The 115,343-nt window shown below is 65.4% G+C and carries 89 protein-coding genes (1 of these 89 only partly in view); 39 read left to right on the top strand and 50 right to left on the bottom strand.

Features of this window, described 5'->3' with window-relative positions:
* Window positions 1–89 precede the first annotated feature (89 nt).
* The 3 genes from LO787_RS06590 to galE all read left to right on the top strand — a co-directional run bounded on the left by LO787_RS06590 (window position 90) and on the right by galE (window position 5,414).
* A complete protein-coding gene (locus tag LO787_RS06590) occupies window positions 90–1,040 on the top strand; it encodes an intradiol ring-cleavage dioxygenase (protein ID WP_232495054.1) in 951 nt (316 codons plus the stop codon).
* Window positions 1,041–1,099: 59 nt separating this feature from the next.
* A complete protein-coding gene (locus LO787_RS06585; RefSeq protein ID WP_232495053.1) occupies window positions 1,100–4,261 on the top strand; it encodes an autotransporter outer membrane beta-barrel domain-containing protein in 3,162 nt (1,053 codons plus the stop codon).
* Between the two features lie 127 nt (window positions 4,262–4,388).
* Window positions 4,389–5,414 (top strand): UDP-glucose 4-epimerase GalE, encoded by a 1,026-nt coding sequence (gene galE, locus LO787_RS06580; protein ID WP_232495052.1) that lies wholly within the window; start codon window positions 4,389–4,391, stop codon window positions 5,412–5,414.
* An 83-nt stretch (window positions 5,415–5,497) separates the two neighbouring features.
* On the opposite strand, the gene gmd is transcribed toward galE, so the two are convergent.
* The 3 genes from gmd to LO787_RS06565 all read right to left on the bottom strand — a co-directional run bounded on the left by gmd (window position 5,498) and on the right by LO787_RS06565 (window position 8,924).
* Window positions 5,498–6,640 (bottom strand): GDP-mannose 4,6-dehydratase, encoded by a 1,143-nt coding sequence (gene gmd / locus LO787_RS06575; protein ID WP_232495051.1) that lies wholly within the window; start codon window positions 6,638–6,640, stop codon window positions 5,498–5,500.
* 332 nt (window positions 6,641–6,972) lie between these two features.
* The gene (locus LO787_RS06570) at window positions 6,973–7,626 is read right to left on the bottom strand and encodes a polysaccharide biosynthesis/export family protein (RefSeq protein ID WP_232495050.1); all 654 of its coding nucleotides are present in this window, start codon (window positions 7,624–7,626) and stop codon (window positions 6,973–6,975) included.
* A gap of 338 nt (window positions 7,627–7,964) precedes the next feature.
* A complete protein-coding gene (locus LO787_RS06565) occupies window positions 7,965–8,924 on the bottom strand; it encodes a M48 family metalloprotease (protein WP_232495049.1) in 960 nt (319 codons plus the stop codon).
* A 184-nt stretch (window positions 8,925–9,108) separates the two neighbouring features.
* Here LO787_RS06565 and LO787_RS06560 point away from each other — a divergent pair, with 184 nt between their 5' ends.
* From LO787_RS06560 to LO787_RS06545, 4 genes are all read left to right on the top strand, one after another.
* The gene (locus LO787_RS06560; RefSeq protein WP_232495048.1) at window positions 9,109–9,375 is read left to right on the top strand and encodes a hypothetical protein; all 267 of its coding nucleotides are present in this window, start codon (window positions 9,109–9,111) and stop codon (window positions 9,373–9,375) included.
* Between the two features lie 250 nt (window positions 9,376–9,625).
* Window positions 9,626–10,924: an O-antigen ligase family protein gene (locus LO787_RS06555; RefSeq protein ID WP_232495047.1), complete on the top strand. Its 1,299-nt coding sequence runs from the start codon at window positions 9,626–9,628 to the stop codon at window positions 10,922–10,924.
* A 138-nt stretch (window positions 10,925–11,062) separates the two neighbouring features.
* The gene (locus LO787_RS06550; protein WP_232495046.1) at window positions 11,063–13,246 is read left to right on the top strand and encodes a GumC family protein; all 2,184 of its coding nucleotides are present in this window, start codon (window positions 11,063–11,065) and stop codon (window positions 13,244–13,246) included.
* A gap of 55 nt (window positions 13,247–13,301) precedes the next feature.
* Window positions 13,302–14,396, top strand: a complete 1,095-nt coding sequence (locus LO787_RS06545; protein ID WP_232495045.1) for a hypothetical protein — start codon at window positions 13,302–13,304, stop codon at window positions 14,394–14,396.
* Between the two features lie 26 nt (window positions 14,397–14,422).
* Here LO787_RS06545 and LO787_RS06540 read toward each other — a convergent pair whose 3' ends face one another.
* The 5 genes from LO787_RS06540 to LO787_RS06520 form a co-directional block, all read right to left on the bottom strand.
* A complete protein-coding gene (locus LO787_RS06540; protein ID WP_232495044.1) occupies window positions 14,423–15,007 on the bottom strand; it encodes a DapH/DapD/GlmU-related protein in 585 nt (194 codons plus the stop codon).
* Window positions 15,004–16,182 (bottom strand): glycosyltransferase, encoded by a 1,179-nt coding sequence (locus tag LO787_RS06535; RefSeq protein ID WP_232495043.1) that lies wholly within the window; start codon window positions 16,180–16,182, stop codon window positions 15,004–15,006. Before LO787_RS06535 ends, LO787_RS06540 begins: the two co-directional genes overlap by 4 nt.
* Before the next feature lie 38 nt (window positions 16,183–16,220).
* Window positions 16,221–17,648, bottom strand: coding sequence for an O-antigen polymerase (locus LO787_RS06530; RefSeq protein WP_232495042.1), 1,428 nt, complete (start codon window positions 17,646–17,648; stop codon window positions 16,221–16,223).
* A gap of 60 nt (window positions 17,649–17,708) precedes the next feature.
* Window positions 17,709–18,827: an acyltransferase family protein gene (locus LO787_RS06525; RefSeq protein WP_232495041.1), complete on the bottom strand. Its 1,119-nt coding sequence runs from the start codon at window positions 18,825–18,827 to the stop codon at window positions 17,709–17,711.
* 69 nt (window positions 18,828–18,896) lie between these two features.
* A complete protein-coding gene (locus tag LO787_RS06520) occupies window positions 18,897–20,069 on the bottom strand; it encodes a glycosyltransferase family 4 protein (RefSeq protein ID WP_232495040.1) in 1,173 nt (390 codons plus the stop codon).
* Window positions 20,070–20,193: 124 nt separating this feature from the next.
* On the opposite strand from LO787_RS06520, the gene LO787_RS06515 reads away from it, so the two are divergent.
* Window positions 20,194–21,438 (top strand): glycosyltransferase family 4 protein, encoded by a 1,245-nt coding sequence (locus tag LO787_RS06515; RefSeq protein ID WP_232495039.1) that lies wholly within the window; start codon window positions 20,194–20,196, stop codon window positions 21,436–21,438.
* A 10-nt stretch (window positions 21,439–21,448) separates the two neighbouring features.
* Here the strand turns inward: LO787_RS06515 and LO787_RS06510 are convergent, their stop codons facing one another.
* The 15 genes from LO787_RS06510 to otsB form a co-directional block, all read right to left on the bottom strand.
* On the bottom strand, window positions 21,449–23,617 hold the full coding sequence (locus tag LO787_RS06510; RefSeq protein WP_232495038.1) for a hypothetical protein: 2,169 nt from the start codon (window positions 23,615–23,617) through the stop codon (window positions 21,449–21,451).
* A complete protein-coding gene (locus tag LO787_RS06505) occupies window positions 23,614–24,045 on the bottom strand; it encodes a hypothetical protein (protein ID WP_232495037.1) in 432 nt (143 codons plus the stop codon). The genes LO787_RS06510 and LO787_RS06505 overlap by 4 nt, the downstream gene beginning before the upstream one ends.
* Before the next feature lie 120 nt (window positions 24,046–24,165).
* Window positions 24,166–24,909: a 3-deoxy-manno-octulosonate cytidylyltransferase gene (locus LO787_RS06500; protein WP_232495036.1), complete on the bottom strand. Its 744-nt coding sequence runs from the start codon at window positions 24,907–24,909 to the stop codon at window positions 24,166–24,168.
* Window positions 24,910–24,941: 32 nt separating this feature from the next.
* A complete protein-coding gene (locus LO787_RS06495; RefSeq protein WP_232495035.1) occupies window positions 24,942–26,456 on the bottom strand; it encodes an N-acetylneuraminate synthase family protein in 1,515 nt (504 codons plus the stop codon).
* Window positions 26,383–27,087 (bottom strand): inositol monophosphatase family protein, encoded by a 705-nt coding sequence (locus LO787_RS06490; RefSeq protein ID WP_232495034.1) that lies wholly within the window; start codon window positions 27,085–27,087, stop codon window positions 26,383–26,385. Before LO787_RS06490 ends, LO787_RS06495 begins: the two co-directional genes overlap by 74 nt.
* A 106-nt stretch (window positions 27,088–27,193) precedes the next feature.
* Entirely contained in the window at window positions 27,194–27,361 is a 168-nt protein-coding gene (locus tag LO787_RS06485) for a hypothetical protein (protein ID WP_232495033.1), read from the bottom strand.
* 75 nt (window positions 27,362–27,436) lie between these two features.
* Window positions 27,437–28,807: a lipopolysaccharide biosynthesis protein gene (locus LO787_RS06480; RefSeq protein WP_232495032.1), complete on the bottom strand. Its 1,371-nt coding sequence runs from the start codon at window positions 28,805–28,807 to the stop codon at window positions 27,437–27,439.
* Window positions 28,804–30,036, bottom strand: a complete 1,233-nt coding sequence (locus LO787_RS06475) for a WcaI family glycosyltransferase (RefSeq protein WP_232495031.1) — start codon at window positions 30,034–30,036, stop codon at window positions 28,804–28,806. Before LO787_RS06475 ends, LO787_RS06480 begins: the two co-directional genes overlap by 4 nt.
* 34 nt (window positions 30,037–30,070) lie before the next feature.
* The gene (gene fcl, locus LO787_RS06470) at window positions 30,071–31,045 is read right to left on the bottom strand and encodes a GDP-L-fucose synthase (protein WP_232495030.1); all 975 of its coding nucleotides are present in this window, start codon (window positions 31,043–31,045) and stop codon (window positions 30,071–30,073) included.
* A gap of 102 nt (window positions 31,046–31,147) precedes the next feature.
* Complete coding sequence (locus LO787_RS06465; protein WP_232495029.1) at window positions 31,148–32,374, bottom strand: sialidase family protein; 1,227 nt, start codon at window positions 32,372–32,374, stop codon at window positions 31,148–31,150.
* Between the two features lie 234 nt (window positions 32,375–32,608).
* Window positions 32,609–33,493 carry a hypothetical protein gene (locus LO787_RS06460; RefSeq protein ID WP_232495028.1) on the bottom strand — a complete coding sequence of 295 codons (885 nt, stop codon included), beginning with the start codon at window positions 33,491–33,493 and terminating at the stop codon, window positions 32,609–32,611.
* Window positions 33,494–33,724: 231 nt separating this feature from the next.
* Complete coding sequence (locus LO787_RS06455; protein WP_232495027.1) at window positions 33,725–33,976, bottom strand: hypothetical protein; 252 nt, start codon at window positions 33,974–33,976, stop codon at window positions 33,725–33,727.
* A gap of 171 nt (window positions 33,977–34,147) precedes the next feature.
* A complete protein-coding gene (gene otsA, locus LO787_RS06450; protein WP_232495026.1) occupies window positions 34,148–35,566 on the bottom strand; it encodes an alpha,alpha-trehalose-phosphate synthase (UDP-forming) in 1,419 nt (472 codons plus the stop codon).
* Window positions 35,567–35,655: 89 nt separating this feature from the next.
* Window positions 35,656–37,470, bottom strand: a complete 1,815-nt coding sequence (locus LO787_RS06445) for a glycoside hydrolase family 15 protein (RefSeq protein ID WP_232495025.1) — start codon at window positions 37,468–37,470, stop codon at window positions 35,656–35,658.
* On the bottom strand, window positions 37,467–38,303 hold the full coding sequence (gene otsB, locus LO787_RS06440; RefSeq protein ID WP_232495024.1) for a trehalose-phosphatase: 837 nt from the start codon (window positions 38,301–38,303) through the stop codon (window positions 37,467–37,469). The genes LO787_RS06445 and otsB overlap by 4 nt, the downstream gene beginning before the upstream one ends.
* A 240-nt stretch (window positions 38,304–38,543) precedes the next feature.
* Between otsB and LO787_RS06435 the strand changes: the two genes are divergently transcribed.
* From LO787_RS06435 to LO787_RS06400, 8 genes are all read left to right on the top strand, one after another.
* The gene (locus tag LO787_RS06435; RefSeq protein ID WP_232495023.1) at window positions 38,544–39,587 is read left to right on the top strand and encodes a mannose-1-phosphate guanylyltransferase; all 1,044 of its coding nucleotides are present in this window, start codon (window positions 38,544–38,546) and stop codon (window positions 39,585–39,587) included.
* Between the two features lie 106 nt (window positions 39,588–39,693).
* Window positions 39,694–40,446, top strand: coding sequence for an HAD-IIB family hydrolase (locus LO787_RS06430; protein WP_232495022.1), 753 nt, complete (start codon window positions 39,694–39,696; stop codon window positions 40,444–40,446).
* A gap of 73 nt (window positions 40,447–40,519) precedes the next feature.
* Window positions 40,520–41,077 (top strand): TMEM165/GDT1 family protein, encoded by a 558-nt coding sequence (locus LO787_RS06425; protein WP_232495021.1) that lies wholly within the window; start codon window positions 40,520–40,522, stop codon window positions 41,075–41,077.
* A 97-nt stretch (window positions 41,078–41,174) separates the two neighbouring features.
* Window positions 41,175–41,633, top strand: coding sequence for a Dps family protein (locus LO787_RS06420; RefSeq protein ID WP_232495020.1), 459 nt, complete (start codon window positions 41,175–41,177; stop codon window positions 41,631–41,633).
* Between the two features lie 137 nt (window positions 41,634–41,770).
* Window positions 41,771–42,388, top strand: coding sequence for a 6-phosphogluconolactonase (locus LO787_RS06415; RefSeq protein WP_232495019.1), 618 nt, complete (start codon window positions 41,771–41,773; stop codon window positions 42,386–42,388).
* Between the two features lie 50 nt (window positions 42,389–42,438).
* On the top strand, window positions 42,439–42,855 hold the full coding sequence (locus tag LO787_RS06410; protein ID WP_232495018.1) for an NUDIX domain-containing protein: 417 nt from the start codon (window positions 42,439–42,441) through the stop codon (window positions 42,853–42,855).
* A 591-nt stretch (window positions 42,856–43,446) separates the two neighbouring features.
* Complete coding sequence (locus LO787_RS06405; protein WP_232495017.1) at window positions 43,447–43,899, top strand: hypothetical protein; 453 nt, start codon at window positions 43,447–43,449, stop codon at window positions 43,897–43,899.
* A 128-nt stretch (window positions 43,900–44,027) separates the two neighbouring features.
* Complete coding sequence (locus tag LO787_RS06400; RefSeq protein ID WP_232495016.1) at window positions 44,028–45,041, top strand: hypothetical protein; 1,014 nt, start codon at window positions 44,028–44,030, stop codon at window positions 45,039–45,041.
* Window positions 45,042–45,149: 108 nt separating this feature from the next.
* Here LO787_RS06400 and acnA read toward each other — a convergent pair whose 3' ends face one another.
* A complete protein-coding gene (gene acnA / locus LO787_RS06395; protein WP_232495015.1) occupies window positions 45,150–47,825 on the bottom strand; it encodes an aconitate hydratase AcnA in 2,676 nt (891 codons plus the stop codon).
* Window positions 47,826–47,964: 139 nt separating this feature from the next.
* On the bottom strand, window positions 47,965–48,879 hold the full coding sequence (locus LO787_RS06390) for a DMT family transporter (RefSeq protein ID WP_232495014.1): 915 nt from the start codon (window positions 48,877–48,879) through the stop codon (window positions 47,965–47,967).
* A gap of 176 nt (window positions 48,880–49,055) precedes the next feature.
* Between LO787_RS06390 and LO787_RS06385 the strand changes: the two genes are divergently transcribed.
* From LO787_RS06385 to LO787_RS06375, 3 genes are all read left to right on the top strand, one after another.
* Window positions 49,056–50,591, top strand: coding sequence for a L,D-transpeptidase family protein (locus LO787_RS06385; protein WP_232495013.1), 1,536 nt, complete (start codon window positions 49,056–49,058; stop codon window positions 50,589–50,591).
* A 102-nt stretch (window positions 50,592–50,693) separates the two neighbouring features.
* Entirely contained in the window at window positions 50,694–50,981 is a 288-nt protein-coding gene (locus LO787_RS06380; RefSeq protein WP_232495012.1) for a hypothetical protein, read from the top strand.
* Window positions 50,982–51,048: 67 nt separating this feature from the next.
* Entirely contained in the window at window positions 51,049–52,359 is a 1,311-nt protein-coding gene (locus LO787_RS06375; RefSeq protein ID WP_232495011.1) for a dicarboxylate/amino acid:cation symporter, read from the top strand.
* A 95-nt stretch (window positions 52,360–52,454) separates the two neighbouring features.
* On the opposite strand, the gene recQ is transcribed toward LO787_RS06375, so the two are convergent.
* A complete protein-coding gene (gene recQ, locus LO787_RS06370) occupies window positions 52,455–54,335 on the bottom strand; it encodes a DNA helicase RecQ (protein ID WP_232495010.1) in 1,881 nt (626 codons plus the stop codon).
* Between the two features lie 161 nt (window positions 54,336–54,496).
* Here recQ and LO787_RS06365 point away from each other — a divergent pair, with 161 nt between their 5' ends.
* The gene (locus tag LO787_RS06365) at window positions 54,497–54,964 is read left to right on the top strand and encodes a NucA/NucB deoxyribonuclease domain-containing protein (RefSeq protein WP_232495009.1); all 468 of its coding nucleotides are present in this window, start codon (window positions 54,497–54,499) and stop codon (window positions 54,962–54,964) included.
* A 23-nt stretch (window positions 54,965–54,987) separates the two neighbouring features.
* On the opposite strand, the gene LO787_RS06360 is transcribed toward LO787_RS06365, so the two are convergent.
* From LO787_RS06360 to LO787_RS06335, 6 genes are all read right to left on the bottom strand, one after another.
* Window positions 54,988–55,554, bottom strand: a complete 567-nt coding sequence (locus LO787_RS06360; RefSeq protein ID WP_232495008.1) for an NUDIX hydrolase — start codon at window positions 55,552–55,554, stop codon at window positions 54,988–54,990.
* Between the two features lie 219 nt (window positions 55,555–55,773).
* The gene (gene metH, locus LO787_RS06355) at window positions 55,774–58,515 is read right to left on the bottom strand and encodes a methionine synthase (protein ID WP_232495007.1); all 2,742 of its coding nucleotides are present in this window, start codon (window positions 58,513–58,515) and stop codon (window positions 55,774–55,776) included.
* A gap of 19 nt (window positions 58,516–58,534) precedes the next feature.
* Complete coding sequence (locus tag LO787_RS06350) at window positions 58,535–59,053, bottom strand: GNAT family N-acetyltransferase (protein ID WP_232495006.1); 519 nt, start codon at window positions 59,051–59,053, stop codon at window positions 58,535–58,537.
* Between the two features lie 8 nt (window positions 59,054–59,061).
* Window positions 59,062–60,108 carry a homocysteine S-methyltransferase family protein gene (locus LO787_RS06345; RefSeq protein WP_232495005.1) on the bottom strand — a complete coding sequence of 349 codons (1,047 nt, stop codon included), beginning with the start codon at window positions 60,106–60,108 and terminating at the stop codon, window positions 59,062–59,064.
* Window positions 60,105–61,028 carry a methylenetetrahydrofolate reductase [NAD(P)H] gene (gene metF / locus LO787_RS06340; RefSeq protein WP_232495004.1) on the bottom strand — a complete coding sequence of 308 codons (924 nt, stop codon included), beginning with the start codon at window positions 61,026–61,028 and terminating at the stop codon, window positions 60,105–60,107. The genes LO787_RS06345 and metF overlap by 4 nt, the downstream gene beginning before the upstream one ends.
* Entirely contained in the window at window positions 61,028–62,023 is a 996-nt protein-coding gene (locus LO787_RS06335) for an ArsR/SmtB family transcription factor (RefSeq protein WP_232495003.1), read from the bottom strand. The genes metF and LO787_RS06335 overlap by 1 nt, the downstream gene beginning before the upstream one ends.
* A gap of 168 nt (window positions 62,024–62,191) precedes the next feature.
* Between LO787_RS06335 and LO787_RS06330 the strand changes: the two genes are divergently transcribed.
* Window positions 62,192–62,365, top strand: a complete 174-nt coding sequence (locus tag LO787_RS06330) for a hypothetical protein (protein WP_232495002.1) — start codon at window positions 62,192–62,194, stop codon at window positions 62,363–62,365.
* 252 nt (window positions 62,366–62,617) lie between these two features.
* A complete protein-coding gene (locus tag LO787_RS06325) occupies window positions 62,618–64,273 on the top strand; it encodes an NAD+ synthase (RefSeq protein ID WP_232495001.1) in 1,656 nt (551 codons plus the stop codon).
* A 10-nt stretch (window positions 64,274–64,283) separates the two neighbouring features.
* Here the strand turns inward: LO787_RS06325 and LO787_RS06320 are convergent, their stop codons facing one another.
* Entirely contained in the window at window positions 64,284–66,437 is a 2,154-nt protein-coding gene (locus LO787_RS06320) for a TonB-dependent siderophore receptor (RefSeq protein ID WP_232495000.1), read from the bottom strand.
* A 125-nt stretch (window positions 66,438–66,562) separates the two neighbouring features.
* Here LO787_RS06320 and LO787_RS06315 point away from each other — a divergent pair, with 125 nt between their 5' ends.
* From LO787_RS06315 to LO787_RS06305, 3 genes are all read left to right on the top strand, one after another.
* A complete protein-coding gene (locus LO787_RS06315) occupies window positions 66,563–67,744 on the top strand; it encodes a benzoate/H(+) symporter BenE family transporter (RefSeq protein WP_232494999.1) in 1,182 nt (393 codons plus the stop codon).
* A gap of 33 nt (window positions 67,745–67,777) precedes the next feature.
* On the top strand, window positions 67,778–69,109 hold the full coding sequence (gltX, locus tag LO787_RS06310; protein WP_232494998.1) for a glutamate--tRNA ligase: 1,332 nt from the start codon (window positions 67,778–67,780) through the stop codon (window positions 69,107–69,109).
* Window positions 69,110–69,358: 249 nt separating this feature from the next.
* The gene (locus LO787_RS06305) at window positions 69,359–70,387 is read left to right on the top strand and encodes an aspartate-semialdehyde dehydrogenase (protein ID WP_232494997.1); all 1,029 of its coding nucleotides are present in this window, start codon (window positions 69,359–69,361) and stop codon (window positions 70,385–70,387) included.
* A gap of 139 nt (window positions 70,388–70,526) precedes the next feature.
* Here the strand turns inward: LO787_RS06305 and LO787_RS06300 are convergent, their stop codons facing one another.
* The 3 genes from LO787_RS06300 to LO787_RS06290 all read right to left on the bottom strand — a co-directional run bounded on the left by LO787_RS06300 (window position 70,527) and on the right by LO787_RS06290 (window position 75,695).
* The gene (locus tag LO787_RS06300; RefSeq protein WP_232494996.1) at window positions 70,527–71,306 is read right to left on the bottom strand and encodes a 3-hydroxybutyrate dehydrogenase; all 780 of its coding nucleotides are present in this window, start codon (window positions 71,304–71,306) and stop codon (window positions 70,527–70,529) included.
* A gap of 67 nt (window positions 71,307–71,373) precedes the next feature.
* Complete coding sequence (locus tag LO787_RS06295; protein WP_232494995.1) at window positions 71,374–72,546, bottom strand: DUF3734 domain-containing protein; 1,173 nt, start codon at window positions 72,544–72,546, stop codon at window positions 71,374–71,376.
* Between the two features lie 395 nt (window positions 72,547–72,941).
* Window positions 72,942–75,695, bottom strand: coding sequence for a [protein-PII] uridylyltransferase (locus LO787_RS06290; protein WP_232494994.1), 2,754 nt, complete (start codon window positions 75,693–75,695; stop codon window positions 72,942–72,944).
* Between the two features lie 282 nt (window positions 75,696–75,977).
* Here LO787_RS06290 and lgt point away from each other — a divergent pair, with 282 nt between their 5' ends.
* From lgt to LO787_RS06265, 5 genes are all read left to right on the top strand, one after another.
* On the top strand, window positions 75,978–76,871 hold the full coding sequence (gene lgt / locus LO787_RS06285; RefSeq protein ID WP_232494993.1) for a prolipoprotein diacylglyceryl transferase: 894 nt from the start codon (window positions 75,978–75,980) through the stop codon (window positions 76,869–76,871).
* Window positions 76,871–77,929: a class I SAM-dependent methyltransferase gene (locus LO787_RS06280; protein ID WP_232494992.1), complete on the top strand. Its 1,059-nt coding sequence runs from the start codon at window positions 76,871–76,873 to the stop codon at window positions 77,927–77,929. The genes lgt and LO787_RS06280 overlap by 1 nt, the downstream gene beginning before the upstream one ends.
* Entirely contained in the window at window positions 77,929–78,429 is a 501-nt protein-coding gene (locus LO787_RS06275) for a DUF2306 domain-containing protein (protein WP_232494991.1), read from the top strand. The genes LO787_RS06280 and LO787_RS06275 overlap by 1 nt, the downstream gene beginning before the upstream one ends.
* A gap of 241 nt (window positions 78,430–78,670) precedes the next feature.
* Window positions 78,671–80,101, top strand: a complete 1,431-nt coding sequence (locus LO787_RS06270; RefSeq protein ID WP_232494990.1) for a M16 family metallopeptidase — start codon at window positions 78,671–78,673, stop codon at window positions 80,099–80,101.
* An 11-nt stretch (window positions 80,102–80,112) separates the two neighbouring features.
* Window positions 80,113–81,513 (top strand): M16 family metallopeptidase, encoded by a 1,401-nt coding sequence (locus tag LO787_RS06265; protein ID WP_232494989.1) that lies wholly within the window; start codon window positions 80,113–80,115, stop codon window positions 81,511–81,513.
* Between the two features lie 140 nt (window positions 81,514–81,653).
* Here the strand turns inward: LO787_RS06265 and LO787_RS06260 are convergent, their stop codons facing one another.
* Window positions 81,654–83,681: a protein-disulfide reductase DsbD family protein gene (locus tag LO787_RS06260; RefSeq protein ID WP_232494988.1), complete on the bottom strand. Its 2,028-nt coding sequence runs from the start codon at window positions 83,679–83,681 to the stop codon at window positions 81,654–81,656.
* Window positions 83,682–83,779: 98 nt separating this feature from the next.
* Here LO787_RS06260 and LO787_RS06255 point away from each other — a divergent pair, with 98 nt between their 5' ends.
* Entirely contained in the window at window positions 83,780–85,468 is a 1,689-nt protein-coding gene (locus tag LO787_RS06255) for an alkaline phosphatase family protein (protein WP_232494987.1), read from the top strand.
* Complete coding sequence (locus tag LO787_RS06250) at window positions 85,465–86,706, top strand: UbiH/UbiF/VisC/COQ6 family ubiquinone biosynthesis hydroxylase (protein ID WP_232494986.1); 1,242 nt, start codon at window positions 85,465–85,467, stop codon at window positions 86,704–86,706. Before LO787_RS06255 ends, LO787_RS06250 begins: the two co-directional genes overlap by 4 nt.
* 154 nt (window positions 86,707–86,860) lie before the next feature.
* Here the strand turns inward: LO787_RS06250 and LO787_RS06245 are convergent, their stop codons facing one another.
* Window positions 86,861–88,030 (bottom strand): pyridoxal phosphate-dependent aminotransferase, encoded by a 1,170-nt coding sequence (locus tag LO787_RS06245; RefSeq protein ID WP_232494985.1) that lies wholly within the window; start codon window positions 88,028–88,030, stop codon window positions 86,861–86,863.
* A gap of 177 nt (window positions 88,031–88,207) precedes the next feature.
* Window positions 88,208–90,748 (bottom strand): DNA topoisomerase (ATP-hydrolyzing) subunit B, encoded by a 2,541-nt coding sequence (gyrB, locus tag LO787_RS06240; RefSeq protein WP_232494984.1) that lies wholly within the window; start codon window positions 90,746–90,748, stop codon window positions 88,208–88,210.
* 306 nt (window positions 90,749–91,054) lie between these two features.
* On the opposite strand from gyrB, the gene LO787_RS06235 reads away from it, so the two are divergent.
* The 3 genes from LO787_RS06235 (at window position 91,055) to LO787_RS06225 (ending at window position 97,541) form a co-directional block, all read left to right on the top strand.
* The gene (locus LO787_RS06235; RefSeq protein ID WP_232494983.1) at window positions 91,055–92,104 is read left to right on the top strand and encodes an acyltransferase family protein; all 1,050 of its coding nucleotides are present in this window, start codon (window positions 91,055–91,057) and stop codon (window positions 92,102–92,104) included.
* 588 nt (window positions 92,105–92,692) lie between these two features.
* Window positions 92,693–94,252, top strand: a complete 1,560-nt coding sequence (gene guaA, locus LO787_RS06230) for a glutamine-hydrolyzing GMP synthase (RefSeq protein ID WP_232494982.1) — start codon at window positions 92,693–92,695, stop codon at window positions 94,250–94,252.
* Window positions 94,253–94,433: 181 nt separating this feature from the next.
* Window positions 94,434–97,541 (top strand): sensor histidine kinase, encoded by a 3,108-nt coding sequence (locus tag LO787_RS06225; protein WP_232494981.1) that lies wholly within the window; start codon window positions 94,434–94,436, stop codon window positions 97,539–97,541.
* Here the strand turns inward: LO787_RS06225 and LO787_RS06220 are convergent.
* The 6 genes from LO787_RS06220 to LO787_RS06195 form a co-directional block, all read right to left on the bottom strand.
* A complete protein-coding gene (locus tag LO787_RS06220) occupies window positions 97,535–99,811 on the bottom strand; it encodes a TonB-dependent receptor (RefSeq protein ID WP_232494980.1) in 2,277 nt (758 codons plus the stop codon). The two genes, LO787_RS06225 and LO787_RS06220, sit on opposite strands and share 7 nt — an antisense overlap.
* 254 nt (window positions 99,812–100,065) lie before the next feature.
* A complete protein-coding gene (locus LO787_RS06215; RefSeq protein ID WP_232494979.1) occupies window positions 100,066–100,647 on the bottom strand; it encodes a TetR/AcrR family transcriptional regulator in 582 nt (193 codons plus the stop codon).
* A gap of 108 nt (window positions 100,648–100,755) precedes the next feature.
* Window positions 100,756–101,172: a hypothetical protein gene (locus LO787_RS06210; protein ID WP_232494978.1), complete on the bottom strand. Its 417-nt coding sequence runs from the start codon at window positions 101,170–101,172 to the stop codon at window positions 100,756–100,758.
* A 200-nt stretch (window positions 101,173–101,372) separates the two neighbouring features.
* A complete protein-coding gene (tldD, locus tag LO787_RS06205; RefSeq protein WP_232494977.1) occupies window positions 101,373–102,791 on the bottom strand; it encodes a metalloprotease TldD in 1,419 nt (472 codons plus the stop codon).
* A 43-nt stretch (window positions 102,792–102,834) separates the two neighbouring features.
* On the bottom strand, window positions 102,835–103,032 hold the full coding sequence (locus LO787_RS06200; RefSeq protein WP_232494976.1) for a zinc-finger domain-containing protein: 198 nt from the start codon (window positions 103,030–103,032) through the stop codon (window positions 102,835–102,837).
* Between the two features lie 142 nt (window positions 103,033–103,174).
* Window positions 103,175–103,741, bottom strand: a complete 567-nt coding sequence (locus tag LO787_RS06195) for an FMN-dependent NADH-azoreductase (protein ID WP_232494975.1) — start codon at window positions 103,739–103,741, stop codon at window positions 103,175–103,177.
* Between the two features lie 91 nt (window positions 103,742–103,832).
* Here LO787_RS06195 and LO787_RS06190 point away from each other — a divergent pair, with 91 nt between their 5' ends.
* Window positions 103,833–104,246 carry a winged helix-turn-helix transcriptional regulator gene (locus tag LO787_RS06190; RefSeq protein ID WP_232494974.1) on the top strand — a complete coding sequence of 138 codons (414 nt, stop codon included), beginning with the start codon at window positions 103,833–103,835 and terminating at the stop codon, window positions 104,244–104,246.
* Window positions 104,247–104,255: 9 nt separating this feature from the next.
* Here the strand turns inward: LO787_RS06190 and LO787_RS06185 are convergent, their stop codons facing one another.
* Window positions 104,256–105,524: a cytochrome P450 gene (locus LO787_RS06185; RefSeq protein ID WP_232494973.1), complete on the bottom strand. Its 1,269-nt coding sequence runs from the start codon at window positions 105,522–105,524 to the stop codon at window positions 104,256–104,258.
* A gap of 135 nt (window positions 105,525–105,659) precedes the next feature.
* Between LO787_RS06185 and LO787_RS06180 the strand changes: the two genes are divergently transcribed.
* A complete protein-coding gene (locus LO787_RS06180) occupies window positions 105,660–106,622 on the top strand; it encodes an ABC transporter ATP-binding protein (RefSeq protein WP_232494972.1) in 963 nt (320 codons plus the stop codon).
* Between the two features lie 625 nt (window positions 106,623–107,247).
* Window positions 107,248–108,888: an L-aspartate oxidase gene (gene nadB, locus LO787_RS06175; protein WP_232494971.1), complete on the top strand. Its 1,641-nt coding sequence runs from the start codon at window positions 107,248–107,250 to the stop codon at window positions 108,886–108,888.
* Window positions 108,889–109,001: 113 nt separating this feature from the next.
* Here the strand turns inward: nadB and LO787_RS06170 are convergent, their stop codons facing one another.
* Window positions 109,002–109,244, bottom strand: coding sequence for a GlsB/YeaQ/YmgE family stress response membrane protein (locus tag LO787_RS06170; RefSeq protein ID WP_232494970.1), 243 nt, complete (start codon window positions 109,242–109,244; stop codon window positions 109,002–109,004).
* A 717-nt stretch (window positions 109,245–109,961) separates the two neighbouring features.
* Here LO787_RS06170 and LO787_RS06165 point away from each other — a divergent pair.
* Window positions 109,962–111,911 carry a ribonucleoside-diphosphate reductase subunit alpha gene (locus tag LO787_RS06165; RefSeq protein WP_232496268.1) on the top strand — a complete coding sequence of 650 codons (1,950 nt, stop codon included), beginning with the start codon at window positions 109,962–109,964 and terminating at the stop codon, window positions 111,909–111,911.
* 336 nt (window positions 111,912–112,247) lie between these two features.
* Here the strand turns inward: LO787_RS06165 and LO787_RS06160 are convergent, their stop codons facing one another.
* The 3 genes from LO787_RS06160 to LO787_RS06150 form a co-directional block, all read right to left on the bottom strand.
* Window positions 112,248–113,000, bottom strand: a complete 753-nt coding sequence (locus LO787_RS06160) for a hypothetical protein (protein ID WP_232494969.1) — start codon at window positions 112,998–113,000, stop codon at window positions 112,248–112,250.
* A 93-nt stretch (window positions 113,001–113,093) separates the two neighbouring features.
* Window positions 113,094–113,396: a hypothetical protein gene (locus tag LO787_RS06155; protein WP_232494968.1), complete on the bottom strand. Its 303-nt coding sequence runs from the start codon at window positions 113,394–113,396 to the stop codon at window positions 113,094–113,096.
* A gap of 112 nt (window positions 113,397–113,508) precedes the next feature.
* Window positions 113,509–115,343: the 3' portion of a PQQ-dependent dehydrogenase, methanol/ethanol family gene (locus LO787_RS06150; RefSeq protein WP_232494967.1), read on the bottom strand. It continues 598 nt past the right edge of the window; only the last 1,835 of its 2,433 coding nucleotides appear in the window; its start codon lies beyond the right edge, outside the window; it ends in the stop codon at window positions 113,509–113,511.

Below are 115,343 nucleotides of genomic sequence, written 5' to 3'. Positions count from 1 at the left end.
ATCTGAAATCCGCCTGAAATTCCGGGGCAACCCCCGACGCACAGTCCTCGCCCGAGGCCCGGTCATCCGCCGGGTGCAAGGAGGACACGATGCGATTTCGGGAGCGGGACCGATCCGAAGACCACGGTCACGGGCTGGCCGAAGACCTGCAGGCAATAGGCCGCGAGATGTTCGCCCGCCGCCGCGCCCTGGCGTTCATGGCGAGCGCGGGCACTGCTGCGGCGCTTGCGGCCTGCGGCGGAGACGATAGCGGCAGCTCCTCGGGCTCGGACAGTACCAGCACGTCGTCCGGCTCGTCGACATCGACATCGTCGACGAGCACATCCTCCACCTCGACGTCATCCTCGTCGACTTCCGGCGGCACGTCGACCGCGACCTGCATCGCCGACCCGACCGAGACCAATGGCCCCTATCCGGCCGATGGCACCAACACCGCCAGCGGCTCGACCTCCAACGTGCTCATCCAGAGCGGCGTCGTGCGTTCGGACATCCGGTCGAGCTTCATCGGCTCGACCACGACGGCGGCGGGCGTCCAGCTGGAAATCGAGCTGCAACTCGTCGACGTGAGCAACGGCTGCGCGCCGATCTCGGGCGCGGCGATCTACGTATGGCACTGCGATGCGGCGGGCCTCTACTCGCTCTATTCGAGCGGCGTCACCACGCAGAGCTACCTGCGAGGCGTGCAGGTCACCGACAGCGACGGCAAGGTGAAGTTCACCACGATCTACCCTGCCTGCTATTCGGGCCGCTGGCCGCACATCCATTTCGAGGTGTTCACCGGAGGGCTGACCTCGGCCAGCACCGGCCGCACGGCGAGCCTGATCTCGCAGCTGGCGATGCCCGCCGCGACCAACACCGCCGTGTTCTCCGGCGACACGCGCTACACCGCCAGCATCGCCAACTACAACGCCGTCTCGCTCTCGTCCGACAACGTGTTCGGCGACAACACTTCGGCGCAGATCGCGCAGATGACGCCGACACTGAGCGGCAGCGTCACCGCCGGATACACCGGCACGGCGGTCATCGGCATCGCCACCTGAGGCAGCCCTTCTCCCCTCTTCGCACCACCGCAACACCATCCTTTCGGGACGCACAGAAAATGCCCTCGCTGAAAAGCACCGCCAGTCTCGGCGCACTCGCGCTCGCCATCGCATCCTCGCCGGTCCTTGCCGATACTTCGGTGACCACCGACACCACCACCGCGCTCAAGACCTCCACCGCCGGCAACATCACCATCGGAGAGGACGGCACGCTCACGCTGGCGAGCGGCAGCGGCATCACGGTGGACAGCAATTCCACCGTGACCATGGGCGGCACCATCGACATGGGCGGGGCGGCAGGCGCATCGGCGATCACCGTGAATTCGGGCACGTCCTCGGCCATCAACATTGGCGAGGACGGGGTGATCTCGGTGCTGGAGGACTATGTCCTCGATGACGCGGACGGCGACAACATCGTCACCAGCGGCATCGCCTCGGCGGGCAATCGTTACGGCATCCACGTCAATGGCGTGGCCTCCGGCACGATCCTCAACGAAGGCACGATCTCGGTCGAGGGGCAGAATTCGGGCGGCATCGTGCTCGATGGCGACTGGACCGGATCGGTCACCAACACCGGCACGATCTCGGTGATCGGCGACAACGCAGTCGGCATCTCGACGAAGGGCGTCAATGGCGACGTCACCGTAGAAGGCACCGTCTCGGTGGTCGGCAAGGGTTCCAGCGCGCTGAACGTGGCGGGCGACGTCAGCGGCACCGTCACCATCCAGGGCGCGTTGACCAAGGGTTACACCTTCGTCAACGACGACAGCACGACCATGGTCCTCTCGCGCGAGGCATTGCGCACCGGCACCGCTGCAGTCTCGATCACCGGCAATGTCGATGGCGGCATCTACGTGGCCGCGCCCCCGGTCGACCGTGACGACGACAACGACAACGACGACGAGGACGGCGATGGTGTAGACGACAGCGACGAAGGCACCGGCACGATCACCACTTACGGCAACGGCCCCGCGTTGCAGGTCGGCGGCACCAGCGACATCACCGTGGGATCGGTGACCGGCAACATGGGCACCTATTCGGTCGTGATCGACGGTTCGGTGACCTCGAACTCCTACTACAGCAACACCGACGCCTATGGACTCGTCATCGGTGGGCAGGGCGGCAACGTCACGCTGACCAACGGCATCGGCGTGTCAGGCACGCTGAACGCCACTTCCTACGACCAGTCGGCGGTGGCCCTGCTCATCAATCAGGGAAGCACCGTCACCAGCCTCTACAACAGCGGCACGATCTCCGCCTCGCTGACCTCGGGCGGAGAGGGTTCGACCACCGCCATCCGCGACCTGTCGGGGACGCTGACCTCGCTCGAAAACACCGGTTACATCACCGCGGGCGGCACCAGCACCGACACCCGCACCGCGATAGATCTTTCGGCGAACACCACCGGTGTCACCGTCACCCAGTACCTCAACGACGACGATGCCGAGACGCGCGCCGAGTACGAGGAGGACAACGACGAGGAAGACACCACCGTCTACGCCAAGATCACTGGCGACATCCGGCTGGGATCGGGCAACGACACGCTGGCCGCTTCCACCGGCCAGATCGTCGGCGATACCTACTTCGGCGCGGGCGACGATACGCTCACGCTGTCTGACGATGCGGTCTATTCGGGCGACGTCTATTTCGGCAGCGGCGCGGCCACGGCCAGCCTTTCGGGCACCTCGATCTTCTCCGGCACCATGGATTTCGCGGGAGAGGCCGGCACCGTCACGATCAACGACAGCGCGAAATATTCCGGCCAGTTCGGCAACGCGGCCAATGTCGCGGTGACCGTCAACGGCGGCACCCTGATCCCGGACGAGGCGACGACGGTCAGTTTCGGCAGCCTCACCGTCGGTTCGGGCGGCACGATCGGCGTCTATGTCGATGGAGCCGAAAGCTCGACCATCGTCACCGACAGCGCCACGCTGGCGGACGGCGCCAGCGTCACGGCGACGGTAAACAGCCTCGCCACAGCGCAGGGCACTTACACCGTGCTGACATCTGACAATCTGACGGTCGAGGGTGCGCTGAACTACGCGGTGGACACGCCGTTCATCTACAACGGCTCGGTCAGCAGCGACGACGACAGCGTCTACCTGACATTGTCGCGCAAGACGACCGACGAACTGGGGCTCACGAAGTCGCAGGCGGCGGTGTGGGATGCGATCTACGCGACCGCGCAGAACGACGACAGCATGACCGCCAGCCTGCTCGACGTCGGCGACGCCGCGACGCTGCGCGATCAGGTCGGAGGGCTGGTCCCCGATCACGCCGGCGGCGTGTTCAAGGCGGTCACCACCGCAGACCGCCTTGCCGCACGGCATATCAGCGACGACACCACGCTGTTCGACATCTCCGATGTGGGCGGCTGGTTCGAGCCGATCTACTGGCGCGCCAGCAAGGACGCGACCGGCACGGCGGGCTACAAGGCGAACGGCTGGGGTCTTTCCGGCGGCGTCGAGCGGCGCACGGACCTCGGCTATTTCGGCGTGTCCTATGCGTGGATGCAGGGTTCGGTGAAGAACAACGGGGGCACCGGCAAGCTGGACATCGGCCAGCATGACCTCAGCCTGTTCTGGCGCACTTCCAACGGGCCGCTGCTCGCGTGGGCGCGCGTGGGTGCATCGCGCATCTCGATCGACTCCACCCGTACCTACACCGGCACCATCGACGACACCGACTTTTCCTATGCCGCCGACGGCAGCTGGAAGGGGTGGCTGTTCTCCGGACTGGCGGGTGCGTCCTACCGCTTCGACATGTCGCGCCGCTTCAGCCTGAAGCCTAAGGTGGAACTGGAGCAGATGTGGCTCAAGGAAAAGGGCTATGACGAAACTGCCGACAGCGATGCGATGGCGCTCACTGTCGCAGGACGTACCAGCAGGATGCTGACCGCCACGCCGAGCGTGACCGCATCCTACTCGCTGGGCACCATTTCGCCCGACTGGCGCCCGTTGACCTTCCAGATTGAGGCCGGTCGCCGCGAAGTGCTGAGTGGTCAGCTCGGCAGCACTACCGCCTACTTCAACGGCGGCGACAGCTACGATGCGGGCGAAGCCTTCACTATCGCGGGCGACAGCCTGAAGGGCGCATGGATCGGCGAGGCGAGCGTGCTCGCGGGCGGCTACGACTTCACCTGGAAGATCACCGCCCGTGCCGAGCAGGCGAGCACCGGCACCGACCTTTCAGCGCGCGCCTCGCTCAGCATGGCGTTCTGAGGTCCGGCAATAATGGATGACACCGCCGGAACCGTTTGACCTCTCCCGGCCTCCCCCATATCGCTGTCGCCGGATCGGGCGCGGGCCACTCCCGCTCGCCCCGACAGGCGACAGCGCAGGGGATATCATGACGATCAAGCATCCCGTACTCGTGACCGGCGGCGCCGGTTACATCGGCAGTCATGCGGTTCTGGCACTCAGGGATGCGGGCTGGCCCGTCTCGGTGATCGACAACCTCGTCACCGGTTTTCGCTTTGCGATTCCGGAGGGCGTGACCTTCTACCAGGGCGACATCGAGGACGGCGAACTGCTCGCCCGGATATTTGCCGAACAGGGCATGGGCAACGGCAAGGGCGCGATCATGCATTTCGCCGGCTCGGTCGTGGTGCCTGAATCGGTGACCGACCCGCTCAAGTACTACCACAACAACACCGCCAAGAGCCGCGCGCTGATCGACGCGGCAATCAAGGCGGGCGTGCCGCACTTCATCTTCAGTTCGACCGCAGCGACTTACGGCATTCCCGAAGTCTCGCCGGTGACCGAGGACAGCCCCAAGTCGCCGATCAATCCCTACGGCATGTCGAAGCTGATGACCGAGACGATGCTGGCGGACGTCGGCCGGGCGCATGCGTTCAACTACTGCGCGCTGCGCTATTTCAACGTGGCGGGGGCAGACCCGCAGGGCCGTACCGGCCAGTCGACCGCAGGGGCGACCCATCTCATCAAGGTCGCCGTCGAAGCTGCCCTGGGCAAGCGCACCCACGTCGGCGTGTTCGGCACCGATTTCGATACGCCTGACGGCACCGGCGTGCGCGACTACATCCACGTTTCCGATCTTGCGAACGCCCACGTCCTCGCGCTTGAAGCACTGATCGCGGAGCCTGCCCGGTCGCTGACGATGAACTGCGGTTACGGCCGTGGCTTCTCGGTGCTGGAAGTGCTCGACGCGGTGGATCGCGTGACCAACCTGCAGATCGACCGCCGCCTCGAAGGCCGCCGCGCGGGCGATCCCGATGCGCTCATCTCCGACAACAGCCGCATCAAGGCGACGATCCCCTGGGTGCCCCGCTACGACGACCTGCCGACCATCGTCGAGCACGCGCTGGCGTGGGAGCGCAAGCTGGGCACGCTGCGGGCCGAAGTAGAAGGCTGAGCTTCCCGACCGGAGCGGACAAATGAAAAGGGCCGGTCGGATTGTCCGACCGGCCCTTTCTGCATACCCTGTCGTTCCGACCGTCAGCCTTCGACGCTGACGGGGATCTCAAGGCCGTGTTCCTTGAGCAGTGCGAAGCGGCGGGCGGACTTGTGGTCCTCCGCGACCATCTCGGCGCACATTTCCTGCACGGTGATGTGCGGCACCCAGCCGAGAAGTTCCTTGGCCTTGCTCGGGTCACCGAGCAGCGTATCGACTTCGGCCGGGCGGAAGTAGCGCGGGTCGATGCGCATCACGACATCGCCGACTTCCAGCGCCGGAGCCATATCTCCCTCGATCGCGGCGACGGTAGCGATCTCTTCAACGCCCTCACCCGAAAACTCGAGCGTCACGCCCAGTTCCTTGGCCGACCAGGCGATGAACTGGCGCACCGAATACTGCACGCCGGTGGCGATCACGAAGTCGCGCGCCTCTTCCTGCTGCAGCATCATCCACTGCATGCGCACGTAGTCCTTGGCGTGGCCCCAGTCGCGCAGCGAATCGATGTTGCCCATGTAGAGGCAGGGTTCGAGACCGAGCGCGATATTGGCGAGGCCGCGCGTGATCTTGCGCGTCACGAAGGTCTCGCCGCGACGCGGGGACTCATGGTTGAAGAGCACGCCGTTGCAGGCATACATGCCGTAGGCTTCACGGTAGTTCACCGTGATCCAGTAGGCGTAGAGCTTGGCTACGGCATAAGGCGAGCGCGGATAGAACGGCGTCGTCTCGCGCTGCGGGATCTCCTGCACCAGACCGTAGAGTTCCGAGGTGGAGGCCTGGTAGAAACGGGTCTTCTTCTCGAGCCCCAGGAAGCGGACGGCTTCGAGGATGCGCAGGGTGCCGAGCGCATCGACGTCGGCGGTATACTCGGGCGCCTCGAAGCTGACGGCGACGTGGCTCTGCGCGCCGAGATTGTAAATCTCGTCCGGCTCGATGTCGCGGATCAGGCGCGTGAGGTTGGAAGTGTCGCTGAGGTCACCGTAATGCAGCTTGAACTTCGAGCCGTGCTTGTGAGGGTCTTCGTAGATGTGATCGACGCGGGCGGTATTGAACAACGAGGCGCGGCGCTTGATGCCATGGACCTCGTAACCCTTTTCCAGCAGGAATTCAGCGAGATAGGAACCGTCCTGACCGGTAACGCCGGTGATCAGCGCGACCTTGGAACTGCCGCTGCCGGAATTGCTCATCTTTTCGACATCCCGTTCAAAAATAGAGTACTACGCATAGGCCTCTATTGAATTTGCTGCAATGCAAAAACTCTCCGCCATGCCTGTCTTGGGCATGTTGCGCGATGCGCCGGTGCTTGCGGATGGTGAACAGCGTCTTCGGATTAAGCCGGAAGGACTTGCATCGCGTGGCGCAAGTCAATGTAATGATTTCGTTTGCAGAAACGTCGGTTGTTTTGCGCAGACGCGCCGAGTTCTCGCGCGAACCGGCTCAGGCCTGTGCTGTGCGCACCCGGAGTCGGTTCATGCTGCGAGGGGATCCCGCAGCATGAACCGGCAAGGGGATCTAAGTCTTAGTTGGTTCCCAGAACGACGAAGGCGTTGAAGATCGGGGCGGCGCGCAGGATATCCTGCCAGACTGCCCGAGCCGCCGAGCGGCCAATGGTGATGACGTCGCCATCCATGACCTCGGGATCAGGCGCAATGCCCGAGCGCACGTCCTTCAGATTGAAACGCGCGGCCATGCGCTTGCCGTCGATCGTGCGGAAGATCAGCACCTCATCCAGCCTTGCCGTATCCGTCGGGCTCTGCGCACGGGCAATGGCGGACAGCAGCGTGAACTTGTTGCCGATCTCGTAGACGCCTGGCGTCTTGACTTCGCCTTCGACAGAAACGACGCGCTTGGCAGGCTCGACGACGGCCACCGTCACCTGCGGATTGACGAGATAGCGCCCGCCCAGAGCGGAAGCGATCGCGCTCGACAATTGGGGCGCGGTGAGGCCGCCAGCCTTGATCTGCCCGGCAAGCGGAAGCTGGATGAATCCGGCTTCGTCGACGCGGAGTTGAGGGTTGCTGAGGCCTTCCTCACCAAAGACATTGACCGCGATCACGTCTCCGGGAGTGACCAGGTAGTTTTCGACCGAGGGGGCCTTGGCGGGGATCACATCATAAGCGGCCGCGCCGACCGGAAGGTTGGGGTTCGGCGTGGTCGAGGAGCACCCGGCCATGGCCGTTGCGGCCGCAACCAGAACCGAAAGGCCGCAAAGCCTGGGGTATTGAAGCACTATCGGACGTCTCCCTGACGTGGCGCCATGCCTGCAACCATCGGGCGTTCCTGCCGATGGAAGCTACGGCAGGCCCGTTCGGAACCTGGATACCTTCGCATGTGGATGCCACCAACGCCATGCGCAGATCAAGCCTCAACGAATGCGGTCGCGAACCACCTGACGAGGCATGCATTTACGCATGATGTTGCGCGGCGATCCGCTTTGTGCAGTGCGGTAGCGGCGTCCTCCGACTTTGTGAAGAGCTCAGCTGCTGCATGATCTCTTGTCGCGACGGGAGGCTAAAGGCGCGGCGGGCAAGGGCCGTCCACGGCCTTGGCGCGGATGAGCGCCACGCGGGCGTCGGGAGAGCGATGGCTCGGGTCGCGAAAGAAGCGCAGCCAGTCCTGCTTCTTGTAGCGCGGCCAGAATTTGAGCCCGCGCTCGACATCATATCCGGCGCAGCGGGCCAGAGACGCACCGAGGACATCCGCACGGTCTTCCTTGGCTCGCTGGCCAAGACCACTTTTCACGGTGGCGTCATGATAGACGATGTGCGCGAGTTCGTGCCCGGCGACGAGCGCCAATTCATCGTCGCTGCCGGTAAAAGCGACCAGCTTGATGCCAAGGCCGACATTGCGGGCATCGCTGAATGCCTCGATACCCTTGCCGGTCTTCACGACGAAGCGCGCCGCGCAGCCCTCCACCGGCAACAGTTCGGCCGATACCGAGCGCCCTGAGCGCCGTAGAGCGAGATGAAGGGGCTTGCCCGGTGTGGCAGAGGCGAGCATCTCCTCGATCTCGTCGGCAATGAGTTGCGGTGCAGCAGATCGCGCAAGAATAGCCGCAGTATCGCGCCCTTCGATGGCGAGAATATCGTCTCCCGGCAGAACGCCTGCTTTTGCTGCAGCACTGTCGGGCGCAACAGCGGCGACCTGGGGCAGATCGGTCAGCCCGAGCGCGGTTCTGACCGCTGCCTGGTCGGTATCGCCGTAAGCGGCGATGTGATCGATCAGCAGGCCGGTTTGTCCCGATTTTTCGGTACATAGCGGGGCTGCCGTGGTCGACAGCCGGTATCCGACATCGGTCATGCGGACCAATTGCGCGCGCAGAGCAACAGGCCAGGCCGGAACGCTCTGCGCCTCGGCTACGCCATGTATAAGCATTGAACCGAGGGCAAACATGCAGGCGATAATCCTGCGGCGATGCCACCTCTGATTCGGCGAAGTGCTTGTCAGGAAAAGCGAATCAGTCACCAGCATCGAAATGTCGCTCGCATTGCACGGTCGATCGGGCGATTGAAAATGGGATGAAGGCGGAGAGGCCCGGAAAACCTTGCTTCCATGTGTGTATAAGGGAACATCCGTAATTCAGATTGCCTTCCATTGTGCGCTGCGATATACAGAGGCGACGTCACAGTCCATCCGCGTCTTTTCAGGAGGCAACATGAAGTTTAGCAATCTGCTTACGGCCGTCGCCGCTGCCGGCCTGGTCGTTGCTCCCGTGGCTGCCCAGGCTGGCACCGCGGCTGCCGGTTCGGTCGTTTCGGCTAACAAGCTGACCGACTTCGGCTCGCGCAGCTCGACCACCGTCCGTTCGGAAGAGAATCTGTCGGGCGGTCTGCTCGTCGTTCTTCTCCTCGCGATCGGCGCTGGTGGCTACGGCCTCTACAAGGCTATCGACAAGAACGACAAGTCGCGCGGCGCTAACTGAGCCGACGACTTGATGTGAATTACGGCGCCCGGACGCAGCTCGGCTGCTTCCGGGCGTTGTTTTGTCCGGGCGACCTTGCCTGGATCGCGTCCCGCTTTATTGTGGGCGCTGCGGACCGAATTTTCGGGTGTCCGCGCCGTGCGGGAGGATGAAGTTGGCCTCTGGTAAAGAGCTTTCCAGTGCTCCGAAATCCAGGCGGTCGACTGTCTTCATATTTCCGCCGTTTCAACAACTTTGCGCCTTGCTCATAGTGGCTCTGCTCGCCGGTGGCGGCGGCGTCGGCGCAGGCATGGCCAACCTGATCGTGCAGCTTGCGGCGATCGCCCTGCTTGCATTCAACGGGCCTGCGATACTCAACGTGCTGCGCGGCACGGGTCCAGGACTGGTGTTGCTGGTCGGACTGACGATGGCCGTGCCGGTGCTGCAACTCGTGCCGCTACCCCCTCTATTGTGGCAAGGGCTCCCGGGCAGAGCGCTCGAAGTCGAAGCCCTGACGCTGATCGGGGAGGCGCAGACGTGGCGGCCTTTGAGCGTCGCTCCTGCACGTACTTTCGTCGGCCTCGCCGGTTTGATCGCCCCCTTTACGGTGCTGCTGCTAGCGCTGCGGCTTCCCGAGCGTCGAGGCGCCATTCTGGATGTCGTCATTGCAGGCGGGGTTGCCGTCATTCTTCTCGGCGGCGTGCAGATGGCTTCTGGCGGCACGACGGGCATGATCTATGCCGAAACGCACGGCTCGAGCGAACTGTTCGGCACCTTTGCAAACCGTAACTCCAGCGGACTCTTCCTTGTTCTCGCGCTTGCAGCCGTGGTCTCGCGCATGCAGGTGGGAAGAGGAGCGCTTCGCGATCCCACTTCGGTGATCCGTTACGCGCTCGTTTTCGTATTTTGCGTCGCCGTTGTGCTGACGCGTTCACGCTCTGCCATGGCGCTTGCTCTGCTGCCCATGCTGCACCTTGCCTGGCGGTTGCTGCCCCTTGTGCGGCAGCGTGGTCGCGGCGTTGCTTTGGGTATCGCGGTGCTGGCGGTCGTGGCGGCGATAGGGGCGGGCCTGGTCGCACAGAACAATGACCGCGCTCGTCAGGCGCTCGCGCGTTTCGATGATATCCAGGCGGTTCGCCTCTGGATCTGGGACGATGCGCTTGTCGCCACGAAGCGCTATTGGCCGGTGGGGGCTGGCGTCGGTGCATTCGACGAGGTGTTCCAGATCGACGAATCCATCGAGTACCTCGAACCGACACGCGCCGGTCGCGCGCATAACGAACTGCTGGAGCAGGCTCTGGAATCCGGTCTCGCCGGAGTTCTGCTCGCCGCTGCATGGACGGGATGGGTTGCGGTTGCGGCATGGCGCAGCATGACGCGCAGGGCCGAGCCGGCGACGACCGGTGCTGTCGTCATGATCTGCTGTATCGCTTTCCAGTCGGTTCTGGACTATCCATTGCGAAATCAGGCGCTAATGTGCGCCGCAGCATTGCTGGTCGCGATGCTTGCCGCACAAGGCCGTGATGGTCGAGCGAAGGCGACCGGAAAGGGAAGTGTCGAGGCGGAGTAGCGGGGCTTTTAGCAATAGGGGAGGGGCGCGGCGGGCCGTTCAGCGGCCCCCTGCCGAAGGTCTGACGGAAACCCGGACCAGGCGGTACTCCCTGCCGCACGACATCGTAACGAGGTTTCCGGTGATTGATATATGAGGGTGGAGCAGCAGTTGCAGGCACGATCCATGGAGCATGAGGCGAGCCTCATCTACGATCTGGAGGAAGAGGGTTCTTCCTCGCCCTTCGGTTTTGATCTGCGCGCGATCCTTGCTGCAGTTCGGCGCAACCTCAAGTGGGTAGTGGTGATCGTGGGCCTTGCGCTCGCGGCCGGCGTGGCGCTGACGCTGATGATCACGCCCAGATACGTCGCTTTCTCGCGTGTCCTGGTTAACCAGAAGGCAGACGAGATCATTCAGGGCAGCAATCTTCGCGAGACCTCTGAAAGCTTCGACGCAGATCGGTTCCTTCAGACCCAGGTCGACATCATCAAGGGGCGCTCGATGGCGCAGCGAGTGATCGCGAGCGGCAAGCTGATCGACGATCCTCGGTTCTATGCAGCGATGGGCGCGGAGCGGGCGCAAGGCACCGCGCCGGCCCGGCTGAAGGATGCGGTCGATCTGCTTTCCGAAGCACTCGAAGTGAACCTGCCTGCCAACAGCAGCATCGTCAGCATTAGCGTCACCAGCCGCGATCCCGCATATTCGGCCAAGCTGGCCGACCTTTATGCCCAGAACTTCATCCAGTCGAACCTGAACCAGAAGTTCGAGAGTTCGGCCTACGCGCGGCAGTTCCTGACCTCCCAGTTGGAGGAGGCGCGCACGCGACTGGAAAACTCCGAACGCGATCTCAATCGCTATTCGCGCGCCGCCGGCCTGATCCGCGTCGCGGGGCAGGGTGAAGCGGCCGCGCAGGAATCGACGCTGTCGGTTACCAACGATGCGCTTGTACAGACGAATGCTGCAGCTGGCGCTGCGACCGCTGAGCGTATCGCCGCGGAAGACGCTTGGCGCACGATATCAGGCGAGCCTCTGCTGAACATTCCGCAGGTTCAGGAAAACGCCGTCGTCCAGGATTTGCTCAAGCAGAAGGCGGGGCTTGAGGCTGCGCTTGCCAATGAGCGCACGCGGCACCTCGACGACTATCCGACGATCAAGACTTTCCGTGCGCAGATTGCGGAGATCGATCGGCGCATCAATACCGTTGCGACCTCGATCAAGCGTTCGATCTACCTGAACTTCGAAGCTATCAAGGCCAAGGAAGGCTCGCTGAAGTCGCAGGTTGTGGATCTGCAGCAGTCCGCGCTCACGGAGCAGGACAATGGCGTCCACTACAATATTCTGAAGCGCGTGGCCGACACCAACCGCGCACTCTACGACGCGCTGCTTGAGCGATACAACCAGCTGAACGCGACGGCGGGGGCCAATTCGAACAACATCTCGTTGATCGACAGCGCCGAAGTGCCGGAGACTCCCGCTTCGCCGAAAATGGGCATCAACCTGTTCGTGGCCTTTGTTTTGGGCTGCCTGGGTGCGGCATTCTTCGTTTACCTCAAGGAAACCTTCGACGACACGATCCGTGTCCCGTCGGATGTCGAGCGCAAGCTGAATCTGCCGCTACTGGCGGTCATTCCGATCCAGGAGGAAGGCGCTGCGGCAGACAACCTGAACGACGCGAAGTCTCCGATCAGCGAGGCTTACCATTCGCTCGTCGTCAACCTCCGCTACTCGACGACCCATGGTTTCCCCAAGGTGCTGGTCGTCACCAGTTCGGGCCAGTCCGAGGGTAAAACAACCAGCGCGCATGCCATCGCGGCCGACATGGCTCGACTGGGACGGCGGATTCTTCTCGTCGATGCCGACTTGCGCCGTCCGACGCTGCACCGCACCATTGGCAGGCAGATTCCGGGTCTCACCGAAGCGCTTGTCAGCGACGTCCCCGTCGATAGTTTGATCGTGCCCTCGCAGGTCGAGAACCTGAGCTACCTGAGCGCGCTTCCCATGCCGCCCGAACCGGCGTTGCTGCTCAGTGGCGATCGCATGGCGCAACTGGTTTCCGATCTCGCGGAAGCCTACGATTCGGTGGTTATCGACTGCCCGCCGATGCTGGGTCTGTCCGATACTGCGGCGATCGCGAAGCTCTCTGATGGCGTGTTGTTCATGGTCGATGCCAGTGGCTTCCACCGCGGTGCGGTCAAGACTGCGCTGCGTCGTCTGAGGCTGATCCAGTCGCCGATCCTGGGTATCGTGCTCAACAAGTTCGACCCGAAGAGCGGCGGCAGCGAGCAGGAATACTACGGCTACAACTACTATTCGTATGGTCGGGACAACGAAGAGCCTGCGTAAGCGCTCCGCCTCGGGCCTCGCCATCGGCGCGGCGTGGCTGGCGGGGCTGGGCGCGATGGCCATCGCGACGGTGGGGTATGCGCTCGACCGTCAGGCCCGTCGCGAGCCGGACCTCGCGAAGCTTGTGCCGGCTCCGTTCCGTAATTTTGCCGAGGAAGCGCTGGTTCGACGTGCGGTCGATTCCGGCGACACGGTCGGGACGCTGGCAGCAGCCAAGCTACTGGTGAGCCGTCAGCCTATGCCCGGCGATAATCTTGAAATGCTTGGTCTGGCAGCTTTGAACGATCGCAAGGATGCGCTGGCTCGACAAGCGATAGCTTTGGCGGCTGCGAGGGGGTGGCGAAGTCCTGTGCCGCAACTGGTTGTCGCAGCATCGGCTTTCGATATCCGTTCCTGGGATGTGGCGGGAGATCGTCTGGCAGCACTGTGGAAGACACTTAGCCTTGACGAACGAACATTCACCCTGACGCAGGGTATGTTGGCGGAGCCGAGCGTCAGGGCTCGCTTCGCGTATCGCGTTGCGGGTTATCAGCCAGCGGTACAGCAATTTGTTGAATGGGCCGGGACCGGCCTCCTGCCCGACGTTCTCGCGGACATGATGACCCGCTTGTCGAAGCAGGGCGCGCAGTTCGATTGCAATGATCTCGGGCGGCAGGCGGGTAACCTGGCGACGGCCGGAAAGGCGCAGGCCGCGCAGGCGTTGTGGGACGGTGTCTGCGGTCAAGGTATGGCGGGCGCCCCCGCATCGCTGGCGTTCACGGCGGCCCGGGATGCTGCAATGGGACCCTTCGACTGGCGCTATCCGGAAGAGCCGGGGATCGAAGCGGATGTCTCCCGCGAGGGCAAAGGCGTCTATCGGCTGACTTATACTAATTCCGATCCGCTCATGAAGCCTTTGGCCACCAAGGTGAGCCGCCTTGGGCCGGGCGCGCATGAAGTCATATGGACCACATTCGATGGTGCAGCCTCGGGACCGCTATATCTGCGCGTGCAATGCGTGGATACAAATGGGCAGGGCGGATACACGGTCAACGGAGCCCTGCGCAATCCTGTGCGCTTCGATCTGCCGGCGAAGGGATGCCCGGTCCAGCGTGTGACGCTGCAGGCTGGACAGGGAACCGGCGGTCCAGGAGCTTTGATGGTGAAGTGAACTGAAAGACTTTGGCGGCCTTCCAATCAAGCTTGGGCGCCGGGTGAATAACCGCGCAGTTGGCGTTGACGGATGAGCGTTGCGGGGTTGCCCCGATAGATGCCGTCCGCCTCGGCGTCAGTAAATAATGCTGCACGAGCTGCCAGCACCGCGCGGTCATTGACCGTCACCCCCGGTCCGACAAAAGCATCTGCGGCAATCCAGCACCTGCTGCCAATCCTGACTGGACGCAGCAAAAGCTGGAAGGCCGGATCGCGGACATCGTGGGAGCTGGCGCAGATGTAGGCGCCTTGGGAAACGACCGTATAATCTCCGATCTCGATATGCCCCTGGTTGTAGATCTTTGCACCAGGCCCGATCAGGCAGTGGGCGCCCAGGCGTAAGTTTGCCGGAAGCCAGATCGATACGCTCGCATGGACTCGAGAGGTAGGATGGATCTCGGCGCCGAATGCGCGGAGGATCAGACGCCGCCACGCATGAAAGGGCGGCGGTGTCCAGCGTGCCAGCAGGAACCATGAGAAGCCCCACACAACCCGGGCCAGCCGGTTTGTGAGCGAGAAGCTAGGACCACCCTGGAGGGGGGAGGTTTTATCGGCTTCCAGCAGGCTCATGCAGCTTTCATTCCCGCTCGATTGCGATCGACCATGCCACGATAGGCCTGTGCCCAGCGTTCAGCGACGACCGTATCGGAGAATTGCCCTCCGGCGAGGTCAAGTGCGGCATTCGCCATGGCGAGCCAGCGGTCGTGCGGCAGGGAGAGCGCGGCATCGAGCGTTGCTCCTATGCTGTCGGCATCGAAGCCGCAATCGAGTGCTGCACCGGCGGAGAAGCCTTCCGGCAGATTGCATTCGGTCGTCATGAGCACAGGCGTACCCGCGGCCCAGGCTTCCAGAACAACCATTGGAAGGCCCTCACTGTGAGACGGGAGCGCAAAGAAACTCGCTTCGGCATAGGCGCGCTGTTTCGCTTCGCCATAAAGGGGGCCGACGAATTCGATCGTGCCCGGGGCCGCATCGAGGCGGGTCCGCAATTGGGCTACATGAGCATCCTCGCCCCAGCCGGCGATCGTCAGACGCGCGCCTTTCGCCGCCATGGCATCCGCTCTTGCGCTCCAGGCGTCGATCAGTGCGTCGATGTTCTTCTTCGGATGGATGCGGCCGAGATAGAGAAAGCTGCCGTCACGCGGCGCCGTCGGCAAGGGCGATGGGGCAGGGCCGGCATTCGGGATGACCAGACTGTCCGTTCTTGCAGTCTCGCGGTGGATGTCATCGGCTTCGCGGGGGGTCAGCGCATGCAGTGCAGTTGCCGCACGCCAGCTTGCCTGTTCGTAGCCGATGCGGGCCAGCGCCTTCTTGGTTCGCCCGCGCGCGGTGATCCACGGATCCAGCATGCCGTGCGGGCTGATGAGGTAGGGCTTTCCCGTCCGACGTGCCCATAAGGCACCGGCGCGCGAAGGGTACATCCATATCCCGTGCAGGTGGAGAATATCCAGATGCGCCTTCTCCAGCGCCTCCACCATACCTGGGGCGAAGCCGATCTGGCGGGGCCCCGCTATGCGTGAAAGATGCACGGCGCTGGGAGAGAACCGGGCAGCGTCCTCAATTGCGTGCGCATCGTCGAGGGCGAAGATGACGGGCTCGCCGCCAAGCCTTCGGATCATGTCAGCCTGCTTCAGGACTGCCTCCGAAACGCCTCCCCCCAAACGGGACGCCGATGCCGTGAGTTGGCCGATCTTCAATCCGGCCAATGGCAGGGCGCCGTTCATATCCCCGTCGGCTTCAATCACGTCAGTCTCCGGCTTCGGCGTTCGGGAAATGAGATGCATCAGTGGGCGGACGGACGGCTCTGCACGCTCAGCCCTGAGGTGCCGTTGACCTGGCGACGGCGGCGTAGCTCAGCCATCTTATCGGCAAGATATTGCTTGTACGCCTTTGGCCCCAGCAAACCCAGCAGTCTGACGCGACGGTGAGCTTTCTTACTCGCGAGATAGACCAGCGTAAGGGGCATGAGGTTGAACAACTGGGATCGGAAAAGCGTCAGCAGCGAGCCGTCTCGAATATACAGGATCGTTCCCGCGAGGAAGCCGAAGTAGCCGATTACGATGAGCGGCGCATAGCGATAGCGCAGGAACAGATTGTAAATTTTGGCCAGCGAGAATCCGATGAAGAGTGAGTACAGAACGACCCCAAGCCAACCGAGCTGAGCCCAGCCGGTGCCCCCGACCGAGATGGAGATTCCAATCGGGCGGCCGTAATTCCACAGATCCCACATCTTGACCGGTGGTCCGACCGGTTTTCCAGACCAGAGAGCGCGGGGGATTGGCTCGGTCAGGATTTGCAGGTTGTCGAGAAAATAGCCGTAGGTGTGCGTGAGCCTTGGCACGGTCCGCACGATGAACTCGGTATATTCCAGATTGGCGTAATCCATGCCGTCCAGAAGCGGGCGCTTTTCCGCCACGCCGTACCGGGCCATCTCCACCTGATCTGTTATAAAGTACCCGCGGATCGAGCGACCACGGTCCTGCCCGACTATCGCGAAAAGTACCAGAATGACGGCAAAGAGCGTCATAATCTTGGGGGTCGGCCACTTCCGACGGTTTTCGTAAAGGTAGAGCAGACCGATAGCTGCCGTTCCGATAACGAACGTGCCTCGTCCACCCGTGCCGGCTTTGAGCAGCACGAAAGCGAAAAATGGCAGCAGCGAGGGCAAACGAAACCGGAATACCCACGCGAGCAACAGAGACAGCGGAATGAGCATGTTCGGTGCCTCGGAGAGATACCCGACACCGCTGGTATTGATGCGATAGCCGCCTGCGGTGGTGACCATCGTATCGGTATCGTAGGCTCTGTCGCCCCAGGACTTCAGCATTGCATAAAGTGCGATCGGCGACAGCAGCGTGAAGATGGCAAGCACAGGGAAGCGCAGTCGCTGCCTGATATCGGACGGAATTTCGATGTTGGCAGCGGGCTTGGGTGCCCAATACATCAGACAGGCCATCACGATGCAATATGCCAGTCCGGCCACACTGATGGTCGTGATCTTCACCTCTAGCGTGGGAACGAACCTGTAGACCTGATAGACCTTGTTGTAGTTACCCTGCCACGCAAGAATAGGGCGCACGACAAATACGAAGCCATGGACGGCAGCATAGAATGTTGCCGGATGGAACGCGCTGGCGCATGGCGACCGCAAGTAATATGCCAGAACCGCCAGATAGACCAGCAGGTTGGCGAATAGCACCCACTCATACATGATGCGGTCTCCCGCAACGCCGCTGGCGAAAACGGGAAGCTGAAGTGAACGGCAATCTGTTCACGCAGTTGCCACGTGCTTCTGCATTTTCATTTTATCTTTCGCAAATTTCCGGATCAAATCGGTTTTGGCTTCGGTTGCCCGAGAGAAAAACCACGCCACTGCGATCGCAGCCAATGTCAGCGCTCCAGTTCCTGCTATCGATACCAGCGAAGGTTCCTGCCTGAGCCCTCCGTATAGCCACCCGACCAATGCCATCGCCAGAGGAAAATGTAGCGCGTAGAGCGAAAAGCTGCCCATGCTGCCGAAGCTTGCTATCGGTTTGAACATCGTAGGGCAGGTTGGATCGCACCTGCACAGCATAAGCAGAAAGATGCCGAAACTAAGGGCAAGAATGGGGTCAAGCCATTCGGACTGCACAATCCGGGCGATTACGAGCAACGCCAGGAGCGCTATGGAAGCGACTGCGAGGCCCGCCGCCTCCATTTTCATGCGTGGTACCTTCTGCAGGCGTACGATGGCGAAATGTAGGGCGGATCCAACCAGCCAACTCAGGAAGCCGTATGCAAGGGGTGGAGAAATGAACCCCAGAACGACGAAAGCCAACGCTGGCGTGATGCGCTTGCGCAGCACGAGCATCGCAGCCGCCGGAAACCAGATATAGTACCAGAACTCATAGGAAAGGCTCCAGAGAGGGCCGTTGGAGCCAAGGGCCGGGACCAGGATGGCGGCGGCGAAAAAGGGTGCTGCAATGAGTTCGCGCCAGCCCAGCGTTTCCGCTATCGGCCCTGGGATGCTGTGTGCCCCGGTGTCTCCCATATAGTTTGGTAAATGCCACACGTTGACGCCCAGCCAGTCCAGCGTTCCCCCGATCACAATTACCGGGAGCAGGACTATCCACAGGCGGGATAGTCTGTCGATTAGATATGACTGCCAGAAATTTTGATTGTCGATCTTGTTCATAACGGATCGTGTTATCCAGTACCCGCTAAGAACAAAAAATACGACAACGCCGATGTGTCCAAATCCTGTAAAAAAATAGAATGCTTTGGTAATTAATTTATCAGATGGGTCTGCGTCTCTAAGGACAATGTCCCTGATGTGGCTGATCGCAACTAGAGACGCTGCCAGTGCCCGGAAGACATCCATCCATAGATAAGCGTTGCGGGGGTTATTCATTCGCTCTATCATTTGAATAATCTCCCCGGCAGGCCTTGGGCGAATGCCCGCAGGTCTGCGCTGTAAGGTCTATGCGCGAGCCGCCAACGCGACACTTTGCGCCAGATTGTCGGCAATTGTTTCCAGCGAAAAGCGCTCGGCATAGATGCGGGCGGAAGCCTGGCGCATAGCCAATACGAGATTCCGATCTTCCACGAGCCGACGGATGTGGTCGGCCAGGCTCACAGTTTCGGTCGGATCGATGGCGAAGCCGTTCACCCCATCCTCAACGGTTTCCTCGGTGGCTCCATCGTGGATCGAGGACAGCAGCGCAAGCCCATAGCCCAGCCCCTCGAAACCGGCGAGCGATCGGTAATCCGCCAGCGAGGGACTCGCGAGCACGTCGGCTTCGGCATAGAACGCGCCAAGGTCCGCGTAAGTGCGCTTGCCGACGAACCGTAGACGCTCTCCCAGACCGAGGGTCGATGCGGCGAACGCCTCCAGTTCGGCGCGCTCGGGCCCATCGCCGACCACCGTCAGGGCAAGATCGGCGCGAATGGACGGATCGAGCAATTGGATCGCCTCAAGGAGTTGCCTGAGGCCTTTGCGCGGATTGATGCTGTTGGCGTACAAAATGCGCAGCGGGCCGGAATGCGCTTCGATCGACCCCGATGCGCCCGGAGGGCGTGATGTAAGGTAGGGCGCTACACGGACGCGTTCGGGAGGGGCGCCCAGATCCTCGACCAGATAGCGCTGCCCATGCACGTTGTTTGTCTGGATGACGTGCGCGCGCCGAACGGCCCACTGCTTGATGCTGCGCACAATTTTGTTGCGGCTGCCGCCACGGCGGGAAGGGTCCGATTCCACCAGCAGGACCAGCTTGCGGCGCATGACAGCGGTCATCGCTGTGGCAATGAGTGCGGCAGGCGTGAATTCGATAGCTATCACGACATCCGCCTTCTCCCCGGCAAGCCGGGCCGCGAACCGTGGACTGGGGAATGCGATCTCAGTCTCGTAAATCTGGCCATCGGGTGCGGTGCGCTTGATGGCCTTGCGCCACACATGCAGTATCGGTTTCAGCGCGATTTCGTATGCGTTTTTGAATGACGTTCGGTCATCGACCACCACGGAGGTATGCGGCACCATATTCCGGAAGCTCCGGAATATTTCGCCGAAATACATGAGATCGCCGCCATAGCCGAACCCATGGGACACCCACAGTACCCGCAACTGCGAAAGTGCCGGGTGTGCTGCATGTGTCATCGGCAATATCGAGCGGAGCAGCGGGCGGTTTCCATGGAGAAACACCTACCCGATTGACATTCTGCGTTGCAACGCAAAAAAGGCGCTCATCTTTTGAGCGTGCCGTTATGCAAAGGATTCCAGCTTGAAAATTGCTGTTTTTCATCCGGGTACGCAGCATAGTTGGCAAACTGCCACCGCAGTGCAGCAATTGGGCTTGCTGGAATTCTACGCGACCAGCATCTTTTACAAACCTGACGAGTGGCCGTATCGGATCGAGCGTTATCTTCCGACGAAGTTGCGAGGCAAGCTCCGTAGCGAGTTCCGGCGTTTCGAACATCCCGCATTGGACCCCGCTCTCGTCAAGACCATCGGCATGTACGAATGGATCGAAAGGATTGCCGCCCGTGCAGGTTTTCAGGAGCTTTCGGTCAAACTGGACCTGATGGGCAACAAGCGCTTCTCGCAGTTTCTCGAACGCGAGATAAGGTCCGAACGGCCTTTTGCTCTTTGGGGGTATAATTCCAGCTCTCTCGAAAGTTTCGCGCTTGCAGCGGAGCATGGACGAACGCGCATCCTGGACCGGACAAACGGCGACTTTCGAGTATATAACCGCATGATGGCCGAGATCATGGACCGTTATGGTGCATATTTTCCCGTTGGTCGTGAGCGCATTGCCGATTGGGTAATCGAGCGCGACGACGAAGAGTATGCCCAATCCGACGTCATTGTGGTGGGAAGTGAATTCGCGCGCCAGACCCTGATCGATGGAACCCGCGATACGGCAGTGGCGGAGCGTACCCGTGTCCTGGAATACTGCTTCGACGAGAACCTGTTTCGCGGCATCCCGAAGCCTGCTCCGGTCGATCGCAACCGCCCCGTACGCTTTCTGTTTCTCGGCCAGCTCATACCTCGCAAGGGAATCCAGCATGCTCTGGAAGCGATTTCGCGGATCCCGGCGTCCCAGGCGACGCTGACGCTAGTCGGAATGATGGGCATACCGCGCGAGGCATTCGCGCCTTTTGCCGACCGCGTGGAGTTCATACCTACGGTTGCGCGAGCGGACGTGCCTGCCATCATGGCCAGCCACGATGTATTTCTGCTGCCCACCTATTTCGAAGGCGCCGGCATCGTCCTGTACGAGGCGCTTGCGGCGGGTCTCGCGTTGATTCAGTCGCGTAATGCTGCGCTTGCCGCGACGCCCGATACAGGGATAGTCCTCGACGCCATCGATACCGACCATCTCCATGCGGCAATGGTCGAGCTCGTCGAGAATCGCGACAAGCTCGACCATTTTCGCGCACATGCTCAGGCGGAAGCGCAGAACTACACGTTCACACGCTATCGCGACAATATAGCCAGCCTGATAACGGAGATCGGCGTCAACTGAAGCGCCGGCGTCAAAGGGAATCGATCCACCATCGTCCCGTAAAGACCGTCGCAGCGGGATCCAGGACGCCTGCCCCGTCAATGTTGCGCACCCAGAAACGGATGGCGTCAGCTTCCGCGCGTACAGCGCTGATCACGAAACCGGACATGCCGGTCGAGGGGACTGTCACCGCGACGCGGTGGTGCGGTCGGCATCCGCTGGCCGCGATGGTGTAGGGACCGCTTTCCGCGCCCGCGGCGGTCGATGAGACGTCTATGCTCGCGGTGGCGTTTCGCGGGCGCGTGACGTTGATCAGTTCCCAAGACGCCTTGGCTCGGTTGTGGCGGAAGCGGGCGGTATCCTTGAGGCCGACAAGGCACCGCGCTACGCCGTTTTCGCGTACTTCGATCAGGTTCGAGGGCTTCGTCGCGTCCCTGTGTTCCACGACGATCTCCGCGTTGGCGGGATACATTGCGGTCGCAGGCAGATTGACGGTGTAGTTCGTGGCGCCGCCGGAAAAGGTGGTGGCACGTACCCATCCGCATCCCATGTCTGGCGATGCGGTGCTGCTGGGATCGAATGCAGTGCCGAACCCGCCATTGAATGACTGGATACCCTCATCCACGATGGCCACGTAATTATCGGTCACGCTGGTCGTGGTGCCCATATTCGCCGCGTGGCCACGAACGTAGAGATAGTTGCTCTTGCCGATCGAGTTCGACTGGTTGACTATTGCGGTGCACCAGTAGCCCGCAGCCTCGGCCTCCTTGGTACGCATGACGTTCAGGCGGATGTTGTTGTTGCTGATCTTCTGCGCTGCTCCGGGATAGCCGGCGAAGCGTATCGCCTGCGACAGGTTGCCGCCGTGAACCATGAGGGTCACATCGACGTTTATGCCCTTGATTTCCATTGTTGCGGTGTGAGGGACTACGGCAATCGAACTGTCGATCAGGCGCAGATGGCCCTGCACGTAGGAGCCGAGATAGATATCACCGCAGTCCTCGAATGTAGCATCGACGATGCACGATGGCTGTGAGCCGTCGCTGCGCAACGGGCCATCGTAGATGTAGCTGCCGGAAAAGCCGCCGGCATTGCATTTGCGGAAGTAGGCATTGACGACCTTGCCGAGTTCGATCCCGGTCCAGCCTTCGAAGGCGAAGCTGCAGTTTTCTGCATAGAAGCCATCCACCTCGAAAACCGAGGGGCCGTTCGGGTTGAGCGCCTGGCCGTTGCTATCCTTGACCACGCAGTTTCGAACCGAGACCTTGCTTGCCTTGAGTCCGGGCGTACCCCAAACGCCGGCGGTGTAGATCGCCTCCCCGAGAAACCCCAGAATCTCGACGTTTTCGATGTACACATTGCCGACATGGACGTTCTGCTGAAAGTAGAGTGCCTTGTTCGAGATGTCCCAAGCGTTTTCACGCAGGCCTGTGGGATCCCGCGAAAGTGGGTATGCGGGCCAGGCCGTATTCCGCACGCCCTTGGCGTCGGATTGGAATACGAGATCGCGGATCGTGACATGTGTCAACGTCTGCTCGTCAGGCCGTACCAGTCCGCTGGACACGGTGCCTGTCAGCATGACTGCCGCACCGCGCCATATGACGTCGCCACCGTAAGTCGGGACGTTCACAACCTGATAGTCGGTCGCCAGGCTCCCCCCGTTCGGTCCTTTGCAATGAAGCCGGGTCCGGTTGCCGTGCCGGCCGACAAGCGAGATCGCGGCGCCATCGATCACCAGGAAATTGCCCGAGCGATCAGTGCTGGCATATCCGCTCGCCGGATTGCGAGGCGGGCTCCACAATTCGTAGACGGGCTGGGGAAAGTAGACGCCGCGGAGGCCTGCGGCTTTGGCGTAGTCGATCGCGGCCTGGATATAAGGCTGCTGGTTGACGCCGGGCGTATAAGCAGGGCATCCGAGCATTTCTGGTGTTACGAAACCGTCGGGTGTTCCGAGCAGACGGAAATAGCGATTGGCGGCAGCGGGGAAGACCGCTGCGGGGTGTGCGGTCATGAGTGCCGCATCGGCCTTTGAGTCGCAGACGTAGGCGGCCGCGCCTCTGCCCCTGTCCGAATGGCCTGAACTCTCGATCCGGTCGATCTGTTCATGCAAGGCCGACTTGGCAAGGTCGGCAAACGTGCGCGGCGCAAGGGCGCCGGCTTTGAGCGCCAGCGCCCTTGCGCCGAAGTCCAACCCGCTCACTGCGACACCCGATAGGTCAGCGTACCGGAAGCGATGGTGATGGCAAGATAGAACGTCGCGGCTGCCTCGCCCTCCTGCCAGACTGCTTCGTTGGCGTTGGCGGTGAATTGCGCCCACGGTGCGCCGCCGACGGTCAGACCCTGACGAGTGACACCGCCGTCAATGGATCGTTGCAATGCGACTGACCCCGTCCATGTGCCGGAAAGCTGGAGATGGATCGGAGTGTCGGTGATCGGAGCGTAGGGGCCAGCGATGATCGAGGTGCTGCTGGACCCGGACATGGGAGCAGGGGTGGGCGCGTTACGGACAGTGGATACCGGAAGCGGCACATCCGATCCGACGATGCTCAGCGCACCCTGGCCGTCGGCAAAGCCGACAGCGACGGGAGTGACGTACTTCGATTGTGGGATGATTGGTGAATTGGCCAAGCTGTCCTCCTGTCTGTGGAGACAGTCAGATCACCTTTTTGGCACTTTGTAGGAAAATTAATGTGCGTTAACCGGGCTTGCAGCAATGAAAGGGGCGGCGCGAGACCGCCACATTCCACATCAGTCCGCAGTCAGCCCATTCTCCGCAACGATGGCGCGGATACGCTCAAGGTCTTTGGGCGTATCGACCGAAAGCCCGCTGCTGGGCTCCACGACCACCATCTTGAGCGGCACGCCGTTCTCGATGAAACGCAGTTCGTTGACGTCTTCGATCTTCTCGTTCTGCCCCTTCGGGGTGCTTGCGAAGAATTCGAGTGCCTGGCGGTTGTAGATCAGGACCCCGACGTGCTTGTGGTACTCGAAATCGAGGCTGTTCTTGGGGTACGGGATCGGTGCGCGCGACATGAACTGCGCGTGGCCGGTGCTGGAAAACACGACCTTGATGTTGGTCACGTCCATCACCTCGGACGGAGCCGTGATCCGGGTCGCCAGGTTGGCGACGTAGACGCCATCGCCCGGCAGTTCGTCAGGGATGATCTGGTCGAACAGTGCGTGGTCGATCAGGGGTTCGTCGCCATTGACGCACAGGTACAGGTCCGCATCGACTTTTCCCGCGACCTCGTTCAGCCGTTCCGTGCTGGTGCCGTGATCGGGGGAGGTCATGACGTATTCGAGGCCGTGCTCCTCGCACGCTCGCGCAATGCGCTCGTCGTCGGTCGCGACGTAGACTTGCGCGATGCGTTGCGAGCGCCTGACCCGGTGGTAGACCCAGGCGATCATCGGCGCCCCGCCGATGTCGGCAAGCGGCTTGCCCTCGAACCGGCTGGAACCGTAACGGGCGGGAATGATGGCAACGACTTTCACTGCGCTCTCCGGTAGTCGGGTGTCTGGATGTCTCAGCGGCGATACTTGTGGTGTTCGCTGGGACGCACCGACTTTTCTTCCTCACCGACGATGATCTCGGCCTCGCGGATCTTCTGGACGTAGTCCTTGAAGTCCGACTTGGTGAGGTCCAGCGCAACGGCATCGAAATGCGCCCATTCGGTATTGCCGAGCTTCACATGCTTCTCGACCATGCGGGCACCGGCGGCGACGGCGAGGGCTGAACCGAACCAGCCATGGTCGTGGCTGGAATAGCCCGGCACGATGCGCGGGTTCTCCTTCGCCAGCCGCGCGTAGTGCCGCACGACGCCGACGTTGCAGTCTTCCGCCGGGGTCGGGTAAGCCGAATTGCACTGCAGCAGGTTCAGCTCCGGGCTGTTCGCGAAGGTTTCCAGCACCCAGTTCTCGAACGCCTTGTCGGTCATGCCGGTCGACAGCACGATGGGGCGATCACAGGTCTTCGCCACGGTTTCGAGGTAGTGGGTGTGCTCCGAAATCGTCGAGGGCAGCTTGATGGCGTCGGACCCGGCTTCCAGCAGGAAGCGATAGGACGCCTCGTCCAGCGCCGAGGCGAACCACTTGATGCCCATCTGCTTGCACAGGGTATCGAGGAACGCGAAATCGTCGCGGTCCAGTTCCAGCTGGTGGCGATAGTCACGGAAGGTGGTGCCGAACGGCGACTTGTAGGGCGCCGCAAGCTGTTCGGCGGTATAGAAGCTCTCGACGTCGCGCTTCTGCACCTTCACGAAGTTGGCGCCGGCCGCCTTCGCGGCGCGCACCATGCGCTCCAATCGGCCACGGTCGCCGAAGTGGTTGGTGGTGAGTTCCGCGATCACGGCCACCGACCAGTCGCGGCCATCGCTGTGCTGGTCGGGCAGGAATTCGGTTGCCAGTTCGGCGCTGTCGAGGCGGGAGAACGGGCGCTGTCCGACGTGGACCACGTCCACCTCGGTATCCTTGAGCATGTAGAGCGCATTGAGCAGGAAATTCTCCTGCATCTCGATGCGCAGACGGCGCTGGTCGGCCGAATCCGTCTCGTAGTGACGCCCGATGGCCTGCGCGTTGCCCGCCTCGGCGCGGAAGTCGAAGCCGACCATGTACACGGTCTGGCGGCGGCCACGCTGGCGCGCGACCTTGCGGGCAACCTGCAGGGCGGTCAGGAACAGCACATCCTCGATCACCACTTCGTCCGACAGCAGGCGCTGGATCATCAGATCGCTGCTCTCCTGCGTCAGCGACGCATGAGGCGCATGCAGCACTTCGCCGCTGGTGGGCTTGAAGTCGGTCGACGTGATGTAGAGGCGCGAACGCGGACCTTCCTTGGCCAGCGCTTCCTTCACCCAGTCTGCGTAGAAGATCGAAATGTCGGCCGGATAGATGCGCTCGGCATCGTTGATGCCGATGACCAGCGAACCGGCGTAGACTTCCGAAGGTACTTCGTCCGCAGAAGGGCCCTTACCCAGGATGAAGATCGTGTCGGTGCCGTATGTCGACGCGATGTCGCTTATGCGGTTCGAGAAGCTGTCCACCGTAAATTTCTCCTTCGAGATAGACCTCGCAGCCGTTCTCCAGTGCCAGCGAAACACCGGCCTGGAGATCCCAGCAGTAGGCGCCCTTCGGATTGACGAAGCGGGCGAAGGTGCCGCGAATGACGTTGTAGGAATTGTATACCGCGCAGCCCATGATCCGGCTCTCGGGCGAGGCCGCGACGATGGCGCCGATCTCGTCGTTGTAGGACGAGGAAAGGCCGACGATACGCGAGTTGAACTTCTCCACCGGCTGGCCGGAGATGATGGCGTCGTCCATCTCGGGCAGCATCAGCGCGCTGCCCTGGTGAACGCCTTCATGCCAGATCGACAGAGCGACGCCCCACTCCTTGAGGCCCGAGCAGAAGTTCTCGGTGCCGTCGATCGGATCGAGGATGGCGATCCAGCTTGCCGACAGGTCCATCTCCGGCGTGTAGCTTTCCTCGGCTACCAGCAGCACGCCCGGAATGCGCTCACGCAGGAAAGCGCCGAGGATTTCCTCGTGATAATAGTCGGCGGAAGTGACCGGGCTGCCGTCCGGCTTCCACACGATCTCGCGGCGGAGGGACAGCGTGTGCGGCAGATTTTCACGCACGAGCGTCCATGCGTCGGCGAGGATGGTGGCAACGTCCATTAGGAACTCCGGGGCATTCGGGCGAGGATTGCGGTCGACGACCAGTTCGATGTCAGGGGCGACTGCTGCCTGACGCGAAGAACAGGGCAGTGGAAAGGCCCGGCGGTCAAGAGCCGAGCCGCTGGGCGGTCTCCGCAAACGTGGCGCCGGTCAGACGCATATCAACATGTCCGCACGAGACGACATCAAGAATACGGACTTGGCTCATGCTTTCCTCGCCATCGGTTTCATGCTGCGAACAAGTGTTCGCATCGGCGTTGCGAAAGAGACGCAATACGGAAAAGTACCTACGATGCTTCCCCCATTGCTGCAATGCAAAAAGTCCATCGTAAGATCGGCCGAAAGCATGTCAGCGGGACTGTCGGATCGAGCGCAACATTCGGAACGGCGAACGCATCTCTTCCATGCTGCTGCGCACACCTGCGCGAAATTCCGGCAGTTTAAGCCAGTGACGTGTTATGAAAACGACGACCGCAGCCAGCGTGATCATGTCCACCAGCGCGAAGGAAACGCCAGCGGCCGCTGCTCCGTACTCGCGGGCGCCGAGGTAGATCACGGCGAGTCCGACGAAGCTGATCGCAAGGTTGATGTACGAAAACGAGCGCTGCCGGTTCATCACCATGATGAGATTGGAAAGGGGATTCCAGAACATTGCCGCGAACGAGGAAATGGCCATGAACAACAGCAGGGTGTGGTCGGCAACGATTGCCCCATGAGTCCAGATACGGATGAAGGGTTGGCCGATGAGCACGAGCCCGAGCCCTGCGCTGCCTGAAAGGATCAGCGCAGGAAGGAATACCAGGCCGAAGAAGCGGCCTCCGCGGTAGATCTCGCCCTTGCCCATGGCGTTGCCGAACTCCTGCGATACCGGCAGCGAGATCATCGTCGCCATCTGCACGCCGAGGCGCGAAAGCGTCCGGACGGCAGTGAAGGCGGGTACGACCGCCGCTCCTGCAATTGCGCCAAGGATCATCACGCTGCCCTGGAGATAAGCTGCAACGCCGAAGCCCAGCGCGCTTGCTGCAAGCGCAGGCCCCCACAATTCTGCCAATTCGGCGCGGGAGGTGGCGGATACGCCCGGGCGTAGCCGGGGCACCAGCCGCCCTCCGGCGACATAGACGGCAAGCAGCGATGCCAGGCGCAGCACCAGCAGAGAGCCTGCTGCGGCTAGCGGGCCGAATCCCCAGGCGGCGATGGCCACCACGCTGAGGTTCTCGACAAGATACGATCCGGTGCCGAAGATGAGCGACTGCGAGTAAAGCATGGCCGAGCGCAGTGCGGCGGTGTTGAGGCGGAATATGATCGTGACCAGCCCATAGACGAGCAGGATCAGAATGGTGAGGCGTGACGTCGCCTCGTCAAATCCGCCGGTCGTCGGCACGGTGCCATTGGGTAGCCACCACAGGACTGCCGCAATTATCAGTGCGATCGCCGTGATTATCGCCAGCGTGGCCGCCCAAGCCGTGTGCAGGGTTCGTGTCGCAGCCTGCCAGTCGTCGCGTGCAATGGCTCCGATCATACGCGCCGCGGCGGAATTGACGATGCCGAAATCGCCGAGAACCAGGAACGTGGGAATGGTCATGACCATGGCCCAGGTGCCGTAGAGCGTAAGCCCCCAGGCATTGGCGAGCACCGGTACGGTGAGGATCTGGACCAGGGCAACCGCCAGCTTGTCGAAGGCGTAGGCACCCAGGCCCAGGCTGAGCCGGCGGCGGCTCATCCGTTGCGCCCTGTGGAAATCCATCCGGCCATGCGCCGCTCCATCGCGTCGATGATCGATTCCTGTGACCAGCGTTCCGTGGCCCGCTGGCGCGCAGCCAGGCCCAGCGTTTTGCAGCGGTCTGGATCGTCCAGAAGCGCAGCGATCGCGATCGCCATCTCCGCGGCGTCGCCGGGCGCGCTATTGACGCCGCAGCCCTCGACTTCGTCGAACAGGCCCGTACCGGGTGCCGCCGTTGCGACCACCGGTCGCCCCGATGCCAGCATGTTGGTCAGCTTGGACGGCAGGACAAGGTCTGCCGCGCCGACGATCTGAGGAAGCAGATGCACCGATGCGAGCGACAGGAAATCGGCCATGCGCGCCATCGGTTGAAGATCGTGGAACTGAATGTTTTCGAGGCCCTCGGCCAGTTCCTTCAAGCGCTCCCGATTCGGACCCTCGCCACAGATGACGAAAGTGAGATCCTTCCGGTCCTTCAGCCGATGCGCCGCCTCGATCACGATCTCCAGGCCCTGCTTGTTCGCGATGTTGCCGGAATAGAGCGCGACCTTGCGATCGCCGATACCCCATTCGCGCCGGTATTCGCTGTCGTCGGCCGATGTGAAATCGAACGCGCCGTTGCTCCAGTTGCGCAACTGGTACGTCTGCTCCGGCCTGAAGCCCTTGGCTTCGAGGCGCAGGCACATCTGCGGGCTGATCGAGGAAGCGAAATCCGCCATGCGCAGGATGCGGTCCTCCGCTGCAAGGGCAATGCGGCCAACAGTGGATTCTTCGGGGAGCAGGCCGGTGGCGAAAGCCGCCTCCACTTCGAAGTCCTGCACATGCAGCCACAAGGGTGCCTTGGCACGGCGCGCGGCCAGTGCCGCCACCGGCACGGAAAGCAGCGACGGGGCAATGGTGAACACGAGGTCCGGCCGCTCCCCGGCAGCTGCCAGCGCCGGTCCCGCAACCGATGCCGCGAAGCTCACATGGTGCGCGATACGCCGCAATCCGCTGGGCTTTACCGGGATATAGTGCGGCACCCGGGTTACCGAAACGCCTTCCTCGACCGTAGTCATGCGGCCGGGACCATGGTCGGGATAAGGCTTCCACTGCGGATAGTAGGGCTTCCCGGCAAGTACGGTGACTTCATGCCCGCGGCGCTGGAGGCCTTGTGCAAGGCCGGTCGTGTACGGTCCGATACCCACCGGTTCGGGGGCATGGTTGAGGCCGACAATAAGGATTTTCATCGCTGTTTCGCCACGTCCTGAATGCAATCGCGGCTCAGTGAGCGCCTTCCTCGATGTGGCTGGCCTTGATGTGGCCGGCGAGGAATTCGCGATAGGCGTGCGCGATTCCTTCTTCCAGCCCGATCCGCGGCATCCAGCCCAGTTCAGCGATCTTGTCGCCGCTCATGAGCTTGCGCGGAGTGCCGTCAGGCTTGGTGGTGTCCTTGGTGATGGTCCCTGCAAAGCCTACGGTCCTGCACACCAGTTCGGCCAGTTCGATGATCGGTATGTCGGTGCCCGATCCCAGGTTCACATGCTCGAAGTCGGAATAGTGCTTCAGCAGGAAGACACAGCCGTCCGCGAGGTCATCCACGTGGAGGAACTCACGGCGTGGCGTACCGGTGCCCCAGATTTCGATACTCTCGGCCCCAGCTTCCTTTGCCTCGTGCGCCTTGCGCAGCAGCGCCGGCATGACATGACTGGAATTGAGGTCGAAATTGTCGCCCGGGCCATAGAGATTCGTGGGCATGGCGCTGATGAAGTCGCAGCCATATTGACGGCGGTAGGCCTGGCACAGCTTGATCCCGGCGATCTTGGCGATCGCGTACCATTCGTTGGTGGGTTCGAGCGAACCGGTGAGCAGCGAACTCTCCACGATCGGCTGGTCGGCGAACTTCGGGTAGATGCAGGACGACCCCAGGAACAGCAGCTTCTCGGTGCCTTCATCCTTGGCCGAGTTGATGACGTTGGCCTCGATCATGAGGTTGTCGTACAGGAACTCGGCCGGGAAGGTGTCGTTGGCGAGGATGCCGCCGACCTTGGCTGCCGCGAGGACGACCACGTCAGGCTTGTTGGCTGCGAACCACGACCGCACGCTTGCCTGGTCTTTCAAATCCAGTTCGCTGCGCGACGCGGTGACGACGGTGCAGTTCTCGTTTGCGAGGCGACGGACGATAGCCGAACCGACCATGCCTCGATGACCGGCGACGAATACCTTCTTGCCTTCGAGATCAAACACCGCGCGCTCCATCAACCGTCCTTCATGCTGCAATGCAGTATTACTAGGCGCTGATTTCACACTAAGCAATTGTCCATGTATCGATCGTCATCGCAAGCAACGTGCAGGCGAACGCTATTTGGTAGCGCGGTTAATTAGCTTGATTGTCACCTTGGGCGCCCCGGCTCCATCCACGATCGAACTTTCCACGATGCGCGCCAGCCAGATTTCCTTGTAGCTGTTACGGCCGCGATCATAGGAAACCAACACGTCGCCATTTTCGGCGAAGTCGATGTCCGGATAGGAAATATTCGGCCTTCTGTCGAAGATGTAGGCGTAGGGCCACGTCTTGCCGTCGTCATCGCTGAAGGCGATGGTGAGGTCCGTGCGCCCTGCCGTAACGCTCTGATTGAATACGGAAAGGAGGCGGCCGCTGGGTGAACGTGCGATCATGTGCCGTGAAGCTACGGAAGGATAGAACGTCCATCGCGAGGGCGCGGGAAAGTTCAACGTTCCGGCGGGGGCAAGGGATTGATAAATGCCGTCATAGCTTCGCGACTGATTGAGCAGGCTGCCGTCCTTGAGTTCGACGAAGCTCATCTCGTTGTAGTCGGAATTGGGGGTCTTGGGTATGCGCGCGGCATAAGTCGCTCGGTGGTTCGCCCAATCCAGTGCGTAGATTCGCTTGCCGACGCGGTCCTTGAATCGCGCAGGATTGCCCAGCAGGTAGTCGCTGGGCAGATACCACTGGCCGCGGTACAGGAACGGGCGGTTGGCGATGCCGTCGGTCAGCCAGAATCCCGGTTCGAACGTGGGTTCAGCGGCCAGCGGATTGGGAATGATGTTCGCCCAGATGCCGAGCTGTCCATCGAACGCCATCCTGCCGCCGGACTGGAAGTAGATCACCCAGAGCTTGCCGTCGGGTGCCTGCCACAACCATGGGTCGGCCGCGCGATCGGTGTCGGGGTGAACAGGGACGAGGTAGAATTCCTTCGACCAGGTGTCACCATAATCGTCCGAATAGCTCAGGACGAGGAACGTTCCGGTCGTCTCCCACGCGGTCGGCGAGGTGTCGGCGAACCATGCGGCCCAGAGCCGCTTGCCGACGCGGGTCATGGTCGGCACACCCTGATAGGTGCGCTTGCCGTAAATCGAGGCGTCCGTGCTCTGGATCAGGGCATCGCGCACAAGACCGTCGTTTACCGGTCCGGGAGTAGGCGTAGGCGTGGGCGCAGGTGTCGCCGTAGCGGTCGGTGCTGGTGCCGGGGTAGTTGGAGCAGGCGCTGGCGAGCCTCCGTCTTCGCCACCGCAGGCGACCAGCAACAGCGGCAGTATGCCGCATGCCAAAATACGTGAACGCATGATGTCAGTGAACCCCCGTCGCACCGGTTGCCCAAGGTTTCAAACGAGTGAATCGTTTGCAACCTTCCGGTGCGATGAGGGCGCTCATACTCCAGAATTAACGATGCTTACAACGCACCTTTGCGCTTCGTCTCAGTCCAGACTTGGCACGGAAATATCTGCCATCGTTCCTGCGGAGGCCGGGCCGCACGGGTATCGTCGACGCTGCGCAGCGCCTTCAATTTGGCGCCCGGATTAGACCAGCCACGAATGATTGGTGACATCGACGCCCTGCCTCGCCAGTGACGCTGCAAGCTTGCGAAACTCAGAAGCTGCGCCGGAGAAGGTGTTGGCGGTCGGAATCTCCTGTGTCGTCGCGACCGTGGAGGCGCGACCGGCGGAAAAATCGCAGCCGATGAGCCCTATGCTGCGCGAACCCTGCATCGCAGCAAACAGCACGGCGGTCAGGGCCGAAGTGTGGTCCAGGATCGGCAGTGTGCGCCCGCCGGAAGGGAGTTCGAAGGCATCCCAATCGGGCTGGCGGGGATGATAGCGAAGCACGAGCGGCGCAGTCAGCTTCTCCAGCTTGAGACCGGCCAGCTTCATCCTCGCCAGCTTGACGGACTGTGTCCGCCAGCCTGCGTTGTCGAAACGGAGCCAGGAAAACAGTTCGCGGCCAGCGGGCTTCATCATCGAATACTGGTCGAGGTAGATCGGCGCATAGACGCAGCGATCCTTCCCGAGGCGAAGGAATGCAGTTTCCTCGTAAGCGTCGATGAACTCGCGCACGGGGCCGAGATCGGTGGTGAAGAAATACTCCGCACCGGTGCCTCGCATCCGCTTCAACGCGAAGTTGATATAGATGACCGTGTCGAAATCGTCGAAGAAGCCGGGCGCCACCTTGTCGAGGCTGGGGCCGGATCCGACGATCAGCACGCGCTTCCCGGCCAGATCCTCGGCCCACGTCGAAGGCGCGGGTTGGTTGACGTAGCGCGCGATGCGCGAGCCGCCGAACCTCGAACGAAACGGCACCGTAAGCATCCAGCGCAGGAACAGGCTCCTGCTGTGATGAGGGATGCGGACCGGGTGCATGTATTTGCGCGTGACCGCTGTGAACTCGGGTACATGCTGCTGGCTCAACGGATCCTCCACGCCGACGGGCGGCGTCTCCTCTGTCAGCCGAGGGGATCGGACGGAAGCCCGCTGCGGCCGGTCGAGACACGCGGGACGACTGCCCTTGCGTATCCGGCGGCGCTGCCCCGGCATTGTGCAACTGCGAAGACGCTTAGTAGTCCGGTCGGCGTTTGCAAGTGGAATTCATGTGCGGCCAGTCGAGATCAAAGCCGGGGCCGACTATTCGCACGCAAACTGCTAGACGTTGAAATGCTGCAGGATACGGCCGTCCAGAGGCTCCTTGAAGTATGCAGCCATGCGCCGGGCGTCCTTGCGCCTGGCTGTTGCGGGGAACGGACCGACCGCTCCGATCCAGAGCGAGAAGTCGGCATCGACCACGCCCGCCGGGATCTCTCCTTCCAGGTCGCAACCGCTGGTCGCGAGCGCGCTGATTCGCACCTGGGCGGTCGCGCGGGCGTTCACGCATTCGCCGAACAGAACTGGGCTCATGTACTTTCCCCGACTATCCCGACACGCGCTTTCGACAGGCCTTCACGCGCAACCGTTACGGTCGCGGAGACTGCCGTCTTCGCAGGACGAAGCATAATCGTCGTTGACGGCAGTATGGTTGCAGGTCGGAGAAAAAAGGATGCCGACCATGGCCTGAGCATCGCTGTGCGGTCACGCCACCCGATCGAGTGACGCGACGTTGCCGGAATCCTTGTCGGGCCCGCTCAGCGCCTTCACGAACTGGTCGAGCCAGTGGATCACGTCCTCCTCACGGACCGAGGCGAGGAGCTTCTGGTGGCGGCGCTTGCGCTCGGCGAGCGGCATGTCGAGCGCGAGCTTGATCGTCTCGGCCACATGCTCGACCGAGTGCGGGTTGACCAGCAGGGCATCCTTGAGCTGCAGCGCAGAACCCGCGAAGCGCGAGAGGATCAGGACGCCCGGATTCTCGGGATCCTGCGCTGCGATGTACTCCTTGGCGACGAGGTTCATGCCGTCGCGCAGGGGGGTGACGAGGCCGACTTCCGCGGCGCGGTAGAAGCCTGCGAGTTCGGCGCGCGGATAGCCCCGGTTGACGTAGCGGATCGGCACAAAGTCCACGTCGGCATGGGCGCCGTTGATGTGGCCGGTCTTGCGTTCCAGATCCTCGCGGATCTGCTGGTAGCTCGTCACGTCGCCGCGGCTCGGCGGGGCGATCTGGAGCAGGACGGCCTTGCCCGCCATCTCGGGATGGTCTCCTAGGAAGCGGCTGAAGCTCTCGAACCGCTCTCCCAGCCCCTTGGAATAGTCGAGGCGATCGACGCCGATCAGGATCTTGCGGCCGCGCACGCTGGCCTTCAGGCGGTCGTGCGCCTCCTTCGCCTGCGCGCTCGATGCGGCTTCGGTGAACTCGGCGAAGTCGATGCCGATGGGGAAGGCGCGGGCGATGACCTGCCGGCCGTTATATTCGATCGAGTTGTCGAGCCCGATCTTGAGGCCCATTTCCTTCTGCACGTAATGCAGGAAGCTCTCCAGCCACTCGGTCGTCTGGAAGCCGATCACGTCATGCTCCAGCATCGAAGCGACGAGCCGCTCATGGAACGGCAGCGAGGCGAGCAGGCGGGTCGGCGGCCAGGGCGTATGGACGAACAGGCCGATGCGGTTCTTCACGCCCTTGCCGCGCAGGATCGAGGCCAGCGGCAGCAGGTGATAGTCGTGGACCCAGACGAGGTCGTCGGGTTCGATCAGCGGGAACACGGAGTCGGCGAAGCGCTCGTTCACGCGCTCGTACCCCTCGCCGAAGTTGCGGTCGTACTCGGTCAGGTCGATGCGGTAGTGGAACAGCGGCCAGAGCGTGCGGTTGGCGTAGCCGTTGTAGTATTCGTCGACGTCCTGCGGTTCGAGGTCGATCGTCGCCGTCGTCACGCCATTGTTGCGTTGCATGTCGAGGTGGCCGGTGAACTCCGCCGTCTCCTGCCCGGACCAGCCGAACCAGATGCCCCCATGTTCGCGCAGCGCGGAATTGAGCGCCACCGCCAGTCCGCCTTGCGCACCCGCGGCCCCCGCCGCACTGGGCACGCTGACCCGGTTGGAGATGACGATCAATCTGCCCATGACATTTCCTTCGTGGCGCCAATCCCGGCGCCTGCTCGATCGGGGCGTGGCCTCGGCACACGCACGAAAAGGCGGGACACCGATGCCTCTCAGCGCCAGTCCCGCCACGACCGGGACAGCTGCCCGGCACAATTGATGATACCCACTAGCGAATAGGTCTGCGGAAAGTTCCCCCAAAGCTCGCCGGTCTCGAAATCCATATCCTCGGACAGCAGGCCGGAGCGGGTGCGGTGCGCCAGCATCGCTTCGAACAGGCGGCGCGCTTCCTCGTCCTCACCACTGCGGTGGAGGGCCTCGATCAGCCAGAAGGTGCAGATGTTGAAGGCGGTCTCGGGCAGGCCGAAGTCGTCCTCGCTGTCATAGCGCAGCATGTGTTCGCCGCGCCTCAGTGCCTTCTGTACCGCCTTCAGTGTCGCCCGGAATTTCGGGTCGTCCGCCGGGAGATAGCGCAGCTCGACCATCTGGAGCAGGCTGGCGTCGAGCTGCGATCCGCCGAAACTCGCGGCATAGTGGCCACCCGCGTCATGTCCCTCGACCGCATGCCACGCGCCGGCGTCGATGTTGGCGCGCACCGTGTCGGCCCGCTCGCTCCAGAACGTCGCGCGGTCGTGGAGGCCAAGGTATTGCGCGGCATTGGCGAGGCGGTCGCAGGCAGCCCAGCTCATGACGCTGGAATAGGTATGGACGGCCGTGCGGGTGCGCAGTTCCCACAGGCCCGCATCGGGCTTGTCGTGGGTCTTCCACGCCATCTCGCCCACCTGCTCCAGACTGCGGAAATCGTCCTCGTTGGCGATGCGCATGAGGCGCTGGTCGAGGAAGCCCTGGATCGAGGGGAGCACGATCTGGCCGTAGCAGTCGTTCTGGACCTGATAGTAGGCGGCATTGCCGACGCGGACCGGGCCGGTGCTGCGGTAGCCGGGGAGGTCAGCCGCCTCCCACTCGATGATCTCCTTGGCCCCGCTCACCGCGTAGAGCGGCTGGACGACGCCGTCGGGCGCATCGGCGACGATGTTGCGCAGGTAGGCGAGGTACTTCTCCAGCACGTCGAGCGCGCCGAGATGGTTGAGCGCCTGCACAGTGTAGTAGGCGTCGCGGATCCAGCAGTAGCGGTAGTCCCAGTTGCGCTGGCTGCCCGGCGCTTCGGGGATCGAGGTGGTGAGCGCGGCCACGATCGCGCCGGTCTCCTCGTGCTGGCACAGCTTGAGGGTGATCGCGGCGCGGATCACCGCGTCCTGCCAGTCGAGCGGAGTTGCGAGACCGCGCACCCAGAGCCGCCAGTAGTCGCCGGTCTTCTGGATCATCGACTGCAGGTCGTACTCGATATCCCCCGAGAACGGCTCGTCCGGGCCGAGGAAGAAGTGCAGCGGCTTTTCCAGCCGGAACCAGCGTTCGTCGAGCACGTAGCCGACCGGGGCGTCGGTGGTGAGGCGCAGGGTGTTGCGTTCGACGAGGTAGCGGATGTGGTTGGAGCCCTGTGTCGTCGGCGCGAGCTTGGCACCGTAGCCGCTCATTGGTGTCAGGATTGTGCGGATGCGCGGCGCGCCCGCCACCGGGCGCACGATGCGGGCGAAGGCGACCGGGCGGTACATCCGGCCCGACCGCTCGAAGCGGGGGCAGAAGTCGTAGATCTCGACCGCGCCGCCGGTCGCGTCCTCAAGCCGGGTGACGAGGATCGGCGTGTTGCGCAGGTAGTGCTGGCGTGCCGAGACCTGGTTCTCCAGCTCGAAGCGCCATGTCCCCGCGTCCTGCCCGCCATCACCGCGCAGCAGGGCGCAGAAGGTCGGGTCGCCATCGACGCGCGGCACGCAGCCCCAGACGAGCGCTCCGGCCTCGTCGATCAGGCCGCTTACCTGGCAATTGCCGATCGGCCAGAGTTCGAGCGTGGTGGGCGAAGGCGAAGTCATGCGCGGGTCTCCCCTTGGAGGGCGGATTGGAGGGCGGCGTCGAGCCCGGCTTCCAGCCATGCGTGGACGGCGGTCACGTCGGGCAGGCGGTAGGACGCGGCGGTCGGGCGCAGCGGCCCGACCAGTACGCCGTGGCCGTCGAAGTCCCTGACCGCGTGGAAGGCGTCCTCATCGGTCACGTCGTCGCCGAAGAACAGCGGCGTCGCTCCGGCGAAGGCGGGCAGGCCCATGAAGCGGGCGACGGCGCTGCCCTTGTCGGAGCCCGGCATCGCCAGTTCGATCACCTGCTTGCCGTGCTTCATGCCGAGCCCGAAAGTCGAGGCGAGGCTTTCGGCGCATGTCAGCAGCCCCTCCAGCGCCTCGGGATGGCGGCGGTAATGGACGGCGACGCTGAACGGCTTGGGCTCGACCAGCAGGCCGCCGTTGGCCTCGGAAAAATGGCGCAGTTCGGCGACGATCGCGTCAGGCAGCGGCTCGGCGAGCGGTTGGACCGGAGCGTGCGCGGATGGGCGGAACTCGCCGCCATGCGATCCGGCCACGGCGACCTGGAGCGGTCCCAGCAGGGCCTCCAGCGCCGCGATCGAGCGACCCGTCACCACGGCGAGGCGGCCGTCGAGGGCCTCGGACAGCGCGGCGATCAGTTCGGGGAGGCGCGCGGGCACGATCACGTCGTCGGGATGCTCGGCGATATCGACCAGCGTGCCATCGAAATCGAGGAACACGGCGCTGCGCATGTCGACCCCGAGCGCCGGAGGTGATCCCAGTGGGGACGGTGCGGGCGTGTCGGTGCCCCTCTGGCCGCCCGGCTGAGTGCCGTCGCTCGAAATCGTCATCGCTGATCAGTCCTGCATCTGCTTGTGTCCACCCGCAATATCAGGGCGACGGTATGATCCCGGCGCGCGCCCTGTCGCAATTGCGAAGGGCTCAACGAACGGCGCGTCGCAGTGTTCCTTCGCAAAATGGCTCCGTTACGGTGCAGGTAGTTCGCGAAAGCCGCATTGGTATTGCAACGCAGCAAGCAGCGTCTATTACGGGATTCCGTTCTCGCCGCACTCGACCAGCGAAAGATCTTCATGCCCACGATCGTACCGGTGATCCTCTGCGGAGGCAGCGGCACGCGCCTCTGGCCGCGCAGCCGCGCGGCGATGCCCAAGCCGTTCCTGCCGCTGGTCGGCGACAGCACGCTGTTCGAGGCGGCGCTGGGGCGCTGCCCGACCGAGGGCGGCTTCGCGCCGCCGGTGGTGGTGACGGGGCACAAGCACCTCGCCCACGTCGAGGCGCAGCTTGGCGCGGTCGCGGGGGCGCAGGTCATCGTCGAGCCCTCGGCGCGCAACACCGCCGCCGCCATCGCGCTCGCCGCCTGCCGCCTGCCCGAGGATGCGGTGATGCTCGTCTGCCCGAGCGACCACCACATCGGCAATGCCGAGGCTTTCGCCGTCGCCGCCTGTGCTGCCGCCGATCTGGCGGAGCAGGGCTGGCTGGTCTCCTTCGGCATCGAGGCGACGCGGCCCGAGACCGGCTTCGGCTATCTCAAGCGTGGTGAGGCGATCGACGCGACGGGCTTCCGCACCGCGCAGTTCGTCGAGAAGCCGGACCTCGAGCGCGCCAAGGCGTTTCTGGCCGAGGGCATCTATGCCTGGAACGGCGGCATCTTCGCGTTCCGCGTGAAGGATTTCCTCGCCGAACTGTCGGCGCACCGTCCCGAAGTCGCTGCGGGCGTCGCCGAGGCGGTGGCGAAGGGCACGGTGGACGGCCAGCGCTTCCATCCCGACGCGGCGACTTTCGCCGAGGTGCCGAGCGTCTCGGTCGACTACGCGGTGATGGAGAACACGCAGCGCGCGGCGATGGTGCCTGCCGACATGGACTGGTCCGACATCGGCAACTGGCAGGCGCTGCACGAAGCGCTCCACCGCGACGAGCAGGGCAATTCGGTGCGTGGTTCGGGCGAAGTCGAGATGGTCGACTGCCGCAATGTCCTCGTCGACAGCGACGGGCCGCGGGTCTCGGTGATCGGGCTGGAGGATGTCGTGGTTGTCGTCGACGGCGACGACATCATGATCACCACCATCGCCGGGGTACAAAAGGTTGGCAGCCTCTCCGGCGCGAAGAACCAGTGACGCTTATCGCGGTACTTGGCCGCGTCGCGAGATTTCTGTAGGTCGCCCGTCATCATCGGGTCGAATTGATCGGCCACACCTCCGCCAGGCATTCGAAGGACATGGAATGAAGAAGATTGTCGCGTTCGATCTCGACGGTACGCTGGCACTGAGCAAGCAGCCGCTGACCGAAGAAATGGCGGAATTGCTGGCTCAACTGCTCACCGTCGCGCAAGTCGCGGTGATCTCGGGCGGGGACTGGCCGCAGTTCGAAAAGCAGGTGGCGAGCCGCCTGCCCGCCCATGCCGACGTGTCGCGCCTGTGGATGATGCCCACCAGCGGCGCCAAGCTCTATCTGAACCGGGGCGGTGCATGGGAAGCGGTCTACGCCGAACTGTTCACCGACGAGCAGAAGCGCGAGATTCTGGAGGCTTTCGACGCCTCGCTCGCCGCTACCGGCTTCACGCCCGAGGAAACCTGGGGTGAACGGATCGAGGATCGCGGCAGCCAGATCACGTTCTCGGCGCTTGGCCAGCAGGCGCCGCTGGAGGCCAAGGAGCACTGGGATCCGGACTTCGCCAAGCGCAAGGTCATCCAGGCCGACCTCGTGAAGCGGCTTCCCGGCGTTTCCATCAACCTCGGCGGGGCCACTTCGGTGGACGTGACGCAGCCCGGAGTCGACAAGGCCTGGGGTCTGAAGCGGCTTTCGGAGCGCAGCGGCGTGGCCGAGGCGGACATGCTTTTCATTGGCGACGCCATCTTCCCGGGCGGCAACGACTACCCGGCGAAAGCCATGGGGCTCGACACCGTCTGTGTGCGCGATCCGGCCGATACCGCCAATGTCATCACCGCCATCGTCGCCTGCCAGAAGGCCGGATAAGGCGGTACTGAACGGCACCTAGGGCGTACAGAGGCTTACCTGGACGATATCGAGCGGGCATGAAGGACACCTGATGCCCGCTTTCTACCTCACTTTCATCGCCGTGCTGCTCGCCGGGATCGGCGCGCGCGATCAGCTCACCGTCGCGGGCCTCGCGATGGTGCAGGGACGCCGACCGGCAGTGCTGATCGTCGCCGTCCTGAGCAGCATTCTGACCGCTGCGTTTGCGGCGTGGGTGGCGAAGTGGATGCTCGGGCAACTGCCGCCGCCGGCGCGGACGATCTTCGCCGCCATCGCGCTCGGCATGGCGGGGCTCGAGTCGCTGGTGGTGGTGTCCCGAAGAACCCCGCGCGAGCCGACCAATTCGCTCGGCGCGCTGGCACTGGTGCTGCTCGGGCATCAGGTTACGGATGACGTGCGCTTCCTCGTCTTCGGGATGGGCGTCGGCCTTGCCGGACCCTGGCCCGCAGGCGCTGCCGGAGCGCTGGCCGGCGCGATTCTCGTCGCTTTCGCATGGGCTTGCCCGCAGGTGCTCGGCACCGCGGCGGCGCGCTGGACGCGGCGGATCGCGGGGGCCATGCTCCTCCTCGTCGCGATCACGATGTTCCTGAGGCAATTCGCAATTCTCTGATCGCATTTTGCAATAGAACCGGCGCTTCCCATCTGCGTTCTGAGCCCGTAGTTCTGTTCACAACACGACAAACCGCCAGAGAAGAGGGACTCCCGCAATGACTTCCAAGGACAACTCGCAGGCCGCGCTGATCGACAGCCTCAACGGGCTGCTGGCCGACACCTTCGCGCTCTACGTGAAGACCAAGAACTTCCATTGGCACGTCAAGGGCCCGCAGTTCCACGACCTGCACCTGCTGTTCGACGCGCAGGCGACCGAAGTCTTCGCCCTGACCGACCTGATTGCAGAGCGCGTGCGCAAGCTGGGCGGCAAGACGCTGACCTCGATCGGTGCGATCTCGGCCAAGACCTCGATCAAGGACGAGGACGACACCAGCCTCGACGCGATGACGATGGTGAAGGAACTGTTCAACGACAACACTGCCTACGTCGCCACGCTCAAGGCGACCAAGGAACTGGCGGGCGAAGCCGGCGACAACGCCACCGACGGCATCATCGACGACTGGACCGACCAGGCCGAACAGCGCGCCTGGTTCCTGCGCGAGATCATCGCTTAATAGCCCAGCAAGTCGTCATTGCGAGCGAGAGCGAAGCAATCCAACGAGCGTAAACCGCGTGGATTGCTTCGCCGGTTTCACCGCCTCGCAATGACGAAGTGGGGGACAGCGATACACCGGAGTGCTAGGGCGCTCCCATGCTCAACGTCGACATGATCGAAGGCGCGGATGACGCCGCCATCGCCGCCTGGTTCGCCGGGCGCCTGCGCGCCGCGCTGGCGGTTTCGCCCGACATCGCCGTCACCGTACCTGGCGGCTCCACTCCGTTCCCGATCTTCGAGCGGCTCGCCGCCGAAGACCTGCCTTGGCCGCGCATCGCGGTGTGGCCGGGCGACGACCGCATCGTCGCGGAGGATCACCCCGCCAGCAACGTCGGCAAGATCCGCGCGCGGCTGGAGCCGGTGGGCGCGCGCATCGTGCCGCTGGCCGAGGACGCCGCGCCGCCGCACTTCGCCATCGCATGGCTCGGCATGGGCGGCGACGGGCACATCGCCTCGCTGTTCCCCAACACCGACCCGCAGGTGGACGACGCGCTTGCCGTCCGTCGCCTGACGCCCGACCCGCTGCCGCCCGAGGCCCCGTTCGACCGCCTGAGCCTGACCATCCCGGTGCTGCTCGACAGCGACGAAATCGTCTTCGTCATCCGCGGCGCCGACAAGCGCGCGGTGTTCGACGCTGCTGTGCGTGGCGAGCACGACCTGCCCGTCGCCCGCCTGCTGCGCGCGACTCGCGCGAAAGTGACCTGCTTCTGCTGACCCTGCTTCCTGCCCCGCTGCACCGGGCGCTGTACCGGCTCGCCCACGCGATGCGGCGGCAGGTCTGGCGCTTGTGGAAGCCGCCGGTCCACGGCGTGCGCGTGATCGCGCTCGACGAGGCGGGGCGGGTGCTGCTGGTCCGGCACTCCTACGGCTCGGACAAGTGGATGCCACCCGGCGGCGGCTTCAAGGCGCACGAGGATCCGGTGGAGGCCGCCCGCCGCGAACTGCGCGAGGAAACCGGCTGCGCGCTAGCCGGAGCGCGGCTGCTGGCGATCAGCGCCGAAGACTTGCACGGCAGTACCAACAACGTGCGCATCGTGGTGGGCCGAACCGGCGGCGAGCCGCGCATCGACGGGCGCGAGATCGTGGAAGCGGCGTTCTTCGCGCCCGATGCGCTGCCTGCGTATATGCCCCCATGGCTGGGCGAGAAGCTGCGGGGCTGGGTGGCTGAGGCAGAGGGTTAGCCATTGGTTCCGGCATCGAGGAGGAATTTTGGCCTGCGCTTCTCGGCGCGCACGAAACTTCGGACTGTCCGGAATCAGCCTCCATTGCCGAGGTTCAGCTATGGGGGCATCTTCCACGTATGAGGAATCTTTTACCGCTCTGCGTATTGTTGGGTTGCGCCCTATTCGGGTGCAGTAGCGGCGAGAAGGGCGAGCCGACATCATCAGCCATCGCCGCCCCTTTCCGGTTTTCATTTGAAACCAGCTCGATTGATCTGTGCTCGCCCCGAGCGAGCAGCAATGGTTCAGTCTGTCCAGCGAATGGAAAGGGCTGTTGGCTCGTATTCAGTCACGCCGCAAGCGAAGACATTACCCATATCACTGGTTCTGATCGGTTCGAGAGCGAGGGAACCTACTGGGTTAAGGGGAAAGGCCGGTTGAGCCGCGATAGCAACGGGTATGGTCATTTGCGCGAGTACGCCTGCCAAGTGGAGATGACATCGGTCGAGGTATTCTCGAAAGTCTGAAGCTTGGGCTCATTGAACCCTCCGGGCCGTGATGAGCCGTCGTCTTACCCTTCCATCCGCTCGCAGCGTGCCATACCGTAGCCCCATGCGCATCCGCTCCCTCACCCTCGCCGCCCTGCTCCTCCCGCTCGCCGCGCCAAGTTCAGCGCAAGTCGCGCCGGAGCCCACCCGCGTGCTGAGCGCCAAGGCCGCGCAGCGGCTGGCGGCGAACAAGGGGCTGACGCTCCAGTGGATCGACTGGAACACGCGCGGCACCGCCGTGGTGCGGCGCGAGGGCAAGGTGTGGCGGCTGCGCGGGGCGCAGGCCGAGGCGGGCGGGCCGGGGCGGCTGTTTCTCGACGGCACGATCACCGAGATCGGTGCGGACTACTTCACGTTCGAGGGCCGCATCGCCATCACCGACACGCCCGACGCGGGCCGCAAGTGCGACAAGAGCAAGACCTGGCACTTCGCGATCACCCAGAACCGCCGGTACTACCGCCTGCGCGAGTTCGAATGGTGCGATGGCCTGACGGACTACGTCGACATTCATTTCTGAGCGCCCGAGGCTGCCGATCAATCCCGGCAATCCACAGGTAAGCCGTTCACGCGCCTGCACATTCTTGTAGTCCCGCATGTCTGTCGTATGACGGATGACTTGGGGCAAAATTCAGGAATGCGGGGGCAATGCTGAAAACTACGGGAACTTTGACCGGGCGCGGGCGCCCGCGCCCGCGCCGGCGACTGCGCGCGATGCTGGGATCGGCGGCGGCGATGCTGTTCGTTGCGGGCTGCGGCGGCGGGGATTCGGGTGGTGGCGCAACACCGACGCCGACTCCGGTGCCGAGCGCTGCGCCGACACCCAGTCCGTCACCCACGCCGACGCCTTCGGCCTCCTATGCGTCGATCACCGATTTCTCGAAGGATCTGTTCGGGCAGTCGCCGGTTGCCGAAGTGACCTACACCGAAGTCTATGACGTCACCTCGGTCGCGCCGGGGCCCTACTACAAGTACAAGGCGGCATCGTCGCGGCTGCTCGACAGCCCGGGCGCGGGGATATTCACCTGGGATCCCAAGGAGAAGGTGGGTTCGGCGCGGGTGGACGGATATTTCCAGACGTTCCCGGGCACGGTGGAGGAACGGCCGCCATCGTGGAGCTACATGGAATCGGTCCACAATGTCGACGGCGACATGCGCGTGCTGCGCTGGGTGGGCATAAAAGGCAGCGCCTTCGCCACCATCGACCTCGAAGTGCGCCCGCCCTGCACGTATCCCCCGGGCGAGCCGGTGACCTGCACCGGGATCAGGCGCTATGCGCAGGTCGGTGGGCAGACGTTGCCGGGCGAACTGCGGCGGACGGGATCGAGCGCGATCACCGCCACCGTCGTCTACAACATGGCGCGCCCGGAGGTGCCCAGCCAGCCCTCGGGCAGCGCCACGACGACCCTTTCGATCGACTACGCGGCGCGGACGCTGATGGCGCAGTGGACGATCGACGGGCAGGATTTCCTGCTGCAGGGCGATTACCGACCCGATCATAATACCCGCCTCACCGGCACCGTGCGTTCGATCGACGGCAGGTACAGCGGCACGTTCGCGGGCGACTTCTACGGGCCGGGAGCGAAGGTGTTCGGGATCGTGTTCTCGGCACAGGGCGACGGGCGCGGCATGGCGGGGCGGGTCATCGGTCAGGCGCCGTGATGCGGTCGACCTGAACCTGGAATTCCTGAGCAGGAAGGCAAAAGAAAAACCCCGCCCGGTTCGCATCGGGCGGGGTCTTCTGTTTCAGCGCCTCAGGCGCGAACCGGATCAGTTCGCGGCGAGGTTGCGCAGCACGTACTGCAGGATGCCGCCGTTGTTGAAGTACTCGACTTCGTTGGCGGTATCGATGCGGCACAGCGCGGTGAAGGTGAAGGTCGTGCCATCGGCGCGGGTCACTTCGACTTCGACGTCCTGGCGCGGCTTCAGGCTGGCGACACCCTTGATGGTGAAGCTGCAGTCGCCGTTCAGCGCGAGGCTGTGGCGGCTCTCGCCTTCCTTGAACTGGAGCGGAAGCACGCCCATGCCGACCAGGTTCGAGCGGTGGATGCGCTCGAAGCTCTCGACGATGACGGCGCGCACGCCCAGCAGGTTGGTGCCCTTGGCGGCCCAGTCACGCGAGGAGCCGGTGCCGTACTCCTTGCCCGCGACGACGACCATCGGGGTGCCGTTGGCCTTGTGCTTCTGGGCGACGTCGTAGACCGCGCCCACTTCCTCGCCGAAGCGGCTCATGCCGCCCTCGATGCCGGGGACCATCTCGTTGCGGATGCGGATGTTGGCGAAGGTGCCGCGCATCATCACTTCGTGGTGGCCACGGCGCGAGCCGTAGGAGTTGAAGTCCGCCTTGGCGACCTGGTGCTCCATCAGCCACTGGCCGGCGGGGCTGTCGGCCTTGATCGAACCGGCCGGCGAGATGTGGTCGGTGGTGATCGAGTCGCCCAGGATCAGGAGCGGCTTGGCCTCGATGATGTCGGTCACCGGGGCCGGGGTCATCTCCATGCCCTCGAAGTAGGGCGGGTTGGCGACGTAGGTCGAACCGGCGCGCCACGAGTAGGTTTCCGAACCGACGACGTTGATCGCCTGCCAGTGCTTGTCGCCCTTGTAGACGTCGGCATAGCGGGCCTGGAACATCGGACGGTCCATGCACGAATTCATGGTGTCGTTGACTTCGAGGTTGGTCGGCCAGATGTCCTTGAGGAACACGTCGTTGCCGTCCTTGCTGACGCCGATCGGGGTGGTGGTGAAGTCTTCCACCACGGTGCCCTTCAGAGCGTAGGCGACGACCAGCGGCGGCGAGGCCAGGAAGTTGGCGCGCACGTCAGGCGAGACGCGGCCCTCGAAGTTGCGGTTGCCCGAGATGACGGCGCTGGCGACGAGGCCGTTCTCGTTGATCGCCTTGCTGATCGGCTCCGCGAGCGGGCCCGAGTTGCCGATGCAGGTCGTGCAGCCGTAGCCGACGAGGTTGAAGCCGATGTTGTCGAGGTGCGACTGCAGGCCGGCCTTGTTCAGGTAGTCGGTGACGACCTGCGAGCCGGGAGCGAGCGAGGTCTTGACCCAGGGCTTGGGCTTGAGGCCCAGCTCGTCGGCCTTCTTGGCGACGAGGCCGGCGGCGACCAGCACGCTCGGGTTCGAGGTGTTGGTGCAGCTGGTGATGGCCGCGATCATGACGTCGCCGTCACCGATGTCGAAGTCCTTGCCTTCGACCGGAACGCGGGCCGGGGTCTTCTTGTAGGTCGCGGCCATGTCGGCGTTGAACACGTCGTCGACTTCCGGAAGCGCGACCCAGTCCTGCGGGCGCTTGGGACCGGCGAGCGAGGGCACGACGGTCGCCATGTCCAGCTCCAGCGTGCTGGAGAAGATCGGGTCGGCGGCGTTCGCCTCGATCCAGAAGCCCTGCTCCTTGGCGTAGGCTTCGACGAGGGCGATCTGGTCTTCCTCGCGGCCGGTGAGGCGCAGGTAGTCGAGCGTCTTGTCGTCGATGCCGAAGAAGCCGCAGGTCGCGCCGTATTCCGGGGCCATGTTGGCGAGCGTCGCGCGGTCGGCCAGCGACAGCGAGGCGAGGCCGGGGCCGAAGTACTCGACGAAGCGGCCGACGACGCCGTGCTTGCGCAGCATCGAGGTGCAGGTGAGCACGAGGTCGGTCGCGGTCACGCCTTCCTGCAGTTCACCGACCAGCTTGAAGCCGACGACTTCGGGGATGAGCATCGAGACCGGCTGGCCGAGCATCGCGGCTTCCGCCTCGATGCCGCCGACGCCCCAGCCCAGCACGCCCAGGCCGTTCACCATGGTGGTGTGGCTGTCGGTGCCGACGCAGGTGTCGGGGTAGGCGACCAGCTTGCCGTCCTGGTCTTCGCTCGACCACACGGCCTTGGCGATGTTCTCGAGGTTGACCTGGTGGCAGATGCCGGTGCCCGGGGGCACGGCGTAGAAGTTCGCCAGCGACTTGGAACCCCACTTGAGGAAGTCGTAGCGCTCCATGTTGCGCTGGTATTCGATCTCGACGTTCTCTTCGAACGCCTTGGGGTGGCCGAACTCGTCGACCATGACCGAGTGGTCGATGACCAGGTTCACGGGGACCAGCGGGTTGATCTTGCTGGTGTCGCCGCCGAGCTTGGCGATCGCGTCACGCATCGCGGCAAGATCGACCACGCAGGGCACGCCGGTGAAGTCCTGCAGGAGAACGCGGGCCGGGCGGTACTGGATTTCCTCGCCGGTGGTGGGGTTCTTCTGCCAGTCGACGACCGCCTGGATGTGGTCGGTCGAAACGGTGAAACCGCCGTCCTCGAAGCGCAGCAGGTTCTCGAGAAGCACCTTCATCGAGAAAGGCAGGCGGGAAATGTCGCCCAGCTTCTCCGAAGCCTTCTTGAGCGAGTAGTAGGCGACGTCCTTGCCGCCGACGGTCATGGTGCTGCGAGTGCCGAGCGAGTCCTGTCCGACCTGAGTCATCTGGGCTTTATCCCCTTCTGTGTGATGCCTGCGCGGCTGCCTCGCGGCGCTCCTTTACCGTGTTGCAGTGCGACAGGCGGATTCGTCGCGCCGCCGATGCGCGCTTGGGGGCCAGTCGTCAAGGGGCAGAAGGTCCAGCTTAGGTGTCGTTTTGTGTCGTGCGGGTGCCAATCCAGCAACCGACGACGATCAGCGCGGCCCCGGCGACGACACCGAGCCCCAGATGCTCGCCGAACACCAGCCATCCCATCAGCGCGGCCCACAGGAATCCGGTGTACTCCACCGGCACCAGAACCTGCGCTTCCGCGCGCGCATAGCCCCATGAGAGGAACAGCAGCGCGATCGTCGCCAGCACCGCGCCGAGCGCCGTCCAGCCGAGGGTCACGACATCGGGCGCGGTCCAGTAGAACGGCGCGAACAGGGCGAACAGGATCGAGACGTTGAGGTTCTGGAACAGCGCGATCTCCACCGGTCCCGCCAGCAGTGCCTGCCGGCGCTGCATCACGAGGTTGAGCGCGTAGAACACGGCGGAAAGCACGATGGCGATCGTGCCCTCTATCGCCTCGGCTCCGTATTCTCCGGCCCCGAAGCGGTCCGCGCCGATCACCACCATGCCGACGAGGCCGAGCAGGGCGGCGAGGATCGCACGCGGGCGGATCGTCTCGCCCAGCATCAGCGCGGCGAAGTAGAGCGCGATGATCGGCGCGAAGAACGAGATCGCCATGCCCTCGGCCATCGGGATGCGCACGAGCCCGTGGAAGAACAGCGCCGCCATCACCGCGGTCACGCAGGAGCGCTGGAAATGGAACGTCGCGACCTTGCGGCTGGGCAGCGGGCGACCCTTCGCCAGCCACAGCGGGATCGTCAGCAGCGTGCCGATCACGTTGCGCAGCAGCAGCGCCGTGCCCACGCCCACCGCGATCGAGGCGGCCTTCATCGCCGCGTCCATCACGCTGAACGCGGCGATCCCCGCAACGACCGCGAGGACGGGCATCAGCGTGGAGACGGGGCCGGTGTTGGTGCCGGTGCTGGTGTCAGTGGAGGGGGCATGCATGACGCGCTGCGTCTCGCCCCATGCAAGTTTGTACGCAAGCAATTCATCGCGGGGACAGGTCGCATCCTTGAAGAAAGGCGCGTAAACGGGCACATCTGTGCAGTGCGGCAGGCAACCTTCGGGGGGCGTGGCGCTTCATCCCCCAGGTTTCCAAGTCGGGCAGGTTTCAAGGCAATATGGCGAGTTTCAAGCGGTTCGGTTCCGGTGTCGTTTCGGCGCTGACGCTTCTGGCTGTCGGCGTTCAGCCGGTTCAGGCGCAGAATACCGGCACAGCGACCGACAAGGCTGCCCAGAAGGCGGCTGACAAGGCTGCGAAGAAGGCGCCTAAGATCAAGACGGACATGCCTGAGGATCTGCTGCCGCCGACCGCCCGCACGGCTCAGTCGGTTGCCCAGCCGGTCGCGAAGCCCACGTCGCAGCCGAGCGCCCGCCCCACGACCGCCGCGACAGGCGTTCCTGCCCCCACCGCCACGCCTTCGCCGGTTCCGGTGCAGGCGCCGACGATCTCCTCGCCGGTGGTGCAGGAAGTGGTCATCACCGAGCCGGTGATGCCCTGGACCCTTTCGGACGCGCAGGCGCTGCTCAACACCATCGGCTACATCGGCAAGGAAGGCCTGATCCCCGCCGATTACCAGCCCGGCGCGCTCAAGGCGGCGATCGCCAAGGGCGAGGGCGATGCGCTGGATTCGCTCGCCAGCCGCGTCTTCGCCTGGCTGATCGAGGATCTGCGCGACGGTCGCACGCCGATGCCCGCGCGCGTCCAGTGGTTCGCGGTCGACCCCGACCAGGATGCCATGCCCACGCAGCAGATCATGGCGCAGGCGCTGTCCGACCATGACGTGCCCGGCGTGGTGGCGAAGCTCGCCCCGACCAACCCGGACTATGCCGCGCTCAAGACCGAGCTGAACGCGACGCCGATGGCGAACAAGGAGCGTCGCGCGCTGATCCAGGCCAACATGGACCGCTGGCGTTGGCTCGCCCGCGATCTCGGCACGGTCTACCTGATGACCAACGTGCCCGAGTTCCAGCTGCGCCTCGTCGTCAAGAACAAGATCCTGCGCACCTACAAGACCGTGGTGGGCAAGCCGGGCCGCACCGCGACCCCGCAGCTGGCCGAGACGGTCAGCGCGGTCGTGTTCAACCCGACCTGGACGGTGCCGCAGTCGATCGTCAAGGGTGAGGGCCTCGGCGCCAAGGTGCTCGGCAACCCGAAGTGGGCCGCCAACAACGGCTACAAGGGCTACAAGAACGCCGACGGCACGATCACCGTCGTTCAGCAGCCGGGACCGAACAACGCGCTCGGCCTGATGAAGATCGACATGCCCAACCCGCACGCGATCTACCTGCACGACACGCCCGCCAAGTCCTACTTCAACTCCGACGTGCGCGCCTTCAGCCATGGCTGCATCCGCACCGAGCGCGCGGTGGAGCTGGGCATGACGATGGCGATCCTCGGCGCGCAGATGCCCTCGACCGAAGCCGCCGAACTGTCGCGCGCGGGCGAGTACAAGAAGGTGCAGATGACGCGGACCTTCCCGGTCTACCTCACCTACTTCACCTTCGCCCGCTCGATCGACGGCACGCTGCAGTCCTTCGGCGACATCTACGGCCGCGATACGCCGGTGCTCGCCAGCTTCAAGGCCGCGCGCCAGCTCAAGACCACCCAGCGCGCCAGCGACGAGGCGATCATACAGCTGGATAATCCGCTCTAAGGGCTGCGCTAAGCGTAGCGCCCCGACGGTAACGTCGTCCCGGACTTGATCCGGGACCGCGGGCGGTCTTTAGGTGACGGCTCCCGGCAAGGAGCCCCCGCGATGACCGCAACAGACCCCGACCGCATAGACGAGGCTACCGCGCGCATCGTCGATCTGGAGGCCGAACTGGAAGCCTCCGGCACCACCACGCGCGAGGAGCAGGCGCTCGCCCGCGCCCGCGCGGTGCTCCACGAATGGGTGGACAGCGTCTCCGCCGTGGTGGCGACGCCGGGTGTGGGCCGGGTCGTGCTGATCCACGCGAACGGCACGGAGTCGCGCATCGCCTCCCCCGAACTGCCGTTCCTGCTGGCCGTGCCAGTGAGCTTCGGGGGCGACGACACGACCTGAATCCGCAACATTTGCGTCACTCGCGCCTTGTAATCCCTGACGAGCGAGGCCGAGGGACGACGAGCGCATGGATCAGGCCACGGCCTCCGAAGACCGGGACGGCACCGAAACCACGCTGCAGTGGCGCATCCTGATCGGCTTCGTGCTCGGCCTCGGCTGCGGCCTCCTCGCCTATACTTTCGCGCGCGATGCGGGCTGGGTCGCCACCCTGATCGAATACGTGACGATGCCGGTGGGACAGATCTTCCTGCGCCTGCTGTTCATGCTGGTGCTGCCGCTGCTGTTCTCGGCCCTCGTCATCGGCATCGCGGAAATGGGCGAGATCCGGGCCCTGCGCAAGGTCGGCGTGGCGACGCTGATCTACACGGTGATCGTCTCGGGCATCGCCGTCGCCATCAGCCTCGTCGCGGTGAACCTGCTGCGCCCCGGCGACGGCGTGGACCGCGACGCCGCGCGCGAGCTTCTGAGCAAGAGCGCGGATTCGGCGGGAAGCATCCTCCAGACCTCGAAGGAGGCCGTCTCGGGCGTCGATGCGGTGCTGGCGCTGGTCCCCTCCAACGTCATCACCGCCATGAGCGAGAACGACATCCTCGCCGTCATGTTCTTTGCGCTGTTCTTCGGCATCGGCCTGCTGCTGGTGTCGAGCGCGCGCACCGAAACGCTCAAGGAGGCGATCGAGGGCGTGTTCGAGGTGTCGATGAAGCTGATCGGCATCGTCATCAGGCTCGCCCCGATCGCGATCTTCTGCTTCATGTTCAACCTGTCCGCGCAGTTCGGCTGGGATCTGCTGGGCAAGCTCGCCGCCTTCGTGGGCGTGGTGCTGCTGGCGCTCGGCCTGCAGATGTTCGGCGTCTATCCGCTGCTCCTCGCCTTCGTCGCCCGCCGCAGCCCCTTGAAGTTCTTGCGCCAGACGCGCGAGGTGAGCGTGCTGGCCTTCTCTACCGCCAGCTCCAACGCCACGCTGCCGACCTCGCTGCGCGTCGCCGACGAGCAGTTGCGCCTGCCGCGCCGCGTGGCGCGCTTCGTCCTCACCATCGGTGCCACCGCCAACCAGAACGGCACCGCCATGTTCGAGGGCGTGACGGTGCTGTTCCTTGCCCAGTTCTTCGGGGTGGAGTTGAGCCTCGGCCAGCAGCTCTACGTGATGCTGATCTGCATCCTCGCCGGGATCGGCACGGCGGGCGTGCCCGCGGGATCGCTGCCGGTCGTGGCGCTCATCATGGGCAGCGTCGGCGTGCCGCCCGAGGGGATCGGCCTCATCATCGGCGTCGACCGCTTCCTCGACATGTGCCGCACGACGCTCAACGTCATCGGCGACCTCGTCTGCGCGACGGTGATCTCCGCCGTCAGCGCCCCGGACGAGGCGCGGGCGGGGTAGGGCAGCTTCCCTTCGTCATTGCGAGCGCAGCGAAGCAATCCCACGCCGTGGGCCGACGGTGGATTGCTTCGCTGCGCTCGCAATGACGGAGAGGTTCAGTGCCGGCGGATCACTTCGAGGAAGGCGTCGCCGTAAGCCTCCAGCTTGCGCGTGCCGACGCCGCCGATGCGGCCGAGTTCGGCCAGCGAGGCGGGGCGCATGTTGGCCATGTCGCGCAAGGTGGAATCGTGGAAGATGACGTAAGGCGGCACCCCCGATTCCTTCGCGAGATCGCGGCGCAGTTCGCGCAGCGCCTCGAACAGCGGGTTGCCGACCGGGTTGGCGCCCGCATCCCCTCCGCGCCCGCGACGCTGGCGCTCCGGCTTGGGCGGGATGACGATGGCGACCGCCGCCTCGCCCTTCAGGATCGCGCGCGCATCGCCGCCCAGCGCGAGGCCGCCGTGCTCGGTCGACGTCAGGCTGCCGCGCGCCTGCAGCGCCCGTGCGAGCGCCTTGAGCAGCGGCTTCTCGTCGTCCGTCAGGATGCCGAAGACTGAAAGCTGGTCATGCCCGCGCTGGAGCACGCGGTCGTCCGACACGCCGGTCAGCACCTTCTCCAGATGGCCCAGGCCATAAGTCTGCCCGGTGCGGAACACCGCCGAGAGCAGCTTGCGCGCCAGTTCTGTCACGTCGACCACGCCCACGGGTTCGAGGCAGTTGTCGCAGTTCCCGCAGGTCTGCGCGGGCGTCTCGCCGAAGTGACGCAGCAGCACGGCGCGGCGGCATTCCGCCGTCTCCACCAGCCCGGCCAGCGAATCGAGGCGCTGGCGCTCGCTCTGCTGGCGGTGCGGCTCGATCTCCGACAGGCGCTGGCGGGCGCGGGCGAAGTCGTCGGCGCCCCATAGCATCACCGCGACGGAAGGATCGCCGTCGCGCCCGGCGCGGCCGGTTTCCTGATAGTAGGCCTCGATCGACTTGGGGATGCCCGCATGCGCAACGAAGCGCACGTCGGGCTTGTCGATGCCCATGCCGAAGGCGACCGTCGCGACCATCACCATGTCTTCGGAAGCGACGAAGGCGGCCTGGTTGCGCGCGCGCACGTCGGGGTCGAGGCCAGCGTGATAGGGCAGCACGCGCCGTCCGGTCGCGGCGGCGAGGCTCTCGGCCAGCTGCTCCACGCGGGCGCGGGTGGGGGCGTAGACGATGCCGGGGCCGGGGTTCTCGTCGACGATGGCCTTGATCTGGCGGCCGACGTTCTCGCGCGGGCGGATGGTGTAGCGGATGTTCGGCCGGTCGAACCCGGCGACGATCAGGCCCTCGTCCGGGATGCCGAGCTGGGCGAGGATGTCGGCACGGGTGTGGTGGTCCGCCGTCGCCGTCAGCGCGAGGCGCGGGACGTTGGGGAAGGCGTCGAGCAGCGGGCGCAGTAGGCGGTAGTCGGGGCGGAAATCGTGCCCCCACTCGGAGACGCAATGCGCCTCGTCGATGGCGAACAGTCCGATCCGCGCGGATTGCAGCAGTTCGCGGAAGTGCGGCTGGCTGGCGCGCTCGGGCGCGATGTAGAGCAGGTCCAGCTCGCCGGCGCGGAAGGCGTCCATCGTCGCGCCGCGATCGGTGTCGGCGCTGGTCAGCGTGGCCGCGCGGATGCCGTTGGCGCGGGCCGAGCGCAACTGGTCGTGCATGAGCGCGATCAGGGGGGAGACGACCACGCAGGTGCCCTGCAGCAGCACGGCGGGCAGCTGGTATGTCAGCGACTTGCCCGCGCCGGTCGGCATGATCGCCAGCGTCGAGCGGCCATGCAGCACGCGGTCGACCACCTGGTCCTGCACGCCGCGGAAACCGGAGAAGCCGAAGACGTCGTGCAGCGCCTTCGCCACCTCTTCCTCGCCGGGCGGAGGGGCAGGCGTCCAGTCCACGTCGGGGGCGTGGATGTCCATCATGTCGGCGTCGGGTTCGCCGTAGAAGGTCGTCTCGAAAGGCCAGTCGTCGTCGTTCACGGCGGCGATTATGGCAGAGGCGGCACCCGGGGGGAAACCCTCGGCGGGCAGGTTTCCTCCGTTTCGGTAGGCAAACCCGCGTAGAACCGGCGCATTCTTCCTCTTGTCCGCTCTATCGCGCGGGCGCATGATCGCCTCATCGGCAAGGGCGGGAGGGCACCTTGAAGTATCCCAAGCTGGTGTTCGACTGGGGGCGGCATCGCGAGCTGGCTGTAAATGTCTGGCATGCACAGATGGCAGGGCACCCGAAACTCCTGACCTATGCTGGGCCGGATCCGAAGCTGCGCAAGGCCACCCGGGCAGACGCACTCCATTTCGAGCATGGCGGGCAGCGCTACGAGATACCGCATGTGCTGAGCCGGGACGAATATCCGTTCGCCTGCACGCTGGAAGGCGGCGGAGCCAGTTGGGTCGGCCACATCCCAGGGCGGGAGAACAGCGCGCAAGGAGGCCTGATTGCCGGGTTCCTGTCTCGCTACGGCATCGTGGCGGGCAACGGGGAACAGTCGAAGTTCCTCGTCGTCGTGACGGGTCACCCCGACGGCGATGTCACCAACCCGTGCCTGCCAGCATGCAAGGGATGCGAGCATGGATGCCGCTTCACCCAGAACGGCAAGGCGCTGACCTAGCTATCGAGCGCCGCCGCAGGGTTCTACGTCCAAAGCTCCGGGTGCCGCAGCAGCAGCGCTTGCGCGAGGATCAGCGTCTTGGCGTCGGTCAGTTCGCCCGATAGCGCCATGGCGCGCAGGGCGTCGAGGCCGATCTCGTGGACGGTGATGTTCTCGTCCTCGTCATGCGCGCCTCCGCCTTCGCCCACGCGGTCGTCATGCGCGTATTGCGCAAGGTAGAGCTGCACGCGCTCGGTGGAGACGGGGCAGAGCGACCACATGTTGGTGATCGGCTCCAGCGCCTCGATCCGGAGGCCGCCTTCCTCGAAGGCTTCCTCGACGATGCGCGCTTCGGGCGAGGCGCCGTCGAGATTGCCTGCGATGGCCTCCAGCAGCGGCGGCGCGCCAGCGGCGAGCACGCCCGCGCGCGGCTGGTCGATCAGCATGCACAGCCGCCGCGCCGGGTCGTAGGGCAGCACCGCCACCGCCGAGCCGTTGTCGAGCAGGTGCCGCTCCACCCGCTTGCCGTCGGGCATCTCCACTTCGAGGCGGGAGAACTTGTACCACCCGTCATAGACGAGGGTGCGCCCGGTGATGCGTGCGGTGGTCATGGCCGCAGGGTTATCGGGCGCCGGCCATGTTGCAAGTGCGAAATGATCCTCCCCGGCACGGGGAGGGGGACCACCGCAAGGTGGTGGAGGGGCACCATCGTGGTTGCCGGACCTTGCTGCGCGCACTTGTGAGAGGCACTGCCCTGCAAGGGCACGCGATCCAGCGCGTGCCCCTCCACCATCCTTCGGATGGTCCCCCTCCCCCGATGGTGGAGGAACTCAGTCCAGGTTCGGCCGCAGCCAGCGTTCGGCGGTGGGCAGGTCCACATCGCGGCGCACGGCGTAGTCTTCCAGCTGGTCCCGGCCGATGCGGGCGACGCCGAAGTACTGGCTTTCCGGGTGCGCGAAGTAGAAGCCCGAAACCGCCGCCGTCGGCAGCATCGCCTGGCTTTCGGTCAGCACGATCCCGGCGTTGTCCTGCGCTTTCAGAAGATCGAACAGGATGGGCTTCAACGAATGGTCCGGGCAGGCGGGATAGCCCGGCGCCGGGCGGATTCCGCGATATTCCTCGCGGATCAGCGCTTCGTTGGTGAACTGCTCGTCCGGCGCATAGCCCCACAACGTCGTGCGGACATGCTGGTGCAGGCGCTCGGCGAAGGCTTCGGCGAAGCGGTCGGCGAGGGCTTTCAGCAGGATGTCCGAATAGTCGTCGTGCGCCGCCTTGAAGCGCTCCAGATGCGGCTCGATGCCGTGGATGCCGACCGCGAAGCCGCCGAGCCAGTCGTCCTGCGGCGCGATGAAGTCCGACAGGCAGAAGTTGGCGCGGCCGCGCGACTTCTTGAACTGCTGGCGCAGGAAGGGGAGGCGCAATTCCTCCCCAAGCTTGTCTTGGGGAGGGGGACCGCCGGCGGAGCCGGTGGTGGAGGGGGATGGCGCGGCCTCTCCCCCTCCACCATGCTTCGCATGGTCCCCCTCCCCGAGCGAGCTCGGGGAGGAAATGATGATATCGTCACCTTCGGAATGGGCAGGCCAGAAGGCGCAGACGCCGCGCGCGGTCAGCCACTTTTCGTCGATGATCTTCGCCAGCATCGCCTGCGCATCTTCGAATAGGCTGCTGGCGCTTTCGCCGACGACCGGGTCGGTCAGGATCGCGGGATAGTTGCCCGCCAGTTCCCAGGCGCGGAAGAAGGGCACCCAGTCGAACGTCTCGACCAGATCCTTGAGATCCCAGTCCTCGAACACATGCAGGCCGGGCTGCGCGGGCGCGGCGGGCTTGAGCGCGAAGTCGGCGGGGAAGGCGTTGGCGCGCGCATCGGCGAGCGGCAGCAGGTCGCTCTGGCCCTTGCCCTCGCGGGCTTCGCGGACCTTGGCATAGTCGATCGCGACCGAGGACTTGAAGCCTTCCGCCTGCGTGTCGGACAGCAGCTGCGAGGCGACGCCCACCGCGCGGCTGGCGTCGAGCACGTGGACCACGGTGCCGGTATAGGCCGGGTCGATGCGCAGCGCGGTGTGGACCTTGGAGGTCGTCGCGCCGCCGATCAGCAGGGGAATGTTCATCTCGGCGCGCTGCATTTCCTCGGCCACGGTCACCATCTCGTCGAGCGAGGGGGTGATGAGGCCCGAGAGGCCGATGATGTCGGCCTCGTTCTCGTTCGCCGATTCGAGGATCTTGCTCCACGGCACCATGACGCCAAGGTCGATCACCTCGTAGCCGTTGCACTGGAGCACGACGCCGACGATGTTCTTGCCGATGTCATGGACGTCGCCCTTGACGGTGGCCATGATGATGCGGCCCTTCGCCTTGGTCTTGGCGTCCTTCTCCGCCTCGATGAAGGGGATCAGGTGAGCGACCGCCTTCTTCATCACGCGCGCGGACTTCACGACCTGCGGCAGGAACATCTTGCCTGACCCAAACAGGTCGCCGACGACGTTCATGCCGCCCATCAGCGGGCCTTCGATCACCTCGATCGGGCGACCGCCGGCAGCGGCGATCGCGGCGCGGGCTTCCTCGGTGTCTTCGACCACGTAGGCGTCGATGCCGCGCACCAGTGCGTGCTCGATGCGCTTGGTGACGTCCCAGCCGCGCCATTCCTCGGCTGCCTTCTCGGCGACGGTGTCCTTGCCCTTGAAGCTCTCCGCCAGTTCGATCAGGCGCTCGGTGGAGGTCTTGCCGTCCTCGCCCACGCCGGGGCGGCGCATCATGATGACGTCTTCGCAGGCTTCGCGCAGGGCCGGGTCGATCTGGTCGTAGACGTCGAGCTGGCCAGCGTTGACGATCGCCATGTCGAGGCCCGCCGGGATCGCGTGGTATAGGAAGACCGAGTGCATCGCGCGGCGGACCGTCTCGTTGCCGCGGAAGCTGAACGAGAGGTTGGACAGGCCGCCCGAGAAGTGGACGTGCGGGCAGCGCGCCTTGATCTCCACCACCGCCTCGATGAAGTCGAGGCCGTAGCGGTCATGTTCCTCGATGCCGGTGGCGACGGCGAAGACGTTGGGATCGAAGATGATGTCCTCGGGCGGGAAGCCGATGCCGACGAGCAGCTTGTAGGCGCGCTCGCAGATCTCGATCTTGCGCTCCTTGGTGTCGGCCTGGCCGGTCTCGTCGAAGGCCATGACGACCACGGCGGCGCCGTAGGCCATGCACTTTCGCGCATGGTCGAGGAATTGCTCCTCGCCTTCCTTCATCGAGATGGAATTGACGATTGGCTTGCCCGACACGCACTTGAGGCCCGCCTCGATCACGTCCCACTTGGAGCTGTCGACCATCACCGGCACGCGCGCGATGTCCGGCTCGGCGGCGATCAGCTTGAGGTACGTGGTCATCGCCTCGACCGCGTCGAGCAGGCCCTCGTCCATGTTGACGTCGATGACCTGCGCGCCGTTCTCCACCTGCTGGCGGGCGACTTCGATGGCGGCGGGGTAGTCGCCCGCCATGATGAGCTTCTTGAACTTGGCCGAGCCGGTGACGTTGGTGCGTTCGCCGATGTTGACGAAACGGGAGCCGGAGGGAGTGGCGGTCATGGGTGTTGTTCTCGTCGGGTCAGAGCGGGCGTGCGAGCACGAAGTCGTCGTAGGTCTTGCCGCCCACGTCGAAACGGCGGGTGCCGATCGTCTCGAAGCCGTGCTTGGCGTAGAAGGAAAGCGCGCGGTGGTTGTCGTCCTTGACGCCGAGCAGCAGGCGGCTGGCGCCCTTCGCCTCGGCCATGACGGCCAGCATCAGCGCGCCCGCGATCGTCGAGCCCTGGAAGCGCGACAGCAGGTAGATGCGCTTCAGCTCGACATCGCCGGGCTGCGCATGCTCGATCTCCGGATCGCAGGACAGCGCATAGCCGACCGGCGCGCCGCCGGGTTCGATCTCGGCCAGCCACGCCTTCGCGCCCTTGGCGAAGTATGCGCGATAGGCGTCGGCGGAGTGCTGCTTCGCGCAATGCGCGACGAGGCCCGCGCCGTCGATGTGGCCTGCGAAGGTCTCAAGGAACGTCGCCGCGCCCACGAGGGCGAGCGCGTCGGCATCGTCCGGTCCGGCCGGGCGGATGCGCCAGATGGGAATGTCGTTCACGAAAGTTCTCAGGCTACCATCGTGAAGGGTTCGAGGCCCGCGAGGCGCGTCACCGGCTCCAGCGCGGGAAGCGTGCGCGGGTCCATGCCCGTCACCTTGTCGGCGATGGCCTTGATGTGCGCGGGGGTGGAGCCGCAGCAGCCGCCCAGCACGTTGACCTGCCCCGCGACCGCCCATTCGCCGACGAAGCCCGCCGTCGTGTCCGGCATCTCGTCATAGGCGCCCAGTTCGTTGGGAAGCCCGGCGTTGGGGTAGATCATGATGAGGGTGTCGGCGATCTCCGACAGCGTCTTCACATGCGGGCGCAGCTGCGTCGCGCCGAACGAGCAGTTGAGGCCGATCGTCACCGGCTTGGCATGGCGCACCGCGTGCCAGAACGCCTCGACCGTGTGGCCCGACAGGTTGCGGCCGGAAAGGTCGGTCAGCGTCATCGACAGCATGATCGGCACTTCGCGCCCAAGCTCGGCTTCAAGCTGGCGCACGGCCATGACGCCCGCCTTGGCGTTGAGGGTGTCGAACACCGTCTCGATCAGGATGAAGTCCGCGCCGCCTTCGACGAGGGCTGCGGCCTGTTCCTTGTAGACGTCGACCAGCGTGTCCCAGTCGATCTCGCGGTAGCCCGGATCGTTGACGTCGGGGCTGAGCGAAAGGGTCTTGTTCGTCGGCCCGATCGCACCCGCCACGAAGCGCGGGCGACCGTCCTTGGCCTGGTACTCGTCCGCCAGACGACGCGCGAGCTTCGCCGATTCGACGTTGATCTCGCGCACGAGATGCTCGGCGCCGTAGTCGGCCTGGCTGATGCGGTTGGCCGAGAAGGTGTTGGTCTCGGCGATGTCCGCGCCCGCCTCGAAGTAGGCGCGGTGGATCGATTCCGGCACCTCGGGCTTGGTCAGCGCGAGGATGTCGTTGTTGCCCTTCTGGTCGTGGGACAGGCCGAGGTTCCCGGCATAGTCCTCTTCCGACAGCTTCCAGTTCTGGATCTCGGTGCCGAAGGCGCCGTCGGTGATGAGGATGCGCTTGGCCGCCTCGGCGAGGAAGGTTTCACGGACGCTCATGCTGTAACCAGCTCCTTAGTGGAATTAGGGGCGGGGCGCAGGCCGAGCAGCTGGCAGATCGCGTAAGCCTGCTCGGCGCGGTTGAGGGTGTAGAAGTGGAAATCGCGCACGCCGCCTTCGTAGAGGCGCTTGCACAGATCCGCTGCGGCGACGGCGGCGACGAGGGCGCGCGGACCGGGGCGGTCGTCGAGGCCGTCGAACATCGTTTCCAGCCAGCCGGGAATCTCGGTGTTGCCGCTCATCCGGCGGATCGCCGAGAAGCTGGTGACGGGCATGATGCCCGGCAGGATCGGCGCGGTGATGCCCGCCGCCAGCGCCTTGTCGAGGAAGCGGAAGTAGGCGTCGGTCGAGAAGAAGAACTGCGTGATCGCGCGGCAGGCGCCCGCGTCGATCTTGCGCTTGAGGTTGTCGAGGTCGACCTCGGCGCTCACCGCCTCGGGGTGGACTTCGGGGTAGGCAGCGACCGAAATCTCGAAGTCGTGGCGCTTCTTCAGCCCCTCGACCAGTTCGGCGGCGCTGCCGTAGCCTTCGGGGTGCGGCACGAAGCGGCCGCCGTCAGCCGGAGGCGGATCGCCGCGCAGGGCGACGATGTGGCGCACGCCCGCTTCCCAATACTGGTCGACCACCTCGTCGATCTCGCCCTTGCTGGCGGCAACGCAGGTGAGGTGCGCGGCGGGGACCAGCGAGGTTTCCTTGACGATCCGCGCGACGGTCGCGTGGGTACGCTCGCGCGTGGAGCCGCCCGCGCCATACGTCACCGAGACGAAGCTGGGATCGAGCGGGGCGAGCTGGGTGATCGCGTCCCACAGCTGTTCCTCCATCTTCTCCGACTTGGGCGGGAAGAATTCGAAGGAGACGGAAATGTCGCCCGGCAGCCCTGCGAAGAGAGGGGATTCGGCCGGTCGTTGGGAAGCGGTCATCAAACGGTCTCTCGATATACGGCGGGCGCGGTTACACCATCGCGGCGCGCAGTCCAGATTTTAACGGTGAGCGGGTCGCCCGGCAGCGCCACGGGCGCGGCGGGGACGAGACCTGCGGAGGCGAGATGGGCGAGCATCTGCTCGTCCGAAAAGCCGAGGCGGGCATGGGCGTGGCGCTCGCGCAGTTCCTCGCGCTCGTGTGAGGCGAGGTCGACCACGGCGATACGTCCGCCCGGGCGCAGCACGCGCGCGGCCTCGCCCAGCACGACGGCGGGATCCTGCGCATAGTGCAGCACCTGATGGAACAGCACGGTGTCGAAGGCGTCTTCGGCGAAGGGCAGGGCGGTGAAATCGCCCTGCACCAGATTGATCTTGTCGGCCGGCAAGTCCTGCAAACGAGCACGGGCGATGCGCAGCATTTCGGGGCTGTTGTCGAGCGCGGTCACGCGGCCCGCGCGCGGGGACAGCAACTGCGCCATGCGGCCGGTGCCGGTGCCGACGTCGAGCAACCCGCCGATCGCTTCCCCGTCGAGCGCCGCGAGCAGCGCGGCCTCGACCGGCTCGTCGGCGCCATGGAGGCGGCGCAGCGTGTCCCACTCGGCGGCGTGGCGGGCGAAATAGGCCTGCGCGCTCGCTTCACGCCCGGCGCGAATGGCGGCGAGGTGGCGGCGGTCTTCGGCGCAGCGGGCGGCGAACTGGCTGTCGTCACGCTCTGCGGTGGCCAGCAGGAGCGCGGCGGCGCTTCCCATCGTCGGGGCCATCGACGGCGCGACATGCTCGCTGACGGCGCTGCGCAGGAACACCCAGCTGCCTTCCTTGCGGCGTTCGGCAAGGCCCGCATCGCACAGGATGCGGATGTGCCGGGAGACGCGCGGCTGGCTCTGCCCGAGTACCTGGGCAAGCTCTCCGACGGCGAGTTCCATATGCGCAAGCAGGCGCATGATGCGCAGGCGCGTCGGCTCCGAAAGAGCGCGCAGAAGAGGGTCGATCCGCATGCCGGATCATATAAAGATATCTTTATATGTGTGCAACCCCTAGGAATTCCGCGGATTTGCGCCCCTCTTATTCCTATTTGCGTTGCACCATTGTCTCGTCTAAAGATTGGCACCGCAGGCTTGCCTGCAAGCGTTGGCCTATGCGCCAAACAATGCAAGGGGATTCGCATGAAGAAGATTGCTTTCGCCGCGTTCGCGTCGGTTGCCGCTCTGTCGCTCGCTGCTTGTGGTGGTGAACCCGCCGCAGAAGCCACCACCGATTCGGTTGAGACCGCTCCCGAGGAGCTGATGACCGGTGACGCCACCGACGCTCCGACCGAGGCTGCGTCCGAGGCGATGTAATCGGTTTGGGGGAACGACTGCTTCGGCAAGTCTACCCCCGCCGCTTTCCAGTCCGGGTCCATACCGGAAGCCGAGGGCATTGCCCGCGGCATTGGAAAGTCCGTTTAACGACGGACAGAAGCCCTCCCGAGCGGGAGGGTTTTTTGTATCCGCCATCCGCGTTTACGCCGGGGCGGACAAGCAAGACCCGCCCTGTCCAACAGGGCGGGTTTTTGTTTGCACTGCCTTCGGGGGCGGGGCATCAACCGGGCCATGCCGGACACGCTGAAGATCACCCTCGCGCAGCTCAACCAGTCGGTGGGGGACATCGCCGGCAATGCGAAGGGCGTGCTCGCCGCGCGGGCTGCCGCGGGCAAGAGCGACCTCGTGGTGTTCCCGGAACTGCATCTCATCGGCTATCCGCCCGAAGACCTGATCCTCAAGCCATCGCTGATCGAACGCGCCGCCGCCGAACTCCAGAAGCTGGCCGAGGCGACCGCAAGCGATGGGCCGGCGATGCTGGTGGGTTCGGCCTTCGTGCTCGATGGTGCGCTGCACAACGGCGTCGCGCTGCTCGATCAGGGCAAGGTCGCGGCGGTGCGGCTGAAGCACGAACTGCCCAACTACGGCACCTTCGACGAGATGCGCCTGTTCCAGCCCGGCCCGCTGCCCGAGCCGGTGATCCTGCGCGGCACCATGATCGGCGTGCCGGTGGGCGAGGACATCTGGCGAATCGAGGTTTGCCGCCACCTGGCCGACTTCGGCGCGGAGATCCTCGTCTGCATCAACGGCAGCCCTTACGAGATCAACAAGGAAGCCCTGCGCATCGAAGGCGTGGCCAAGCGCCGCGCGGTCGATACGGGGCTACCGCTCGCCTACCTCAACCGCGTCGGCGGGCAGGACGAACTGGTGTTCGACGGGGCCAGCTTCGCGGTCAACGGCGACGGCGGGCTGGCGGTGCAGCTGCGCGACTGGGAGGAGCAGGTCGTCGAGACCCGCTGGACCAAGACCGCAAAGGGCTGGCGCTGTGATCGCGGCACCGTGGAGACGCTCGCCGAGAACCCCGAGGACATCTACAGCGCCATGGTCCTGTCCTTGCGCGACTACGTGGAGCGGCACGGCTTCCCCGGCGTCGTGCTGGGGCTTTCGGGCGGGATCGATTCGGCGACCTGCGCCGCCATCGCCGTCGATGCGCTCGGCGCGGACCGGGTGTGGGGGGTGATGATGCCCTCGCGCTTCACCAGCACGCAGAGCCGCGAGGATGCCGCTGCCTGCGCCCGGATGCTGGGCATTCGCTATGCCGAGATGCCGATCGGCGCGGCGGTAGACGGCTTCGATTCGATGCTGGGCGAGGCGTTCGACGGGCTGCCGCGCGATCTGGCGGAGGAGAACCTCCAGTCGCGGGTGCGCGGTGCGGCGCTGATGGCGCTGTCGAACAAGTTCGGCCCGATGCTGCTCGCCACCGCCAACAAGAGCGAGCTGAGCGTGGGTTATGCCACCATCTACGGTGACATGGCGGGCGGCTACAACCCGCTCAAGGACGCCTACAAGACCACCGTCTACGCACTGGCGAACTGGCGCAATCGCAACGTTGCGCGGATCGGCCTCGGGCCTTCGGGGCAGGTTATCCCCGAGGGCGTGCTGACGCGCGAACCGACGGCGGAACTGCACGAAGGCCAGCGCGACAGCGACCTGTTGCCACCCTACGAGGTGCTCGATCCGATCCTCATCGGCCTCGTGGAGCACGACAAGAGCGTGGAGCAACTCGTCAACGAGGGCTTCGAGCGCGCCACCGTGGCGCGCGTCGAATGCCTGCTCCACCGCGCTGAATACAAGCGCCGCCAGTCGCCGCCCGGTGTGAAGCTGACCGCGCGCAATTTCGGGCGCGACCGGCGTTATCCGCTCACCCACGCCTTCCGGAGCGGGTGAGCGGCATCACTCAATACTCGAAGTTCAGCGACACCACCGCGCTGCGCGGGGCGCCGTAGAACGCCTGGCCCCACTTGAGGCTGTTGAGGTACTTGGTGCCGGTCACGTTGCGCAGGTTCAGGCTGGCGCGCAGGTGGTCGACGATGCGCACGCCTGCCATGAGGTCGAGGATCGCGTAGTCCTTCTGGCGCAGCGTCACGTCGCCCTCGACGCCGCCGTAAGTGGCGAGGTCGCTGACGATCGCGGTCGTGGCGTTCTGCCAGCGCAGCTGCGCGCCCAGCTTGAGGTCGTTGAACTCGGGCACCGTGTAGGTCGAGGACAGCTTGAGCGAGCGGGTGGGGATCCAGGTGCGGGTATCCTCGCCGTCGGCGTTCTCGACATTGAGGAGGGTGAACCCTCCGCTGAGGCGCCAGTTCTCGGTGACATTGCCCGCCAGTTCCACCTCGAAGCCCTTGGATGTCGTGTCGGTGGGGTCATAGTAGCTGTCGAAGGCCTTGCCGGTGCAGTCGCTCGTCTGGCCGGGCGCGCAGCCGTTTTCGTCGAAGTTGCCGGCATATTCGGCGAGGCCCTTCTGCTTGGCCTTGAAGACTGCGGCGGTGGCATAGAGCCTGCCACCGAACCAGGTGCTCTTGATGCCCGCTTCCAGGCTGGTGCCCTTGGCGGGGTCGAGGCGGCGGTTGTCGATGCCGATCTCGGACTGCGGGTTATAGATGTCGGTGTAGCTGGCGTAGAACGAGAGGTTCGGCGTCAGATCGTAGATCGCGCCGACGTAGGGGCTGACCTTGCTGTCCTTGCGCGCCTGGCTGGTGCCGTAGGATTCGCCGGTCGACTTGATCCACATCGCGCTCGCGCCGACGACGGCCTTGAGCTGGTCGGTCAGGTTGAGGTGCGCCGCGCCGTAGACGCGGGTCAGGCGGTCGGAATAGTCCGCCGCGACATAGCCGCCGGGGTAGCTGGGCTCGGGAATCCCGGTCTCGCCCCATTCGGACGGGCCGGGATAGACGATCGTGTCGGTCGAGAAGTCCTCGATCTCCTTGGCGTCGGACTTCGAGACCGAGACGCCGAGCGCCAGCTTGTGCTCGCGGCCCAGCAACTGGAACGGGCCGGAGAGGTACACGTCGCCGAGGTATTGCTTGTAGTCCGAGGGGTAGATGCCGCTCATGCCGTAGACGCCCTCGCCGGTCTCCCGGTCGGGGTAGCCGTAGGCGTAGAGCAGCTTGGAATGCTCCTGGAAGCGGCGGTAGGTGGCGATGCCGGTTGCCGACCAGCCTCCGCCGAAATCGTAGACGAGTTCGCCGAACAGGCTCTGGTCCCGCGTGTTCCAGTAGGTCCAGTCGGCCGAGGTCGTGGCCGAGCGTGACAGCGGGATGCGGGTGCCGTCGGTGTAGACCAGCGGGATCGCGCCCCACAGCACGCCGTCCGCGTCGTTCTCCTGCCGGGTATAACCCACGGTGGCGCGCAGGCTGGGCGTCGCCTGCCAGCGCAGGATGGCGCCATAGACGTCGCGATTGACGTGGTTGTAGGCGAGGTGGCCGTCGCGATCCTCGTGCGCGTAGATCGCGCGGACCGAAAGCGTGTCGGTCAGCGGCACGTTGGCGTCGCCCTCGACGCGCCAGTAGTCTCGGCTGCCGACCTGTGCGGAGCCGGTGATCTTGAATTCGTCGGTCGGGCGCTTGCGCACGTAGTTCACGGTGGCGGAGGGGTTGCCGATGCCGGTCATGATCGCGTTGGCGCCGCGCACGATCTCCACGTTCTCGAACAGCGCGGTGTCGAGGTCGCCGAACTGGATGCCCCAGGCGAGCGGCAGGCCGATGCCGTCGACCTGGAAGTTCGAGACGTCGAACCCGCGCGAGGAGAAGTAGGTGCGGTCCGTCTCGACCCGCTCGACGTTGATGCCCACGGCCTGTTCCAGCAGGTCGTTGACGTTGGTGATGGCGAAATCCTCGATCCGCTTGCGGTCGATGATCGTCACCGACTGCGGCGTGTCCTTGACCGGCAAGGCGAGGGCCGTGGCGGAACTGGACTGCTCCAGCCCGGCGGTGACGATGATGGTGCCCGCCGGATCAGGCGCCGCCTCGGCCTCCTCGGCATGGGCCGCGCCGCACAGGCTGGGCGCGATCAGGAGAGTGGTGGCGAGCAGGGCGTGCCGGACGGGCAGGCGCATATGAACCCTCATCATCATTGTTGCTGAACTTTTGCCGAGCACCTAGATTTCATGCAAATGCGAGTCAATCGCATTATTGTGAGCCCGCGCTTTCCATCCGCGCCGAACCCGCCCATAGCGCCGCGATGATCTTACGAATGCCGCCGCTCGCCGCCTGGACTTCCGCCTTCATCGCCGCCGTCGTGGGGTTCGGAGGCATCGTTCCGCTGGTCGTCCGGGCGATGCAGGGGCTGGGCGCGAGCACGACACAGGTTGGTTCGTCGGTTACAGCGCTATGCCTCGGCATTGCGGTCTGCGGTGGGCTGCTGTCGCTGCGCACGCGGGTGCCGGTGGTGCTGGCGTGGTCGACGCCGGGAGCGGCGCTGCTGGTGGCGAGTGCCGGGACAGTGCAGTGGCCCGTCGCCATCGGAGCGTTCCTGGCAGCCGCGGCGATGATGTGCGTGCTCGCGGTGGTCCCGGCGCTTGGGCGGCTGGCGGAGCGGATTCCGGCTTCTGTCGCCTCGGCCATGCTGGCGGGCGTGCTGCTGCCGTTCTGTCTGCAACTGTTCCGCACGCTGGAAAGCGATGCGCTGCTGGTCTGCGTGCTGCTCGTGGTCTTCGTCATCGCCCGCCAGCGGCTGCCGCTCTATGCGCTGCTGCTCGTGCTGTGCGCGGGTATCGCCGTGCTGCTGCTGCGCGGCGACCTTCGGGGCCTTGACGGCGGGCCGCTGCTGGGCGCTTTGGAGCCGGTCGTGCCGGTGTTCGACTGGCGCGCGGTGATGAGCGTAGGGCTGCCGCTGTTCCTGGTGACGCTGGTGTCGCAGAACCTGCCCGGCCTCGTCGTGCTGCGCTCCGCGGGCTATGCGCCCCCGCCCCGCCAATTACTGCTGGGGACCGGTCTCGCGAGCCTGCTGCTTGCGCCGTTCGGGGCGCATGGCGTCAACCTTGCCGCGATCACGGCGGCGATCTGCACCGGCTCCGATGCGCACCCCGAGGCAGAGGGGCGCTGGATCGTGGGCGTGATCTATGCGGGATTCTACCTTGTGCTGGCGCTGTTCTCGACCCCGCTGGTGCTGTTCTTCCTCGCCATGCCTGCCACCGCCATCGCCGCTTTGACGGGCATCGCCCTCATCGCCCCGCTGACCGGTGCGGTCGAGCAGATGCTGGTCGAGAAGACCGAGCGCGACGCCGCGATCCTGACGTTCGCCGCGACGGCCTCGGGCGTCTCGCTGATGGGCGTGGGATCGGCGTTCTGGGGCCTGCTGGCGGGGTTTGCGGCGCTGGCGGCGAAGTGGGCTTTTGCGCCCAGACATTACGGGCAAAATTGACCTGCCCGCCTGCGCCTCGTAATCGCGGGCGCCATGACCGTCACCCGCTTCGCACCCTCGCCCACCGGGCACCTCCACGTTGGCAATATCCGCACGGCGCTGCACAACTTCCTGTTGGCGAAACAGTCCGGCGGGCGCTTCCTGCTGCGCATCGACGATACCGACGCGGCGCGCTCGAAGGAGGAGTATGTCGAGGCGATCCGCGCCGATCTGGCGTGGCTGGGCCTCCATCCCGAGGGCGAGGAGCGCCAGTCCGCGCGCTTCGCGATCTACGAGGAGGCGTTCGCGCAGCTTGAGGCGGCGGGGCGCGTCTATCCGTGCTGGGAGACGCCGCAGGAACTGGATCTGCGCCGAAAGGTGCTGCTGGGGCGTGGACTTCCGCCGATCTACGACCGCGCGGCGCTGAAGCTCTCGACAGAGGAGAAGGCCGCGAAGATCGCTGCCGGAGACCTGCCGCACTGGCGCTTCCTGCTCGACCATGACGAGCCGATTGCGTGGGAGGACGGGGTGCGAGGGGCCCAGAAATTCGAGGCTTCGCAGATGAGCGACCCGGTCGTTCGCCGCGCCGACGGATCGTGGCTCTACATGTTGCCCTCGGTGATCGACGACGTGGCGATGGGTGTCACCAGCATCCTGCGGGGCGAGGACCACGTCTCCAACACGGCGGCGCAAGTGCAGATGTTCACCGCGCTCGGCGCGCCGGTGCCGCAGTTCGCGCACGAAGCGCTCCTGGTGGGGACCGAGGGCAAGCTGTCGAAGCGGCTGGGTTCGCTCGGGGCCGCGCATTTCCGCGATTCGGGCATCGAGCCGCAGGCGCTGGTGGCGCTGCTCGGGCGGCTGGGGACGAGCGATCCGGTCGATCCTTCGCTGGGTCTGGAGGAACTGGCGGCGGCCTTCGACCTGTCGCGGTTCGGCCGTGCTCCGGCGCGGTTCGACGAGGCGGAACTGGAGCGTGTGAACGCCGCGATCGTCCATGCTTTACCTTTCGATTCAGTGGCTTCGCGACTGCCTGAGGGTATGGATGCGGCGGCGTGGGAGGCGGTTCGCCCGAACCTTTCGCGCATGGCCGAGGCGGCGGACTGGTGGGCCGTCGTGACCGGGCCGGTGGCGGCGCCGGAACTGTCGGAAGAGGACCGCGCCTACTGCGCGCAGGCCGCGGAAATGCTGGGTTCGCTGGCCTGGGACGCGGGGATCTGGAAGGCGCTGACCGGGGCGTTGAAGGATGCCACCGGGCGCAAGGGCAAGGCGCTGTTTCTGCCGCTTCGTCAGGCGCTTACTGGGATGGAGCATGGTCCAGACATGGCGGCGCTGCTGCCGCTGATCGGCCGCGATGCTGCGCTGGAGCGGTTGTCGTCCCGGACCTGATGCTTCGGCGCGCAACATAATTCCCGTTTACACCGCCTGCGCTTGCCGCTAGTGGCGCGTCCATGTTCGTGATGCCGATCATTATTACCACCCCGAAACCGACCGTGACCGCGCGGTGGGCGTCGGCGTGCATGTACTGAACTGCACCTAACGACACCCACCCCGCAGCAAACGGCACGCGGGGTTCTCCAGATGAAGACACGAAGACCCTCGCGCTGCTCCACTAATGAAGTAGGAGACGCATAGGTCATGGCAGCTAAGTTCACCCCCGGTCAGAAGCTCAACGTCGGCGTCGTCGGCGCGACCGGGCTCGTCGGTTCGATGATTCGCGAAATCCTTGCCGAGCGCAATTTCCCGGTCGGCCAACTGCGCCTGTTCGCCTCGGCGCGTTCGGCGGGCAAGGAGATCGACGGCGTCGTGATCGAGGATGCGGCAACCGCCGATTTCTCGGGCCTCGACGTTGTGCTGTTCTCGGCCGGCGGTTCGACTGCCAAGGAACTGGCGCCCAAGGCCGCTGCGGCGGGCGCCGTGGTGATCGACAATTCGTCTGCGTTCCGTTCGGACCCGGAAGTGCCGCTGGTCGTCGCCGAGGTGAACCCGCATGCGCTGGCGAACCTGCCCAAGGGCATCGTCGCCAACCCAAACTGCACGACGATGGCGGCGATGCCGGTACTGCGTCCGCTGCATGAGGAAGCGGGGCTGAAGCGCCTGGTCGTCTCCACCTACCAGGCGGTGTCGGGCGGCGGCCTCGAGGGTATCGAGGTTCTGGCCAGCCAGATCGAGCACGTCGGCGCCCGCACCCGCGAACTGGCGTCGGGCGACACCGCGCCGCTGCTTCCGCAAGCGAAGAAGTGGGCGGTGCCGATGGCGCACAACGTCGTCCCGCTGAACTACGTCTATGCCGAGGACGGCTATACCGAGGAAGAGATCAAGCTGCGCGACGAGAGCCGCAAGATCCTCGAAATCCCCGGCCTGCCGGTTTCGGGCACCTGCGTGCGCGTCCCGGTCTTCACCGGCCACTCGCTGTCGATCAACGCCGAGTTCGAGCGCCCCATCAGCGTCGAGCGCGCGCTGGAACTGCTGGGCGTGGCGCCCGGCGTGGTCGTCACCGAAGTGCCCAACCCGCTGGAAGCCACCGGCAAGGATCCGGTCTTCGTCGGCCGCGTGCGCAAGGATCCGGGCGTCGAGAACGGCCTCGCGCTGTTCCTGTCGAACGACAACCTGCGCAAGGGCGCGGCGCTGAACGCGGTGCAGATCGCCGAAGCGCTGATCGGGTAAGCCCGTCCGTCATTGCGAGCGGAGCGAAGCAATCCGCAACTGGTCCGGCGCCGCTGGATTGCTTCGACGGCTTCGCCGCCTCGCAATGACGAATGAGGTGCAAATTCCTCCCCGAGCTTGTCTCGGGGAGGAATTGGGCTCACTCCATGAACCAGCCGTGGCTGGCCACCAGCGACTGGCCGGTCAGCGCGTTAGTCGGGAAGCTGGCGAAGAACAGCGCGACTTCGGCGATGTCGGCGACGGTGGTGAATTCGCTGTCCACCGTCTGGCCCAGCATGACGCGCGAAATCACCTCGTCCTCGGAAATGCCGAGTTCCTTGGCCTGCTCCGGGATCTGCTTGTCCACCAGCGGGGTGCGCACGAAGCCGGGGCAGATCACGTTGGTGCGCACGCCCTTCTTGCCGCCTTCCTTGGCGATCACGCGGCTGAGGCCGAGCAGGCCGTGCTTGGCGGTGACGTAGGCGCTCTTGAGCGGGCTCGCCTCCTTGGAGTGGACCGAGCCCATGAAGATCACCGAGCCCGACCCTTGCGCATACATGTGCGGCAGCACCGCCTTGGAGGTGAGGAACGCGCCGTCGAGGTGGATCGCGAGCATCTTCTTCCAGTCGGAGAAGGCGTAGTTCTCGACCGGGTTGACGATCTGGATGCCCGCGTTGGAGACGAGCACGTCCACCGTGCCCCATGCCTCCACCACCTTGGCGACGCCCGCGTTCACCTGCTCCTCGCTGGTGACGTCCATGGCGACGGCCATGGCGGTGCCGCCGCTGGCCACGATGTCGTCCGCGGCCTTCTGCGCGGCGTCGAGGTTGAGGTCGGCGATGACGATCTTGCCGCCTTCGCCTGCGTAGATGTCGGCGATGGCCTTGCCGATGCCGCTGGCGGCGCCGGTGACGATGCAGACCTTGTCCTTGAGCTTCATGCTGCTTCTCCGAATGGAAAACCGGGAATGGTCCCCTCCATCATCCGCATCTGCGCGGGAATGACGGTCAGGGTGAAGTCGAAACGTTGCCGGAATCTGACGCGAGCGGGCGGCGCAGGCGCGCGTTCGGGCGGTCGCCGGAAAGGTCGAAGGTGACGATCTCGTCCGGATCGACGTCGCGGTTCACCCAGTCCGGGTGGCGCAGCGAGTGCTCGGCGTCGAAATGGCCGCAGCGCCAGTGCTCGTCGATCGTCATCCGGGAGAACTCGTAGTCCTTTGAGTTCGTCTCGTAGCCGCGCGCGCGGTTGATGAGGTGCATCACCGCCACCGCGCCCGCCGGACGGCAGTCGAGCAGGCGGGTCAGGTCGGGATCGTCCTGAAATTCCTCGGGTAGCCTGCGGGCGAGGCGCTTGGCGGCGGCGCGCAGTTTCTGGAGCGCCTTGGAGGTATCGGTGTTGAGCCGGGTGCGGCTGGAATAGCGGATGTCCTTCTCGCGCTGGGCGATGTCGGCCATCGACGTCGGCACGATCCCGCGCGAGGAGAACAGGTCCACCTGGTAGACGTTCATCTCTTGGAGAGAGCGGTTGTCGAGCACGTATTGCAGCGGCGTGTTGGAGACGAGACCGCCGTCCCAGTACCATTCGCCGTCGATCTCCACCGGCGGGAAGCCCGGCGGCAGCGCGCCGCTGGCCATGATGTGCTCAGGCCCGATCGTGCGCTCGGTGTTGTCGAAATAGGCGAAGTTGCCGTTGAGCATGTTCACCGCGCCGACGCTGAAGCGGGTTTCGGCGCGGTTGAGGCGGTCGAAGTCCACCAGTTCCAGCAATGTCCCGCGCAGCGGCGTGGTGTCGTAGTAGCTGAGGCGCGAGAGGTGGTCCGGCCACTCCGGCAAGGGCATCGGCCAGCGCGGGGTGAAGAAGCCGGGCAGGCCCATCGTCGCGGCATATTGGGCCGAAGCCTCGTTGAAGGCGCGGCGGGCGAAGCCGATGGGCTCGTCCAGCTTGTACTGCAACTCCCGCGAGATGCCATGCCAGAAGCGCTTGAGCGCGGGGAGGCGGTCCTGCGGGGCGTTGCCCGCGATCAGCGCGGCGTTGATCGCGCCGATGGATATGCCCGCGACCCATTCGGGGACGATGTCGCGCTCGGCCAGCGCCTCGTAGACACCGGCCTGATAGGCGCCGAGGGCGCCGCCGCCCTGCAGGACGAGTACGGATTGGGGATCGGGATCAGGTGCGTTCACGGAGCCGTCCTGTACGAGAGGAACCCTGTTGCGTTGCAGCATCCGGGCAACTTGTGGGGCAGGGGGAGGTTCCTTGCAAGGTGTTCGTCGCGGGCGTCGTTTTCCCCCTTCCTCGTCATTGCGAGCTCAGCGAAGCAATCCGGCGTTGCGCCATGTCGCACGGATTGCTTCGCTGCGCTCGCAATGACGAGGCTGGCTACAGGTGAGCGCTTGCGGCTTGGGGATTTGGCTGAAATCTCACCCGTCATTCCCGCGAAGGCGGGAACCCATCTCCTGACGGAGCCTGTTGCACCGGCATCAGCTGGATCCCCGCCTTCGCGGGGATGACGGGGAAAGGAAACGAGGTCGCGCCTGAAGATGGTCAGCGGTCCCAGATCAAGTCCGGGACGACGCAATCACGCCATCTCCTCTTCCACCGAAGTCTCGCTGGTCGCCTCAAGCAGCCGCCGTTCGATGGCTTTGAGGCGGGGTACGGCGGTGATCTTCTCGCCGAGCAGGTCGGTGACGTAGAAGGTGTCCGCTGCGCGCTCGCCATACGTGGCGATGTGGGCGGAGTGGACCATCAGCTTCGATTCGAACAGCGCGTGGGCCAGCCGGTTGAGCAGGGCCGGGCGGTCGCGCGCGTTGATCTCGACCACGGTGAAGCGGTTGGACGCCTTGTTGTCGAACAGGACGCGCGGGCGCACCTCGAAGGCGTCGGCGCGGGGGCGGGCGTCGGGCTTGGCGACCAGCTGCGGCAGGATCTTGATGCGGTTGGCAAGCGCGTTCTCGATGGTGAATTCGAGGCGGCGCAGCTGGCCATGCTCCATGAACGGGCGGCCCAGCGGATCCTGCACGAGGAAGTTGTCCACCGCGCGGCCGGTGCGGGTGGTGTGGATGCGCGCGTCGATGATGTTGCCGCCCGCAAGATGGATGCCGCCGGCGATCCGGTAGAACAGGCCGGGGTGGTCGGAGGCGATCACCGTCACCAGCGTCGCGCCGCGCGCGGGGTAGTATTCGGTCGAGATCGACAGCGGCTCGTCGTCCGAGGCGTCGAGCTGGACGAGGTTGCGGGCGATGACGTCCTCGGGCTCGGCGATCCAGTAGGCGTCGCCCAGCTTGCCGCCGACCTTCTCGATGAGCGCGGGATAGTCCCCGCCCATCGCCTCCACTGCGGCCTTCTTGGCCTCGACCCGCTTGGGACGCCCGAACTCCGCGTGGCCGAGGCGCAGGCGTTCCTCCGCAGCGCCGTAGAGCGTGGCGATGAGCTGGCGCTTCCACGAATTCCATGTCCCCGGCCCGACCGCGCGGATATCGACGATGGTGAGCACCGTCAGCTGGCGCAGGCGGTCGACCGACTGCACGACTTCCACGAAGTCGGCGATGGTCTTGCCGTCGGAAAGGTCGCGCTTCATCGCGGTGGCCGAGAGCAGCAGGTGGTGGCGCACCAGCCAGGAGACGAGTTCCGTCTCCTCCTCGTCCAGCCCGAAGCGCGGGCACAGCTTCAGCGCGATCTCGGCGCCGAGCACCGAGTGGTCGCCCTTGCGGCCCTTGGCGATGTCGTGGAGCAGCACCGAGACGTAGAGCGCCCGGCGCGAGCGGATCTTCTGGATCACCTCATGCGCGAGCGGGTGGTCGTCCTTCAGTTCCCCCTTCTCGATGCGCGAGACGAGGCCGATGGCGCGGATGGTGTGCTCGTCCACCGTGTAGTGGTGGTACATGTCGAACTGCATCTGCGCGTTGACGCGGCCGAACTCGGTGACGAAGCGCCCGAACACGCCCGCCTCGTTGAAGCTGCGCAGCGCGACTTCGGGGTTCCGGCGGCTGGTGAGCAGTTCCATGAACAGGTCGTTGGCGCGCCGGTCGTCGCGAACCTCGTCGCGGATGAGCGCCGAATCGCGCGAGATCAGGCGCAGCGTCTCGGGGTGGATCTCCAGCCCCTCGCGCTCGGCGAGGACGAAGATCTCGATCAGGCGGACGGGGTCGTTGGCGAACCAGTCGTCCGACGGCGCGCGCAGGCGGCCGCCGAAGACCTTGTAGCCCTTGATGACCCGTTCGCGCGCCCGGAAACCGGCAAGGAGACCGCGCGGCTGGCGCTTGGCGAACTGCTCGTCCAGCTGGGCGAGGAACACCCCGGTCAGGCTGCCGACGACCTTGGCCTGCAGGAAGAACATCTGCATGAACCGTTCCACCGCGCTCTTGCCGGGACGGTCGGAGAAGTTCATCCGGCCCGCCACCTCGCGCTGGAGGTCGAAGGTCAGCCGGTCTTCGGCGCGGCGGGTGATGGTGTGGAGGTGGCAGCGCACCGCCCAGAAGAAGTTCTCGGCGCGGCGGAAGCTGCGATATTCCTTGGCGGTGAGCAGTCCCACGTCGACCAGTTCGGCGGGCGAGCGGACCTTGTGGATGTACTTGCCGATCCAGTAGAGCGTGTGGAGATCGCGCAGGGAACCCTTGCCCTCCTTCACATTGGGCTCGACCACGTAACGGCTGTCGCCCATGCGCTTGTGCCGCTCCTCGCGCTCGGCCAGCTTCTCGACCACGAACTGACGCTCGGTGCCGGAGACGACGTCCTTGAAGAAGCGGGCGCGCGCCTCCTCGTACAGGTCCTGGTCGCCCCAGACGTAGCGGCCTTCCAGCATCGCTGTGCGGATCGTAAGATCGGACTTCGACATGCGCACCATGTCGTCGAGCGAGCGGCTGGAATGGCCGATCTTCAGCGAGAGATCCCACATGAAGTAGAGCATCGCCTCGATCACCTGCTCGCACCACGGCGTCTGCTTGATCGGGGTGAGGAAGGCGATGTCGACGTCGGAATGCGGCGCCATCTCGCCCCGGCCGTAGCCGCCGACCGCCATGATCGTCAGCCGCTCGCCCTTGGAACGGTTGCTGGCCGGATAGACGTTGGCGACGATGTGATCGTGGATCACGCGGATCAGCTGGTCGGTCAGGAACGCTTGCGCCTCGGCCACCTCGTGCCCGGCGGAGGGCTTTTCCACGAGCCGCCGGGCGATCTCGGCGCGGCCGGTCTCCAGCGCGGCGCGCAGCAGTTCGACGATGGCCTTGCGGCCCTTCACCGCGCCGCATTCCGCCACCACGGCCTCGATGCTCGCCACCAGATCGCGGCGGTCGATGACGGAACGGGGGTGCGGGATTCGGATGACGCTGCTCATGGTGCCCTGATCTAGTGACTGGGATTGCGGAGGGAAAGTAATGCCTTGGAGCCGGAGATTTTGCTTTCATTCGTCATTGCGAGCGAAGCGAAGCAATCCAGTGATGCGCAAACCGCCCGGATTGCTTCGCTTCGCTCGCAATGACGAACCTTGGTTCGGACCGATCATAACCGCCCGAAAGTGAAAAGGCCGCTACCATCGCATCCCGGCCTATGCCAGAAGGCCGCGCATCGAAGGCCCCGCGAAGGGCCCGCCAGGATTGATTCACGCGAGGTCCACCGCTTGTCGCTGACACTGCTTGCCGCCGCCGCTCAGGCGCCCGAGCCCATCTACTGGGTCAACCTCGGCCTCAAGAACTATCTCTTCCGCCTCGGCAGCTTCGAGCTGCGCTGGTACTCGCTGGCCTATCTGGCGGGGATCGTGCTGGGTTACTGGCACTTGTCGCGGATGATAAAGTCGCCCGGTGCGCCGCTGGCGCAGCGCCATGCGGACGACCTGTTCTTCTATTGCACCATCGGCATCATCCTGGGCGGACGCCTCGGCTACGCCACGTTCTACACCGGCGGCAGTTCCGACATCCCGAGCCTGTGGCTGCATCCGGCGGAACTGGTGAAGCTGTGGCACGGCGGCATGAGCTTCCACGGTGGCCTGATCGGCGTGCTGCTGGCGATGCTGTGGGTGTCGTGGCGCAACCAGCTCAGCTTCGTGCGCGTGGCGGACTACATCTCGGTCTGCGTGCCGTTCGGCATGCTGTTCGGTCGCCTTGCGAACTTCGTGAACGGCGAACTGTGGGGCCGCGTCGTTTCCGGGCCGCTGCCCTGGGCGATGGTCTTCCCCGATGCCGGGCCGCTGCCGCGCCACCCCAGCCAGCTTTACGAAGCCGCGCTGGAGGGCCTGCTGATGATCCTTATCATGATCCCGCTGTTCTGGAAGACGCGCGCGCGGTTCCGCCCCGGCCTGCTGGTCGGCGTGTTCACCGCAGGCATCGCCTCGGCCCGCTTCACCGTCGAGTTCTTCCGTGAGCCCGACGCCCAGCTCCAGCACTTCGCGCAGGCGACCGGGCTGTCGATGGGCCAGTGGCTGACGATCCCGCTGATCCTGCTCGGCCTGTTCATGGTCGGCCGCGCGCTGACCCGGCCCGAGCTTTCGACGCGGCGGCCGATCGAGATCACCTGATGACCGACGAGGCGGCGGACGAGTCGCTGGCGGCCGTCTTCCGGCGGCTGATCGCCAACTACGGGCCGATCTCGCTCCAGAAGTACATGGGCGAATCGAACGCGCGCTATTACGCGGGCAAGGATCCGCTCGGCGGCGCGGGGGACTTCATCACCGCGCCCGAGATCAGCCAGATGTTCGGCGAACTGATCGGCCTGTGGCTGACTGACATCTGGATGCGCGCAGGTGCTCCGGCCAAAGTCCACTACGTCGAACTCGGCCCCGGTCGCGGCACGCTGGCGCGCGATGCGCTGCGGGTGATGCGACGGCAGGGCCTGTCCCCGCAGGTCCACCTCGTCGAAGGATCGGCGGCGCTGCGGGCGGAGCAGGCGAAGCTGGTCCCTGACGCGCAGTGGCATGACGACATGGCGAGCCTGCCGGGCGACGCGCCGATCCTTCTCGTCGGCAACGAATTCCTCGATGCGCTGCCGGTGCGCCAGATGGTGAAGACGCCCGAAGGCTGGCGTGAGCGCATGGTCGGCCTCGAAGGACGCCGGCTCGTGCCCGTCGCCGGGGACCGCCCGATGGACGCCGCCGTGCCCGAACACCTGATCGACGCGCCCGACCAGACCCTGATCGAGTCCTGCCCCGGCGCCGCCGCCGTGGTGGACGAGATCGCCGGTCGCCTGTCGCGGCAGGGCGGCGCGGCATTGCTGATCGACTATGGCTATGCCGAGCCGCAGACCGGCTCCACCCTGCAGGCGATCAGCGCGCACCGGAAGGTCGATCCCTTTGCCATGCCCGGCGAGGCGGACCTCACCTGCCTCGTCGACTTCGCGACCGCGGCGCAGGTAGCCGTCGCGGGCGGGGCGAAACACCTCGGCACGGTGACGCAGGGGGCCTTCCTGCGCGCGCTCGGCATCGAGATGCGCGCCGCGCAACTGAGCGGCGTTGCACCGCAGCAATCTTCTGCCATAAATTCGGCCCGGGATCGCTTGATCGATGAGGGGCAGATGGGGACTTTGTTCAAGGTGATGGGCCTTGCCGCGCAGGGCTGGCCGAACGGCGCGGCCTTCTGATGGCGACGGCAGCGCAAGGGCGCATGAATTCGGTCGCGCCTGATCGGCTGGAGAAGGCGCTGGGCGGCCTGTCCCTCGTCATGCTCGGTTTCGTGGCCGTCGCGGTGGTCAAGGGCATGGCGGAATGGGGCAACATCCCCGCCGTCATCTGGCTGCATCTGGCCACCATCGTCGTCGCGCTGGCGCTGACCCCGGTGCTGCTGTGGAAGCCGCGCGGGACGCCGGGACACCGCCAGATCGGCTATGTCTGGGCAGGCGCGATGTTCCTCACCGCGCTCGACAGCCTGCTGGTGACGACCAAGCCCGGCCATTTCAGCCCGATCCACCTGCTCTCGGTCTTCACGATCATCATGGTCCCCGTGCTGGTGCTCGCCGCCCGTCGCGGCAACGTGGCGCGCCACCGCCGCACCGTGCGCGGCCTCATCATCGGCGCGCTGCTGATCGCGGGGTTCTTCACCTTCCCGTTCAACCGCCTGCTGGGGCACTGGCTGTTCGGGTAGAACTTCCGTTCGTCATTGCGAGCGCAGCGAAGCAATCCAGCGTAGCGGACCGACCGTGGATTGCTTCGCTGCGCTCGCAATGACGAACTGAGGGGGACGGTCAACCCAAGCCGTTGGTCGATGCGGCAATGTCGCTCGTCGATTGAAATCCGGGAATGCTCCGATAGTCTGGCATCGCCGTGCGATTGCGCGTTCGTGCAAGGCGCGCAGCAACAGGGACATTTCCGGGAGCACCACCGTCATGAGACTCGGCACCGTTAGTCGCGCCGTTCTTCTCGCCGCCGCCTCGCTGGCGGCACTTTCCACGCCGATCCTGGCTACGCCTGCGCTGGCCGCGCCCAAGGCTGCCACCACCGCCCCCGCCAAGGCGCAAGTGCCGGTCGAATACCACAAGCTCGCCAATGGGCTCAAAGTGGTGATCTCGCCCGACCATTCGGTGCCTACCGCCACCGTCGGCGTCTACTACGGCATCGGCTTCCGTATCGAGCCGAAGGAGCGCACCGGATTCGCGCACCTGTTCGAGCACATGATGTTCCAGGGCTCGAAGAACCTCGGCAAGGCGGAGTTCATCGGCCTCGTCAACGCCAACGGCGGCGTGCTCAACGGCTCGACCCGGTTCGACTTCACGAACTACTACGAGGCGATCCCCAGCAACACGACCGAGACGTTCCTGTGGGCCGAGGCGGACCGCATGAAGGGCCTCGACATCACGCAGGACAACCTGACCAACCAGCAGGGCGTCGTGAAGAACGAGGTCAAGGTCAACGTCATCAACCAGCCCTACGGTGGTTTCCCGTGGCTCGACCTGCCGCAGCTGGCGAACACCAACTGGTACAATGCGCATAACTTCTACGGCGACCTCAAGGAGATCGACGCCGCGACGCTGACCGATGTGCAGCAGTTCTTCAAGGACTTCTACGCGCCCAACAACGCGGTGCTGGTGGTCGCGGGCGATGTCGATCCCAAGCAGGTCATGGCCTGGACCGAGAAGTACTTCGGGCCGATCCCGGCCTCGGCCAACCTCAAGTTCCCGGACATCTCCGAACCGCGCCAGACGGCGGAAAAGCGCTCGGAAAAGACTGACGCGCTGGCTCCGCAGCCGGCGCTGTCGTGGGCCTACCACGTCCCGCCCAAGGGCACGCCGGAATGGACCGCGATGCGCCTTATCGACCTCATGCTGATCCAGGGCGCGGACAGCCGGCTGACCAAGGTGCTGGTCAACGAGAAGGGCTATTCGGGCAACGTTTCGGGCGGGATCAACTGGCCGCTCGGCAGCGCCTACGACTACAACGGCCCGATGCTGTGGTCGGCGTTCCTGATCCACGGCCCGGAAGTGACCGACGATGCGATCCTGGCGGACATCGATGCGGTGGTGAAGGATCTGCAGGACAACCTCGTCACTCCCGCCGAACTCGCCCGCGCCAAGACCAAGGCCCGCTCGGAACTCTACGACACCGTGGGCGAGGGCTATCGCTTCGGCCTCGTCAACCTGCTCGCCAGCTTTGCGCTGTTCGAGGACGATCCGGGGCGCATCAACCGGCTGGATGCGGAGATCGAGAAGGTCACGCCTGACCTCATCCGCAAGACCGCGCGCGAATACCTGCGCCCCACCAACCGCACGATCATCACGCTGAAGCCCGGCGCCGCGGCCCCGGCTGCGGCCGCGAAGTGAGGGAGGGAGCCATGACCATGATCCGCATTCTCGCCCTGTCGACCGTGCTTTCCAGCGCTTTGGCACTCACCGCTACGCCCGCCATCGCCCGGGAAGCGCCGCCTGCCGCCGCTCCGGCCAAGCCCTTCGCGCTGCCGCCGTTGACCGAATTCACTCTCGCCAATGGCATGAAGGTGACGATGGCGCAGCACGGCAACGTGCCCAAGGTGACGATCGTCGCCAGCGTGCGCACCGGCAACATCGACGACGGCACCAACGTCTGGCTCGCCGACCTGACCGGCGGCCTCATGCAGAAGGGCGCGGGCGGCAAGGACGCCTCGCAACTGGCTGACGCTGCGGCGGGGATGGGCGGCGCGCTGTCGCTCTCGACCGGGCTCGATTCATCCTCGGCGACGATCGACGTGCTGAGCGAATCCGCGCCCGAGGCCGTGGCGCTCGCTGCCGACCTGCTCCAGCGCCCGGATTTCAGCGCGGCGGAACTGGAGAAGGTGCGCGCCGACATGCTGCGCAACCTGATGGTGGCCAAGTCCACGCCCGGCTCGATCGCGGCGGAGGCTTTCGCGGCGGCGCTCTATCCTGAGCATCCCTATGGCCGCACCTTCCCGACGCCGGAGCAGCTTTCGGGCTATTCGCTCGATCAGGTGAAGGCGTTCCATGCCGCCAACTTCGGAGCGGCGCGCACGCACCTCTACATCGTCGGCCGCTTCGATCCCGCGACCGTTCGCGCGGCGGTGGAGAAGGCGTTCGGCGGCTGGAAGGCGGGCTCCGCGCCCAGCGATCTTCCGGTGCCTGCCGATCCCGGCGCGAAGGTGGTGCTGCTCGACCGTCCCGGCGCGCCGCAGTCGACCGTGTGGATCGGCAAGCGCGTGGCGAAGCAGCGCTACGACCTCGACTTCCGGGCGGCCAACACGCTGCTCGGCGGCTACTTCTCCTCGCGCATCACCCGCAACATCCGCGAGGACAAGGGCTACACCTACTCGCCCGGCGCGGCGCTGACGCAGCGGGTGCAGGGCTCGAACTGGGTGGAGGACGCGGACATCACCGCCGAATCGACCGGTCCCGCCATCACCGAGATCTTCAAGGAGATCCGGCGCATGCAGGACACCCTGCCGACCGACGCGGAAGTGCAGGGCATCCGCAACTACATGAACGGCACCTTCGTGCTCGGTCTGTCGTCGCGCGACGGGCTGGCGGGGTCGCTGGCGAACCTCGACGTGCAGGGGCTGGGTGTCGACTACCTCAACGGCTACGTCGGCAAGGCGAGCGCGATCAAGGCCGCCGATTTCCAGACCTCGACCAAGCGCGAACTGCCGGTGGACGGGCTCAGCGTGATCGTCGTCGGCCCGCTGGAAAGCGTGCGTCCGCAGCTGGAGAAGGTGGCCGAGATCGCGCCGAAGCTGCCGAAGAAGTAAGGACCGCCGTTGCGCCTAGCCCTTCGACAGGCTCAGGGCGAGCGGGGTTGGTTTGAGATCGGGAGGGAGGCTGGTGCCTCTCTCCCTTTTTCTTGTTTCCGCTCAGGCTGAGCTTGTCGAAGCCCCGGCGTGCAAGGACGCTACGTCCCCGCCTTCTCCGCCAGCAGCGCAGGCGTCAGCACCTGCGGCAGCGTTTCGGCCCTGCCGTCCCGCCCGTACCAGACGTAGAGCGGCACGCCCGCCGCGCCCTGTTCGGTGAGGTAGCGGGTGATCGCCGGGTCGCGGCGGGTCCAGTCGCCGCGCAGGACGACGACCCCGGCTTTCTCGAACGCGGCCCTGGTGTCTTCGCGCTCGATGGCGGCGGCTTCGTTGACCTTGCAGGTGAGGCACCAGTCGGCGGTCATCCATACGAAGACCGGCTTGCCGCTCGCTCGAGCCTCCGCCAGCGCCTCGGGGGTGAAGGGCCGGGCGGCGATGATCGAGGCGGTTTCCTGCGCGTCGGGGCGCGGCTCAGGCATTGTCAGCACGCCGACGGCAAGCACCGCCAGCGTCGCGAAGGCGGGCATGACCGCCCGGTTTCCGCGCCGCTGCGCCCGCCCGACGAGGCCGAGCAGCGCCAGCGTCAGCGCGGCGAGCGCCAGCACGTAGGAAAGCGAGGCCGTGCCGCCGAGCCGCCAGACCAGCCACGCCAGCGCGGCGGCGGTCAGCGCCATCGGCACCGCCATGATCCGCCGGAACGTCACCATCCATTGGCCCGGACGCGGCAGGCGTGCGCGCAGGGCGGGCACGAAGGCGACGGCAAGGAAAGGCAGCGCGATGCCGAGGCCGAGCGTCGCGAACAGCGCCATGGCGGGCACGACCGGCAGCAGCAGCGCCGCGCCCATCGCGCTTGCCATGAACGGCCCGGTGCAGGGCGTTGCGACGAAGGCGGCGAGGAGGCCGGTCGCGAAGGCGCTTTGCGGGGAGCCTGCCGAGGCGAAGCCGGGCACGGAAAACTCGAACAGTCCCAGCAGGTTGGCCGTGATCGCCACTGCCAGTGCGAAGAGCGCGACGACGACGGCGGGCTCCTGCAGCTGGAAGGCCCAGCCCACCTGCTCGCCGCCCGCGCGCAGCGCCAGCAGCGCCGCGCCCAGCGCCAGACAGGCGGCGATCACGCCCGCCGCATAGGCCAGCCCCTCGATCCGCGCATGGGCCTCGCTCTCACCGGCGCGGGCGAGGCTGAGGGCTTTCAGCGAAAGGATCGGGAAGACGCAGGGCATCACGTTGAGCAGCAGCCCGCCCGCCAGCGCCGCCAGCAGCAGCCAGGGCAGCGCGGGGAGTTCGGGCGCCTCGGAGCCCGCGATCGGGGTGCCGCTGGTGGGCACCTGCCCGGGCTTCGCGCTCAGCGCGATGCCATTGCCCGCGCCGTCGAGCCGCAGAACCGCGTCGATGCCGGCGGCATCCTGCGGTGCGAACTTCGCGCGCGGGATCGTCACCAGCAGGACGTCGCCCTTGCGGCTGAAAGTCTGCGCGGCGGCGTAGTCGACCAGCTTGTCCTGCGCGACGAAGAGGTGCGGGGCCTCCAGCGCGACCGATGCCGGAAGCGGGATGGCAAGGCGTAACAGCTTGTCGTTCAAGGAAAACAGCGCCGCCGCGTCGAGCGGGGCAGGCAGGGCGCGGGTCCATTCGTCGAAGCGCTTGTCGTGCGGTGCGCCGGGGACGATCTCGGTCGCGAGTTCGGCGCGTTCGGGGACGCAGATCTGCTCGGTACAGGCCAGCCACTGCGCCTTCACGCGCACCGGAAACCGGCCGGAATCCGCCGGAAACGTGACCGGGACGAGCACCGCGTACTCGCTTTCGTAGACGTGGTTCATCAGCCCCTGAACGACCAGCGTGCGTGGCACCGGATAGCGGGGATCGCCGGTCTTCACGCCCTCCGGAAGCTCCCATGACAGCTGCATGCCGAGGCCCGCGTCGCCCGGGTTGACCCAATAGCCGTGCCAGCCCTTTTCGGGCGTCATGCGGATCGCAAGCGTCGCTTTTCCGCTGCTTTCCGTGCCCGAGACAAGCTCTGCGGCGATGTGGTTGGGGGCTGCTCGGGCCGGTACTGAAAGGAACCAAGCGGCACACAGAAGTGCGAGAGCGTGACACAGAACCGTCACAGGCAGGGAGTAGCGGCGGCTTTGCATGGTGCTCCGTGGCGTTTGGCGGCCCTTGCCTTCGGGCGGCGATCCGGTCATCGAAGCATCTGCCCCCAACGCCCGGACTTTTCAAGGAACCTCCCCCGATGCGCCTGCCGCTCTCCTCGCTCGTTGTGGCCCTTGCGCTCGGCTCGGCCATCCCTGCCTTCGCGCAGGACGCCGCGCCCGCTGCACCTGCTCCCGCCGCCCCGACTTCGGCACCTGCTCCGCAGACGCCGCCGAAGCTGATTGTCGCGATCTCGGTGGACCAGTATTCGGCGGACCTGTTCCAGCAGTATCGCGAGCGGTACACCAAGGGCCTCAACCGGCTGCTGCAGGGCGCGGTGTTCCCCTCGGGCTTCCAGTCGCACGCGGCGACGGAGACCTGCCCCGGCCATTCGACGCTGCTGACCGGCGTGCATCCGAACCGCACCGGCATCGTCGCCAACGACTGGTTCGTCCCCGGCATCGCCCGCGCCGACAAGAAGGTCTACTGCTCGGAGGACGAGAGCGATCCCAAGAGCAGTTCCGAGGATTCGGTCATCAAGCCGGACCATCTCAAGGCGCCGACGCTGGGCGACCTGATGAAGGCGAAGAACCCCAAGTCGATCAACGCTGCCGTCTCGTTCAAGGACCGCGCGGTGGTGATGATGGGCGGCCACACCACCGATGCCGCCTACTGGATCAAGGGCAAGGGCTTCGTCACTTACGCGGACCGCAAGATCACCCCTGCCGTGGTCGCGCAGAACACCGCGATCGCGAGCGCGGTGGCGACGGGGTCGGGCGACATGCCGGTGCCGGACTGGTGTGGCGGCGTGGACCATGCCGTCGACGTGGGCGGCTTCACCATCGGCACCTTCCGCTTCCCGTTCAAGGCCGGTGACTTCAAGGGCTACTTCAACAGCCCGCGCACCGACGAGATGACCACCGACATGGCCATCCGCATGCTGGACGAAATGCCGCTCGGCAAGGACGACGTGCCCGACGTGCTCTCGGTCAGCTATTCGGCCACCGACAAGGTGGGCCACGCCTTCGGCAACGAGGGTGTCGAGATGTGCATCCAGATGAACACGCTTGACCAGACCATCGGCAAGCTGCTGAACGCGCTGGACGCGCGCGGCATCGACTATGCCGTGGTGCTGAGCGCCGACCACGGCGGCGCCGACGCGCCCGAGCGCATGAAGCTGCAGGGCGTGCCCGACGCAAGCCGCCTCGATCCGGCGCTGACCGGCGATGCGCTGTCGGCTTCGGTCTCCAAGGCCACCGGCATCACCGTCAAGGACGGCCCGCTGCTCTACGGCGCGGGTTCCTCGGGCGACATCTGGCTCAATGCCGGGCTCGATGCGAAGCAGCGCCAGAAGGTCATCGCCGAACTGGTCGCCGAACTGAAGGCCAATCCGCAGATTTCGGGCGTCTACACCGCCGACGAACTCAAGAAGGTCAAGGTGCCGAGCGGCCACCCGCAGGACTGGACCGAGATCGAGCGCGTCGCCGCCTCGTTCTATCCCGAGCGTTCGGGCGAAGTGCTGATGATGACCAAGCGCGCCGTCGTTCCGGGCACCAAGGCGGTCCCCGGCTACACCGCGACGCACGGCAGCCCGTGGGACTACGATCGCCGCGTGCCGATGCTGTTCTGGCGTTCCGGCATGACCCGCATGGAGCAGGCCCAGCCGGTCGAGACGGTGGACATCGCCCCGACCCTTGCCGCGCTGATCGGCCTGACCGCGCCCGTCGGTACGTGGGACGGAAGGTGCCTCGACATCTACGCCGGGGAGGCCGATAGCTGCTCGCGATGAGCGACTCGAATACCGGTAACGCTGCGGCCGAACGCCGCGACCTGATCATCCTGGGCGGCGGCCTCGTCGGCATGACGCTGGCGCTCGCCGCTGCCCGGGCCGGGATCACCGCCCATGTGATCGACCGCGCCGACCCCGCCGATCTGGTGGCGGAAGGCGCGGACGGGCGCGCCTCGGCGATCTCGACTGCCAGCTGGAACCTCTTCGCCAACATCGGCCTCGCGCCCGCGCTGGAGAAGCTGGGCTGCCCGATCGATTCGATCGCGGTGACGGACGGGATGAAGCCGGGCCGGATCGACTTCACGCCCAAGCCGGAAGAAGGTTCGCTGGGCCGCATGTTCGCCAACCGCGACTTGCGCATCGCCCTGTTCGATGCCGCACGGCAGGAACCGAACATCGCCTGGCACGTCCGCACCGAAGCCGTGCGCAAGGATCGCGGCGCCCACGGCGTCGAGGTGGAGCTTTCGGACGGGCGCGTCATCACCGGCTCGCTGCTGGTCGCGGCGGAAGGCCGCCAGTCGCCCACCCGCGACGAGGCCGGCTTCGCGCTCGCCAAGTGGGAATACAACCACCGCGCCTTCGTGACCGGGCTGTTCCACGAGAAACCGCACGGCAACACCGCCTGGGAAATCTTCTATCCGGCAGGGCCTTTCGCGCTGCTGCCGCTGCTCGACGACGATCAGGGCCGCCACCGCAGCGCGCTCGTCTGGACCGTCGCGGAAAAGGACGCTGCGGGCGTGATCGCCATGCCCGACGCTATGTTCGTCAACGAAGTGTTCGAGCGGATGCACGGCGTCTTCGGCAAGATCGAACTGTCCGCCCCGCGCATGAGCTATCCCCTGCGCTTCCATCACGCGGGCCGCGTGGTGGAGCAGCGCCTCGCGGTGATCGGCGATGCCGCCCACGGCATGCACCCCATCGCCGGGCAGGGCCTGAACCTTGGCCTGCGCGACGTCGGCGCGCTGGTGGAAGTGCTGGTCGAAGGCATGCGCCTCGGCCTCGAACCGGGCGATGCGCAGATGCTGGCGCGCTACGAGAAGTGGCGCAGCCTCGACACCCTGATGGTCATGGCCGCGACCGACGGGCTGACCCGCCTGTTCGGCGTCCCCGGTCGCGCGGCCAGCGCCGTGCGCCGCCTCGGCATGGGGACGGTCCAGCGCACTCCGCTGCTCAAGCGCTTCTTCATGGACGAGGCGCGCGGCATGTCGGGCAAGCTGCCGGAACTGCTGCAGGCCTGAGGGGAGCCCCCTTCGTCGTCATCGCGAGCGTAGCGAAGCAATCCACGGTCGGCCCCTATCTTGCATTGGGCCGCTGGATTGCTTCGCTACGCTCGCAATGACGAAGGTTTGAGTGCTGAGCCTGCCGAAGCATCGAAGGGCCGAAGCCCCAACCTCACCCCATCAAAATCCGGTCCAGCGCCAGCCGGAACTTCGCCATTTCCTCGGTCGAGCCGACGGTGATGCGCGACATCTTCGGATAGGCGGTCCACGACCGGCCGATCTGGATACCCTGCTGCTGGAACGCGGCGACCATCTGCGCGGGGGTGCGGTCTTTCCACTCGACCATCAGCATGTTGGCGCGGCTGCCGGGCAGCACCTTCAGCCCGCGCCGGGTCAGGTGCGCCACCGTGTCGTCGCGTACCGCCGCCATCTGCGTGCGGCGCGTGGCGATCTCGTTCGCAAGCGGGAGCGAGGCGGTGCCGCAGGCCACGGCGGTCATCGGCAGCATGCTCGTCACCAGCATGCCGTCGTAGCGCATCATGCGATCGTGCAGCCCCTTGCCCGCCACCGTCATGCCAAGGCGCATCCCCGCCATGGCGAAGAGCTTGGAGAAGGTGCGCATCACGATCACGTCGTCGCGCGTGGCGGCAAGCCGGATGGCGCTGGGCGCGTCGGCGAAGTGGATATAGGCTTCGTCCACCAGCAGCACCGCGTCCTTCGCCTTGTTCTCGGCCAGCCAGGCGATGTCCTCCACCGGGGTCAGCGTGCCGGTGGGATTGTTGGGCGAGCAGACGTAGTAGAGCCCGGCGTTGGGATCGGCGGTCAGCATGGCGCGCACGTCATGGCGGTAGTCGGCGGTCAGCGGAACTTTCGATACTTTGGCGCCGAGCCATGCACCCGCCGCCCAGATCGGCTCGAACGTCGGGTCTGCGGTGACGATACCGCGCGTGGGCGAGGCGAACGTGACGGCGCTGCGCAGGAACGGATCGCTGGAGCCGGGCCACGCGGTGATGCGCTCTATCGGCACGCCTTCGATTCTCGAGAAAGTCTCCAGCAGCCGAAAGTAATCGCCGGCGGGCTCGTAGCGGTTGCCCTGCGACACGATCCGCATCGCCGCGTCGACCCCGGCGGGGAAGGGGCCGGTCCAGCACTCGTTGCTGTCGAGGCGGATGGCGCCCGGTGCTGCGGTGGGCACTTGCGCCAGCCCCGGCGCGGCCTGCGCGGCGGCGATCCCTCCGCCCAGCAGCGCGGCGACGCGCCCGAAGCTGCGGCGGCTGTACCCGCGCGCGATCAGGTCGTCGCTGATCTCATCGGTAAATGCGGGGGCGGCGGCTTGGTCCATGGGCGTCTCCTGCTGCACGACGAAAACGGCAGGGGGAGCGCGGTGGCCATGCGGAACTGCGCCCGTGCGCCGGTCCCGCGTCCTTTCCTGAGATCGCGATGATGCCTCAGGATTGCTGCACTGCAAAGCGGCAGAAACAGACGGCGGGCGAGGTTTCCCCCGCCCGCTGTAAATGCGTCAGACGTCGAGGTTGGCGACGTTGAGCGCGTTTTCCTGGATGAAGTCGCGGCGCGGTTCGACGATGTCGCCCATCAGGCGGGTGAATATCTCGTCGGTCACGTCGGCGTCCTCGACCTTGACCTGCAGCAGCACGCGGTTCTCCGGGTCCAGCGTGGTTTCCCAGAGCTGTTCCGCGTTCATCTCGCCCAGACCCTTGTAGCGGGCGATCGACAGGCCCTTGCGGCCTGCGGCGAGCACCAGCGCGAGGAGCTGACTCGGGCGCGTGATGACGTCGCCGCCCAGCGCGGGGCGGGCAGCGACGGGCTCGTCCTCACCTTCGACCTCGACGGTGTTGAGCGTCTCGGCCTCGGGCTCTGCGGCGGCGGTCGCGCGCACGAGGCGGGCGGTGCCGGCGTAGACTTCGGCGTTCTCCGCCGCGAGGCGGGCGAGCTTGCGCGCCTCGGCGCTGGAGAGGAAGCTGCCCTCGATCTTGTGGTGATCGGTGACGCCGCGCCACAGGCGCTCGACCTCGACGGTGCCGTCTTCCGACAGGCGGGCGGACCAGCGCGCCTCGGTGTCGCCACGGTCGAGCCATGCCGCCGTGCGGGCCAGCGCCGCGTTGCGTGCGTCGGTCGACAGGTCGGGCTCGAACGTGCCGGCCAGCGCCAGCGCCTCGATGATGGTCGGATCGTAGCGGCGCGGCACGAAGGCCATCAGGTTGCGCAGGCGGATCGCGTGTTCGACCAGCGCTTCGAGGTCAGTCCCCGAACGCGCACCACCGGAGCTTTCGAGCATGCGCCCGCTGAGCCCGGCCTCGACCAGGTAGCGGTCGAGAGCGGCGCCGTCCTTGAGGTAGACCTCCGAACGGCCCTTGGCGACCTTGTAGAGCGGCGGCTGGGCGATGAAGAGGTGCCCGGCGCGGATGATGTCCGGCATCTGGCGGTGGAAGAACGTCAGCAGCAGGGTGCGGATGTGCGCACCGTCGACGTCTGCGTCGGTCATGATGACGATCTTGTGGTAGCGCAGCTTCTCGAGATTGAAGTCGTCGCGGATGCCGGTGCCCATCGCCTGGATCAGCGTGCCGACTTCCTTGGACGAGATGATGCGGTCGAACCGCGCGCGCTCCACGTTGAGGATCTTGCCCTTGAGCGGCAGGATCGCCTGCGTCTTGCGGTCACGCCCCTGCTTCGCGGAGCCGCCTGCCGAGTCACCCTCGACCAGGAACAGTTCGCAGAGCGAGGGATCGCGCTCCTGGCAATCGGCCAGCTTGCCGGGGAGCGAGGCGATGTCCATCGCGCCCTTGCGGCGGGTCAGTTCGCGGGCCCGCTTGGCGGCTTCGCGGGCGGCGGCGGCGTCGATGATCTTCTGGACGATCGCCTTGGCGTGGGCGGGGTTCTCCTCCAGCCAGTCGTTCATGCGGTCGGCCATCAGGCTTTCCAGCGGCTGGCGCACTTCGGAGGAGACCAGCTTGTCCTTGGTCTGCGACGAGAACTTGGGATCGGGCAGCTTGACCGAGACGATCGCGGTCAGACCCTCGCGCATGTCGTCGCCGGTCAGCGAGACCTTCTCCTTCTTCAGCAGCCCGGACTTCTCCGAGTAGCTGTTGAGGGTGCGGGTCAGCGCCGCGCGGAACGCTGCGAGGTGAGTGCCGCCGTCACGCTGCGGGATGTTGTTGGTGAAGCACAGGACGTTTTCGTAGTACGAATCGTTCCACTCCAGCGCGACGTCGATGCCGATGCCATCACGCTCGGACGAGATCGCGATGGGCTCGGCCAGCAGCGCGGTCTTGTTGCGGTCGAGGTACTTCACGAAGGCCGCGATGCCGCCTTCGTAGAACAGGTCGTGCTCCTTGATCTCCTCATGGCGCTTGTCGCGCAGCTTGATGCGCACGCCCGAGTTGAGGAAGGCCAGCTCGCGGTAGCGGTGCTCGAGCTTGTCGAAATCGAACTCGGTGACGTTCTTGAACGTCTCGGTCGAGGCGAGGAAGGTCACGCGGGTGCCCTTCTTGAAGCCGTTGTCGTCGGGGTTCTGGTCCGACTTGGGGGCGGGGCCCTTGACCACAAGCGGCGCCACGGCATCGCCGTGCGCGAACTTCATCCAGTGCTCCTGACCCTCGCGCCAGATGGTCAGCTCCAGCCATTCCGACAGCGCGTTCACCACCGAGACGCCGACGCCATGGAGGCCGCCGGACACCTTGTAGGCGTTGTCGTCCGAGGTGTTCTCGAACTTACCGCCCGCGTGGAGCTGGGTCATGATGACTTCGGCGGCCGAGACGCCTTCTTCCGGGTGGATGCCGGTGGGAATGCCGCGGCCGTTGTCCTCCACCGAAACCGAACCGTCGGCGTTGAGCTCGATCAGAACGAGATCGCAGTGCCCCGCCAGAGCCTCGTCGATGGCGTTATCCGATACCTCGAACACCATGTGGTGCAGGCCCGAGCCGTCGTCGGTATCGCCGATGTACATGCCGGGGCGCTTCCGGACCGCGTCGAGGCCCTTGAGCACCTTGATCGAGTCGGCGCCGTAGGAGTTCTGGTTCTTGTTTTCGGGTGAGCTAGCCATAGCGAGCATATAGGGTTTGAGGGGCGCAAACCCAAGCGAAACCCGCGCGGAAGCGGGGGTTTTCCACAAGGGTGCGACAAGGCTGCGACGTGGGTGCATCGGGCCTGCGCGGGGCACGGTTCATCGCCGGCGCTCGGTCTGTCTGAAGCGGGGCCACGCTTGCCGCCGACATGTCGGAAAAGTGTAATCTGTCCGTAGAACGGTGAATCTAGAAAATAGAAAAGAACAGATTTTACGATGCCTTGAATAATTAACCCCCGATTAGGTCTATCTGCATAGCCTGCCTCTTCGAAGGGGTGAGTATTCATGCAAGACCAGCGTACGATGCAGGCCCTCGTCTGGCCTGACGTGGCCAAGGCCGCGTGCATCCTGCTCGTGGTGATGATGCACAGCGGTGATCACATCCTGACGCTGCCCTGGGCGCACAAGGACCAGCTCGCGCACGGGTGGCTCATGGTCAACGGCTTCATCCGCCCGGTGCGGATGCCGCTGTTCTTCCTTGTCTCCGGCCTGCTCGCCTCGGATTCGATCGTGCGCCCGCGCGAGAATACGCGGCGCAACCGTCTGGTGCGGCCGCTGTACCTCTATATGGCCTGGGGCGTGGCCTATCAGCTGCTGATGCCGCTGGGGGCGGAGCCGACGTGGTTCACGCTCTCGATCGACAATGCCTTCCTGCCGATCCTGATGCTGGTGGTCATGTCGTGGTATCTCGCCGCGCTCGGCATCTACTACGTCTTCACGCGCGTGACCCTGCCGCTTCCGCTTCCCGTCATCCTGGCGCTGTGTGCGGGACTGTCGGCTCTCGGCACGATCTACGGTCCGGATCTCATCGGGCATCAGCACAAGGTGCTGCGCTGCGCATTCTTCTTCGTCGCCGGGGTGCGCATGAAGGATGCGGTGCTCGAATTCGTGGCGCGCGCGACGCTGCTGCGCGCCGCGCCGCTGTGCGCGGGCTTCGTCGCAGGGGCGCTGATCTGCCTGAAGTACAACACCTTCCTCCTGCCGGTGGACGTCCTGGCGGTGGCGGCGGGAGCATCGCTCTGCGCGGTCGCGGCAAGGCGGATCGCGGCGTTGAAGGCGCCGGCGATGTGGCTGGCGGGGCGGACGCTGCCGATCTACCTCCTGCATTTCCTTGTGCTGCCGCTGCTGGCCTATCTCGTCGGGCGCCATGCGGCGCCGCTGCTCGGCAGCTTCTGGCTGGGGCTGGCCTACCCGATCCTCGCGGTTCCGCTGGTGGTGGGAGTCTCGCTCGCCATCCATGCCGTGCTCATGCGGGCGAGGGGCGGGTGGCTGTTCGACCTGCCGCGCTTCCGGTTCCCGGCGCGCCAGTCCGCACCCGCTCTGGCTCCTGTCTGAGCGGCACGAACAAAAAAGGCGGCCCGTAGGCCGCCCTTTTCGTGGGTAATTCGGATTTCGCCCCCTCAGGCCTGACGTCTCAGGCGAGGGTGAGCGCGAACGCCAGTGCGCTGGTGCCCAGCGCGGCGGCGAACCCGAACGTGCGATGCACGAGGGTCATAAAAAGCTCCTGCAAACATTCTTTTCGTTCTATCGCATGTACAGAGCGTTCCGGCGCTCCGTGCTGCGACGCGGCAAATAGCGATGCCTAAAATTTGCGCAAATTCAAAAGCAGCAACCTGAGTTGCAGAATGTGCAATAAAACTGTCATTTTCGGTGCAAGACGCTCAAGTGAGGTAGCGAAAATCCAGAGATTTGTGTGAAGTGCGAGACCATTCGCTTCTCTGCGGATCGCGCCGTTGAAGTCTGTACCCTAAGTGGCAGGTGATCGCAGTGGCGGTGTATGCCTAAATTTTAGGCACATCGTCATTGTGCGGTCGCTCAATGCCCGCTTGAGTCCCATCTTCCCGCAATTCCCTGCCGCCGCCTCCCTACATTCCCCACCCCGCAGGGCTGGACAGCAAACGCGCGCGCGATTAGGTGCCCGCCATGAATATCCAGCCCTCCGAATCCGTCCTGATCGTCGACTTCGGCAGCCAGGTGACCCAGCTCATCGCACGCCGCGTGCGCGAGGCCGGCGTCTACTCCGAGATCGCGCCCTTCAACGCCGCCGAGGAAGCGTTCCGCCGCATGAACCCGGTGGGCATCATCCTCTCCGGCTCGCCCGCCTCGGTGCTGGACGAGAACGGCCCGCGCATCCCCGACGTCATCCTCGAAAGCGGCCGCCCGATGCTTGGCATCTGCTACGGCCAGCAGTCGCTGATGCACCAGATGGGCGGCGAAGTGACCGGTGGCGACGGCGGTGAGTTCGGTCGCGCCTTCATCGAGATCGCCGACGAGTGCGCGCTGTTCAACGGCCTGTGGAAGGTCGGCGAGACGCACCAGGTCTGGATGAGCCACGGCGACAAGGTGACCAGCCTCGCCCCCGGCTTCCGCCCGGTCGCCTCCAGCCCCGGCGCACCTTTCGCGGTCATCGCGAACGACGAGAAGCGCATCTACGCGATGCAGTTCCACCCCGAGGTCGTCCACACGCCCGACGGCGGCAAGCTGCTCAAGAATTTCGTGCGCCACGTCTGCGGCCTCGCCGGCGACTGGACCATGGCCGAGTTCCGCAAGACCAAGATCGACGAGATCCGCGCGCAGGTCGGCGAAGGCCGCGTGATCTGCGGCCTGTCGGGCGGCGTCGATTCGGCGGTGGCGGCTGTCCTCATCCACGAGGCGATCGGCGACCAGCTCACCTGCGTCTTCGTCGACCACGGCCTGATGCGCATGGGCGAGGCCGATCAGGTCGTCAGCCTTTTCCGCGGCCACTACAACATCCCGCTGGTCCACGTCGACGCCTCGACGCTGTTCCTCAAGGGGCTCGAGGGCGTCACCGACCCCGAGGCGAAGCGCAAGTTCATCGGCAAGACCTTCATCGACGTGTTCGAGGACGAGGCGAAGAAGATCGGCGGCGCCGAGTTCCTCGCGCAGGGCACGCTCTATCCCGACGTGATCGAGAGCGTGTCGTTCACCGGCGGCCCCTCGGTCACGATCAAGAGCCACCACAACGTCGGCGGCCTGCCCGAGCGCATGAACATGAAGCTCGTCGAGCCGCTGCGCGAACTGTTCAAGGACGAAGTGCGCGAACTCGGCCGCGAACTGGGCCTGCCCGACGTCTTCGTCGGTCGCCACCCGTTCCCCGGACCGGGCCTGGCCATCCGCATTCCCGGCGAAGTCAGCCGCGAGCGCTGCGACATCCTGCGCAAGGCCGACGCGGTCTACCTCGAGGAAATCCGCAACGCCGGTCTCTATGACGCGATCTGGCAGGCTTTCGCGGTGCTGCTGCCGGTCAAGACCGTGGGCGTCATGGGCGACGGCCGCACCTACGACAGCGTCTGCGGCCTGCGCGCGGTCACCTCGACCGACGGCATGACGGCGGACATCTACCCCTTCGACGCCGCCTTCCTCAGCCGCGTCGCGACCCGCATCATCAACGAGGTCAAGGGCATCAACCGCGTGGTCTACGACTACACCTCGAAGCCGCCCGGCACGATCGAGTGGGAGTGATCCTTCCGGATTTGCATTGAACAGGGAGCGCGGTCGGAGACGGTCGCGCTCCCTTTCGTTTGCAGCCTTGCAATAGCCAGTTGCAGAAATTCGCGGCAAGTCTAACCGCTTGTTCCTTATAGCCAATGTCGCCTGCTGCTATCACTGCTCCTTGGGCGGTATCGGGGAATGTTGACGGGGAATGGGCAGGGCCTCCAAGGAAAGTGCTTTTGGCAGCGGGAAGGTCGCGCGCGCGGGGCGGTGCATTGCGCTGGTGTTCCTGCTGCTGTTCACCGTTGCTGCGGTTGCCGATGTTCCCGCGACTCCCGCAGAAACATCGTTCGGATTCAAGCGGTTCAAGCATACCCGATGGACGGCGGACGAAGGTGCGCCCTCGGGGATATCCAGCATAACCCAGACATCGGACGGCTTCCTCTGGATCGCGGCAAGCGCAGGCCTCGTCCGTTTCGACGGTGTGACGTTCGAGCGCGTGCCGCCCCCGGCCGGCTCTCCGATGGAACGGGCAGAGCCCACGAAACTGCTGGTCAGTCGAAAGGGCGAGTTGTGGGTGGGGTACGCCAACAGCGGCGGCGTGGCCGTGCTTCGAGATGGCCGATTGCAGAACATGGCCATGCCGAAGCCGCCACCGTCCATCAGCGGCCTCGCGGAGACGCCGGATGGCGCCGTCTGGGCTGTTCACGGCGGATGGGAGAACCGCGTCTGGCGCCTGTCGGATGGTCGCTGGGAGCAGGTGGATGAACGATTGCGGCTACCGGCGGGACAACTCACCAGCCCCGAAGTCGATGGCAACGGGACGTTGTGGACGGCATTGGTACAGCCCGAAGCGCAGTCGGCCCAATTGCTCTACCTGCCCTTGCACGACGATCGGTTCCGGATCAGCGCGGAGCGGATAACGAACCGTCCGGCCATGAAAGTGGCACCTGACGGCAAATTGTGGATCGCCGATCAGTACGGGATCCGCGTGCCGGCCAGGCACGTCGGCAAACCTTTCGGGCGGCCAGATGGGTTTCAACTGGCCCCAAAGGCACGCAGCGTCGTTCTGGAATTCGACGGGAAAGGGGGAGTATGGGGCGCCGCGCTGGGGGGAGGCGCCGTCTATAGCCCGGGGCCCCTGAACGCCGGTGAACGATCGTATCCCCAGGTTGCGCGTTTCCGCGCCACCGATGGTTTCACGTCCGATATTGCCTTCGCCGTCTACGCCGATCGGGAAGGCAATGTCTGGTTCGGTACGGACCTCGGCCTCGACCAGTTCCGGCCTGCCGACATCGTTCCGGAGCCGACGATCGTTCACGATCCCGCCGAAGGGATGATGATCGACCGGGCGAACGACGGCACGGTCTATGTCATGGCTCCGCAAAGAATCTACGCGGTCTCGCCCGGACGACGGCCCCGGCCGGTCCTGGACTCCGGCGCATACGTGATCTGCGCGGCGCGGAAGGAAGGGCTCTGGGTGATCCACCCCGAGAGGCTGATCCACGTACACGGGGAACGGCAGGAATCCTTCCCGACATATCCTTTCAAGTCGCAGCCGGCCAACTGCGCGGAGGATCGCTTCGGACGACTGTGGGTCGGGTTGGCCGACCTGACGATGATGCAACGCGATAGCGGCGGATGGCATCCGCCCAGGGGGCCGCTTTCGCACACGCCGGTTTGGGATCTGATCGCGACGCCGGATGGCGATATCGCGTTCACCACTCCCGAAGACCTGGTGATCGCGCGGGGTGATCGCATGGCCGCGATAAGGCTCGCCCCCTACGAACTGCGGCGGGTGGCGATGATCCAGGCCGGTACGCGGGATATCTTCCTGCGCGGGAACGGCATGCTCGCGCGTTTTCGCGACGGTCGGCTGCAAAGGCTGGACGGCAGGCGCTATCCATGGCTCGCCAAGATCAGATCGCTGGTCCAGACGCCGTCCGGCGATACCTGGATGACGAGCGAGGCCGGTGTTCACAAAGTGCGTACGGCGGATCTCGACCGGGCCTTCGACGACCATGGCCCGCTGCCGGTGAGGACGCTGGACTCCCGTGATGGCCTTGTCAGCGGGGCGCAGCATACCGGCTACACCGGTATTCAGGCGGTGCTTGGCGGGGATGGAAGGCTGTGGTTCCTCAACCGCTTTGGTGCGTCGTTCGTCGATACCGCAAGGCTGACGCGCAATCGACTGGCGCCCAACGTCCTGATCCGCTCGCTGTCCGCTCGCGGCAGGACGTGGAGCGATCCGCGTTCGATCGTGCTGCCGCCCGGCACGCGCTCGCTGGAAATCGCCTACGCCGCGTTGAGCATGGCCGTCCCGCAGCGCGTGCGCTTCCGCTATCGGCTGGAGGGCGTGGATGAGGGCTGGGTCGATCCCGGTGCACGGCGGCTTGCCTCCTATGCGAACCTCGGTCCGGGCCGTTATCGATTCCAGGTGGTCGCGGCGAACAACGACGGCGTGTGGAACCGCAAGGGCGCCGCGCTGGAGTTCGAGATACGGCCGACGTTCTTCCAGAGCTGGATATTCCGGGGTTTGTGTGGAATCGCCCTGGCGGGTCTGCTCTGGCTGGCATACTCGCTGCGCCTGCGCGCAGTCGCGAACCGGATCCGCCTGCGTATCACCGAGCGCATGGACGAGCGGGAGAGGATCGCCCGCGAACTGCACGACACCCTTCTGCAGTCAGTGCAGGCCCTGACACTCAGCGTGCAGCTTGCGGTCGACGAACTGCCCGCGCAGGAGCCTGCACGGCCGGCGCTGGAAGGGGCGCTGGATCGCGCCGACCGGGTCATCGCCGAAGGCCGCGATCGGGTCCGTGAACTGCGTCCGTTCCAGGGGCCGAACGATGTCGCGCAGATGGTGGCCGACACGCTCGAAACCCATGCCCTTGATCCCGAAGCGCGCGTGACGGTTGCCACCTCCGGCTCTCCGCGACCGCTCGACCCCTTGGTACTGGACGAACTGAACCGGATCGTCGGGGAGGCGATCTTCAATATCCAGAGGCACGCACGGGCGCGCAGCGTGACGATCGACATCGAGTTCCACGCGAATTTTCGCATGAGGTTCGCTGACGACGGGATCGGGATCGACCCCGCGGTTCTGGCGAAGGGTGGCCGGGAAGGCCATTTCGGGCTTCCCGGCATGCGCGAGAGGGCGCGCAAGTTGCATGGCGATCTCCTCGTCCGCCCACTGGCCCAAGGTGGCACGGAGGTCGTGCTGACGGTGCCCGGACGCGTGGCGTACAGGGGAGGAAGGCTCGCCATGCTGCGACATGCGGCGGGGCAGTGGTTCAGGAGAAGAGCGGTCCCTTCTCAGTAATCGAACTTCACCGTCACCCCGTAGGTCGCGGGTGCGGCGCGGTTGGTGGTGGCGCCGAGGCCGGTGGAGATCTTCTGCTGGAAGTACTTGGTCCCGGTGATGTTCTTGCCCCAGAGTTCGACGCCCCAGTGCTCGTTGAGCCAGTAGGCGACCGAGCCGTTGAGCAGGGCGTATTCCTTCTGGCGCAGCACGCCGTCGGATTCGAACGGGAAGCCGCTGTTGTAGTTGCCCAGCAGGTTGAAGCGCAGTTCGCGGCCCTCCTCGTTCAGCGGCACCGTCAGGCTGGCGCCGAGGCTGGCGGTGAAGTCGGGCGCGCCGGGGGTCTGGAAGCCCGATGCGTCGCCGAGGCAGGTGGTGAAGCCGCCCGCCAGCGGCCCGGTCGTGGTGCCCGGATCGCGGGTGCCGATCGCGTCGCAGGTGGCGGGGTTGGGGTAGATGAACGGCGCGAGATAATCGGAGCCCGGCTTGCCGAAGTTGCTGAAGCGCGAATTGAGCCAGTTGAAGCCGCCGAAGATGCGCAGGTTGTCGGTCGGCGCGGCGTCGAACTCCACGTCGAGTCCGTCGACCTTCACCGAGGCGGCATTGAGCAGCACCGCCGCGCCCAGCGCTCCGGCGGCGGCGGAGCGGATCTGGTAGTTCGAGATGTCGTAGTGGAACACTGCCGCGTTGAGGCGCAGGCGGCGGCCGAACAGCTCGGACTTCACGCCAAGCTCGTAGGCGTTGATGTACTGCGGCTGGACCGCCGGGTTGGTCGGGCTCTGGAGCGAGTAGGTGCCGGCCTTGAAGCCGCGGTTGTAGGAGGCGTAGACGCTGAGGTCGTCGGTCAGTTCCTGCCGGATCGCGGCGCGCCAGGTGAAGCGGCCATAGTCGATGCTGCTGACAGTGGGCGTGAAGGCGCCGAGCACATCGTTGGCGACGACGTACTGCCCGCCGCCCAGCTTGCGCTTGTCCTTGGTGTAGCGCACGCCGCCGGTGATCTGCGTGGTCGGCGTCAGCTTGTAGCTCAGTTCACCGAAGGCCGCGTAGGAATCGGTGTCCAGCGTCGCGTCGATGAACGTCCCGCCGCGCACGCCGCCGACGCCGAGCCCCCGGAAGCGCGAGGCGTTATCGACCTCGGAACGCAGGTAGAAGCCGCCGATCTGCCAGCTCAGCGGATCCGTGTCGGCTGAGGCGAGGCGCAGTTCCTGCTGATAGGCGCGCGATCCGGACTCGAAGGTGATGCGCAGCCAGGGCACCTGAGTCGCGTCCACGTCGAAGTCGGAGTTGTTGGTGCTGTCGCGGATCGAGCTGATGCTGGTGAGGTCCGCGAAGCCGAGGTCCGCCTCCACCGTGGCGCTGGCCCCCCACATCTTGAGGTGGGTCATCGAATACTGGTCGGACGCGGTGTCCATGCTGCCGATGGAATAGATCGGGCCGGTCAGGCCGCGTACCGGGAAGTCCTCGTCCACCGACCAGCCGATCGAGGTGTTGTCGTCCATGTCGTAATAGTCGCCGGACAGCGTGACCTTCACCGCGTCGCTCGGTTTCCAGACCAGCTTCGAGCGGGCGCCCCAGTACTGCATCTTCTTGATGTCGCGGTTCAGCGTGACGTTGCGGCCCCAGCCCTTGTCCTGGTCGTAGCCGGTAAGGGCGAGGTCCATCGACAGCCCGTCCGCGATCGGGCCGCCGACGTAGAGCTTGCCCTGTGCGGTCTCGTAATTGCCATAGCCGCCTTCGCCCTGCGCCTCGAAGACGTCGCCGGGCTCCTTGGTGATGATGTGGATCAGGCCGCCGAAGGCGTTGCGCCCGAACAGCGTGCCCTGCGGGCCTTTCAGCACCTCGATCCGGGCGATGTTGTTGAACTGCGTGACGGTGCCCGAAAGGTCGGGAATGTAGACGCCGTCGACATAGAAGGCGTTCGATCCCTCGTCGCCGACCGAGGCGTTGGTGGTGCCGACGCCGCGCACGAAGAATAGGCCCGATGCGCCCGAGCGCTGGAAGTTCACCGAGGGAACGACCTGGCTGAGGCTGTTGGTGTCGTTGACACCCGCCTTGCTCAGCACATCGGCGGTGACGGCGGCGATGGCGATGGGGACTTCCTGAAGGTTCTCCGCGCGACGCTGCGCGGTGACGATGATCTCGTCCAGACCGCCGGAAGACTGGGCGGAAGACTGGGATTCCGCCTGCGGCGTGGCGTCCTGCGCCAGCGCGGGCGCGGCCAGGGCCAGCGTGCTCGTGGATGCGGCGGCAAGCCAGGCGCGCAGGCGCAGGCGATCGGTGCGATGAGCCATCGTCTCTTCCTCTCCTCCAGTGACGCCGCGGTATTTGTCTCTTCCGGGTCGTCGTATACGCGGTTGCGATTGGGCGGCCTGTTATCTGCCGCCATCGGGTTCGCCGCTTTCAATCGTACACATTATTTGTGACTGTACACCTGTCAAGGAAGGGCAGGCGTCTGGTCGTGCGCTGGGTTTTGCCCTCAGACGCAGTGGGTTTCACCCGGAAAGGGTGCTAAATTGCCGGAATGCTTCGGGTATCGCCGAAGCGATCAGTCGGGCTCGTAATAACGCAGCGTCGCCTCGACGAAGGTGCGCAGGCCCTCATGCCCCGTGTTCATGCCGACATTGCCCTCGATCAGCATGGCGCGGGCGAGGGCGGAGATCAGCGCTGCGAGGGCGTGTGGCGGCAGCGGCGGGTCGGTCAGGCCGCGCGCTTCGCAGATCCGCTCGATCGCCTCGACCTGGAGCGCGCGGAAGCTCTCGCCCGTGCCGCGCATCGCTTCGCGCAGGGCGGGGTAGATCTTGGCGAGCGAGACGTATTCCATCACGCGCCGCGCTTCGGGCAGGTTGCAGTTAAGGTGCCACAGCGCATGGAGCGGACGCGGGCCGGACAGCGCTTCGTCGTGCATCCGGAAATAGCTGGCGGACGAGCGCTGGAACACCGTCACCACCAGTTCCTCCATCGAGCGGAAGTAGTAGTGGACGAGCTGCGGCTTGACCCCGGCATGGGCGGCGATGCGACGCACGGTGAAGGCGGGGTAGCCTTCGCGATCCAGCAGGTCGGAGGCGGCCTCGATCAGCTTGAGCCGCGTGGCGGCGCTGGTCGAGGTATATCCGCGGTTGGCAACCATCGCGGCAGTCTATGCAAAGGGCGGAGGATTGCAAACCCGAGCGCCGAAACGAGGAAAGCGGCCGGGGAGGTGCCCCGACCGCTTTCTCCCGCAGTCAGCCGTCACGCCTCAGTTGGCGGAGGCGACCGTCTTGACCTTCTTGTACGGCACGAAGTCCCGCAGGCCGACGAAACCGTTCCACATGTAGCTGCCGTAGCGGTCATGCAGTTGCACGGTATCGAGGCGGCAGAGCTGCGAGGAGTAGAGCCGCGTGACCATCAGGTCGTCGTCGTCGAGCCGATCGGCATTGATCGGGCGGTTCACGTAGAGCGTGCTGCCGACCTTGTAGACGATCGCGGTCTTGTCGATCACGGTCGAGTTCTGGGTCATCGAAGTGGGGATGCAACTCACTGGCTTGCCGGCTTCGCGCCCTTCCAGCATCTTGGAAAGCTGCTGCTCTCCGGTCAGCTTGGTGCGGGCGTCTGCGGCAGGCATGGCGAGCAGCGAAGCGACGGCGAACGTCGCGGCAATCGCAAGCGTCTTCATGGCCTTCTTCCTTAGTAACGCACCCCGCGTCGATCCTGCATGTAGCACGATTCGTCTGAACTCGTGCTGACTGTTTGGGGCTTTCCTAAAGTAGCGGGCCACATTTGACGTCATTGCGAGCGTAGCGAAGCAATCCCAAGTTGCACCCTGTCGCTGGATTGCTTCGCTACGCTCGCAATGACGCGTGACTGGACGCCGACTTACGCCGTGCCGCCCACCGTGATCCCGTCGATCAGCAGCGTCGGCTGGCCCACGCCCGCAGGCACGCTCTGGCCGCCCTTGCCGCAGACGCCGACGCCGCGATCGAGTTCGAGGTCGTTGCCGATGCCCTTGACGCGGGTGAGGACCGAAGGGCCATCGCCGATCAGCGTCGCGCCCTTGATCGGGGCGCCGATCTTCCCGTCCTCGACCATGTAGGCCTCGGTGCAGGAGAACACGAACTTGCCGGAGACGATGTCCACCTGACCGCCGCCGAAGTTCTTGGCGAAGATGCCCTTCTTCATGCCCGCGAGCAGTTCGGCGGGATCGTCGTTGCCCGCCTTCATGAAGGTGTTGGTCATGCGCACCTGCGGGGCATGGGCGTAGTTCTCGCGGCGGCCGTTGCCGGTGGGCTCGACGCCCATGAGGCGCGCGTTGAGGCGGTCCTGCATGTAGCCCTTGAGGATGCCGTCCTCGATCAGCACCGTCTCGCGCGTGGGGGTGCCCTCGTCGTCGATGGTGAGCGAGCCGCGCCGGCCGGGGATCGAGCCGTCGTCGACGATGGTGACGCCGGGCGCGGCCACCCGCTCGCCGATGCGACCGGAGAAAGCCGAGGTGCCCTTGCGGTTGAAGTCGCCCTCAAGCCCGTGGCCGATGGCTTCGTGCAGGATCACGCCGGGCCAGCCGGGGCCGAGCAACACTGGGAACTCTCCGGCAGGAGCATCGATGCTTTCAAGGTTCACCAGCGCGGTGGCGAGGGCCTGGTCGATGGCGTCGTTCCAGTTCTCGGGCTTGAACAGGTCGTCGTAGAGGTAGCGCCCGCCCATGCCGAAGGCGCCGGTCTCGCGCCGCCCGTTGCTTTCCGCCACGATCGAGACGTTGAGGCGGACCAGCGGGCGCACGTCGGTGGCGATGTAGCCGTCGGGGCGCACGATCTCGACCACCGACCACGAGCCCGAAAGGCTGGCGCTGACCTGCGAGACGCGCGGGTCGCGGGCGCGGGCGGCGGCGTCGATGGTTTCCAGCAGGCGCACCTTCTCGGCGAACGGCACGAGGTCGAGCGGGGAGGCGTCGGTGTAGAGCTTGGCGTTGGTGCGCTGCGGCGCGAGGGGGCGCACCCCGGTCGCGGGATCGAGCAGGCGCAGCGTCTCCCCGGCGCGCCGGATGGCGGCGGGGGAAATCTCGTTGGCGTGGGCGAAGCCGGTCATCTCGCCCGAAACGCCGCGCAGGCCGAAGCCCGCGTCGCGCGAATAGTCGGCGGTCTTGAGCCGTCCGTCGTCGAAGCCGAACGCCTCGCTGGCGACGAACTGCATGAACAGTTCGCCGTCCTCGCAAGCCTTGAGCGTCTCGGCGGCGAGCGCCTGCGCTTCGTCGGGCGAGAGCTGGGTGTAGAGGAGCGAGCGCGGGTCGGTCATGGTCATGCCCCGGGATATAGGGGGCTGCCCGCGCTTGCGGAAGTGGGGATCAGGCGGCCTGTTGATCCGCAGGTCCGCCCTTCAGGACGAAGCGGCGGTCGCAGTACCCGCATTCGACGAAGCCCTTCTCGTCGATTTCTAGCCACACGCGCGGATGGCCGAGCGCGGCTCCGCCACGGATGTCGGTGGCCCCGTCGCAGGAGACGCGATGGGAATCGGTGAAGATGGTTTCGGGCGGGTTGGTCATGGTGGGGCCGGATTACCAAGGGTCGCTGCGGATTTCCAGATGGGAATGCAACTCGTCGTCCCGGGCTCGACCCGGGACCGCTGGCCATGAACACCATAAGGTGCGGCCAGCGGTCCCGGAGCAAGTCCGGGACGACGAAGGATCAGGCCGAAACCGCCAGCGAACCGGCTTCCTCGATCGCGGCGGCGACCGACTTGGCGCGGGTCTCGGCGTCGATGGCGATGCCTTCGGCGAGGACGAAGGTCGGGTTGGCGATGCCGATGAAGCCGAACGCGGCGCGCAGGTAGGTCTCGGCGTGCTCCATGACGGCAGCCGGGCCTTCGCCGTAGTAGCCGCCGCGGGCGAGGGCGACGAAGACCTTCTTGTCGCCGGCCAGACCCTGCGGGCCTTCGGCGGTGTACTGGAAGGTCTTGCCCGCGATCAGCACGCGGTCGATCCATGCCTTGAGCTGGGTCGGGATCGTGAAGTTGTACATGCCCGCGCCGATCACGACGATGTCGGCGGCGAGGAATTCGGCCAGTTCGGCATTGCCATCCGGGTTGCCGAGGACGTCGAGCGTCAGATGCGGCAGCGCGTCGGCGGCGAGGTCGCGGTAGGTGACTTCGATCGCGGGATCGGCGGCGGTCAGCGAGGAAACGATGGCGGCCGAGATGGCGCGGCTGGCCGAGTTCTCGCCGAGGATGCTGGAATCGAGATGGAGGAGCTTCATTGGGGGATACCTCAGTCTGGAAAAATGACCAGGTCTAGCTATGTTGCTGGAGCAAGCCCGCCAAGAACGCATATTTTCGGAACCTGGTACCATGAAGCTGACCACGTTTGACGAGGCTGACCTGCCGTCGTCGCCTCCCGTCCACGACCCCGCCAGCAAGGACTGCCGCCTCGTTGGCGACATCCTCGCCCGGGTGGGAGACAAGTGGTCGATGCTGGTGGTGATGACGCTGCTGGAGAAGCCGCTGCACTTCAACGAGTTGAAGCGTGCGATCCGGGGCGTGTCGCAGCAGATGCTCTCACGCACGCTGCGCGCGCTGGAGCGCGACGGGCTGGTGGCGCGCACCGTCCACTTCGGGGTGCCGGTGCGGGTGGAATATGCGCTCAGCGACCTCGGGCGCTCGCTGGCGGGCCCGGTCGAGGCGCTGGGGGCGTGGGCGGTCGGCGCGCGTCCCGCGATCGAGGCGAGCCGGACCGCGTTCGACAGCCAGCACGACGGGGTTTGAGGGCGCCGCTTAGACCCCCTCGAACCGCACATGCAGGTTCGCCAGCCCGCGGATGATGTAGCTCGGCTCATACGCGATGGTGCGCGCCCCGGCCGGGCCGTGCTGCGCCTCGTCGAGCGTGATGGCGCGGGTGTGCTCCAGCAGCCGGTCGAGCAGCACCGCCACTTCCGCGCGGGCGAGCGGCGCCCCGGCGCAGGTGTGTGCGCCGCGCCCGAAGGCGACATGTTCCTTGATCTTCGGGCGGCCGATGCGGAATTCGTCGGGGTCGTCCCACCGGCGCGGGTCGCGGTTGGCGGCGGATAGCGCGACGACCACGCGCTTGCCCGCAGGAACGTCCGTGTCGCCGATCTTCGTGGCGCGCGCGGCGATGCGGAAGGTGGCCTTGGTGGAACCTTCGACGCGCAGCACTTCCTCCAGGAACGGCCCGATCAGCTTGCGATCCTCGCGCAGGGCCTGCTGCATCGCCTGATCCTCGCACAGTCGGCGCAGGGCGTTGCCGATGAGCTTGGCGCTGGTGTCCTGCCCGGCGGCGAAAAGGAACATGGCGGACTTCACCACTTCCATCGCGTCGGGCGTCGAGCCATCGGGGTACCTGGCCATGGCCATCTCGGTCATCACGTCGTCCTGCGGCTGGGCGCGGCGTTCGGCAATGTAGCGCGCGAAGTAGCCCGCCATGACCATCAGCGGGTGGATGCTCTGCCCATCCGGCGTGTCCATGTTGCCCGGCGGCGGGGCCTCGTCGATGATACGGCGGAACGCCTCGCGGTCGTCGGCGGGGACGCCGAGGAGGTCGGCGATGACCATGGTGACGAAGGGCGTCGCCACCCGGTTCACCAGTTCGCAGCCGCCCGCCGCCACGACCTCGCGCACCATGTCGTCGGCATAGGCGCGCATGAACGCCTCGTTCGCCTTCAGCCGCGAGGGCACGAACAGCGGGTTGAGCAATGATCGCGCGGCGAGGTGCTTGTCCCCGTCGTAGGAGACCATCAGTTCCATCTGCCCGCTGGGATTGGCGTCGAGCAGGGCCGAGATGTCGTCGCTCTCGACCGCGAAGGGCAGCGGCACCAGCGGGTCGGGGTTCAGCCAGGACGAGAAGTCGCGCTTGTTGAGCAGCACTTCCAGCGCCTCGGCGAAGCCGGTGACGACGATCACGTCGCGCCCCTGCATCTGGTACACCGGGCCGTGCGCGCGGATCGTCTCGAAGTAGTCGTAGGGATCGAGCAGCACCGAATGGTCGGTGAAGTAGTCCTTCTCGATCGTCGGCGCGGCGGTGGCCATGGTCGTTCTCCCGTGGTGGCCGCTCTGCGTCGGCCATTAGTGATATAGTGTGTATCATATTGTGTGCCGGGCCATGCGTCAACGCGGTGTGCTCGGCCTTTACGCGGGGGCGATCATGGCCCACATGCACGCACCATGAGCACGCCGACTCCTTCCGCCACTCCCGCCATCGCGATCCGTGACCTCGTCAAGCGCTACGCCCCGGCCGGGTCGGGCGAGGGGAAGCTGGCGCTGAAGGGCGTCTCGTTCGACGTTCCGGAGGGCGGGATCTTCGGGCTGCTCGGCCCCAACGGCGCGGGCAAGTCCACGCTCATCAACATCCTTGCGGGCATGGTGATGAAGACTTCGGGCTCGGTCGATATCTGGGGCTTCGACATCGACCGGGACCAGCGCAACGCCAAGCGCGCGATCGGCATCGTCCCGCAGGAGATCGTGTTCGACCCGTTCTTCACGCCTTTCGAGGTGCTGGAGATTCAGGCGGGGCTCTACGGCATAGCCAAGACCCTGCGCCGTTCCGAAGACCTGCTGCGCGCGGTGCATCTTGCCGACAAGCGCGACGCCTATGCGCGCACGCTGTCGGGCGGCATGAAGCGGCGCCTGCTGATCGCCAAGGCGCTGGTCCACCGCCCGCCGGTGCTGGTGCTGGACGAGCCGACCGCAGGCGTCGACGTGGAACTGCGCCGCCAGCTCTGGGAACTGGTCACCGAACTCAACAAGGAAGGCGCGACGATCGTGCTGACCACGCACTACCTCGAGGAAGCCGAGGAACTGTGCGACCGCATCGCCATCATCAACCACGGCGAACTGATCGCCAACAAGCCGACGCGCGAACTCGTCGGCATGGCGCGCGAGAAGATCATCGTCCTGACGCTGGATCGCGACGTCACCGAACTGCCCAGCCACCCCGGCTTCGTGAAGTGCGCGAGAACCGGCGAGCGGGTGCTGGAGATCACCTACGACAAGGATCGCGCCAACGCGGGCGAGATCATGTCCGCGCTGCAGGCGCAGGGCTTCGCGATCGTCGACGTGACGACGCGAGAGGCGGATCTGGAAGACGTTTTCGTCAGCCTGACCAGCGATCCCCGCGTCGCGGGCTGATCCGCAGGGATTTCCTTTTGTTGTTTTTGCGAATCGATTCGGCGCGTGAGCGCGTCGATTCGGCTTGCTGCAGTGCGGTTGCGACCCGTCGGACTCGTTAACAGGGCCGCTTCATAAGGCATCCCGGCGCAGGAGAGCGATTAACTATCGTTCACCGTGCTTTAGCAGCGCGTCCAGTCAAAAATCCCCACTGGATTCCGGGAGGGCAATATTCGCGAGGCCGGAAGGCCGTCGAGCGATACTAAGTATTCTTACTTATTCTGCGCCTGCTTCATCTTCGTCAAGTTTCCATACCTTGCGCTTCTTCCTGCGTATAGTTTTACCGCAGTTTTTGCATGTACCGACGTAGCTGATACCGTCCCATTTTACGCCATTGCGCAGCGGTTCATGCCTATTGGCAAAGCATAGAGGGATCGATATCGCCACGAAAACGGTTTCCTCGGTCTGGAGCGGAAGCTGACTAGACTAATAACAACGCTTTGCAAGTTCGTAATTTGTCGCAGATTACGGTGTTTGTAATCTTTTCGTCTATTCTTATAGGCCAAGTCTGCCGCACCGCAACATGCAAGTGCCTGATAGAGCAAACAGTTGCGGTCCGGGCGATGGCGGGGCTAGGAGGCCCGTCATGGAAACGCCATCCAGCGCAGCCCCTTCCGGCGCCGATACGCCGACCGCATTGTCCGCCGACGCGACCTACGATGTTCTCGTGATCGGGTCGGGCGCGGCAGGCCTTACCGCCGCACTCGCGCTGGCCGACAAGGTTCGCGTCGGGGTGCTCGCCAAGGGGACGCTGACCGGCGGATCGACCGCCTGGGCGCAGGGCGGCATCGCCGCGGTGCTCGACGCGGGCGATACCTTCGAGGAGCACGTCCACGACACCATGGTGGCGGGCGCGGGGCTCAACCGCCGCGACACCGTGGAATTCGTGATCGAACGCGCGCCGCATGCGATCGAGCGGCTGGTGGAACTAGGCGTGCCGTTCAACACCGACGGCGAGACGCTTCACCTCACGCGCGAGGGCGGCCATTCGCACCGCCGCATCGTCCACGTCGCCGATGCGACCGGCTGGGCGGTGCAGCAGGCGCTGCTGCAGGCCGCTGAGGCGCATCCCAACATCACGCTGCTGCCCGGCCGCTCCTGCATCGACCTCATCACCGGACGGCACGAGCAGCGCTATTCGGGCTCGGGCCGGGTCTGGGGCGTCTATGCGCTGAACGAGGAAACCGGCAGGGTCGAGGCGTTCACCGCCCGCGCCACCGTCCTCGCCACGGGCGGGGCCGGCCGCGTCTACCAGTTCAGCACCGCCCCGCGCGGCGCCACGGGTGATGGCATCGCCATGGCCTGGCGGGCGGGCGCGCGCGTCTCCAACATGGAGATGATGCAGTTCCACCCGACCTGCCTTTACAATCTGGAGGTCAAGAACTTCCTCATAACTGAGGCCGTGCGCGGCGAGGGCGGGCACCTCATCAACCCGCGCACCGGCAAGCGGTTCATGACCTTTTACGATCCTGAGCGGCTGGAACTGGCCCCGCGCGACGTCGTGGCCCGCGCCATCGACTCCGAGATCAAGCGCTTCGGCCTCGACTACGTCCACCTCGACATCAGCCACCAGCCGCCAGAATTCGTGCGCGAGCACTTCCCGAACATCCATGAGAAGCTGCTCGGCCTCGGCATCGACATGACGAAGGAGCCGATCCCGGTCGTCCCGGCGCAGCACTACACCTGCGGCGGCATCCTCGTGGACCTCGATGGGCGGACCGACCTGCCAGGGCTCTATGCCGCCGGGGAATGCACCGAGAGCGGGCTGCACGGCGCCAACCGCCTCGCTTCCAACTCGCTGCTCGAATGCTTCGTCTTCGGCGAGGCGGCGGCGGCGGACATCCTTGCGAAGTGGGACAGCTTCGAGGCGGTGCCGCCGGTCCGCGCCTGGGACGAGAGCCGCGTCACCGAGCCGGACGAGGAAGTCGTCATCAAGCAGAACTGGACCGAGATCCGCCGGTTCATGTGGAACTACGTCGGCATCGTGCGCACCACCAAGCGGCTGGAGCGCGCCATGCACCGCATCCAGATGCTGAACGGCGAGATCGAGGAATACTATCGCCACTTCCGCGTCTCGACCGACCTGATCGAACTGCGCAACCTGCTCCAGAGCGCGGAACTGATCGTCGAATCCGCGCTCAAGCGGCACGAGAGCCGGGGCCTGCACTACACGCTGGACTATCCGGCGGCGGACGCGGAGCCGCTGGACACGGTGCTGGTGCCTTGAGGGCTCCGACACAACCCTCGTCATTGCGAGCATAGCGAAGCAATCCAGAGCGGCATGGCGCTGCGCTGGATTGCTTCGCTATGCTCGCAATGACGATCGGTGAAGGCGTTGCCTCACCCGATATGCAGCAGCCGCCCGATGAAGATCAGCGCGATCGCGCCGAGGATCGAGGCGAGGCAGCCGGCGCGGCTGAAGTCGCGGCTGCCGCGGCTGGTGACGAGGCCCGCGACCAGCGAGCCGCCGATGCCCAGCAGGATCGTCGAGATCCAGCCCATGGGCACCGCGCCCGGATAGACCCAGCGGGCCAGCCATCCGATGATAAGGCCGCTGATGATGGCGCCGATGATGTTGAACATGTGACCCTTGCACTCCCCTTGCGCGCCGCAGCGCCTTCGCAACGAGCCTCATAAGCGACCAGTCGCGTGTCGGTTGCAAGCGATCGGCAGGCGACCGAAAGGATTCGACGGAAGTCGAGCGGATGGATGGGGAAGACTCCGCCAGCCGGACTTGACCGCTCGGTTCGTCGCGCGTGCGATTCGCTTGGTCGGTGATTTCATGTGGAAAAATTTAGCACCACAAGGGTCACGAAGCCTCTTGCGCGATCGAAAGGCAAGGAAAGCCCGCGCGTCGCGAGCGGCTGTTCAGGCGTGCAGGATGCTCCCGCCGCCCGATGCAGTTTCGAGTGCCCCCATTGAATCTCGCGCAGGAAAGGGCACTATAGGTTGTGTCGCGCCGATCGAGGGGCCTCAATACCTAGCGATGCCGCCGCCGGATGCCGAAAGGCTCGGGCAGCCGTCCGGGGGTCTTGGGGCAGGGCCCTTCGCAAAGGCGCGCCGGTGGTATGACAGGGAATGTCGTTCTCTTTTTGTGCTGGTTCTGATAGTCGGGACGTCTGATGCGACCCTTCGACTCGGTGCCGGTCTGTCCTGCCGCCGAAAGCAGCGTGGACCGTCTCGATGGCGGTCCGATGACAGGTTTGAAGGCACATTGGGGGCGAACCAGTGGATTTCAGAAACGGAAGCGAAGATCAGGTGTCTGACTCGGATGTGAGCTACGCGGATGCACAGGTCGACATGGAGGCGCTGCTCGCCTCGCATGACCCTGCGCCCCGCAAGAAGAAGGAAGGTTCGGCCGTCGTGATGGACAAGACCGACAGCGCGACCGCCGATCTGGTGGAAGCTCCGAAGAAGAAGGCGGTGGATTCCAAGACGATCCATGACCGCCGCTTCACCATCGTCACCGACGCTTCGCGCGATGCGCTCCTGACCGATTTCGGCAAGGAGACGCTGGACGACCGCTACCTGCTGCCCGGCGAGAAGTACCAGGATCTGTTCGCCCGCGTGGCCGACGCCTATGCGGACGATCAGGAGCACGCGCAGCGCCTGTACGACTACATCTCGCGCCTGTGGTTCATGCCCGCCACCCCCGTTCTGTCGAACGGCGGCACCGGTCGCGGCCTGCCGATCTCGTGCTACCTGAACTCGGTGGACGACAGCCTCGAAGGCATCGTCGCCACCTGGAACGAGAACGTCTGGCTCGCCTCGCGCGGCGGCGGCATCGGCACCTACTGGGGCGCGGTGCGCGGCATCGGCGAGCCGGTGGGCCTCAACGGCAAGACCAGCGGCATCATCCCCTTCGTGCGCGTGATGGACTCGCTGACCCTTGCGATCTCGCAGGGTTCGCTGCGTCGCGGTTCGGCCGCCTGCTACCTCGACATCTCGCACCCCGAGATCGAGGAGTTCCTCGAAATCCGGAAACCCTCGGGCGACTTCAACCGCAAGGCGCTGAACCTGCACCACGGCGTGCTGCTGACCGACGAGTTCATGGCCGCCGTGCGCGATGGCGCCGAGTTCGAGCTGAAGAGCCCGAAGGACGGCTCGGTGCGCGGCAAGGTCGATGCGCGCTCGCTGTTCCAGAAGCTGGTCGAGGTCCGCCTCGCCACGGGTGAGCCCTACATCGTCTTCTCCGACACCGTGAACCGCATGATGCCCAAGCATCACCGCGATCTCGGCCTCAAGGTCTCGACCTCGAACCTGTGCTCGGAAATCACGCTGCCGACCGGCCGCGACCACCTCGGCAACGACCGCACGGCGGTGTGCTGCCTCTCCTCGCTCAACCTGGAGACCTGGGAAGAGTGGAAGGGCGACAAGCGCTTCGTCGAGGACGTGCTGCGCTTCCTCGACAACGTCCTGCAAGACTACATCGACCGCGCGCCGGACGAGATGGCCCGCGCCAAGTATTCCGCCGCGCGCGAGCGTTCGGTCGGGATGGGCGTCATGGGCTATCACTCGTACCTGCAGAAGCGCGGCATCGCCTTCGAGAGCGCGATGGCCAAGGCGCTGAACCTGCAGATGTTCCAGTACATCAACCAGAAGGCCAACGAGGCCTCGATGCTGCTGGCGAACGAGCGCGGGCCGTGCCCGGACGCCGCCGATCAGGGCGTGATGGAGCGCTTCAGCTGCAAGATGGCGATCGCGCCCACCGCGTCGATCTCGATCATCTGCGGCGGCACTTCGGCCTGCATCGAGCCGATCCCGGCCAACATCTACACCCACAAGACGCTCTCGGGCAGCTTCGTGGTGAAGAACCCCTACCTGCAGAAGCTGCTGGCCTCGAAGTCGAAGGATTCCACCAACGTGTGGAACTCGATCCTCGAGCACGGCGGTTCGGTGCAGCAGCTCGACTTCCTCTCCCCGGAGGAGAAGGCGATCTACAAGACCAGCTTCGAGATCGACCAGCGCTGGCTGCTCGAATTCGCGGCGGACCGCACCCCCTACATCGACCAGGCGCAGTCGCTGAACCTGTTCATCCCCGCCGACGTCGACAAGTGGGATCTGATGATGCTGCACTACCAGGCGTGGGAGCGGGGCATCAAGTCGCTCTACTACCTGCGCTCCAAGTCGGTGCAGCGCGCCGGTTTCGCGGGCGGCGTCGAGGCGGACAACACCAGCGAACTGCCCAAGTTCAACCTCGCGGCGAGCGGCGAAAGCACCGACTACGACGAGTGTCTCGCCTGCCAGTAAGGCGCTAGAGTTCACCGAGAGCGGCCTTCCGGGAAACCGGGAGGCCGTTTTCGTTTGGGGTGAGGCGCCACGGCCGCCGGGGGCTTCGACAGGCTCAGCCTGAGCGGGGTGGGGAGTGAGCGCCTGGGGTAAGGGCCGCTCCGTCCGCTCCGTCATCCTGAACTTGTTTCAGGATCCATCGGGCGGTTGGTGCCGGATCGTTGGATCGCAGGCCGCACTGTCGGTTCGCCAATCGCAAAACCGAGCTACGGGCTCGATGGACCCTGAAACAAGTTCAGGGTGACGGCTAGAATTGTGAGACTGAAGTTTTGGCGTGAGGGATGCGAGACCCGCGCCTCAGCCGCCTGTATTCGCAAACGACTGGATGCGGATGCGCGGGAACACGTCTTCCAGTGCCTTCACGTCCGGGGTGACGTAGACGTAGCCGCCCTTCTTCGCGAACATCGGGCTGAGGTTCCTGGTGTAGAACGCGATCGGCACGTTGATGCAGCCGAAGGTGATGCGGTTGTCGTCGATGGCGGGGGACAGCATCCGCTCGCGCCGCTTTTCCTTGGGCTTGCCGGGTTTGGGGATCGGGTGGAGCGCCACCGACGTTGCGTAGTCCACCCACAGTACGCGCTGCTTGCCCGCCGCGACGCCGAACTTCGCGAGGAAGCGGCCTGCGGGCGTGGTCTTCTCGGCCGGGCCGATCTCGGACAGGTTCTTGCTGCCGATGCCGGGGCTGGCGTCGTCGCCGGGCGCGATGCCGAGGAGGACGGGGACGTGGGCGACCTGCTTGCCGGTGGCGTCGAACAGCAGCAGCGAGGCCGATTTCTTGTCGACGATGGCATAGGGCAAGGCGTGGTTGTCGCCCGAAGCGGCGACCCAGGCGGAGACGCGGGTGGCATCCTCCGACTGGGCCAGCGCGATTTCATCACTGGTCTTCGCAGGCGCAACGGCAGGCTTCTTCCGGGCTGCGGGCTTCTTCGCTGCGGGCTTCCTGCTCGCGGCTTTCGCGGTCGCGGCCTTCTCCACGCCCCATGCGGGAGCGGTGTTCAGCGCCAGACCGGCAGATACGAAACCGGCAAGCGCCAGGAGAACCTTGTTCATCGCGTCGGAAGTACTCAGGAAATGAAACCGTCGGCGCTCTCGGGGGGAGGAGCGCCGACGCGGGATATCACAGGTATTCTATGTTTGCTCGCGTCAGTTGCGCGGGCGCTTGCGCTGCGATTCGGCCATGCGCTGCTCGACGCCGTCGACGCGGGCGTTGAGCTGGTCGATGCGCTGACCGTTCTGCGCGGCCTGGCCCGAAGCGGCCTGGGCTTCCGAACGGGCCGCCTGCGCGGTCGCGTCGGTGGTCTGCAGCTTGGCGTCGAGCGCATCGACGCGCTGGTTCACGACCGCGACCTGCTCACGGACGAAACCCTTGGTGGCGCAGCCGCCGAGGCCCATGGAGCCGGCCAGAATGACCACGGCCGGGGCGATTTTCTTGAAGGTGGGCGACATCGAATTCTCCTAACGGTCAACTAGACCGACTCGCTCCAAGCCCAGCCATCATGATTGGACAACGCGATTCGGGCCGACTGTGCATCCGCTCAGGTGAACGGATGCGGCGGAATCAACGAACGCCCGAGACGGGAAAAGTTCCAAAAGGACCGTTGGAATTTTCGCCGACAAGCTCGCCGTCGCGCACCGTGACGTCGTATTTGACGGTGATCGGCATGGGCATCGAGGCCTTCCCCTCGAACCGTGCGCGGCCGTCCTTCACCCCTCCGGCGACGGTGATCGTGCCCTGTTCAGCGGTGACTTTGCCGGTCACGACGTTACCCGTGACCTTAAGCTCCATCACCGCTTTCTGCGGCCCGACGGGGGACTGGATGGTCACGTTCCAGCGCCCCGCGAAGTCCTGCGGCTTCGCGTTGCTGGCCTTGGCCGCCTTCGCCTTTTCGAGCAGCGCCTTCTGCTCTGCGGGCGCGGCCTGAGCGCGAGAGCGCAGATAGAAGCGCAAGGTCTCCAGATCGTCATCGGTGAACTGCGGGAAAGGCGGCATGCCGTTCAGCTTGAGCCCGCCGTCCTTGACGATCGCCTTGAAGGTGGCGGCATCGGTGATCGTCGGCGAGTAGCGCAGGTCCGGCGCCGCGCCGCCGGCTACCGCATTCCAGCCGTGGCACACGATGCACGACCGGGTGCCGAACAGCATCGCCCCGGCCTGTGCCCGGGCGAGATCGGGGCTGAAGTCGGGATCGGAGACCTGCTCCAGCGGCGGCATCGTGAACGGCGGGATCGTGTCCTTGCCGTCCAGCGCAAAGGTCAGCACGCGGCGCGGCAGGCGATAATCGGTGCGGTACTGGGCATTGCCCAGCGTCTGCATGCCTGCACCTTGACCGCCCGCGCCGGTGAGCACGGTGACGTACTGCCGCCCGTTCACCCGGTAGGAGATCGGCGCGCCGACGATCGGGCTTTCGGTCCTGAACGACCACAGCTCCTTGCCGGTCATCGCATCGCGGGCGACGAACTTCCCGTCGATCTGCCCCTGCCAGACGAGTCCGCCGCCCGAGGCCATGACGCCGCCCGGCCATGTGCCCGGTAGATCCACCCGCCACGCCTCGGTCTGGGTGACGGGGTTCCATGCCTTGAGGTAGCTGCGGTGGCCGCCGGGCAGTTCGACTTCGGGGATCAGCGTCACGCCCATGCCCGCCGCCACTTCGCCGCCGCCCTTCTGGCCGTCCCCGATCAGTGCGGGCAGGTCCATGATCGGCACGTAGACGAGGCCGGTCTGCGGGCTGTAGGCCTGCGGCTGCCACGAATGGGCGCCGGTCGGCCCGGGCCACAGCTCGAACAGGCCGGGCTTGCCGCTGTAGCGGATGCCGGGGTTCTCCACCGGGCGGCCGGTCTTCGGGTCGATCCGCTCGGCCCATGTGACCTTGGCGATCTTCTCGGCGGAGATGAACTGGCCGGTGGCGCGGTCGAGGACGTAGAAGAAGCCGTTCTTGGGCGCCTGCATCAGCACCTTGCGTTCCTTGCCGTCGATGTCGAGCGTGGCGAGCGTCATGTCGGCGGTGGCGGTGCAGTCCCACTGTTCGGCGGGGCAGAGCTGGTAGTGCCACTTATACTCGCCGGTATCGACGTTGACCGCGACGACCGAGGCGAGGAACAGGTTGTCGCCGCCCTCCGGGCTGCGCAGCGTCTGGTTGTAGGGAAAGCCGTTGCCGACGCCGAGGTAGACGAGGCGCAGGTCCGCATCATAGGCGAAGGCGTTCCACGCCGTTCCGCCGCCGCCGCGCCGCGTGCCGTCGGGCTTCTTCCAGCCGCCGGGCCATGTCTTGCGCATGATCTCCTCGGCCTTCCGGTTGACGGGCGTCACCTCGTCGCCGGGGGTGGTGTAGAAGCGCCAGGCCAGCTTGCCGGTCCTGGCGTCATAGGCACTGACGAAGCCGCGCGCCGGGCTGATGT

Origin of the sequence: Novosphingobium kaempferiae, from assembly GCF_021227995.1 — a bacterium.
Lineage (GTDB): Bacteria > Pseudomonadota > Alphaproteobacteria > Sphingomonadales > Sphingomonadaceae > Novosphingobium > Novosphingobium kaempferiae.
Note: the sequence above shows the minus strand (reverse complement) of the source record. Positions and strands in the feature narration are given on the sequence as shown.

Excerpts from the sequence above, each read along its gene's own strand:
- LO787_RS06590 (WP_232495054.1), top strand. The coding sequence starts at position 90 with ATGCGATTTCGGGAGCGGGACCGATCCGAAGACCACGGTCACGGGCTG.
- LO787_RS06585 (WP_232495053.1), top strand. The coding sequence starts at position 1,100 with ATGCCCTCGCTGAAAAGCACCGCCAGTCTCGGCGCACTCGCGCTCGCC.
- galE (WP_232495052.1), top strand. The coding sequence starts at position 4,389 with ATGACGATCAAGCATCCCGTACTCGTGACCGGCGGCGCCGGTTACATC.
- gmd (WP_232495051.1), bottom strand. The coding sequence starts at position 6,640 with ATGAGCAATTCCGGCAGCGGCAGTTCCAAGGTCGCGCTGATCACCGGC.
- LO787_RS06570 (WP_232495050.1), bottom strand. The coding sequence starts at position 7,626 with ATGGCCGGGTGCTCCTCGACCACGCCGAACCCCAACCTTCCGGTCGGC.
- LO787_RS06565 (WP_232495049.1), bottom strand. The coding sequence starts at position 8,924 with ATGCTGGTGACTGATTCGCTTTTCCTGACAAGCACTTCGCCGAATCAG.
- LO787_RS06560 (WP_232495048.1), top strand. The coding sequence starts at position 9,109 with ATGAAGTTTAGCAATCTGCTTACGGCCGTCGCCGCTGCCGGCCTGGTC.
- LO787_RS06545 (WP_232495045.1), top strand. The coding sequence starts at position 13,302 with ATGGCCATCGCGACGGTGGGGTATGCGCTCGACCGTCAGGCCCGTCGC.
- LO787_RS06540 (WP_232495044.1), bottom strand. The coding sequence starts at position 15,007 with ATGAGCCTGCTGGAAGCCGATAAAACCTCCCCCCTCCAGGGTGGTCCT.
- LO787_RS06530 (WP_232495042.1), bottom strand. The coding sequence starts at position 17,648 with ATGTATGAGTGGGTGCTATTCGCCAACCTGCTGGTCTATCTGGCGGTT.
- LO787_RS06525 (WP_232495041.1), bottom strand. The coding sequence starts at position 18,827 with ATGAATAACCCCCGCAACGCTTATCTATGGATGGATGTCTTCCGGGCA.
- LO787_RS06520 (WP_232495040.1), bottom strand. The coding sequence starts at position 20,069 with ATGACACATGCAGCACACCCGGCACTTTCGCAGTTGCGGGTACTGTGG.
- LO787_RS06490 (WP_232495034.1), bottom strand. The coding sequence starts at position 27,087 with ATGGACGTTGCCACCATCCTCGCCGACGCATGGACGCTCGTGCGTGAA.
- LO787_RS06480 (WP_232495032.1), bottom strand. The coding sequence starts at position 28,807 with ATGAGCCGCCGCCGGCTCAGCCTGGGCCTGGGTGCCTACGCCTTCGAC.
- LO787_RS06475 (WP_232495031.1), bottom strand. The coding sequence starts at position 30,036 with ATGAAAATCCTTATTGTCGGCCTCAACCATGCCCCCGAACCGGTGGGT.
- fcl (WP_232495030.1), bottom strand. The coding sequence starts at position 31,045 with ATGGAGCGCGCGGTGTTTGATCTCGAAGGCAAGAAGGTATTCGTCGCC.
- LO787_RS06465 (WP_232495029.1), bottom strand. The coding sequence starts at position 32,374 with ATGCGTTCACGTATTTTGGCATGCGGCATACTGCCGCTGTTGCTGGTC.
- LO787_RS06455 (WP_232495027.1), bottom strand. The coding sequence starts at position 33,976 with ATGAGCCCAGTTCTGTTCGGCGAATGCGTGAACGCCCGCGCGACCGCC.
- otsA (WP_232495026.1), bottom strand. The coding sequence starts at position 35,566 with ATGGGCAGATTGATCGTCATCTCCAACCGGGTCAGCGTGCCCAGTGCG.
- LO787_RS06445 (WP_232495025.1), bottom strand. The coding sequence starts at position 37,470 with ATGACTTCGCCTTCGCCCACCACGCTCGAACTCTGGCCGATCGGCAAT.
- otsB (WP_232495024.1), bottom strand. The coding sequence starts at position 38,303 with ATGACGATTTCGAGCGACGGCACTCAGCCGGGCGGCCAGAGGGGCACC.
- LO787_RS06435 (WP_232495023.1), top strand. The coding sequence starts at position 38,544 with ATGCCCACGATCGTACCGGTGATCCTCTGCGGAGGCAGCGGCACGCGC.
- LO787_RS06430 (WP_232495022.1), top strand. The coding sequence starts at position 39,694 with ATGAAGAAGATTGTCGCGTTCGATCTCGACGGTACGCTGGCACTGAGC.
- LO787_RS06425 (WP_232495021.1), top strand. The coding sequence starts at position 40,520 with ATGCCCGCTTTCTACCTCACTTTCATCGCCGTGCTGCTCGCCGGGATC.
- LO787_RS06420 (WP_232495020.1), top strand. The coding sequence starts at position 41,175 with ATGACTTCCAAGGACAACTCGCAGGCCGCGCTGATCGACAGCCTCAAC.
- LO787_RS06415 (WP_232495019.1), top strand. The coding sequence starts at position 41,771 with ATGCTCAACGTCGACATGATCGAAGGCGCGGATGACGCCGCCATCGCC.
- LO787_RS06410 (WP_232495018.1), top strand. The coding sequence starts at position 42,439 with ATGCGGCGGCAGGTCTGGCGCTTGTGGAAGCCGCCGGTCCACGGCGTG.
- LO787_RS06405 (WP_232495017.1), top strand. The coding sequence starts at position 43,447 with ATGCGCATCCGCTCCCTCACCCTCGCCGCCCTGCTCCTCCCGCTCGCC.
- LO787_RS06400 (WP_232495016.1), top strand. The coding sequence starts at position 44,028 with ATGCTGAAAACTACGGGAACTTTGACCGGGCGCGGGCGCCCGCGCCCG.
- acnA (WP_232495015.1), bottom strand. The coding sequence starts at position 47,825 with ATGACTCAGGTCGGACAGGACTCGCTCGGCACTCGCAGCACCATGACC.
- LO787_RS06390 (WP_232495014.1), bottom strand. The coding sequence starts at position 48,879 with ATGCATGCCCCCTCCACTGACACCAGCACCGGCACCAACACCGGCCCC.
- LO787_RS06385 (WP_232495013.1), top strand. The coding sequence starts at position 49,056 with ATGGCGAGTTTCAAGCGGTTCGGTTCCGGTGTCGTTTCGGCGCTGACG.
- LO787_RS06380 (WP_232495012.1), top strand. The coding sequence starts at position 50,694 with ATGACCGCAACAGACCCCGACCGCATAGACGAGGCTACCGCGCGCATC.
- LO787_RS06375 (WP_232495011.1), top strand. The coding sequence starts at position 51,049 with ATGGATCAGGCCACGGCCTCCGAAGACCGGGACGGCACCGAAACCACG.
- LO787_RS06360 (WP_232495008.1), bottom strand. The coding sequence starts at position 55,554 with ATGACCACCGCACGCATCACCGGGCGCACCCTCGTCTATGACGGGTGG.
- metH (WP_232495007.1), bottom strand. The coding sequence starts at position 58,515 with ATGACCGCCACTCCCTCCGGCTCCCGTTTCGTCAACATCGGCGAACGC.
- LO787_RS06345 (WP_232495005.1), bottom strand. The coding sequence starts at position 60,108 with ATGAGCGTCCGTGAAACCTTCCTCGCCGAGGCGGCCAAGCGCATCCTC.
- metF (WP_232495004.1), bottom strand. The coding sequence starts at position 61,028 with ATGACCGCTTCCCAACGACCGGCCGAATCCCCTCTCTTCGCAGGGCTG.
- LO787_RS06335 (WP_232495003.1), bottom strand. The coding sequence starts at position 62,023 with ATGCGGATCGACCCTCTTCTGCGCGCTCTTTCGGAGCCGACGCGCCTG.
- LO787_RS06330 (WP_232495002.1), top strand. The coding sequence starts at position 62,192 with ATGAAGAAGATTGCTTTCGCCGCGTTCGCGTCGGTTGCCGCTCTGTCG.
- LO787_RS06325 (WP_232495001.1), top strand. The coding sequence starts at position 62,618 with ATGCCGGACACGCTGAAGATCACCCTCGCGCAGCTCAACCAGTCGGTG.
- LO787_RS06320 (WP_232495000.1), bottom strand. The coding sequence starts at position 66,437 with ATGCGCCTGCCCGTCCGGCACGCCCTGCTCGCCACCACTCTCCTGATC.
- LO787_RS06315 (WP_232494999.1), top strand. The coding sequence starts at position 66,563 with ATGATCTTACGAATGCCGCCGCTCGCCGCCTGGACTTCCGCCTTCATC.
- gltX (WP_232494998.1), top strand. The coding sequence starts at position 67,778 with ATGACCGTCACCCGCTTCGCACCCTCGCCCACCGGGCACCTCCACGTT.
- LO787_RS06305 (WP_232494997.1), top strand. The coding sequence starts at position 69,359 with ATGGCAGCTAAGTTCACCCCCGGTCAGAAGCTCAACGTCGGCGTCGTC.
- LO787_RS06300 (WP_232494996.1), bottom strand. The coding sequence starts at position 71,306 with ATGAAGCTCAAGGACAAGGTCTGCATCGTCACCGGCGCCGCCAGCGGC.
- LO787_RS06290 (WP_232494994.1), bottom strand. The coding sequence starts at position 75,695 with ATGAGCAGCGTCATCCGAATCCCGCACCCCCGTTCCGTCATCGACCGC.
- LO787_RS06280 (WP_232494992.1), top strand. The coding sequence starts at position 76,871 with ATGACCGACGAGGCGGCGGACGAGTCGCTGGCGGCCGTCTTCCGGCGG.
- LO787_RS06275 (WP_232494991.1), top strand. The coding sequence starts at position 77,929 with ATGGCGACGGCAGCGCAAGGGCGCATGAATTCGGTCGCGCCTGATCGG.
- LO787_RS06270 (WP_232494990.1), top strand. The coding sequence starts at position 78,671 with ATGAGACTCGGCACCGTTAGTCGCGCCGTTCTTCTCGCCGCCGCCTCG.
- LO787_RS06265 (WP_232494989.1), top strand. The coding sequence starts at position 80,113 with ATGACCATGATCCGCATTCTCGCCCTGTCGACCGTGCTTTCCAGCGCT.
- LO787_RS06260 (WP_232494988.1), bottom strand. The coding sequence starts at position 83,681 with ATGCAAAGCCGCCGCTACTCCCTGCCTGTGACGGTTCTGTGTCACGCT.
- LO787_RS06255 (WP_232494987.1), top strand. The coding sequence starts at position 83,780 with ATGCGCCTGCCGCTCTCCTCGCTCGTTGTGGCCCTTGCGCTCGGCTCG.
- LO787_RS06250 (WP_232494986.1), top strand. The coding sequence starts at position 85,465 with ATGAGCGACTCGAATACCGGTAACGCTGCGGCCGAACGCCGCGACCTG.
- LO787_RS06245 (WP_232494985.1), bottom strand. The coding sequence starts at position 88,030 with ATGGACCAAGCCGCCGCCCCCGCATTTACCGATGAGATCAGCGACGAC.
- gyrB (WP_232494984.1), bottom strand. The coding sequence starts at position 90,748 with ATGGCTAGCTCACCCGAAAACAAGAACCAGAACTCCTACGGCGCCGAC.
- LO787_RS06235 (WP_232494983.1), top strand. The coding sequence starts at position 91,055 with ATGCAAGACCAGCGTACGATGCAGGCCCTCGTCTGGCCTGACGTGGCC.
- guaA (WP_232494982.1), top strand. The coding sequence starts at position 92,693 with ATGAATATCCAGCCCTCCGAATCCGTCCTGATCGTCGACTTCGGCAGC.
- LO787_RS06225 (WP_232494981.1), top strand. The coding sequence starts at position 94,434 with ATGGGCAGGGCCTCCAAGGAAAGTGCTTTTGGCAGCGGGAAGGTCGCG.
- LO787_RS06220 (WP_232494980.1), bottom strand. The coding sequence starts at position 99,811 with ATGGCTCATCGCACCGATCGCCTGCGCCTGCGCGCCTGGCTTGCCGCC.
- LO787_RS06215 (WP_232494979.1), bottom strand. The coding sequence starts at position 100,647 with ATGGTTGCCAACCGCGGATATACCTCGACCAGCGCCGCCACGCGGCTC.
- LO787_RS06210 (WP_232494978.1), bottom strand. The coding sequence starts at position 101,172 with ATGAAGACGCTTGCGATTGCCGCGACGTTCGCCGTCGCTTCGCTGCTC.
- tldD (WP_232494977.1), bottom strand. The coding sequence starts at position 102,791 with ATGACCATGACCGACCCGCGCTCGCTCCTCTACACCCAGCTCTCGCCC.
- LO787_RS06200 (WP_232494976.1), bottom strand. The coding sequence starts at position 103,032 with ATGACCAACCCGCCCGAAACCATCTTCACCGATTCCCATCGCGTCTCC.
- LO787_RS06195 (WP_232494975.1), bottom strand. The coding sequence starts at position 103,741 with ATGAAGCTCCTCCATCTCGATTCCAGCATCCTCGGCGAGAACTCGGCC.
- LO787_RS06190 (WP_232494974.1), top strand. The coding sequence starts at position 103,833 with ATGAAGCTGACCACGTTTGACGAGGCTGACCTGCCGTCGTCGCCTCCC.
- LO787_RS06185 (WP_232494973.1), bottom strand. The coding sequence starts at position 105,524 with ATGGCCACCGCCGCGCCGACGATCGAGAAGGACTACTTCACCGACCAT.
- LO787_RS06180 (WP_232494972.1), top strand. The coding sequence starts at position 105,660 with ATGAGCACGCCGACTCCTTCCGCCACTCCCGCCATCGCGATCCGTGAC.
- nadB (WP_232494971.1), top strand. The coding sequence starts at position 107,248 with ATGGAAACGCCATCCAGCGCAGCCCCTTCCGGCGCCGATACGCCGACC.
- LO787_RS06170 (WP_232494970.1), bottom strand. The coding sequence starts at position 109,244 with ATGTTCAACATCATCGGCGCCATCATCAGCGGCCTTATCATCGGATGG.
- LO787_RS06165 (WP_232496268.1), top strand. The coding sequence starts at position 109,962 with ATGGAGGCGCTGCTCGCCTCGCATGACCCTGCGCCCCGCAAGAAGAAG.
- LO787_RS06160 (WP_232494969.1), bottom strand. The coding sequence starts at position 113,000 with ATGAACAAGGTTCTCCTGGCGCTTGCCGGTTTCGTATCTGCCGGTCTG.
- LO787_RS06155 (WP_232494968.1), bottom strand. The coding sequence starts at position 113,396 with ATGTCGCCCACCTTCAAGAAAATCGCCCCGGCCGTGGTCATTCTGGCC.